The organism is Saccharothrix lopnurensis, from assembly GCF_042658445.1.
Lineage (GTDB): Bacteria > Actinomycetota > Actinomycetes > Mycobacteriales > Pseudonocardiaceae > Actinosynnema > Actinosynnema lopnurensis.
Window position 1 is genome coordinate 1 of the sequence record NZ_JBHSQO010000008.1, and the last position, 115,343, is coordinate 115,343.

The following is a 115,343-nucleotide window of genomic DNA, read 5'->3' on the forward strand; positions in this document are numbered from 1 at the left end:
GATCACCGGCCGAACCCCGGCCATCTCCTCCGGCGTCACTCCGCAAGAAGACCACACCGCCACCGGACGCTCTCGACCGACCTAACAAAGCCCTACTAGGGGCTGTGCACGCTCATCCCTTCACGGCTCCTGCGGTGAGGCCCTCGGCCAGGAACCGCTGCCCGAATCCGTACATCACCGCGACCGGGATGCTGATCAGCAGCGACGCCGCGGCCAGCTGTCCCTGCGGCACGACGTCACCGAAGATCATCGACTGCATGCCGACGGGCAGCGTCTTGTAGTCGTCCTTGGTGATGAACACGAAGGCGAACAGGAACTCGTTCCACGCGTTGGTGAGCGTGAACAGCGCGACCGCGAGCAGGCCCGGCTTGGCCAGCGGCAGCACGACCCTGATGAACGCGCCGAACCGCGTGCAGCCGTCGACCAGCGCGGCCTCCTCCAGGTCGGCCGGGATCGATTTGAAGTAGCCGACGAGCAGCCACGTCGCGAACGGCAGGGTGAACGTGGGGTAGGCGAGCACGAGCGACCACAACGAGTCGTTCAGCCCGATCCCGCTCATCATCTGGTAGAGCGGGATGAACAGCAGCGCGCCCGGCATCACGTAGGTGAGCAGGATCGTCACCGTGAAGCTCTCCGAACCCCGGAACCTCAGCCGCGCCAGCGCGTAGCCGGCCAGCGCCGCGCAGATCAGGGCGATCACGGTGGACGCCACCGACACCAGGATCGTGTTGACGTACCAGGTGCCGAACGCCCTGCCCGTGAACAGGTTGGTGAACTGCTCGGTGCTCCACGGGGTCGGCCAGAGGTCGTCGGTGCGCGCGACGATCTGGTCGTCGGACTTGAAGGCCGTGACCGTCATCCAGTAGAGCGGGACGAGCACGAAACCCAGCAGACCCACGAGCGCGACCCCGCTGCCCGCCCCGCCGACCAGCCGTGCGGCGAGCCGGTTGCCCCGCGCGGCGAGCGCGGAGACGACCCGCCCGACGCCGGCCGCGAGCACCACGAACACGCACAGCACGAGCGCGGCCTTCCACACGATCCGGGGCGACGCCCAGACCAGCACGAGCATCGAGACCACGACGATCACCCACGGCAGCGCCCGGCGCTGGGCGGGAGTCAGCCGCCTGCGCCCCGTGCCGCCCGAGCCTGGCTGGTCGCCGCGTCGCATCATCCGCACGAGGATCATCACGAGGACGCCGATGACGGGCAGCATCACCAGGGTGACCGCGGCGCCCGCGCCCGGTTGCAACTGCTGGATGGCCTTCGAGTAGGCCACCATCACGTACGGGGCGGTGGCGTCACCTGGCCCGCCCTGGGTCATCAGCCAGATCAGGTCGAAGTTGTTGAACGTCCAGATCGACGACAGCAGCACGGTCACGATCATGATGTTGCGCAGCCCCGGCAGGGTGATGTGCACGAAGCGCTGCCACACCGAGGCGCCGTCGACCACCGCCGCCTCGTAGAGACCGCTGTCGATGGCCTTGAGCCCGGCGAGGAACGTCACCGTGAAGAACGGGATGCCCTTCCAGACGTTGACCAGGATGACCGCCGGCATCGCGAGCGCGGGATCGGACAGCCACTGGGCGGGCCAGGAGTCGACGAGCCCGATCGCGGCGAGGACGGGCCCGATCCCCGAGTCGGTGAGCAGGACGTTGACGCTGCCGAAGATCGGGTCGAGCAACGACCGCCAGGTGAACGCCGTGACGACCGTCGGCACCACCCACGGCAGCAGGATCACCCCGGCGATGATCGTCCGGCCGCGGCGCATGTGGTGCAGCATCAACGCCGCGATGAGACCGAGGGTCACCTTGAAGATCTCGGCGTACGCGGTGAAGACGAACGAGTTGAGCACGCCCTTGTGGAACACGGCGTCGTCGACGAGGTCGAGGTAGTTGCCCAGCCCGACGAAGACCGTCTCCGCACCGTGGCGCTCCGTGGCGCTGGTGAGGATCGAGCTGACGATCGGGACCAGGATCAGACCCGCGACCAGCAACAGCGTCGGCCCGATGAACACCGCGGCGAGGCGCCAGTCGCGCCCGAGCAGCCGCTGCGACGTGGTGAGCGAAGATGACACGGTCGGCGCCGGACGGGCCGGCGCCGACCGCGTCGTACTCGGACGCGGGACGGTCACTGCTCGAAGCCCTGCTGCTCGAAGACCTGGACGATCCGGGTGTGGGTCGCGGCGACGGCGTCGGCCGGCCGGGTGCCCTGGATGACCGACTGCATCATGTCGGTCAGCAGGTAGGCGGCGGTCGCGGCCTGCTCGCCGGGGCTCGGGGCCTGGGGGAACGCGTAGCCGGTCTTCGTGGTCAGCGGCAGCGATGTGCGGGTCTGCTCCCGCAGCGCGGTGAAGGCCGGGTCACCGCTGGTGTAGTACGGGTCGGAGTCCCACACCTCGTCCCACGCGGGATTGACCAGGCACGGCGCCCCCTTCGCGACGCCGAGCAGCGCGCTCCCGCCGACCATGAACTTCGCGACCAGCTTGGCGAGGTCGGGGTTCTTCGCCCCCTTGAACACGACGAACGAGTTCGACTCGCCGTACGCGAGTGGCTGGTCGATCGCCGGTCCGGTGGCGCCGTTGAACGGGTGCGTGTTGGCGTAGACCGGGTTGTTCTTGGTCTTCGAGTCGGCGTAGACGCTGAACTGGTTGAGCGTGAGCCCCAGGATCTGGGCCAGCCAGTTCTCGTTGTTGCTCGAGTCGGTCCAGCTCCCGATCCCGGGCGGCAGCATCGGCGCGTACTTCGGGTTCGTGTAGATGTCGCCGATGAACGTGACGGCCGCGACGGTTTCCGGGGAGTCGAACACCACCTTCGTGCCGGTGTTGTCCGCGATCGCCCCGCCGTAGCAGTTGATGACGTTCGCGATGAAGCCGTTGGCGTCGCCGGAGCGGTTCACCGTGATACCCCAGCCGAAGCGCCGCTTCGCCGGGTCGGAGACCTCCAACGCGTTGTCGCGCAACTCTTCCCACGTGTAGTGGGGCTTGAGCGGGAGACCCTTCTCCTGGTACCAGTCCTTGCGCAGGTACATCCCGGTCGCGATGAAGTGGTAGGGGATCGCGTACCAGCGTCCGCCGAACACGCAGAAGTTGGCCGCTTCGGTCGCGGGCTCCCCGTAGAGCGCGCGCATCTCCTCGACCACGTCGGTGACGTCGGCGAGGTCGCCGAGGTTGTAGAGCTGGCCGACGAACCGCCGGTCGCTCATGAAGGCCAGATCGCGGCTCGTGCCCGCCTTCACCTCGGCGTCCATCTTCGCGACCATGTCACCGGCGTCGCCGGAGACCAGGTCGTTGTCGAGAGTGGTGCCGGTGGCCTGCGCGAACACTTGCAGCGACCGGTCCAGCGCCTGGTTGGCGGCCTCCGAGTACAGCTTCTGCGAGAGCATCCCCACCGACCCGCCGCGCAGCCCGGCCGCCTGGTCGAGCAGGGCCTGGGGTACCTGGACGTCGACCTGCGGTGCCGCGGGACCGCCCCCGCAGCCGGCGAGGCCGAGCACGCCCAGTGCGCTCATCCCGAGGAAAGTGCGCCTAGATAAGTCAGTCTTCTCTGCCATGACCACTCCTCTCGCGTCCGGTCGGGCGGACGCGTACCGACGGGGCGACGTTGCTACCGGCGGGACAGCGAGGCGAGCGCCGCGCTGCCGGGTCGTTCATGCGGCGATCGACGCCGCACCGCTGATGCGTTGTCCTGGCAGCCCGTCGACCAGCCCGCACGCGCTACGGGGCCGCTACAGCGGTAGCGGGCCCGCACCGCGAACGGGCTCCGGTGCCGGGGTGCCCGTCCCGCGGAGTCGAGACCCCCGCCGGACAACCATCGCACTGGTCACGCTCCGCACGACGCTGCCAACCAGCCGCACTCCGCACCGCACGGCATCGGCGGAGTCGACGAACGTCGCGCGGTGGGGGAGACGACGTCGATCACGGACGCGACGTCGGCGGTGCCCGACCCACGTCGGCACGTAGGCGAAGTCGGCCACCCACCACGAGCCCGGCCGCGCGCCCGGCCGGTGGACACCCGGTTCGCCCAACCTCGCGACCAGGCGGCCCACCACGGGGCCGAAGGCTCTCGCGGCGGCCGACCACCCGCCTCCGCCAGGTAACGCCGCGCCGTCGAGTGCGGCACCCACCTGGTCAGGACCCACGCGGTGGCCGCCGCCGCGACGACAAGATCGCCACCCGCTACCGGATCACCACCCACGTCGCCGCCATCGACATCTGGCCGCACCACACCTGAACACGCCGTCCCGTCGGACACCCGGACCTGCGCTCGGTACGTCGCCAACCGCACCGTCGCGGCCCTCTGCACGAGGGTGAACCCGTTGATCCTGACCGCGCCGTCGTCAGCGTTGGGATGGTCGGAGCCTGGCGGGATGTGGTTTTCCGCGGCGGTCCGGCCGGGAGGCAGGTCGCGCTTCCCGAAGTCGAGGTCGGTGGACCAGTTGCCGGTCACCGCGATGATGGAGCAGGACTGGTGGATCCTCCCCTCGGGGCCGTGCTGAAGGCACATCCGGTGTGGTGCGCCGAAGTCCTCCAAGTGCCACGCGTGGGTTCGCGAGGCCGCCTGTGCCGACGCGACGACTGGTGAGCCGACCGGGGGCAGCAGGAGACCGAGGCCAGGGTGAGCGCCGATCTGGCGATCCGGACGCCACTCTCACCGAATCCCTCCTGAACTGGTGTTGGACACGCTTCGGCCGACGCTAGTGACCGGATCTCAGAGATCACTGAGACCTCCGATCGTTCCCGGCTCCGCTCGTGTTCCGGCTCTGCGGCAGGCGGGGCCTGGAGAATTCACCCTGCTCACCGGACGCTGGCGCGCCCTACACCACTTCACCACCAGCCCCCGCAAGCTCGGCGACATCGTCAAAGCCGCCCTCACCCTCACCCATTTCGAGCACGGACGACTCACCTGAACTCGCTGAGATCACCTCGACATGTCCGGAGCGCACTGGTGCTCCACTCGGATACCGACCGATGGTGGTGAGGTGGCGGCTATGCGGACCTGGACCTACTTCGTGATCTTCTGCACGGTTGCGCTGCCCGTGGGGTATCTGGTCGACCGGCGTGCCCATGCTCAGCGGGCCAGGGTTGGTAGCGCCCGCCGACATCAGGGGCCGGGCCGGTGTGGATATGACCGCCTGGGCCCGGCTCGGCCCGCACGGTACGGGCCAGCGACGGCATCACCGGCGGCTCATACGGCAGTGACGGCAACAGTTGACCGGTTCCCGGAGCTTCTCGCACCGGAGCTGACGCCGGTCGTGCCTCGTCCGTGACTACTTCCACCCCTGCCATGTCCGTATGCCGCCAGGGGGAGTCCGTCGGTGGCGCGCGGGTCGACCAACGGGTGACGCGGTGCTCGGTGTCGACCACCGGGTCGAAGCCGCCCGGCGCGACGAGCGGCGGTTGACCCGGGTGGGTGTTCGTGGTCGACGCGGCAGCCGTCGCCTGTCGCTTCGTGGTTCCGTGCTCCGCAGTCCACGACCGTCCCAGGACACTTCTGCGATGAGCGGTCACTTCACCGTCACGCGTCCGAGCGAACCCGGCGATCCCCGGGACGCTCGTGACATCTGCCTCGTGGGAGTCGGCCCGCGCGGGTTGTCGGTGCTCGAACGACTCTGCGCCAACGCCCGCGAGATCCCGCACCGCACCGTGCGCGTGTGCTTGGTGGACCCCCGGTTGGGCGTCGGTGGCCAGGTGTGGCGGTCGGACCAGTCCCGGCACCTGCTGATGAACACCGTCGCGTCCCAGGTCACCGTGTTCCTCGATGACAGCGTCGACTGCGCGGGTCCCGTGGTGCCCGGTCCCAGCCTGTACGAGTGGGCACGTTTCGTCGCCCTGCTCAACCCTTTCCTGGACCTCCCGGCCTGGGTGCGCGGCGAGGCGCTCGTCCTCGGTCCCGACGCGTACCCGACCCGGGCCCTCTACGGTCACTACCTGGACTGGGTGTTGCGGCACCTGGTCGAGCACGCCCCCGCCAACCTGGTCATCGCGCGGCACCCGGAGCGGGTGGTCGACCTCGTCGACCAGGACGACGGCCTCCAGGCGGTGGTCCTGTCGAACGGCGAACAGCTCACGGGGCTGCACTCCGTCGTGCTCGCCCTCGGCCACCTCGACACCGCGCCGACCCCCTCGCAGCAGCGGTTGCGGGATCTCGCCGCCCGCGACGGGCTGCGCTACGTCCTCCCGCGGAACCCCGCCGACGTCGACCTGAGCGCCGTGACCGGCGGTGAACCGGTCATCCTGCGCGGTCTGGGCCTGAACTTCTTCGACCACGTGGCGCTGCTGACCTCCGGCCGCGGCGGGGTGTTCCACCGCGACCGGGACGGACGGTTGTGCTACGAGCCCTCCGGCCGGGAGCCCCGCCTGATCGCCGGTTCTCGGCGCGGGGTGCCCTACCACGCGCGAGGGGAGAACCAGAAGGGCGTCTCGGGTCGGCACGTCCCGCTGTTCCTGACGCCGCGACGCATCGCGGCCCTGCGCGCGTCCGGTCCCGTGGACTTCCGCGCCGACATCTGGCCCTGGGTCGACCGGGAGGTGCGCGCCATCTACTACGCCACCATCGTGGTCAACCGGTCGGGTGACGCCGAGGGGGCGCGCTTCCTGCGCGAGTTCCGCGAACTGGGGGAGTCGGTACCCGTGACCGGCGCGGAGGACGGGCTGCTGCGCCGGTTCGGGCTCGGATCGACGCCGCGGTGGGACTGGGAGTCCATCGCCACCCCCTGCCGCACCCGGTTCACCGGACCGGGCGCGTTCCGCGACTGGCTGTTGTCCTACCTCGACGCCGATGTCCGCGAGGCACGCCTGGGCAATGTCCGCGGCCCGCTCAAGGCCGCCTTGGACGTCCTGCGCGACCTGCGCAACGAGGTCCGGCTCCTGGTCGACCACTGCGGCCTCACCGGCGCCTCCTACCGCGACGACCTCGACAACTGGTACACGCCGCTCAACGCCTTCCTGTCCATCGGCCCGCCCGTGCAGCGCATCGAACAGGCCGCGGCGCTGATCGAGGCCGGCGTCCTCACCGTCGTCGGGCCGGGGATGGTCGTGGAGCACCTCGACGACGGCCGAGGCTTCCTGGCCCGCAGCCCGCTCGTGCCGGGGGCCGAGTACCGGGCTCGCACGCTCGTCGAGGCACGGCTACCCGAGGTCGACGCCCGCCGCACCACCGATCCCCTGCTGGCTCGCCTGCTTGCCCGCGGCGCCTGCGCCCTCAACCGCATACCGAACCGCACGACCGGGTGGTACGAGACCGGGGGCATCGCCGTGACCGCGCGTCCTTACGCGTTGCTCGACGCGCAACGGCGGCCTCATCCGCGGCGTTTCGCGTTCGGTGTGCCCACCGAGACCGTGCACTGGGCCACCGCCGCGGGAGTGCGGCCCGGCGTCAACTCGGTCATCCTCGGCGACGCCGACGCGCTGGCCCGCCAGTGCCTGGACCTGACCGCCCACGCGGTCGACGAACCGGCCACCACCTGAAGGGAACCCGCATGTTCGCAGACAGCGGTCTGCTCTCGCCCGGATGGGCGAGCACCGGGATCGACGACCTGCTCGACGACCGCGCCTGGCTGACCGCCATGATCCGGGTCGAGGAGGCGCTGGCCCGCGCGCAGGCCCGCATCGGCATGGTGCCGCCCGCCACGGCCTCGGCGCTCGCCGAGGTCGACGCCGACGCGTTCGACTGGCCGGACCTCGTCGCAGGGGTTCGCGCGACCGGCAACCCGACCGTCGGCTTCGTCGCGCAGCTGAGCGGCATCGTCGCCGGGATCGACCCGGAAGCCGCGGACTTCGTCCACCGCGGCAGCACGAGCCAGGACATCCTCGACACCGCCACCATGCTCATCTGCCACGAGGTGCTCGGCCGGGTGCTCGACGACCTGCGGCGCACCGCCGACGCGTTGGCCGGCTTGGCCCGCGAACACCGCGACACCCCCATGGCCGGCCGCACCCTGACCCAGCACGCCGTCCCGATCACCTTCGGCCTCAAGGCGGCGGGCTGGCTCAACGCCGTGCTCGACGCCGTCGACCGCCTCGACCACCTGCGCTCGCACGGGCTGCCCGTGTCGCTGGGCGGCGCCGCCGGCACCCTGGCCGCCTACCAGGAGTTCACCGAGACCGACAGCCTCGACCTCGTCGAGCACCTGGCCGCCGACCTGGGACTCACCGCACCGCTGATCCCCTGGCACGGGGCCCGACTGCCGATCGTCGACGTGGCCAACGCGCTCAGCCTGGTCACCGGCACGCTCGGCAAGTTCGCCGCCGACGTCGAAGTCCTCACCCGCACCGAGATCGGCGAACTGGCCGAACCGGCGGCACCCGGCCGTGGCGCTTCCTCCGCCATGCCGCAGAAGCGCAACCCCGTCCACGCCACCGCCGTCCTCACCGCCGCCCGTCAGGTGCCGGCGCTGGTCTCCGTGCTGCACCAGTGCATGGTCGTACCCGACGAGCGCTCCGCGGGCGGCTGGCACGCCGAGTGGCAACCGCTGCGCGAAGCCCTGCGACTCGCCGCCGGCGCGGCCCGCAACGCCTCCGACCTCGCCTCCGGCCTGACCGTGTTCCCCGAGAAGATGAGGGACAACCTCGCCCTCACCGGCGGTGCCATCGTCTCGGAACGCCTCAGCGCCGTGCTGACCCCGCTGCTCGGCAGGATCGCGGCCAAGAAGATCATGACGGAAGTCACCGCCACCGCCGGCGACACCGCCGAGGTCCTGGTGCGACAACTCCACGCCCGAGGGCACGACAGCGACCCAGCCCGGTGGCGGGATCTCTGCGACCCGGCCAGCTACCTGGGCGCGTCATCCCGACTCGTCGACCGGGTCCTCGACCGCCACCTCACCGCCTGGCGCCCCTCGATCCCGGATCGTCGCGGTGGTGGAGCGGGCCCCGCCGATCCAGGTGGCCCGCCGGATCCCGGAAGTGCCTGAGTCCGGGTTCACGCCCGGCGGGGTCGAGCGCCGTCGGCGCGTCCCGTGCGGCACCGCTTGGCCGACCGACGAGCTCATCGGTCGGATCGGCCGTGCCGCGATCGGCGAGCAGGTGCGGCGCAGGGACCGACGACCTGCGCTGAGAGTCGTGGCCCTGCTTTCTCCGCCGGAGGAGACTCCACCCGCGGCCGCGTGGTCGGGGGTGCTGAGCGGGTTGTCAAGGAGCAGGTCGAACATGTCGCGGGCGCTGACCGCCCTCACCGACGACGCCCGCCTGCGCGTCACCGGGGGCGACGCGCGCGCGGTCATGGTCGAAGGAGCCGTTCCCCGACCCTTCACCCTGCACCGCGCCCCGAACCGGAGCTCGACCACGGCACCGGAGGGAGGTGAGCAACCATGACCGCGATGCTGCGACCGAGGAGCTGCCGCACGTGCCGTGACCGCCCCGGCCCGCCTCACCCGCGGTGGGCGTCGAAGCGCAGCACGGCCCGGCGCGGGCAGGGGACCGGGCCCCTCATGGTGGTGCGCAGGTCGGCACCCGGCGCGAGGGACACCCGCCACCGCCGGGTGATGGCGGCCAGGGTCAGGACGGCCTCGGTGATGGCGTAGGTGTCGCCGATGCAGCGCCGCGCGCCGCCGCCGAACGGCAGGAACGCCCCGGGCGGCGGCGTGGCGCCCCGCGCGGGGTCCCACCGGTCGGGGTCGAACCGCATCGGCCGCGGGTAGTGGTCCTCGTTCAGGTGAACCGCGGTGGGCGAGGTCATGACCGTCGCGCCGCGCGGCAGCCAGGTCCTGGCCAGCTCGACCGGCTCGGTGACGGTCCGGGTGATCAGCACGGTCGGGTGGTGCAGCCGCAGCGTCTCGGTCAGCACCCGCCGGGTGTAGGTCAGGTCGGCGGGGTCGGACGTCCCGACCGCCTCGGCCCGCACCGCCTCCTGGACCTCGGGGTGCCGGGCCAGGCGGGTCAGGCACCAGGTCATGGTGGCGGCGGTCGTCTCGACGGCCGCCACCAGCATGGTCATGACCTGGCTGTGCACCTGGTCGGTGGTCAGCGGCGCGAGTTCGTCCACCAGCCCGCCGGGCGGGCGGGCCGAGGCCAGGCGCTCCACCGCGTGCCGCAGCGACCGCGTGGCCGACCGGTGCGGCTGGTGGACCGCGGTGAGCACCCGCCGCAGGCCGGACGGGACGAGCATCAGCGGCAGGAAGCCCCGCAGGAGCGTTTCCACGCCCTGCTGGACGTCGTGCACGGTCGCGGGCGCGTCGTCGGCGAACAGGGTCCGCACCACGATCCGCCGCGACAGCCGCTGGAGCGCGGGGTGCACGTCGGCGACCTCGCCGGGGTGCCACGCCTCGACCGCCGCGCCCACCTCCTCGGCCATGACCCGCGCGTAGCGCCGGAGCCGGTCGGGGTGGAACGCCGGTTGGATCATCCGGCGCTGCGCGCGGTGCTCGGCGTGGCCGCAGGTCGCCAGCCCGTCGCCGATGACGTCGCGGACGCGCTCCACGGCGGGCCCGCCCCGGTCGAAGACGCGGTCGTGCACCAGGACGTGGCGCAGGAGTTCGGGGTGGCAGCACACGTGGGCCGGGCGCGGGCCGAGCCTGATCTCCACCAGGTCGCCCAGGCGGTGCAGCGAGCGCAGGAACTCGACGGGCCTGGTGGCCAGGTGCCAGGCGTGGCCGAGGACGGGCAGCGCGCCGGGGGCGGTGGCGGAGCGGAACCCGGCCGGGGTGGACGGGGCCGAAGGGGACCGGGTCGAGGCCGTGCCGGGGTGGGCGTGTTCGGCGGTCCGGGGCGCGGTGGACCGCGGCGCGGCGGGACAGGGCGCGGTGGGGTGGTGCGCTACCGGGTGGTGCGTTGCCGAGTGGGGTGGGGTCGGACGGGACGCGGTGCTCAAGCGGGACAGCCTCCTGGTTCAGCCGTGGTGTTCGGCGGGAGTCCACCCCGGATCCGCGCACCCGGCACGCCGGCAGACCCGTTCGGCGCATTTACCACCCGTACCGGTGGCCTCGTCACGGCGAGGTGACGGCACCACCCGCCACGCCGACTTCGGGGTGGACTTGCCGGGGGTGGCCCGCGCCACTACCGTCCGAACGAAAGTGAAGAGGTTTCGCGTATTTCGGGAGTGCGCATGAGGGGTTCTCGTCGCTCGCTGCTGCCCACCGCGCTGGTCGCCGCGCTGGTGGTGGTCGGCCTGCCCGCCACCCAGGCCCGATCACAGGACCAGCCCTACCTGATCGGGCGCGGCATCTCCGACGTGACCGGGCCCGCCGCCGAGAACGGCATGATGGGCTACTCCTCGTTCGACCAGAAGACCACCGGCATCCACCAGCGCCAGCGCTCGCGGGCCTACGTCGTGGTCGACCGGGCCACCGGCAAGCGGGTCGCCTACGTCAACGCCGACCTGGCGATGATCTTCCGCGCCGTGCAGGAGGCCGTGCTGGACCGGCTGCGGCCCCGCTACGGCGACCTCTACACGCGCGAGAACGTGCTGCTGTCCGCCACCCACACCCACGCGGGCCCCGGCGGCTACTCGCACAACCTCGCCTACAACCTCTCGATCCTCGGCCTGCAACCGCAGACCCTGAACGCCATCGCGGACGGCATCGCCGAATCGGTCGTCGAGGCGCACGAGGACCTCGCGCCCGGCGAGCTGTCCCTCGGGCGCGGGCAGCTCGCCAACGCCAGCGTCAACCGCTCGCGCACCGCGTTCGAGCGCAACCCCGCCACCGACAAGGCGCACTTCCCGAACGCCATCGACCCGACCATGACCGTGCTGCGGTTCCGGCGCGGCGGCGAGGACGTCGGCGCGATCAGCTGGTTCGCCACCCACAACACGTCCATGACCAACCGGAACACGCTGATCAGCCCGGACAACAAGGGGTACGCGTCCTACCAGTGGGAGCACGACGACGAGGGCGTGCGCTACCTGGACGACCGCCCCGGCTTCGTCGCCGCGTTCCCCAACACCAACGCGGGCGACATGTCGCCGAACCTCAACCTGCGCCCCGGTTCCGGCCCGACCGAGGACGAGGTGGAGAACACCCGGATCATCGGTGAGCGCCAGAACCGCAAGGCGCAGGAGGTGTTCGCGGGCCCGCAGCGGGCCGTCACCGGCGGGGTGGACTCGCGGATGCGGTTCGTGGACATGTCCCGGGTCGCGGTCGCGGGCCGCCACACCACCGACGGCCGCCCCGGCACCACCTGCTCGGGCGTGGTCGGCGCGTCCACCATGGCGGGCAGCGTGGAGGACGGGCCGGCGCTGCCCGGCTTCAGCGAGGGGATGCAGAGCCCGCTCAAGGCGCTGTTCGAGCCGCTGAACGTCGAGGTGCCGCAGTGGCTGCGCGACTGCCAGTACCCGAAGGCGTCCCTGGTGCCCACCGGCCTGGTCGGCGCGACGCCGGACGTGCTGCCGCTCCAGGTCGTCCGGATCGGACCGCTGCACCTGGTCGCGGTGCCCGCCGAGGTCACGGTGGTGGCGGGCCTGCGCATCCGGCGCGCGGTCGCCGAGGGCGCGGGCGTGCCGCTGGAGGACGTGCTGGTCCAGGGCTACGCCAACGACTACAGCCAGTACGTGACCACCCCGGAGGAGTACGACCTCCAGCAGTACGAGGGCGGCTCGACGCTGTTCGGGCGCAACACCCTGCCCGCCTACCAGCAGGAGTTCGGCGCGCTCGCCGAGTCCCTGCGCACGGGCGCGCCGCTCGACCCCGGCCCGACGCCGGGCAGGCCGCCGTTCACCGGGATCAACCTCCAGACCGGCGTGGTGTTCGACGACAAGCCGCTGGGCCGGTCCTTCGGCGACGTGCTGACCGAACCGGCCGCCGCCCACACCCGGGGCCAGACCGCCACGGCCGTGTTCGTCACCGGCCACCCCAAGAACAACCTGCGCCGCAACGGCACCTTCCTGGAGGTCCAGCGGCTGGTGGACGGCCGGTGGACCCGCCACGCCGACGACGGCGACTGGTCCACCCGCTACCGCTGGCAGCGCGAGGGCGTGGCCAACTCCACCGCCGCGATCACCTGGACCATCCCGGCCGACACCCCGGCGGGCACGTACCGCATCGTCCACCACGGCGACTGGAAGAGCGGCTGGACCGGCGCGATCACCGGGTTCACCGGGACCAGCAGGTCGTTCACGGTGGGCTGACCGCACCCCCGGTCCCGACGTCCCCAATCCCGACGGCTCCGGACGGGCCGGCGCGCGTGGTCGGCGCGCCGGTCAGGTGGTCCTGGAGCCGGGCGTGGCGGAACTGGTACACCGCGCCCGCCCGGCGCAGCGCGCCCAACCGGCAGGCGTCGTCCAGGAACGCCACCAGCCGCCAGGGCAACCGGCCGGTCAGGGGCAGCCAGATGCGGGCCAGGGCGGCCCACTGCCCCCAGGCGGTCAGGCAGAGCCCGTAGCCGATCCCGGCCCCGAAGGCGCCCTCCACGCCGAACACCAGCCCGACCTCCAGGCTGCCGGCGATGCCGCCGGTGAAGCCGTGCACCACCGCGGCCACGGAGCCGAGCACCAGCGCCCACACCAGGAAGTGGGAGACCACGTTGGCGCGGTTGGACCTCAGCAGGTCGGCCGGGCTGACCGCGGCCCGCACGTCGATCGGCGTTTCCAACCAGGTCATCAGCCCCAGCACGAGGCCCGCCGAGAACCCCACCTGGAGCGGGAACAGGACCGCGGCCAGCAGCCCGCCCCCCAGCCCGTCGTCGAGCCCGAGCCGGGGCACCAGGAGCCGGTCGACGAGCAGCAGCGCCAGCGCCACCAGGAGCCCGACCACGGCCCCCGACGTGATCCTGGCGGTGAACGGCGCGCCCCGGCGCTGAAGACCGCCGAACACGCGCACCCGGACCGGTGACGGCTTCAGCGCCTCGCTCCCGTCCGCGAACCGGTAGACCAGGCCGAACGCCACCGCGGCCACCGCACCGTGCAGGAGGCCGACCACGATCCCGCGCCGGACCGCGAAGTCGAGCCCGCGGGAGGTGGCGACCAGGTCCACCGGGATGTTCCCGATCCCGGTCACGAGCCCGAAGGACAGGCCCGCCAGGAACGCGATCACCAGGGTGCGCGTCGAGCGGCGCACCGAGGCGCCGAGTTCCCACCAGGCCAGGTCGCGCGTGCCGAGCCGGTGCAGGTGCCCGGCGAGGTGGCCCAGCCAGCGCTGGGCGCGGTCCGGGTCCCACCGGTGGGCGGGCCCGGTGCGCGGGTCGCCGGGCCGCAGCCGGTAGACCGACGGGAGGAAGCTGCCCAGCAGGTGCTCCTCCAGGCTCTCCGGGCTGTCGAACAGGGTGGGGTCCAGCAGCGCCGCCGGCCCGGCCGCCGGCCCGTCGTCGCGCCCGTCCCGGTCGCCCTCGCCGTAGACGGTGCGGGCCAGGGAGACCATCAGGGGAGTGGTCAGCACCGCGGCGAGGTTGGCGTTGGCCGGGGCGGCGGGGTCGCGGCGCAGCTCGGCCAGCACGTGCCGCCACTCGGGCGTGACGGCCTTGGGGCTGCCGCGCAGCAGGTGGTCCGCCAGGTCGTCCAGGGTGAGGTCGGTCAGCTCGACGGCGGCGGCGTGGGTCAGCCCCCTGGTCCGCCCCACCGCGGTGGTGTACTCGTCGGACCGGCTGGTCAGCACCAGCGGCAGGGAGATCGCGGAGAGCTCCCGCAGCGCGACCCGGTGGAGGCCGTCGGCCATCTCGTCGAACCCGTCCAGCACGGGCAGCACCAGCCCCTTGGCGACCAGGGTGGCGGCCAGGGTCTCCCCGGTGGGGCCGATCGTGGCCAGACCGGGCTGGTCACGGCTCAGCCGGCCGCTCAGCCACTCCTTCAGCGGTTCGGCGACGGGGTCCCACGACCCGATGCCGAACATCTCCGGGACGGGTCCGCCGGGGGCGCGGGCCGCCAGCAGGTCCAGCACGAACCGCAGGCCCAGGACGGTCTTCCCCGACCCGGCCCGGCCCAGCACCACGAGCCGGCCGGAGGGTATCCGCCGGTAGACCTCGGTGATCAGGCCCAGGTGCCCGGCCAGCTCCAGGGGCTCGACCGCCTGCCCGGCCGGTGCCAGGCGGATGTTGGCCCAGTGGTCCATCAGCCCGTCGTCCGCCGCGCCCCACCGCACGGGCAGCGGCACCGGGTCGCGGATCCGCCGCCGTTCCTCCTCCTCCAGCCAGCGGTCCCGGACGGCCTCGGCCAGCTCGTCGGCGGTCCGGGCCAGTTCGTCCCGCTCCACGCGCACCGACGAGCCGGTGATGTGCACGTCGCCGTGGATCACCCCGGCCTGGACGACCGCCCCGTCCACGGTCCCCGCCACCTCGTTGTGCACCGGGGGCCGGCTCCGGGCCGGGGGGACACCGCCCATCTCAGCCGACCTCCGGCCCGTCGCCGCGGCGGCGGCGCAACCACCAGGCGCAACCGCCCGCGACGGCGCCCACGGCCGGGACGACGACCGCCACGAGGAGCAGGCGCGAGAGGTTCGGGTCACCGGTCGGGCGGGTGCCGCCGGCCGAGGCGGTGGAGGGTGCGGTGGTGGGTGCGGTGGCGGACGCGCCGGTGGTCCCGGTGGCGGCCGGGGTGCCCCGGTCGTCGATCCCGGCCGGCACCGCGCCGGGCGTGCCGGGGTCCGGGCCGTCCGGCGCGCCGGGTCCGGGCACCCGCGCGGGAGCCGACCCGCCCGGGGCCGTGGGCGCGCCGCCCGGCGCGGTCGGTCCGGGTGCCGGCGTGGGCCGTGGCGTCGCGGTGGTCGGCCTGGCCGTGCTCCCCTCGGCCGGCAGGACCCGGAACGACGCCAGGACGCCGTCCTGCCCGGCATCCAGCCGGCACGGCGCGTGGACCTCGCCCATCGCGGTCAGGTCGCCGTCCGCGTTCCTCGGGACCATGCGCAGGGCGAGCCCGCCGAGGGTGATCCGCGCGTTCCCCGGCTGCCGGAAGACCAGGGACCGCGCGGTCCCGTGCGCGGTGAACGTCATCGGGCCCGACGCCGGGACCGGGGTCACGGGCACGGTGAGCGGTGTGGTGACGCCGATGTCGCCCTCCGGCGCGGTCACGACGGCGTCGGCGGCCGCCGAGCCCTCGACGGTCGTCGCGCCGGCGAAGGTGAGCGCCTGCGTGACGAAGGGGGCGATCGTCGCCGAGGCGGTGACGGGCACCGGCGGGGTGGCCTCGCCGACCACGTGCGAGTCGGAGGCGTTCCAGGTGATCGTCGCCGTCATCGGCTGGTCGAAGATCACGGGGAACCGGCAGGTGTAGTGCAGCGTGAGCGCGGCCGAGGCCGGGGGCGCGCCCGCGGCACCGATGAAGAGGACCGCCGCGGCCACCCCGAGGACGCGGAGCGCGGGCAGTCTTTTCCGAACACCGCTCACCCGCGCACACCCCGTCCCGGATTGGAATTCCCCGAATTCCCCTCGGATTTCCTTTTTCCGCACCCCGCGTCGGACCCTACGCGGATCTGTGCCGTTCGCTCAACGGCCACCGCGTATTCCGCAATTTTGCTCACACGATCGAGTTATTCGAAAAAACTCCTCCGGGTGCCGGCGACGAGGCGAATTGCTCAGAGGGGGTCTTCGACCAGGGCGGCGGCGATCCGGGCGGCCGTGTCGAAGGTGTCGCCGGCCGGTCGCGTCCGGTACCGCTCGCGGCCCCGCGCCCAGGCGTGCCCGCGCTCGGCCCAGTCCTGGAACACGGGCGGCTCACCCGTGTTCACCAGCACCTCGAAGAACCGCTCCCACCGCGGGCGGTAGTAGCCGCTCAGCAGCCCGTGCCAGTCGCGGTTGGCGTACTCGCGCAGCGCCGGCGCCGCGGGCGCGCTCCACGTGGTGATCAGGGTGCGGGCCTCCCTCTCCAGCGCGTTCGCCTCGGCACCCGTCGAACCCCAGGACCGCGCCTGCGCCAGCCAGCGCCCCAGCAGCCAGTCCTCGTGCGTGCCCAGGACCTCCTCGCTCAGGTCCAGTGCCCGCAGGAACCGGGCGCTGTGCCGGGCCACGCCCTCGCGGTCCCCGCTCTCGTGCGCGGCCCGCAACCGGTCGAGCAGCAGCCGGGCCCGGTTGGCCAGCACCTGGCGGGTGACGTCGACCAGGTCGTAGCGGTACGGGGCGGAGTCGCGCAGCGGCGGCGCGACGGCCAGCAGGTGCTCCAGGCACGGCGCGAACTCCGACGGGTCGTACCGCCACCGGTCCGGCCCCCACATCGACGCCGAGCCCACGACGAGGGCCGGCTCGGCCGCGAACGGCGTCTCGTGCGGCCCCTCGCCGCTGGTGTGGCCGGTGGCGGAGTGGGCGTACGCGGTGCGCAGCAGGATGTCCCAGGCGGCCGCGGCGCGCGGGTCGTCGGCACCGTACCGGCGGCGCGCGTAGTCCCGGACCCACGCGGCGAGGTCGATCGGCTCCCGGTGCCACGGCACCTCCGCCAGCAGGTCGGCCACCACCGGGTTGTGGTGCGTGCCCTCCGGCACCACGGCCATGCCGACGAGGCGCCGGCGGGCCGGGTCGACCCGCCCCGCCGGCAGCGTGCGGCCGGGCTCCACCAGGTTGCCGAACATGCCGAGCCGGCCGCCGAAGTTGTTGATGGTGCCCCAGCACCACGGCGCACCCCAGTACGCCTCGGTGTGCTGCCACTTGCGCGAGTCGTCGGAGTCCATGTCCAGCACCACGACCCGCTCCCGGTCCACCGCGTCCAGCAGCACCCGGCGCGGGTTGGAGTGCCAGCCCTGGAGCAGCCACCGCGCGCCCGGCACGGCCCGTTCCAGCGAGGTCTGCACGGCCACCCCCGCGCGGGCCAGGTCGGCGCCGTCGAGCAGCGCCGGCAGCTCGTCGTCGCCGACCTCGTGGAACAGGTCGGTGGAGTAGTGCGTGGTGGTGCCGAAGTGCTCGGCCTGCGCGCGGTAGAACCGCTCCGCGACCGCGGGGTAGAGCGGGTCGGTGCAGTCCAGCCAGTACGGCCGCGGGTGGCCCGCGTAGTTCCCCTGCGCGACCACGTGCGCGTCGGGGTTGCGCTCGGCGAACACCCGGTCGGGCACGTGCCCGGCGAAGGCGGGGAACACCGGCGTGATGCCCAGCTCCCGCATCCGGTCGGCGATCCGCCGGCCCAGTTGCGCGCGCCGGCCCAGCAGGGTCCGGCTCACCGGGCCGCAGTGCGCGTTGTCGGCCTCGTCGTAGCCCGTGATCTCGCCGAACCACTGCCACGGCTGGTGCGCGGGCTGCGCGATCCACCGCCGGACCTCCGTCCCGGACAGGCCGAAGTGCTGGAACGCCTCGTACCAGACGATCTCCTGGCCGACCAGGGTGAGCGCCCGGTTGACGCCGCTCATGGCCAGCCGGTCCAGCTCGCGCTCCCACTCCGACCACCCCCAGAACGGGCTGGTGTAGCCGAACGAGGTGAAGTTGTTGGAGTACCGCTCGACCAGTTCGGTGGACCGCCGGACCGACTGCGCCGGCGCGGGCAGGTCGTCGGGCAGCGCGGTGCGGTCGCCGTTGGTGGACAGGTGACCGCCCGCCACGTGCTCCAGCCACCAGCGCAGCCCGGACATCAGGGCGACGCCACCGCTGCCCGCCAGCCGCACCTCGCCCCTCGACCCGCCGATCTCGAACACGTCGGCCTCGCCGGCGGCGGGCGCCAGCTCGTCGAGCACGAACTGCTCGGCGGCGTCGGAGCCGAGCAGCCGCTCGATCGCCTCCCGCACCGCGGCGGAGTCGTCCCCCGACGGCGACGACGACGCGCGGCCGGCCGCGGCGAGCGAGCCGGCCGCGAGCGAGACGAGCAGGAACGTCCTCCTGGTCACGGCGGTCATGTGTGCTCCTCCTGTGGGGCTGCGGTGCCGGGGACGTCCGCCTGGCTGTCGTCGGTGGTGCCGATAGACCGTTCGGACCAGCCACATGGTACGGACGACCGATACTCGTGGTTGCCGTGTGATCACAAAGCGTGACAACAAGGTCGTCGCTCACCGGAACGGCGCACAGCACGAGGAGGATGGGGCGCACGATCCGGGACGGGGGACCGCCGCGGCACCGGTGGTGCCGCGGCCGGAACACGGTCGGCGGTGCTCCCGGCCGTGGCCGCCACCGCGCCGGGAATACCTCGGCAGGGGGACGACTGAGACCTGTTCGATGACCGGATTTCCCGCTTTCAGGTGAGAACGCCGGAAGACCTCAGCCCTCCCGGTCCATCGGTGAGGGTGCGCACGGGCCCGGATTACCCGTTGGCACAGACAGGTTCGAACATCCGCCTCACGGGTATGGGTCAGGCATGACGGAAGCCACCACCACGGCCCGGCACTCGCTGTGGTCCGAGACCATCCCCCACGGGCGCTATCCCGCCCTCTCCGGCGAGACCTCGGTCGACGTCGCGGTCGTGGGCGGCGGTATCACCGGCGTGACCACGGCCCTGCTGCTCAAGCGCGCGGGCCTGAGCGTGGCGCTGGTCGAGGCCGACCAGGTCGGTGGTGGCGTCAGCGGCAACAACACCGCCAAGGTCACCGCCCTCCAGTCCACGGTGTACACCCGGCTGGTGAAGAAGCAGGGCGTGGAGGCGGCCTCCGACTACGCCGCCGCGAGCCTGGCCGCGGTCGGGTTCGTCGCCGCGCTGGCCGAGGGGGAGGGCGTCGACTGCGACCTGCGCCGCCACCCCGCCTACACCTACGCCCTCACCGAGGACGAGCTGCCCGCCGTCGAGGCGGAGGCGGAGGCCGCCCTGCGCGCGGGGCTGCCCGTGGTCCTCGACCGGGGCGAGCTGATGGGCGTGCCGTTCGAGGTCGCGGGCGCGGTGCGGCTGGACGACCAGGTGGTGTTCCACCCCGTCAAGTACGTGCGCGGGCTGGCCGAGCGGGTCGACGGCGACGGGTCCCGCGTCCACGAGGGCAGCCGCGTGCTGCGCATCGAGGAGGGCGACCGGGTCCGCGTGCGCACCGAGTCGGGCACGGTCGTCGCCGACCGCGTCGTGATCGCCACCCACTACCCGATCCTGGACCGCGGCCTCTACTTCGCCCGCCTGGAGGCCACGCGCGCCTACTGCGTCGCGGCCACGCTGCGCTCGGGCGAGCCGCCCACCGGCCTGGCCATCAGCGCGGGCAGCCCGTCGTGGTCCCTGTCCACCGACGGCGAGCGGCTGATCGTGGCCGGGCAGAGCCACACCACCGGCTCCGACGAGGGAGAGCCCTACGACGAGCTGATCAGGTTCACCCGCGAGCGCTGGGACGTCGAGGAGATCACCCACCTGTGGTCCGCCCAGGACGCCGTGCCCTACGACAAGCTGCCCATGATCGGCCCCTACACCCCGGGAGACCGGCGGCTCTACGGCGCGACCGGCTACCAGAAGTGGGGCCTGTCCAGCGGCACGATCGCCGCCATGCTGCTGAGCGACCTGGTCCGCGACCGGGAGAACGCCTGGGCCGAGCGGTTCAGCCCGCACCGGCTGTCGCTGACGTCCACGCCGACCCTGGCCAAGATGAACGCCAAGGTCGCCGCGGACTTCGTCGGCGACCGGCTGCGCGGCGCGGACGTCGACTCGGTGGCGGAGGTGCCGCCCGGCGAGGCCCGCGTGGTGCGCGACGGCAAGGACAAGGTCGGCGTGTTCCGCGACGACCAGGGCGGCGTGCACGCCGTGTCGATGCGCTGCACCCACCTGGGCTGCCTGGTGCGGTTCAACAACGCCGAGCGCAGCTGGGACTGCCCCTGCCACGGCTCGCGGTTCGACGTGGACGGCGCCGTGCTGGAGGGTCCGGCCACCGAACCGCTGCCCCGCCGGGACCCCGCTTGACCACGGTCGGGGTCGAGGAGGAGTTCCTGCTGGTCGACCCGCGGACGCGGCGGCCGGTGGCGCGGGCCGAGGAGGTGCTGGCGCACGTCGCGCCGCACGACCTGCCCGCCGGGGCGAAGGCGCACCGCGAGCTGATCGGCACGCAGGTGGAGTTCGCCAGCGGTGTCTGCCGCGACCTGCCGGAGCTGGCCGGGCAGCTGGTGGCGGGCCGCCGGGTGCTGGACCGGGCGGCCCGCGCCGAGGGGCTGCGCCTGGCCGCGACCGGCACGCCCGTGCTGGCCGACCCGGCGCCGGCGCTGAGCCGGGGCGAGCGGTTCGAGCTGATCGAGAACCTCTACCGCGGCCAGGTCGCCGACTACCAGTGCTGCGGCTGCCACGTGCACGTCGGCGTGCCGGACCGGGACACCGCCGTGCACGTGGTCAACCACCTGCGGCCGTGGCTGCCCACGCTGCTGGCCCTGGGCGGCAACTCGCCGTTCCACGCGGGCCGCGACACCGGGTACGCGAGCTGGCGGATGCTCGAACAGGCCAAGTTCCCCGGCGCGGGCGTCACGCCCTACTTCAAGACCGCCGCCGAGCACGACGCCGCGGTGGACCGGCTCGTCGACTGCGGCGTGCTGGCGGACGCGGCCCAGACGTTCTGGCTGGCCCGCCCGTCACCCCGGTACCCGACGGTGGAGGTGCGGGTGGCCGACACCGCCGCCACCGCGGCCCACGCCGTGCTCCAGGCCGGCCTGACCCGGGCGCTGGTGCGCACCGCGCTGGCCGCCGGCTCGCCGCCGCCGGAACCGGACGAGCAGGTGCTGGCGGCGGCCGTGTGGTCGGCGGCCCGCTACGGCCTGACCGGGTCCGGGGTGGACGTCCTGGCCGCGCGCCGGGTGCCCGCGGTGGAGCTGGTGGAGGCGCTGGTGGCGCACGTGTCCGACCACCTGGGGGAGGACCGCGACCAGGTGGGGTCGCTGCTGCGCGACGTGCTGGCCGGCGGCACGGGCGCGCAGCGGCAGCGCGCGGCGGGCGAGGCGGGTCCCGCGGTGGACCTCCTCACGTGGATCGTCACCGAAAGTGGGTAGTCAACGCGCATGACCTCTGTGGACCGGGCCGTCGACTCGGCCGTACTGCCCGCGCCGCGCGGGCCGTTGTCGGCGGCGGTGCTGGACGCCCTGCGCGGCGCCCCGCCCGCCGTCGGCCTGCCGGCGGACGTCACCGCCGACCCGTACGGCGAAGACCTCCAGCTGGCCCTGCACGTCTGCTACGAGCTGCACTACCAGGGCTTCGCGGGCGTGTCGGACGAGTGGGAGTGGGACCCCGAGCTGCTGAGGTTCCGGGCCGCGCTGGAGCGCGTCTTCCTGGACGCGCTGCGCGCCGACGTGCCGGGCGGTTCCGACCTCACGGGCGTGCTCGACGAACTGCTGGTCGAACCGGTCGACGGCACGGGCGTGAGCCACTTCCTCCGGGACCGGGGCGAGTGGTGGCACGTGCGCGAGTACTTCGCGCTGCGCTCCATCTACCACCTCAAGGAGGCCGACCCGCACGCCTGGGTCATCCCGAGGCTGCGCGGCAAGGCCAAGGCCGCGCTGGTGGCGGTGGAGTTCGACGAGTTCGGAGGCGGGCGCGGGGACCGGATGCACTCGCAGCTGTTCGCGAACCTCCTGGACGGCGCCGACCTCGACCACGGCTACCTGCACTACCTGGAGCACGCGCCCGCGGTCGTGCTCGCCACGGTGAACCTGATGTCGCTGTGCGGGCTGCACCGGTCGCTGCGCGGCGCGCTGGTCGGGCACTTCGCCGCCGCCGAGATCACCACCGCGCCCAGCGCCGCCCGGATGGCCAAGGCGCTGGAGCGCCTGGACGCGCACCCGGACTGCGTCGAGTTCTTCACCGAGCACATCGAGGCCGACGCCGTGCACGAGCAGGTGATGCGCCTGGACGTGATCGGCGACCTGCTCGACCGCGAGCCGGAGCTGACCGCGTCGGTGGTGTTCGGCGTGCAGGCCACCGAACTGCTGGAGGCCCGGCTGGGGGAGCACCTGCTGGGGTCGTGGGAAAAGGGGCAGACGGCGCTCCGCCTGCCCCTCTAGCCTGCTGCCCCTCTAGCCGCTGCCCCTCTGGCCCGCTGCCCCTCCAGCCCGGTGTGCCCGCCCTAACGGCGTTTGCGGTGGCTCGTGTCGCACAGCGGGTAGCGCTTGCTGCGGCGGCACGAGCAGACCGCGACCACGAACCGGTCCGAACTCACCACCGTCCCGTCCTCCATCCGCACCTCGACCGGCCCCTCCACCAGGAGGGGACCGCCGGGCACCACGGTCACCTTGCGCGCGTCACGCGGCGTCGGCACGGATCACCACCAGTTCCTCGTGCTGCTGTCCGTCCTCGATGAGCCCCTGCTCGCGCAGCCACGGCGCGCGGCCGCGCATCACCGGTCCGAAGGGGATGGTCCGGCGCGCCACCACGGCCGCCTTGAGGCCGCCGCCGCGCAGCTGGCGCAGCGTCACGTCCGGGTCGCAGAGTTCGGAGTGCACGATCAGCCCCACGCCCTTGGCCGCCAGCAGCAGCGGCAGCACCGCGCACAGCCGGTCGAGCACCGCGCGCCCGCGCGAACCCGCGTCCCAGGCCCGCTCGCAGCCGCGCGCGGGCACGGTCGTGCTGGGCACGTAGGGCGGGTTCGCGGTCACCACGTCGAACTCGCCGATTCCCACCAGGTCGCCGAAGTCGCCGTGCCGGGCGCGGACGGGCACGCCCCGAAGGCGCCCGTTCACCCACGCCGCCGCCACCGCGCGCCGACACCGGTCGACCGCGGTCACCTCGCCCGCACCGGCCCGACCGGCGGCGACCGCCAGGGCGCCGGTACCCGTGCACACGTCCAGCACCCGCGCGCCGCGCGGGATGCCCGCCTCCGCCAGAGCTTCGACCATGAGCCAGGTGTCCTCCTGCGGGCGGTACACACCGGGCGGTCGCCAGAACCACATAGGACAGTGGTTCCCGGCGTTCGGATCCGCAAACGAACCGCGATGTCGAGGTTCAACCACCTCTTCACGGGGGAACCCCCGGTTCCCGGACGTGGAGGTGTTGCCGTGGGCGTGGTGGAAGCGGCACGTGCCGCCGCCAGGGAGCAGGTCGTGGTGGCGATGCTGGACATCCCGCGCCTGATCACCCACCCGGCTTGGCGCGGGGCCGACCCGGACGAGGGCAGGGGCCTCGGCGTCCTGCTCGTGCCGGGTTTCGGCTTCGGCGACCTGAGCCTGCGCCTGACCGGCACGTGGTTGCGCAACCGGGGTTACGTGCCCGCGGGGGCGCACATCGGGCTCAACATCGGGTGCACCACGCAGCTGGTGGACCGCCTGGAGCGGCGCCTCCAGGCGCACGCGGAGAAGACCGGCGGCCCGGTCGTGCTGTTCGGCCAGAGCCGCGGCGGTGGCCTGGCCAGGCTGCTCGCCGTGCGGCGGCCGGAACTGGTGCGCGGCCTGGTGATGGTCGGCAGCCCGGTGCTGGACACCCTGGGCGCGCACCCGAGCGTGGTGCGGGTGGCGCGGACGCTGGCGCGGCTGTCCGCCGCCGGTCTGCCCGGGTTGCTCGACGAGGACTGCTTCGCGGGCTCCTGCTACGACACCAACTCCGAGGCCATGGCCCGACCGCTGGAGGTGCCGGCCGTCGCGGTGTTCTCGCCCAACGACGTGATCGCGCCGCCGAAGCTGTGTGCCGACCCGTGCGCGGAGTGCGTGGAGGTCAGGAGCACGCACACCGGCATGGCGCTGGACCCGGAGCTGTACGAGCTGCTGGCGCCCCGGTTGGCGGCGTGGGCGCGGGAGGCGGAGCCGGCCACCGAGGTGGAGCGGGCGCCGGAACGGGTGTCGCTGGCGAGCACGGCGTGAGATGATCTCCCCCGGTACGAGGGGGACCACATCGACGACCCGTCAGCGCGCCTCGTGGCGTTCGGCAACCAGCTGGTGCAGGCGCACATCGCGCTGCGCGAACGGCTGGAGGAGCTGGGCGACCACCTGGAGGAGCACCTGGCCGGCGAACGCGGCCGGTCGATCGACCTGCGGACGCACTGCCTGTCGTTCTGCGCGGCCGTGACCACGCACCACACCGCCGAGGACGACGGCGCGTTCCCCGTGCTGGCGCGGGAGCACCCCGAGCTGCGCCCGGTGCTCGACGAGCTGGGCCGGGACCACCGGATCGTCACCGACGCGCTGCGGGAGCTGGCCGGGCTGGTCGAGCGCGCGGGGGAGGACGGCGTGTCCGCGCTCGTCCTGCGCACCGAGCTGGACAGCGTGGCCGCGCTGCTGGAGACCCACTTCACCTACGAGGAGCGCCGGCTCGCGGACGCGCTGTCGGGGTTGACCGGCAGGCTCGGCGCGGTCGACGCCGAGCTGGTGGCCCGCGCGGTGCGGGTGCCCCGCGACCCGTGACCGCGACCCGTGACCGCGACCCGTGACCGCGACCCCCGCCGGAGTGGTCAGCCGATGTCGGCGCCGTACACGTGGTCGACCGCCATCGTCATGAGCACCCGGCGGTCGGCCACCATCACCGAGCGGTACTCGTCCCAGTCGGGGTGCTCGCCGGCGGCCAGGCGGTAGTACTCCACCAGCGCCTCGACCTCGGGGTCGTCGGGGTCGGTGCCCGGCCCGGTCAGCGTCACCGTGCCCTCGGCGGTGGCCCAGGACCGGCCGTTGGCGCTGGTGACCTCCAGGGCGGCCCTCGGGTCGCGGCGCAGGTTCGCCGTCTTGGCCCGGCCCTCGGTCATGGACACGTAGAGGACCTCGCGCTCCCGGTCGTAGTACGGCATGACGGGGGAGAGCTGGGGGCGGCCGTCCGCCTTGATGGTGGCGAGCACGCCGAGCCTGCTCCGCGCGAGCAGCGCGCGGGGGTCGAACGGGTCTTCGGTCACGGCCGCACCTCCGGGGATCGCGGAACTGCTTGATCATCACCAGCGTAACCGCTGCCGCCGGGCCCGGTGGGGGTCCGCGCGGGCCGTTGACAACGGTGCCGCCCTGTGAATTCTCGTTCCCGAAGATTTGGCACCGATTCACTCTGAGGTGTTATTCCCCGTGCGATCCTGCCGAAGTGCGGCCACCCTGCGACGCCGCACCGGGGAGGAGACACGCGATCGTGAGGAATCGGTCCCTGCTTCATCCGATTGCTTTCGTGGTGACCGCCGTCGCGGTGGCGGCGGCCCTGGTGGTTCCGGCGGCGTCGGGCGCCGCGCCGGTCACGGTGGCCTCGGCCATCGGGCAGCAGAACGGTGCGACCGCCACCGTGCGGGGCTACGTGGTGGGTCAGCCGACCGCCACGAACACCGTGGTGCGGTCGGGCTTCCCGTCGGACTACGCGCTGGCGCTGGCCGACTCGCCCACCCAGACCGGCACCGGTCAGATGCTCTACGTCCAGGTCACGTCGTCGTTCCGGGCGCAGTGGGGGTTGCGGGCCAACCCCGGCCTGCTGGGCAGGCAGGTCGACGTGACGGGGGTGCTGGGCGCGTACTTCTCGCACCCCGGCCTCACCTCGACCACGGCGTTCGCCTTCGCGGGCGGCGCCGTGCCCACGACGACCACGACGACCGGCCCGACCACGACGACCAGGCCCACCACGGCGCCCACGACCACCGTGCCCGGCGGCGTGGACGACTACTACCGCGCCGCGCTGGGCAAGTCCGGGGCGACGCTGAAGACGGCGCTGCACGGCATCATCCGCAACCAGACCCGGTTGTCCTACGACCAGGTGTGGGAGGCGCTGAAGGTCACCGACGAGGACCCGGCCAACCCGAACAACGTGGTGCTGCTGTACTCGGGGCGGTCGCAGTCGAAGTCGGCCAACGGCGGGAACGCCGACGACTGGAACCGCGAGCACGTCTGGGCGAAGTCGCACGGCGACTTCGGCACCGCGACCGGGCCGGGCACCGACGTGCACCACCTGCGGCCGGAGGACGTGTCGGTGAACGCCAACCGGGGCAACAAGGACTTCGACAGCGGCGGTTCGGCGGCGGCCGAGGCGCCGGGCAACTACACCGACGGCGACTCCTGGGAGCCGCGCAACGCGGTGAAGGGCGACGTGGCGCGGATGCTGTTCTACATGGCGGTGCGCTACGAGGGCGGCGACGGGTTCGCGAACCTGGAGCTGAACGACCGCGTCGCCAACGGGACGGCGCCGTACCACGGGCGGTCGTCGGTGCTGCTGCGGTGGCACGCGCAGGACCCGCCGGACGCGTTCGAGAAGCGCCGCAACCAGGTCATCCACGACCGGTTCCAGGGCAACCGGAACCCGTTCGTCGACCACCCGGAGTGGGCGGCGTCGATCTGGGGCTGACCCGGCCGGCACAGCCCTTCGCACGTGACCAGGACGGCGGCGTGGACCCGGTCCACGCCGCCGTCCTTCGTGCGCCGGTCGCCGAATGCGGCGCGCCGCATTTCGGGGAAATCACACCCCGCTCCGGTTCCGCCGCTGCTTTCTGTTACCCCGCGCGCGGCAGCGCCGGGTGATCGGCAACCCGGTCCGCCGGTGAACCGCGCCGGCAATCACCGCCGGCACCGGTTCAGCGGACGTGCGCCGCCGCCACCCGGCCCGGCGACTCCGACCGGGCCGCGGGCACCACGGGCTCCGCGCAGATGTTCTTGGCCACCGACAGCAGCTGCACCACGTCGGTGGCGAAGGCGAACCCCCGCGCGTGCTGGTCCCCGGCGGCGTGGAACAACCGGTAGGCCCGGATGATCCACTCGGTCATCGAGTCGTCCCGCAGCACCTCGTGCTCGCGGTGCCCGTTCACCGTCACCGTCAGCTGCGAGTGGTCGTCGTCGTCGCTGACCGCGAAGTGGCCCACCGCGACGCCCCGCTCGAACTCCACGGTGATCCGCCGCTCCCGCACCGGCGAGGTCAGGTCCGAGCTGATCTCGGTGCGCACCCCGTTGTTGTGCCGTAGCCCCACCCGCGCGCCACCCATCCTGGGCACCACCACGTCGCCCACCACCAGGTCGAACCCGGCCGCGTGGGTCACCCGCGCGCTGCCCGCGAGCCGCAGCGCGAGCCCCACGCCGTGCGGCAGCTCCACGTCGAACGCGGTCGGGTGGCTCGGCCTGGTCAGCGACCTGCGGAAGCGCGGCCTGTCCTGCACGACCGAGATCGCCCTCGGCTCGCCCAGCGACCCGCCGCGCACCAGCCCGACCAGCCGTTCGGCGAGCGTGCTGGTCAGCCACGGCTCGACCACCGCGACCCGCAGGCCGTGCTTGCGCCGCAGCCGGGTGATCCGGGCCAGGTCGTCGGTGTCCGCGGCCAGCGGCTTCTCGACGATCACGTTGCGGAACCCGCGCTCGGCCAGCTGCGCGATCACCTCGGCGCGCGCCGCCGGCGGCGTGCACACGTGCGCCACCGTCTCGGCCGGGTCCAGCAGCGTGGCGGCCTCGGCCAGGCTGCCCACCATCGCCAGCCCCGGGCGTTCCGCGGGCAGCCGGCGCGGGTCGCACGCCACCACCGGTCGGTCGTCGAACAACTGCCGGACCGAGGCCCGAGCCCTGGCCAGCACCGGCAGGTGCAGGTCTGCCCCGGCCCGCCCCAACCCAACGACGAGTGTTCGCACCAGAGAGCCCCGCCCGTCCCGTGTGATCGCGGAAGACATCGAGAAATAACGATCGGAATTACTGCCGATGACGTTAGTCGGGGATGTGCCGACGTTGTCAACTCCGTGTCCGCGAGTTGACCAGGAAGAGTGAACTGGTCGGTGGCCCAAGGCTCTCCCGGTCGCCTGGCATACGCTCGCAGTCGGAGCGACGACAGCGGAGGTGAACGCGTTGACCGGGCCATTCTTCACGCGATCGACGGCATTTTGTGATTTGTGGCAGATGGCCCCGTGGAATGTTGTCGGAGTGGTCGGGAACGGTGAGTTCCCGCGCGGGTCCGAAGCGCTCGAATTCGAATCGCGGGCCGTGCCGAGGGGGCGGCACGCGTGAAACCCCACGACCTGGGCACGCTGTTCGACGAGGTCGCCTCGCGCCGGCCGCACACCACCGTGCACCTGGACCGGCCCTTCGACATCGTGCCGGGCGACGGCCCCGGCGCCGTCGAGCACACCGTGCCGGAGTTGGCCTGGCTGGTGCGCGAGGCCGCCGGGTGGCTGCACGCCGCGGGCCTGCGCCGCGGGGAGCGCGTCGCCGTGGTCAAGCGCAACCACTACGACTACGCCCTGCTGGCGTGCGCGGCGATCCGGCTCGGCGCGGTGCCCGCGCTGATCTCCGGTCGCCTGCCCGACGACGTGCTGGAGGTCCTGCTCAAGCGCCTGGAGCCGGCCCTGCTGGTGACCGACCGCCGCCCGCCCGCCGACGCCGCCCGCCGCGTGCTGTCGCTGGACCCGGCGGTGGAGGGCGCGCTGACCCTGGACGACGTGCGCGGCCAGGGCGTGCCCGCGCCCCGGCGCAGGCACGACGACGAACCGCTGGTGATCCACCACACCTCCGGCACCACCGGCGTGCCCAAGCTCGTCGTGCACACCACCCGCACCCTGGCGCACCGGCCGTCCCGCGTCGGGGTGGCGCGGTGGCCGGTCATCGGGGCGCGCCGGGACGACGTGGTCGCCAACGCCGCCTCCTACGCCCACGTCCGGGCGTTCCGCTGGACCGCGGGCGTGTTCCGCCGGGCCCCGCGCGAGGTCGTGCTGCTCAGCGAGGCCGGCTCCGCCGAGCGGGTGTTCACGCAGCACCCGCCGACCACCCTGGAGGCGCTGCCCGCCGCCTACGCGCGGTGGCGTCCCCTGGCCGCCCGGCCCGACAACCCGTTCCGCGACGTGCGGCTGTTCGTCAGCGCCTACGACGCGGTGCACCCGCCCGTCGTCCGGACCATGCTGCACGCGTCCCGGCGCCGGTGGCCGGTGTGGGTGCAGGGCTGGGGCCAGAGCGAGACCGGCCCGCTGACCTCCCGGGTCCTCACCCGCCGCGCGGTCAACCGCCCCTTCGACGCGCGCGACCTGGGCCGTCCGGCGCCGGGCCGCACCCGGCTGCGCGTGGTCGACCCGGCCACCCTCGAACCCGTGCCGCACGGCCGGGCGGGGCTGCTGCTGGCCCGCACCGCCGCCCGCTGCCCCGGCTACGTCGGGGAGCAGGACCGCTGGCTGGCCAAGACCAGCGGGGCCTGGTGGCACACCGGCGACCTCGGCGTGCTCACCCGCGGCGGCGCGGTGCGGCTGCTGGACCGCGAGGTGGACGCCGTGCCCGGCCTGAGCTGCCTGGAGGTGGAAGACCTGCTGGAGGACCGGCTCCCCGAGGTGGTGGAGTGCGTGGTGCTGGGCGCCCCCGGCGGCCCGCCGGTCCCGGTGCTCGTGCTCGACGGCCCGCTGGACCCGCCCGCCTGGCGGCGGGCCGTGGCCGACCTGCCGCCCCTGGCCGCCCCGCACGTGCTGGCCTGGGACGAGGTGCCGCGCACCGCCACCGGCAAGGTCCGCCGCCTCGACCTGCTCATCCGGCTGACCGGCGCCGCCGACATCCACGGCAGCGGGCGGTGGACGTGACCACCCGCGTCCCGGGACGTGCGCAGGTCGCCGAGCGGCACCGCCTCCTGTCCGCCGCCCACGACCCGCCGACCCCCGGCCGGCGGGAGCGGACCCGCGTCCACCCCCACCGACCGGAACCGGCATGACCACCTCCACGCTGGCGGCCGTGCCCTGGTCCGGCCCGGTGGACCTGGCGCTCGCCGGCGAGCTGGACGTGCAGGCCGCGTGCGGGCTCATGCACGTCCACGGCCGCCGCTTCGGGCGGCCCACCCCGCTGGGCCTGGACTACGCCTCGATCCTGGCCGGCGAGCTGGCCGCGCTCGGCGCCGCGGCGCTGGAGCTGGCCCGGCTGCGCGGCGCGGTCGCGCGCTCGGTGACCACCTCCGTCGCCCAGGCCGCCCTGCTGGCGGTGTCGCAGTACCTGGCCGCGGCCACCACCGCCGCGGACGACGACGCCCCGGTGGTGCCCTTCGGCGTGGGCGGACCGCCGTTCGTGTCCGGCGACGGGGTGGCCTTCGAGCTGGAGGCGCCGGACGCCGAGGTGTGGCGGCGCTTCTGGACGGCCCTGCGCGCCGACCCCCGGGCGGTGGCCGGCTCGTGGCGGACCTTCGCCGACCGCTTCGCCACCGCCACCTGCCCGCTGCCGCCCGAGCTGACCGGGGTGACCGCGCGGTTGCCGCTCCAGGTGCTGGAACGCGCGGCGGCCGCCACCGGGACGAGCCTGGTGCGGGTGGCCAACCGGGTCCTGGACCACCTGCCCGCCTACCGGATCGCGGAGCTGCCCGGCGCGGCCGGTCCGCGGGTCCCCGCGCCGCGCGGCGCGCTGCCGCTGTCCGGCCTGGTCGTGCTGGAGTCGTGCCGCCGGGTCCAGGGCCCGCTGACCGGGCACCTGCTGCGGCTGCTCGGCGCGGTCGTGGTGCGCGCCGAACCGCCCGGCGGCGACCCGGCCCGCGGCGTCCCGCCGGTGGCCGACTGCCGGTCCGGCCCGGTGTCGGCCCGCTTCCACGCGCTCAACCGGGGCAAGCGGGTGGTCGAGGTCGACCTGGCCACCGTGGCGGGGCGGCACGAGCTGCTGGAGCTGGCCGCCGACGCCGACGTGTTCCTGCACGACTGGGCGCCCGGCAGGGCGGAGCGGTGGGCGCTGCGGGCCCGCGACGTGGCCAGGGCGCGGCCGGGCGTCGTCTACGCGCACGCCTCCGGGTGGGGTGACGAGCTGGGGGACCGGCCGCCGCCGGCCACCGACTTCGTGGTGCAGGCGCACGCCGGCGTGCCGCCGTCGCTGATGACCGTGCTCGACGTGTTCGGCGGCGTGGTGTGCGCGCGGGGCGTGGTGGACGCGCTGGTGCGGCGCGTCCGCTCCGGCGCGGGCCGGGAGGTGCGCTCCTCGCTGCTGTCCGCGGCGTCCCGGCTCAACGCCCGCGCCGCCCGGCGCTGCACCGCGCGGCTGACCGCGCCGGTGTGCACCGACCTGGCCCGGCTGGCCGCCGACCCCCGGTTCGCGCGGGTGCTGGTGCGGGACGGCTGCGTGGTGCCGACCTCGCCGTGGGAGTTCTCGTGACGCGCGACCTCGCGCCCGCCGGCCCGGTACCCGCCGGCCGGATCACCCCGCCCCGCCCCCGACCTCGCCGGCGTCGCGCGGCACCAGCCCCACCACCGGCACCGTCGTGCGGCCCCGACCGCCACCGCCACCTCGCCCACCACCAGCACGGGCAGGTCCGACCCGGTCAACCCGGTGCCCAGGTCCCGTCCCGGCAGCACGAGCGCCGCCACCGCCGCCCCGACGCCCAGCACCGACCCGGCCGGCCGCGCCGGCCGGCCGCGCCGGCCGAAACGGCGCGCACGCGGCGCACAGGGCGCCGACCAGCGTCAGGCAGCGCAGCACGTCCCCCGGGACGGGGAGCGCGGGAGATTCGTTCCGGTCACGCGCCGGGCGGGGTCCAGACACCGGAGGGGAGGCCGACCTGGCGGAGGAGGTCGGCGAGGTTGTAGTAGTCCTCGCAGCGCGCGATCTTGCCGTTCTTGAGCTCGAAGTGGGTCAGGACGGGGACGGTGAAGGACTTGCCGGTGGGCGGGAGGTGCTCGGCGAAGGAGCCGATGTCGGTGCCGGAGAACTCCCAGCGCACGGCGACGCGGTCACCGGAGCGGAAGGCGTCGACGATCTCCACCCTCGGGTCCTCGATGGAGGCGTGGGTGTTGGCGACCCACCCCGCGACGCCGTCCTTGCCGGTGAAGGTGGCCTGGAAGGCGTGGTCGGTGTAGCTGCCGGTGTCGGTGAACAGGGCGGCCATGCGCTCGGGCGAGTTGGTGTTCCACGCGGCGGCCCACTCGTCCGCGATCGGGGTGCTGCGGTGGGCGTGGTCGTGGTGCGCGCCCGGTGCCGACACGGGGACCGAGGCCGGTGCGGGGGCGGGGGCGGGTGCGGGGGCCGCGCCGGCGACGGCGCCACCGAGGACGGCGGCCAGCACGACGGCGGAGAAGACGCCTGCGGAGCGGCGGGTGGTGGTGTTCACGGCGGGACCTCCAAGTTGGCTTACGGCCGTTCGCTTACAGCCGTAAGGTTAGCGGGTCGGCTAACGCCTGTAAAGTCACGGTCGTGAGCACCTCAGGAGGTCGGCCCCGCAACCGCCGCGGCGACGGGGCCCTGCTGCGCGAGGAGATCGTCCGGGGCGCCGGGCGGCTGCTGGAGGAGACCGGCTCGGAGGACGCGGTCACCCTGCGCGCCATCGCCCGGACCGTCGGCATCGCGGCGCCGTCGATCTACGCGCACTTCCCCGACCGCGAGTCGGTCCTGCTGGCCGTGGTGCAGGACGCCTTCGCCGACCTCGGCCGGGCGATGACCATGGTGGACGAGGCGGACCCGGTGGCGCGCCTGCGCGCGGTGTGCGCGGCCTACCTCGACTTCGCCCTGACCCGACCCGCCCGCTACCGCGTCCTGTTCGGCGGGGCGTGGAGCGCCGCCAGGGCCCAGGAGACGCCCACCGTCGCCGCCGACGCGGCGACCGTCGGCTTCGACGTGTTCGACGTGCTCGTCCGGGCGGTGCGCGACTGCGCGGACGCCGGGAGGTCCACCGGCACCGACCCGTTCGCCGACGCCACCGCGCTCTGGGCGGGGCTGCACGGACTGGCCGCGCTCCGCCCGGTCACCCCGATGTTCCCCTGGCCGGACGGCGTGCTGGACCGCCTCGTCGACCGGCTGGTCCTGCTGACCTGACGACGACGGCCGGCCGACGGGGCGGCACGCCGGCCGGCGGAGGCACCGCCGGTCCTGGGGCAGAATCGATCCGGTGAGCACCAACTGGGCAGGCAACGTCACCTTCTCCGCCGCGAGCACCGAGCACCCCCGCTCCCTCGACGACCTCCGGCAGCTGGTCGCCCGAGCGGAGAGCGCCCACGTCGTCGGCACCGGGCACTCCTTCAGCACCGTCGCCGACACCACCGGCACGCTGATCAGCCTCGACGGCCTGCCCGAGGTGTTCGAACCCGGCGAGCACGAGGTCAGGACCAGCGCCGGCACCAGGCTGGCCCGCCTCGCCGACCTCCTCCAGGCCCGCGGCCTGGCCCTGCCCGCCATGCCCTCGCTCCCGCACATCACCGTCGCGGGCACCTGCGCCACCGCCACCCACGGCTCCGGCAACGACGTCCCGTCCCTCGCGAGCCTGGTCCGCGAGGTCGAGCTGGTCACCGCCGACGGCTCCCTCACCACCCTCACCCGCGGCCGGGACGCCGACTTCGACGGCGCGGTGGTCTCGCTCGGCGCGCTGGGCGTCGTCACCACCATGACCCTCGACGTCGTGCCCACGTTCGACGTGGAGCAGCGGGTCTTCGACGACATGCCCTTCGACGCCCTGGTCGAGCACGTCGACGCGGTCTTCTCCAGCGCCTACAGCGTCAGCGCCTTCACCACCTGGCAGGGCGTCGCCCGGGTGTTCACCAAGCGCCGCACCGGCGACGACCGGCCCGACCTGACCTGGACCGGCGCCACCGAGGCCGACGGGCCGCGCCACCCGGTGCCCGGCCAGCCCGCCCGCAACTGCACCGCGCAGCTCGGCGAGCCCGGACCGTGGCACGAGCGGCTCCCGCACTTCCGGGCCGACTTCACCCCGAGCGTCGGCGCGGAGCTCCAGTCGGAGTACTTCATCGCCCGCGAGCACGCCGCCGACGCGCTCCGGGCCCTCAACGCCCTCGGGGAGCACTTCGCCCCGGTCCTGCTGACCTCCGAGATCCGCACGGTCGCCGCCGACACCCAGTGGCTGAGCACGGTCCACGGGCGCGACAGCGTGGCGCTCCACTTCACCTGGCGGCCCGACGAACAGGGGGTCCGCCGGGTGCTGCGCCGGATCGAGGACGCCCTGGCCCCCTGGGACCCGCGCCCGCACTGGGGCAAGCTGACCGAGCTGACCGACCTCGGCGCCCGCTACCCGCACGTGGACCGGTTCGTCGAGCTCCGCGACCGCCTCGACCCCGCCGGCAAGTTCGGCAACCCGTTCCTCGACCGCCTGCTGGGCCGCTGACCCGGTGGGGTGGGGCCCGCCCACCCCACCGGGCGTTCACATCCGCGCGAACCGCCGCAGCAGGTCCAGGTCGGGCACCACCACGTCGCGCCGCAGGTGGCTGACCACCACGCCGGCCTTGCGCAGGTCCGCGAACGCCTTCTCGGCCGTGCGCGGCTTCATGCCCGCGATCGACGCCAACTCGACCTTGGTCAGCGGGATGCCCAGCACCCAACCGCCGAGTTCCTGCCTGCCGTGTGCGCCGACCAGCTCGGCCAGCACCCGCGCCACCCGCTCGGCCGCGCTGTGGGAGAGGAAGTCGCGGCGGCGGCGGTTGGCCCACCGCAGCTGGTCGTCGATCACGCCGATCAGCTCGACGAACCCGTCGTTGCGGCGGTGCAGGAAGCTGTGCAGCTCGGCGCTGGTGATCAGCTTCGCCACCACGTCACCGCAGGTCACGATGGTCGCCGACCGGGGCCTGTGGTCCATCGCGGCCATCTCGCCCACCAGGTCGCCCGCCACCCGCACGGTCAGCACGGCGCTGTCACCGGCCTCGTCGGTGACCAGCACCTTGACCACGCCGTCGAGCAGCAGGAACGCGTGCGTGTCGGTGGCGTCCTGCACGATGATCTCGCGGTCGGCGGCGTAGCGGACGGTGGTGCCGAGGTTCATCAGCTCCTGGCGGCTGGTCTCCCGCAGCCGGTTCAGCAGGGTGCCCGCCGGCCACTCCGCCGTGGTCGGCGAGTGCTGCCGCGCCGCCGGCGTGCCGGGCTTGGCGGTGGCCAGCGAACGGCCCGCGTCGGCGAACGAGGCGTACCCGCGCTCGAACGACGGGTCCGGCCCGGCGCCGGACACCAGCGCCTCGCACGCCCGCCGCTGCTCGTCCAGCTCCTGCACGGCCGGGTGGTCGGCGCCCAGCGCGGCGCTCGCCCGCCCGGACGCGTCGCGCACCAGGTCCAGCAGGCGCTGCGCCTGCGGCCGGGTGCCCTCCACGTGCGCCAGCTCCAGTTCGGCGGCGGCCAGGTTCGCCGCGGCGATCAACGCGTGCGGGTGGTCCGAGCCCAGCCGCATACCCGTCCGGTCGACGGCCGAGCGCAGGGCGGGCAGCGCGAGCCGCGCCCGCTCGGCGGACCGCCGCGTCCGGGCCAGCTCGAACTCGGCCGACGCCAGGTTGGCCTGCGCCACCAGCGACCGCGGGTGGTGCGAGCCCAGCGAGGCCAGCGCCCGGTCGGTGGCCTCGCGCAGGTCGCCCAGCGCCTCGGCCACCTCGTCCGCGTCGCCCTGCTCGCGGGCGATCCGGAACCGCGCGCACATCAGGTTCAACCGCACCGCGGCCGTCTGCGGGTGGTTCGAGCCGAGCATCGCCGCGTTGCGCTGGCGCTCCAGCTCCAGCGCGCCGGTCTCGCCGGGGTGGGCCGCCTCGACCGCCACGGCCACCGAGCCGACCGCGATCCGGTCGGCGGCGGGCGCGGGGTCGAGGAAGTCACCGACCACCTGGCGCAGCGGGGCGCCCCGGCCGAACGCGGCGCCGGGCACGCGCCGCCGCACCTGGCGCGGCGCGACCGCCCCGGGCTCGCGGCGACCGCGCGCGACCGCCACCAGCGCCTGCTGGTCGCGCACCCGCGCGGCCTCCGGCGAGGTGGGGTCGATCAGCGCCAGCATCGACACCAGCAGCACGTCCGCGGCGTCGGCCGAGCCGATCCGGGTCAGCGCGGCGGCGCAGCGCAGCAGCCGGTCCGCGTCCCGGCGCGCGCCGAGCGCGTCCAGCGAGCGCGCGAGCTCCACCGCGAGGCGCCGCGCCGCGAGCCGATCGGGGGCGGAGCGGGACAGGACTGCTTCGAGTTCGACCATTCGGCTGTTCATCCGGCACCCCAGGTGGTTGCTCGGTCCGCGACTGCGCGGTTCCTGCGGCTCACGCGTTCGGACGCCCTGTTCCGGCGTTCGGGCGCGTCTACTCGTACCGCCGGAGTGGAATCGTCGTCCATAGCGGCGATATCGGTTGCTCAGGGCAATCGTTAGCCCGCCTGCTGACATCGTTACGGTATGAATGTTCGGACGTCCGTCTAGGCCGCAATAATGCGGAGAACCCCGCAAGTCCTGCGTCCATCGGTGGAGCGTTGGAACAGAGCGTTACCGAACAGCCGTCGGTTTCCCTCGGCGGGATATGAGGTTCACTCGATAAGGGAAGGTTGACGGCGGCCTGGCGCTTCCCGGAGGGCCGTTCGGGCGGGGTCGGACACGTCGAGCACGGTCCGCCGGCCGGTTCGAGGCCGCTTCCGGCACCATACCGTCTCGTTTGGTTCCTCCCGTTCCCGGTGGTTCTCGTTCGGTGGTATAGCGGTATGCCCCGCCACCCCCGGCAACCCCACCAACCTCACCGCCCGCACCCGCGAATTGGACCATCCGCGCTGGTCAGGACCCGGATCGGGCAATTCCCATCGGCGTTCCGCCCTGGTTCACGCCGTTCCGGGTCCCGTAGCGGAACACGTTCATTCGTTTTCACCGGCTCTGCTTTCAGTCATCCTATGGCCTTCCCGAACCACCCGGTTGGCGGTACCCCGTTCCGGGGGTCGATCTTGCGCCTCCCGATCAACCACTGCTGACTGTCCGGGTTGCCCTCACCGCAGGAGGAGTCGATGACCATCGCCCACGACGACCCCCACGTCGCGCGGCTCTTCGAACACCTCGTCAGGCTGGTCGCAGAGGAGGACGGCGACCCGCTCGACGCGCAGGACCAGCTCGTCGAACTGGCCCGGACCAACTCGCCCGAGGTCGCCAGGTACTGGAAGCAGGTCGGCACCGGCGTGGGCGTCCCGGACACCGCCTACAAGGGCGGCGGCCCCCACCTGTTCCCCGACGCGCCCGTGGCCCGCGAGTTCCGCACCAGCGGCACCACCGGCAGCACCCGGGGCAGCGTCCGGTACTCCCCGCTCGGCCTGGAGCTCAAGCGCGTCGCGGTCACCGCGCGGGCCCGCCGGGAGATCGACTTCGCCGACGTCAGGCCCGTGGTGCTGCCGTTCGTCCCCTCCGAGCGCGCCGCACCGCACATGGCCATCGCGTTCGACATGGCCCGCATCGCGGAGGCGGTCGGCGACCCCCGGCTCAGCACCGCCGTCGTGCGGGAGGCGGGCGTGGACTTCGAGCTGCTGGCGCGGCGGCTCGACGCCGCCGTGGCGGAGGGGCTGCCGGTCGTGCTGGTCGGCGCGACCTTCGCCTTCGTCAACATCTGCGACGCCCTGGAGGCGCGGGGCCGCCGCTGGCGGTTACCGCCGGGCTCCCGCATGTACGACGGCGGCGGCTTCAAGGGCCGCTCGCGCGTCATGGCCGTGGACGACCTGCACGACGCGGTCGGGCGGGTCTTCGGCATCGAGCGGTTCGGCAACATCTTCGGCATGACCGAGATCGCCAACCCGCTCTACGACTCGGCCGACACCCCGGTGGGCCCGCTGGGCGAACGGCCCAAGGCGGGTGGCCCGGCGGGCGGTCCGCGGGTCCGCGACCCGCGCACCCGCGAGTACCGCGAGACGGGGCCCGGTCTGCTGGAGATCACCGACTACGCCCTGCTCGACCGGCCGTACGTGCTGCTCACCGGTGACCTCGGCATCGCCGGCCCGGAGGGCGTGGCCATCGCCGGGCGCATCGCCGGCAGCACCAGCCGGGGCTGCTCGCTGTCGCTGGACGAGATCACCGGAGGTGCCGCGTGACCGTGTCGTGGATGCCCGACTGGGTGACCCACCCGGGCACGTCGTTCACCCTCCGCTCCGGCGCGCACGAGTGGCACGGCGAGCGGCCCGCCGACTGGGACGGGATCGGCGCCGGGCTCCGGGCCGCGCACGAACGGCTGCGCGAGCTGCCGGTGCGCCACGTCGTGGCCGCCTTCGACGAGGTGGCCGACCGCTGGGCCAAGCGCGACTTCGCCCCGCGCCGCGCCGTGGTGCGGGACGCCTCGCTGGTGACCGGCATGTCGGAGGAGACCGTCGACCGCGCGCTGGACGCCGAGGTGGGCAACCTGCGCGCCGAGTCGCTGCTGGCCGCGCTGACCCGCGAGCTGGGGGACCCCGAGGTGCTCGACGGCTTCCGCGGCGGCACCACCGCGGTCGGGCCGGGCACCACGCTCGCGGTGTTCTCCGGCAACGTGCCCGGTCTCCCGGCGCGGTCCCTGGTCCGCGCGCTGCTGGTCAAGTCGAGCCTGATCGCGAAGGTCCCGGCCAAGGAACCGCACTTCACCGCCGCGTTCCTGCGCACCCTGCACGAGGTGGAGCCGGTGCTGGCCGACGCCGTGGTGGCCACCTACTGGGACCGCGACGACGAGGCCGCGCTGACCGCCGCCCTCGCGCACGCCGACGCCGTGGTGGTCTACGGCGGCGACGAGGCGTGCGCGGCCGTCCGGGCGCGGGTCCAACCGCACCAGCTCTACGAGGAGCACGCGCACAAGTTCTCGTTCGGCCTGGTCAGCGCCGAGTACGCGACGCGGCACGGCCCCGCCGAGGTGGCGCGCCGCATCGCCGCGGACTCCAGCGACTTCGACCAGCACGCCTGCCTGTCGCCGCAGGTCTACCTGGTGCAGGCCGCGCACGCCCGCGCGGTGGCCCGGCACCTGGCCGACGCGATGCGCCGCGCCGCCGTCGACTGTCCACCCGGGACGGTCGAGGCGCACGACGCCATCGCGCTCCAGCACCGCAGGCTGGTCGCGGAGTGGCGGTCCGCGACCAGCGACACCAGTGAGGTGTGGGCACCGGACGGTCTGGAGTGGACGGTCCTGCTGGACGACTCGCTGCTCCCGCTCACCGGCGCGGGCGACCGGGTCGCGCGCATCGTGCCGGTGCCCGACCTCGCGGCGGCGGTCGACCTGGTGCGGCCCTACGCCCGGCACCTCCAGAACGTCGGCCTCGGCGCGGTCGGCGAGGAGCTCCGGCGCGTCGGGCGCGAGCTGGCGGTGCTGGGCGCGAGCCGGATCTGCGCGCCGGGCGCGATGACCAAGCCGAGCATGTCCTGGCGGCACGACGGGCAACCGCGCATCGCCGGGCTGGTGCGCTGGGCGGATGTGGAGCTTCACCCCGAGCTGGAAGCCGACTAGGTCTTCACACCGGGTCACGAGATCACCGTGCCCTGTCCCGAGGGGCGGGGCACGGCCGTTCGCTGGGGAGGACCTGGCATGGCCCTGACGGAGACCGGCGACCACGAGCCGCTGGACGAACCGGAGTACCGCCGACTGGCCGAGGCGGTGAGTTCCACCCGGTCCACGAGCACCGAGCAGGCGTTGGCGGCCGCGCTCGGCGGGCCCGGGGGACCGGCCGCGCACCTGGAGTTCACGCACACCGCCGTGCTGGTCGCGGCGCGGAGCGTGGACGACGTGGTGGCCGCGCTGGTCGAACTGGGCGTTCGCCCGGAGGAGCAGGTGCCGGGCGAGCCGGTGCCGGACGAGCCGACGCGGGACCGGTTGGCCCGCCTCACCGGGCACGACCTCGGCGCGGACGTGCGGCTCGTGCGCTGCGCGCTGCCCGGCTGCCCGCGCGGGCTGGAGGTGTCCGTCCTGGGCGGTCCCGCCGGTCCGGACCGTGTTGGGTGGGCGCACCCGGTGTTCCGCGTCGCCGGGGACGAGGTGGTGTCGAGGGGCGTCTACGAGGCGTTGAGGGACGCCGGCCTCGTGCCCGACGGCGGCGGCCACGACCCGCGCGGGAACGCGACCGCGCTGCACCTGCGCGGCCGCACCGGGGTGGAGCTGCGGCTGCCCGGTCACCGGACCGACCTGCTGCGCCGCCACCTCGGCCGGCCCGACGAGGCCCGGCGGGCGATGTTCGAGCTGGTGACCGGGGCCTGGCGCACCCGCGCCGTGGCAGCGGTCGCCGAGCTGGGCGTGGCCGACCTGCTCGCCGGCGGACCGCGCACCACCGCCGACCTGTCGGAGCGCACCGGCACGCGGCCGGGCGAGCTGCACCGCGTGCTGGCCTTCCTGGGCGCGCTCGGCGTGCTCCACCGGGACGGCGACGCGTGGTCGCTCACCGAGGCCGGCGCGCTGCTGCGCGCCGACGCCGACGGCTCGCTGCGCGACCTCGCCCGCCTCTACGGCGGCCTGTTCTACCTGTCGTTCACCGCCCTGGAGCAGACCCTCCGCGTCGGCGGCAGCGCGTTCGAGCACTTCTACGGCGTGCTGCCGTTCGAGCACTTCGCCGAGCACCCCGCCGACGCGCGGCTGTTCGAGGGCGCGATGGCGGCGGGCACGAGCTTCCTGAACCTGGTGCCCGGCCTGCTCGACCTGCCCGAGACCGGCACCGTGGTCGACGTGGCGGGCGGCGACGGCAGGCTGCTCGGCCTCGTGCTGGCCGCCGCGCCCGGCCTGCGCGGCGTGCTGTTCGACCGCCCGCACGTGGCCGGCGCGGCCCGGGAGGTGCTGGCCCGCTCGGGCTGCGCGGACCGGGCCGAGGTGGTCGCGGGCGACTTCTTCACCGACCCGGTGCCCGCCGGCGGCGACGTCTACCTGCTCTCGCGCGTGCTGCACGACTGGGACGACGAGCGCTGCTCGACCATCCTGCGCAACGTCCGCTCGGCGATGCCCGACGGCGCGCTGCTCGCCGTGGTGGAGCGGCCGATCCGCGACGACCGGTCGGTGCTGCCGCTGTCGTTCAACGTCCACATGATGGTCAACACCGCGCTGGGCGGGGAGCGCACCGCCGACCGGCACCGGGAGTTGTTGGCCGAACACGGTTTCACCCTGGAGGACATCCGCGAACTGCCCCTCGACATGGCCGTCCTGGTGGCTCGGGCGACGCCTGTGTGACCGCTCTCATGGACCAGGTGGTGGAAATCCACTTCCTCACCGCCCGACCGGGCGGTGAGGATCGGTGGTGTGGATGTGCTGAGCGGTACCAGGGTCCCCGCCCCTGCCAAGCCCTTCGTGCCGCTGATCTCGGTGAGCCTGCTGACCGGCACCGGGTACGCGCTGGTGGGGCCGTTGCTGTCGGTGTTCCTGATCAAGGAGATGAACGCGGGGCCGTTCGCGGTCGGCGCCTTCCTGCTGACCAGCGCGCTGAGCTCGATCGCGGTCAGCACCGCGATCGGCCGGCTCTCCGACTCCCGGGCGATCCGCCGCCTGCTGCTGCTGGCCGCGAGCGCGGCGGGCGCGGCGGCGTGGCTGCTGTTCGCGTTCGTCCGGGAGTACTGGGTCCTGCTGGTGGTGTCGGTGTCGCTGGCGGCGGTCGCCGGTTCCCAGATGCCGCAGATGTTCGCCTACGCCCGGCAGGCGCTCGACCGCAGCGGCTCGACCAGGGTCCCGCTGGTGATGAGCGGCCTGCGCACGCTGGTGTCGGTCTCGTGGGTGGCCGGGCCGCCGCTGGGCGCGCTGCTGATGTCCGGCGCCGGGTTCACCGGCCTGTTCGTCACGACCGCGGCGTGCTACGCGCTGTCCGCGCTGGTGATCGTGCGGTGGCTGCCGGAGCTGGGCCGCTCGGAGCCCGCGTCGCCCGAGGTGGTCGCGGACCGCTCGGGCCGGCGCCGGGAGATCGTGCTCGCGGGCCTGGCGTTCGTCCTGCTCCAGGGCGCGACGTCGGTCGGCGTGGCGGCGATGCCGCTGTTCGTCACCGAGGACCTCGGCGGCACGCTCGCGGACTCGGGCCTGGTGCTGGGCCTGTGCGCGGCGCTGGAGATCCCGCTGATGCTGGGCTTCGGCGCGCTGGCGGTCCGGCGCGGCCAGCGGGTGCTGGTGCTGTCGGGCGGGGTGGTGGCGCTGGCCTACTACGGGGTCGTGCTGGTGTCGCAGGAGACCTGGCAGGTGATGGCCGCGCAGGTGCTGCACGCCGTGGTGATCTCGGCGGTGATGGGCCTGGGCATCTCCTACTTCCAGGACCTCGCCCCGGACCGCCCCGGCTACGCCACCACGCTCTACACCAACACGTACAAGATCAGCTCGATGCTGTCCGGGCCGCTGCTGGGCGCGGCGCAGCACTTCGGCTACCGCTCCGCCTACGGCATGGGCCTGGTCATGTCGGTGCTGGGCCTGGTGCTGCTGCTGGCCGCCAAGCGGCGTTGACCGGCGACCTGTGGTCCCCGGGCGCTCCGGGATACTCGGTCGGTGATCGAAGAACTGCTGCGCCGGCAGGACGAGCTGCGCGCCGAGGCCGACCGGGTCGTGGCGGACCTCGACCTGGACCGGCTGCTGTCGGCGGTGGGCGAGCCGGTGCGCACGGGCAGCTCGGCGCTGGGCCTCATGGCGGTGCCCGACATCGACGTCACCGTGGTGTGCCCGGCGCTGGACACCGCGGCCGTGCTGCGGGTCGGCGCGGAGCTGGGCGCGCACGAGCGGGTGGGCGCGGTCCGGTTCCGCAAGGATCTCGGGCCGTGGAACGCCGAGCCGGAGCTCTACCCCGACGGCCTGTACCTGGGCGTGGCGTTCCGCACGGCCGCCGGGCGGGACTGGAACCTGGACCTCTGGTTCGTCGACGAGCCCGACCGCCAGCCCGACCTGGGGCACGTGCGCACGCTGCCCGCGCGGCTCACGCCCGAGGTGCGCGCGGCGGTGCTGCTGATCAAGCACGAGCGGCCGGACTACCGCAGTTTCGAGCTGTACCGGGCGGTGCTGGACTCCGGGGTGCGCACCCCGGAGGACTACGACCGGTGGCGCGCCGATGACGCGGGGTGAACCGACCGTTCGGTTTGCGCTGATCGAGCGGTTCTCCGCGAAAATCGGGTCACTTCGCCCCGGGCGTTGCTAAACCTTGCTCGGGGGAGGTCGCCGTGCCGGGAGGTTTCTACACCGACGCCAGGGGCCGCGTGCGCCCGACCGGGAACCGGGGTCGCCGGGGTGGTCGGGCCAAGCCGGTGCTGCTGGCGGGGCTGGTCGCGTTCAGCGCGGTGGCCTACGGGGGAGCGGTCGGGCTGAGCGCGGGCGGGCCCGGCGGCGCCGGTCCGGCCCTGACCGCGCGCAAGGCCGCGAGCGAGGACCGGGCGCGGGACGGCGACGTCGAGGGCGCGTGGCGGGAGCTGGGGCTGCGCGAGGTCGAGCGGACCGACCGGCAGCCGGCCGACTGCGCCGCGGCGTCGTTCGGCGGGGTGCGGGACTTCCTGCGGGACACCGGGTGCGTGTCGATGGACCGGGCGCTGTTCGCGGTGGGCGACGACGCGGGCAACACCGCGGTCGTCGCGGTGGCCTGGGTGGAGTTCGCCTCGCGCGAGGACGCCCGCCGGTTCCAGGACCTCGTCGACGAGCCGGGGTCCGGTGACGTCGAGCCGCTGGGCGCGGACGCGCTCGGCCTGCCGGGGGTCGCGTTCTCCGGCGCGAACTACGGCTCCGGGCGCGACCGGGGCACGGTCGCGGTGGCCGGGGCGGAACTGGCGTCGGGGTACCTCACCCCGGAGGTGCTGGACGCGCTGGCGGAGGTGGCGGCGCTGCTGCCCCGGTAGGGGACGGCTCGGCGGGCGGTTCACCGGGCAGGGCGGCGAGCGGACCCGGACGGCCGTGACCCCGGGCTCCGGCCCGTTTCACGCGCGATCGCAGATCGTCTTCCACGGATCATGCCCTGTCAATCAGCCTGTGGCGCGATGCTGGTCACCGGGCGGTGGGGCTACCGTTCCGTCGATTCGACCTGGGGAACGAGGGGTGTGGAATGGCGACTCTGGCGTCTGTGCGCGAAGGCTTGGTGGAGTGGGTCGCGCGGCGGGCGGCCACGCGGTGGATCATGGGGAAGATCGGTTCACGCGCGTTGTCGCTGCTCCCGGACCGGGCGCTGGTCCCGCTGAAGCGGGACGGGGTGGATCCGGTCGAGGAGCTGATGAGGATGGGCGAGTCGAGCGCGGTGCACCGGGTGCCCGTGCCGTTCGGCATCCGCGTGTGGTTGGTCACGGGGGAGACCGAGGCCAAAAAAGTGCTTTCCGACACAGGGGCGTTCAGCAACGACTACACCCGCCTCGGCGCGGCGGTGGGGCGACTGGAGCAGTCGCCCGGCGGGCTCGGGTTCGCCGACGCGCCGGACCACACCCGGCTGCGCCGGATGCTGACGCCGGAGTTCACCATGCGGCGGCTGTCGCGGCTGGTGCCGCGCATCGACGAGATCGTGACCCAGCGGCTGGACGCGATGGAGGCCGCGCCGGGTCCGGTGGACCTGGTCAAGGAGTTCGCGCTGCCGATCCCGTCGCTGACCATCTGCGAGCTGCTGGGCGTGCCCTACGCCGACCGCGACCGCTTCCAGCAGCTGGCCGCGGCCCGCTTCGACCTGTTCGGCGGCGCGGGCCAGGCGCTGGGCGCGATCTCCGAGTCGCTGGAGTACATGCGGGAGATCGTGGAGCGGGAGCGCCGCTCGCCCGGTGACGGCCTGATCGGCACGCTCATCCGCCAGCACGGCGACGCGGTCGACGACGCCGAGCTGGCCGGCCTGGCCGACGGCGTGCTGACCGGCGGCTTCGACACCACGGCGAGCATGTTGGCGCTGGGCGCGTACGTGCTGCTCCGGGACGACGAGGCGCGCGCGTCGATGCGCGACGACGACGCGGCGGTGGGCCCGCTGGTCGAGGAGCTGCTGCGGCACCTGAGCGTGGTGCAGGTGGCGTTCCCCCGGTTCGCGCGGCACCCCCTCACCGTGGGGGACCAGCGGATCGAGGAGGGCGACGCGGTGGTGGTCTCCCTGTCGGCGGCCAACCGCGAGAGCACGCCCCACTTCGACCACACCCGCAAGTCGTCGGCTCACCTGGCGTTCGGCTACGGCGCGCACCGCTGCGTCGGCGCGGAGCTGGGGCGGATGGAGCTGCGCGCGGCCTACCCGGCGCTGCTGCGCCGGTTCCCGAAGCTGCGCCTGGCCGAGGACCGGCAGGCGTTCCGCGCCGCCTCCATCGTCCACGGCGTCGACCGGCTGCTGGTCCACACCCGCTGACCCGGGTCGGGGCCCTCGACGAGGCGGGCTCCGACCTCCGACACCGCTCGACACGACCTGACGAGGTCGCACTCCTCCGCGCCCCGGGCCGGTGCCGGTCCCGCTCGACGACCCGCGTGACCGCCGCACGACCGCCGCACGACCGCCCGTGTGGTCGCCCGGGACGCCGGTGGTGCCCGTCGACGTCGCGCTGACCCGGTTGGTGGTGGCCAAGAGGCCGCCCGAGCGATGTGGTCCTTACCAGTTGTCGGTTATGTCCACCGAGCGTGACCGCGCCGGCGGCCGTTCGGCCGACCCTGGTTGACCATGGCATAACCGCTGGTCAGGCTGCTGGGATGAACCCGGACGAGTGACCATCAGCCTCGTCAACCCTGCGTCGGGGCGCGCTGGTCCGGGCTCACCCGAAGGAGCCGACCCGTGCGTCCTTTCACCAGAGTGCTCACCCTGCTGTCCGTCTCGGCCACCGCCGTCGGGCTCACCACCGGAGCCGCGCTCGCCGCACCGGCCCACCAGGCCGACATCGTCATGGCGACGGCCTCCGCGACGGTCCACCCGATCAAGGACACCTACATCGTCAGCCTCGGCGCCACCGCCCGCGGCGGCCTGGGCGTCGCCTCCGCCGCGGGCGTCACGCCCACCCACGTGTGGGACGCGGCGTTCCACGGCTTCTCCGCCAAGCTCACCCCGGCGCAGCTGCGCAAGCTCAGCCGCGACCCGTCGGTGACCGCCATCGAGCAGGACGTGCTCGTCACCGACGCGCTCGACGCCACCCAGGCCAACCCGCCGTCGTGGGGCATCGACCGCGTCGACCAGCGCAACCTGCCGCTGTCGAACTCCTTCACCTACAACTACACGGGCGCGGGCGTCCACGCCTACATCATCGACACCGGCATCACCCCGGGCCACGCCGACTACGGCGGCCGGGCCACGTTCGACTACAACGCCGTCGACACCAACAACACCGACTGCCACGGCCACGGCACGCACGTGGCGGGCACCATCGGGTCCAACACCTACGGCATCGCCAAGGGCGTGCGCCTGCACGGCGTGAAGATGATGAACTGCTCGGGCAGCGCCACCACCACCGCCGCGCTCAACGCGATCAACTGGGTCACCCGGAACCACACCAAGCCCGCCGTGGCGAACACCTCGTGGAACTTCACCGCCTCGGCCAGCCTGGAGTCCGCGATCCGCAGCATGATCGCCGCGGGCGTCTTCCTGGCCACCTCGGCGGGCAACACCGGCGGCAACTCCTGCGACCGCCTGCCCCGCAAGGTGGAGACGGCCAGCGTCGTGGCGTCCTCGCAGAACAACGACGCCCGCTCCTCGTTCTCCAGCACCGGCACCTGCGTCGACCTGTACGCGCCGGGCAGCGCCATCGTCTCCACCCTCCGCACCGGCGGCTCGGGCGCGATGAACGGCACCTCGATGGCGACCCCGCACGTGGCGGGCGTGGCCGCGCTGTACAAGCAGCGGTTCGGCGACCAGTCGTCGGCGACCGTGCACGACTGGCTCAACTCCTCCGCGACCCCGAACGTGGTCAGCGGCGGCGCCACCGGCAGCACCCCCAACCGCCTGCTGTTCACCAACGGCCTGTGAGGACGTCCCGGCGCGCGGGGGCCTCTCCACCCCGCGCGCCGGGACACCCTCCCGGCCGCACGGGTCCGGCCCGGGTCACCCGACCCGGGCCGGACCCGTCAGCAGCGGCCACGCCCCGGCCCGCGCCCGCACCCCCACGATGCGGTCGCGCGTCCGGGCGGTGTACTCGTCCTCGCCACCCCGGGCGATCCGCTGCTCCAACTGCCGCTCCAGCCGCGCGGCGAAGGCGTGCTCCTGCTCCAGGTACCAGCCGACCTGCCGGTCGTGCAGCTCCCGGGGGTCGAGCAGGCCGACCTCGTCGGGGTGGCGCCTGGCCAGGGTCCACGCCAGGCGCGCCGCCGCGATCGCGTCGCCGGCGCTGGTGTGGGCGTTGTCCAGCCGCGCCCCGTAGTGGGCGCACACGGCGGTGAGGGTGCGCCTGTCGTCCCAGCCCCGGACCGGGCGCAGGTGGCGGTCCAGGCACAGCGGGTCGACCACCGGCCCGCCCAGCGGCAGGCCGCGGCCGTGGTGGCGGCGCAGTTCGGCGTCGAGCATGGTCAGGTCGAACGCGGCGTTGAACGCGCACAGCGGCGTGGTGGGTCCCCACACCCCCGCCAGGTGCTCGGCCACCTCGGCGACGACCTCCGAGGCCGGGCGGCCCTCGCGGCGGGCCTGGTCGGTGCTGATGCCGTGGATCGCGGTGGCCTCGGCCGGGATCTCGACCCCGGGGTCGGCCAGCCAGGTGCGCGTGTCGACCTCGGGTGGTCCGCCGGGGCTTCGCGGGGTGATCGCGACCACGGAGGCGGTGACGACGCGGTCCCGGTGGGGATCGACGTCGGTGGTCTCCAGGTCCAGCGCGATCATCGGACCGTGCGCCCACGACGGTGCGGGATTGCCCATGGCCGCACCGTAGCCGTCGGGTCCGACAGCGCTGCGCCGGCCGGCGGCTCCGTACCGGTCGCCGGCGCGAACGGCACCGGGACCTCCTCGACCTCGACCACCGGGACGCCGGTTTCGGCCTCGTCGTGTCGCGCGCCTGAGGACGCCGTCCCGGTCGGACGTGCCGCTCCGGGCTGCTAGACGTCGATCTTGAGCAGCAGTTCGCTCAGCTCGACCGGCACGGTGATCATGCAGTCGTGGCCGCTCTCCAGTTCCCACACCCGCGACGGCGAGCCGTTGGGCTGCACCGCGGGCACGGGCCGCCGGGTGATGCCCTCCGGTGCCGCTCCGACGCAGTGGATGTGCGTCCGGGGGATCGCGTCCACGGCCGGGTTGTCCAGCCGGACCGGTTGTCGGAGGCAGCGGACCGGCTGGTCCGACAGCATCCCGCGCAGCCAGGCGACGTCCGCCGGGTCGGTGACGCCGAACAGGCCGTGCGGTGGCGGCATCTCCGGCAGCGGCGGGATGCGCCAGGCGGTCTCGGTCCGCGCGGCCAGGTCGATCAGGGCCTGCGTGACCGGCAGGACGTCGACCGCGGTCTCGCCGTCCCGCGGGACCATCGCGTCGAGGTGGACCAGGTGCGCGATCCGGTCCGGGACCTGGTTGGCCGCGGACGAGATGACCAGGCCCGCGTAGCTGTGACCGACCAGGACCACGTCGGTGAGGTCTTCCTCGACGATCAGCGTGACGACGTCGGCCACGTGGGTGTCGAGCCCGACCTCGGGGCCGAGCAGGTGCGCCTTGTCGCCGTAGCCGGTGAGCGACGGCGCGAGCACCCGGTGGCCGGCCGACTCCAGCAGCGGGACCACCCGCTCCCAGCACCGTCCGCTGTGCCAGGCGCCGTGCACCAGCAGGAATGTCGACATGGTCGTGGCGATCCCCCGGTTCGATGTGGTGGCACGGGGCTACGGTGGTTACGATTCGTAACCCGGTGCCGTTCGAGAACCATCGTGATCGTCGGACGTGCCGCCGGCAACAAGGCACTTTCCAGTGCCCCGGTTCCCCGGAGGTAACCGATGACGCCGCGCCAGGACGACGCGTGCCGGACCCGCGTGGTGCTCGACATCGTCGGGGACAAGTGGTCGCTCCTGGTCGTGCGCGCCCTCAGGGACGGACCGCGCCGCTTCACCGAGCTGAAGCGGGACATCGCGGGGATCAGCCAGCGCATGCTCACCGTCACCCTGCGCGGCCTGGAGCGCGACGGGATACTGACGCGGACCGTGCACAACGTCATGCCGCCGCACGTCTGCTACGAGCTCACCCCGATGGGCAGGACCCTCCGCGAAGCCACCGCGCCGCTGCTGGAGTGGAGCGTCGCGCACCTGGCCGCCATCGACGCCGCCCGCGCCGACTACGACTCCCGCGCCTGACCCACCCGGACCCCGGCTACGGCTTGTCCGCCACCGTGATCGCGCCCGCGATGATCTGGGCCTTGTACCCCTCCAGGATGCCCTGCAGCTCCGCGTCGACCTTCCCGCCGGACGTGGCGTAGCCGATGCCGTCCACCTTGAGGTCGAAGACCTCCGGCAGCGAGTCCAGGTCGTCGCTCGCGGCGGCCTTGACGAAGTCGTGCACCGCCACGTCGACGCGCTTGAGGCTGGAGGCGACGATGACCTCCCTGCTGTCCGCCAGCGCCGGCTGGTGGTACTGGTCGGCGTCGCACCCGATCGCCAGCACACCCGCCTGCTTCACCGCTGAGAACACGCCGATGCCGGACGCGCCGGCGGCGGGGTAGAGGACGTCCGCGCCCTTCTCGATCAGGCCCTTCGCGGTCTCCAGGCCCTTCGCCGGGTCCTGGAAGCCGGTGAAGTCGGTGGCCGGCGTGATGTACTTCGCCTCGACCACGATCTTCGGCGCGGCGGCCTTCGCGCCCTGGACGTACCCGGCCTCGAACTTGCGGATCAGCGGGATGTCGACCCCGCCGACGAAGCCGACGTGGCACCTCTTGCTCTGGTACGCGGCCACGACCCCGGCCAGGAACGCGCCTTCCTGCTCGGCGAAGACCAGCGGCGTGACGTTGGCCGCGCCCTCCACGGCCGAGTCCACCAGGCCGAACCGGACGTCGGGGAACTCCGGCGCGACGACCCTCAGCGCCTCGGTGTAGGCGAAGCCGACGCCGACGATCGGGTTGAAGCCCTCGCGCGCGAGTTGGCGCAGGCGGGTCTGCTTGGCCGTCTCGTCCTCGTTCGGGGCGGCGGAAACCTCGCGGGTGTTCTCCTCCTCGACCCCCATGTCCCCGATGGCGCGGTCGAACCCGGCGGCGGCGAGGTCGTTGAACGACGCGTCGCCGCGGCCGCCGATGTCGTAGGCCAGGCCGATCTTCAGCGCGCTGCCGTCGACCTTCTCGCCCTCGGGCTTCGCCGGGGTGCTGGTGCTCGACGTGGCGGGCGGACCGGGCGGGGGCGCGAACTCGCACGCGGTGCCGGTGGCACCGGTCGACCCGGCGGTGCCACCGGCACCGGAGTCCTTCGCGCAGGCGCTCAGCACCATCAGACCGGTCAGCGCGATCGCGGCGACAGCGGTGCCGGACACAGGACGGCGCACGGCTCGTCCCCCTCCCTGCTCGTCGAGCAGTCAACCGTCCCCCGACAGGAGTATCAGGGCTTGAGCGACGGACCGTACCCCCTGCTCGCGATCGTGCGGATGAGCGCTCAACTGGTGAGAACCGCGCACAGCGGACCACTCGCCCCGGTCAGCAGGCCGGCGCGCCGCGAACCCGCTCGACGATGACGACCACCCGGACGAGCCGGTCGACCGCTTTCGCCGCCGAGCACGACGAACCGCCACCCGGGTCACCGATCGGCCTCGGCGGAATACCCGGTCGGGAACTCCCCGGAAATCGGACCCATTCCGTGCCTCGGCCGAGCCCCCGGCCTCCGGCGTGTCGGGCTTCCCCGGCGCGGCGGCCGTGGTGACGGACGTCGGCGCGCCCCTGTCGCACGCGGCCATCGTGGCGCGGGAGTTGGTTGTCCCGGCCGTGGTGGGGTGCGGCAACGCCACGGTCCGGATCAGGACGGGGGACCGGGTGCGGGTCGACGAGGGCTGCGGCACGGTGACGGTGCTCTGACCTGGTTCAGGAGGTCGGTGGTGGGAGTTGCCGGGTGCCGGCGGCGAGTTCACGCACGTGGTGGGCGGTGTTGGTGCTCAGGGCAGTGGCCAGGGCTCGGTTGAGGTGTCGGTTGGTGTGGTGGTGGCGTCCGTAGGTTTCCAGGATCTGGTCGGCGCAGTCGATGACTTTGTGCGGGCGGCGTTGGGCGCGGTAGGTGAGGGAGAGGTCGAGCAGGGCCGAGGCGGTGGTGTCGGGGTTGTCGTCGCGTCGCCGGTGCACGGCCAGTTCGTGCCTGCCGCACAGGACGGCTGAGGGCAGGTGGTCGTGCTCGCGCAGGACTCCGGCCGCTCGGCGGAAAGCCTGGGCGGTGGCCGGCGAGGTCGGTGGTCGTACGGCCACTTCGGCGGCGTATTTCCGCAGCAGGCGCAGGGTGCCTTCGTCGACCTGGATGCGGTCGAGCAGTTCGGTGAGTGCCGGGGTCATCGTCGTGGGGCTTTTGGGTCGGTGTGGATGACGTGGAACAGGTCGGTGAAGGTCATGGGTGTGAGGGCGGTGAGGGCGCCGGCGATGAAGGCGGGTCCGGGGTTGAGTTGGCCGGTGAGGACTCGGGTGACGGTGGAGCGGTTGAGGTCCATGGCTCTGGCCAGGGCGTAGTCGGAGCGGAAGCCCGCGAGTCTCATGGCTTTGGTGAAGAGTTCGGCGCGCAGTCTGATGGTGTGGGGCACGGCCGTCTCCTGGTGTTCGGCCCCGGTGGCGGGGTCAGGCGGCTTTGCGGTCGTAGAGGTCGGTCCACCGGGACAGCTTCCGGCGGGTCTGCTCGGTGTCCAGGGCCGCGGCGTCGAGGTGGCACATCTTCTGCTGGTAGGCGGCCACCGCCTCGGGTGCGTCGTGGAACGCCACGGCGACGTCGGTCTCGGCGTAGGCCATGGGTTTGTCGGGTGACTCGAAGGTCAGCAGTGTGCAGGGGTACCGCAGGTGGGTGTGGAACCCGGCGGCCAGCGGGACGACGCGCACGGTGGTGCGGGGCCATTCGCACATCAGCAGCAGGTGCAGCAGCTGGTCGCGCATCACCGCCGGACCGCCCACGGCCATGCGCAACGCCATCTCGTGGACGTAGGCGGTTACGTGTGGGTTGGGGTGGCGTTGCAGGAGCCGTTGACGTTCCGCGAGGGCGGTGGCGAAGTCGGGGTCGCCGGTGAGGGCCAGGGTGTAGTCCTCGGTCCGGGCCAGGTCGGGAACGGTGACGGGGTCGTAGACGGTGATCGTCTCCGCGATCTCCTCGTGCACCGACACGGCGACCAGCCTGTCGGAACGCTGGTGGTGCAGGCGCAGGAAACTGCCGGTGTCCGGCTCGGCGGCGATGCCCAGGACGCGCTCACGGGCGGCCTTGGCGGCCCCGCAGTGCCCGAGCAGGGCGGCGATGTCGACCGTGCTGGTGCCCCGCGTGCCCTTCTCCAGCTTGGAGAGCTTGCCCACGGACCAGCCCAACGCCTCGGCGACCTTCGGCGCCGACCTGCCGCTGTTCTGACGGGTCTTGCGGATTTCCCCGCCCAGCTCCCGGCTGTGCGCACTGCCCGGGCGCACAGGTGGTGCGTTTTCCTCGGTGTCCATGATTTTCCTCAGGGTGCTTGCGTGCTTGCGTGTCAGTTAAACGCATTGATTCAGCAGGCACCACGGAAGTTGGTCACAGCCGTTCCGCAATTTCCCCAGAACCTGAACGCAATGTTGCGGTTCTGCTCTACCGGTCGTGTGGTGATGGCTCAGATGATGTGCCAGGGTGCGGTGATGTCATCATCGAGGCCGTGGACGCGGTGGATGACCTCGGTCGCCTGGGGGCTGCCTGGCGAGGACTTCCTCGCATTGGTGGCGATCATGCGCAGCTCTCGCAAGGCGCGTAGTGACGGATAACCTTCCCACTCGCGGATGTCACGTCCGTATGCCTTGGCGAAAGCGTCGTGGTCCGCGTGGCCGAATCGGCGGCAGTGAACCTCGATGGTGACGAGGTCCCACTCGACCGGGCCGAGCGCCACGCCGTCCAGGTCGCACAGCACAGCCGGTGTCGATGCGTGGTTCAGGGCTGTTTCTTCATTCCTTGGTGCGGGGCGCCACAGGGTGTTGCGGTGCTGCGGATCGGTGTGGATGAGGCACTGCGTCACGGACCCGGACAAGCGGGCCCAGAACGGCTTCAACTCCTCCAACCTGGTCACCACCGCGGTTCTGTGGTCGTCGTCGAGGATGCGACTGGCGGTGGTGGAGCGTGCGATCGCGGTGATCGGGTCGAGTGAGGGCAGCGGGAACGACGGTTGCGGTGCCTGGTGCAGCGCCAGCAGTGGCGCGGCGATGGCTTCGGTCGACACCGGGTGTTGCTGGGGCAGGTGACGCCAGAACGTGACCACGTGACCGTCGACGACCACCGGCTGTTCGATGCCCTGGACCAGGGGGGCGATGGGCGCCTGGTGCCGGGTCAGCCAGGCGATGAGGGACACCAGTCCGCGCGCGTTGCGCAGGTCCCGTTGATGGTCGAACCCCGGCCGGCCGATCTTGACCACCACGGCGTCCGGGACCTGTCCGACGAGGTAGACGGCGTTGGTGTGGTGACGCAGCACCTGAGCGTCCCGTGCGTCCAGGCCGACTGCTCCACATGCCTGCCGGAGCAGGGGGCGGGTGCTGTCGACGGTGAAGTCGTGCCCGATCGCGGAGGGCCGTGAGGTCACCGGTCCAGTCTGGGGCCGCGTGGTCGATATGAGCGACCGTGATGTGCTTCGTCCCGCTCAACGGTGCGTAACGGGTGTCGTGAGAGATCGCAGTTCTCGCACGGTGTCCGGGACCCGTCCTCCGGGATGGGGGAGGGCCTCGGTCACGGTGACCACGTCGTGGGCGCGGGTCAGCACAACCCCTGTGCGGTGCGTAGGGGGCAACTCCGCGAGCACGGCCAAGGCCAGCGTGGTCGCACCGACGACGTCACCGCGGTGCGCTTCGGTCACCGCCTGGTCCAGGCGGACGAGGGCGGGGTCGATGACCACGCGTTCGTCACCGGCGTAGGCCCGCAGAGCCGCGTCCTGGGCGACGCGTGCACGTGCCGCGTCTCCCAGGTTCGCCCACGCGCCGGAGGCGTACAGGTGCAGCCGACCCGGGCCGAAGCGGAAGGCGGCGTACTGGTCCTCCTGCCCGTCTCGCCGGGCGGCCAGCTTCTCGGTCAAGCGGCCGGCAAGCTCCAGTGCTTCCCGCACACCGCGGACATCCCCCAGCTTGCCCAGGGCACGTGCCTCGGCGGCGACGGCGAGTGCCGCCGCGTCGCAGACGTGGTCAGCGGCGAAGGCTTGGGCACGACGCGCCAGCGCGACTGCGCTCTGGGCGGGTTCGTAGTAGTAGGCCAGCATGGTCTGCTGCGCCAGCACGAGCGCGATCAACGCCGAGTCATCGGCGTCCCGTGCGGCGAGCAACGCGGTGCCGTACCACCGACGCGCACCGGTGACGCGCTGCAACTTCATGTACGCGTCGGCGATCAGCAACGTCAACATGGTCGTGGCCGTGGAGAGCCGGCGGTACGCGAAAACCGGCTGGCGACGCGCGGCCAACGCCTGCACGTCGGCCAGATCGGGCAGCAACGACTCCAGCGCGCGGTCCGGTCCGATCCGCGTGTGCTCACCGAGGTGGTGCGCCACCTGTTGTTCAACCAACTCCATGCGCGCAGGAGAAGCGGACTCGCTCAAGGACGACTCCAGTCGGATGCGAATCTGCTCGGCGTCATCGCGAACGAGTTGATCTCTGCCGAGCAGGTCGTTGTCCGATGGTGCGTTGCTCAAAAACAACGTATTCGCGCCTGAGGAGCCGGGCGGATCGAGCAGAACGGCGAGCTCGCTCACGCTGATCTGAAGTTTTTCGGCGAGTGGCCGCCGGTGATGGGCCAGCGGACTCGACCGGCCGGTCTCCCAATTGCCCACCGTCGTGGGGTGCACCCCAAGGGTCTCCGCAAGGCTCTCCTGGCTGAAACCAATCGCCTCGCGCGCCCGTGCCAGAGCCTCACGTGGCACCCTGTGCTGTGACCCCATCGCCTGACCTCCTGTGCCGGAATCCACCACGGTAGCCCGATACCGTGGTGGCCAGTGGTCCACAACATGCTTGACGGCGCGGCCTTCAGGAAGGATGCGGGGGAAGTTGTGGATGGATTACAGGCGGGTGCTGTGCTGCGCCGAAGCCCGACAAGGGTTCAACGCGTACCAATGCCACGATGCCTCTGCCCGGTCGTCTCCACCGCCTCGCCTGTGTTGGCCATCGCCGGAAGAACGGATCAACCCCGTCGGCTCACGTGGGCGGGGGTAGCGCGGACAGGCGGCGCAGCTGCGCGGCGAGCCCATCGGGCCCGGGTGCGTGCAAGGCGGCGTTCACGTCGTCCAGGACGTCCCAGTAGACCCACTTCCCGGGCCAGTCCAGCGGAATGGCGGCGACCCGCACGACGCACGCGCGAACAGCCAGCCTGATGCGCAGGACCCCGTGTTCGCCCTCGTACGCCGGTGGTTGCCACAGCGTGCCCGCGGTCGCCAGCTCCGTCAGCAACGCCTCGTGGGCATTGCGAGCGGTGACGCGCCGGGCGTCCTCCGCACGTCGCGACCGCACCTGCTCGGCACCCAGTTGCAGGGCTGCCGCGACCAGCGCCACGACCGCGGTCTTCACCACCTCCTTGACCACCGACTCGTCGACGGCGAGCGCACCCGACGCCGCCGAGGCCAGCGCCACCACGCCCAGCAGCACGAACCGCGAGACGAACGCCAGCAGCCGGTCCAGCAGCGAGTGGTCCCTGGTCACGACCACCTGGTGCAGCGCGTCCCGCAGGACCTGGACCTGGAGCAGGGCCTGGGCGCGCACGTCCGGGTCGAGGGAACCCCGCTGGGCCAGGTCCGCCAGGACGTCCTGCACCCGGTGGGGCGGCAGGCCGAAGAACTCGGCCACGTCGTCCAGCGGCAGCGCGGACATCGCCGCCAGCCGCGGCGCCACCCGGCGGACCTGCGCCCGCGACAGACCTCGCCCGGCGCGGCGCAGGTGGTCCTCGGTGGAGTCGAGCAGGGTGTCCAGGTCGCGGACGACGTTGACCAGCGCGCTGTCGGCCAGCGCCGAGTCGCCCGCGGCACGCGCGCCGGCGCGTTCCTCCTCGTGGTAGAGCAGCAGGTCCAGCACCGGCGGCGCGGCGGCCAAGGTCTGGTCGCCGTCCTGCTCGGGCACGGCCGGGGTGGCCGGCAGCGGGGGCGGGACGGGGAGGTCCGCCGCGGCTTCGCGGGCCGCGGCGATGATCTGCTCCCACGTCCGCCGTTCCCGTTCGGGACGGCCGTCGCGGCGGAACGGGTGGGAGTGGGTCATCGCGGTCCTCTTGAGGTGGGCGGCGCCGGTGGGCGGGTGGTCACATCACACCCCAGGTGGCGCTGCTCCCGTGCCCCTCCGCGCCGGTCGATGTGAACGGTGTCCACCCCTCTCGTGTCGGCGCGCGTCAGCGGGTGGGAGCACTGACCGCACCATCGCACCGCCGCCCGCCCCACCGCACCGCACAACTGCGGACGACGCCGCCGCGCGGCCCGTCGCCGCGCGGTGGAACCCGCCAGCCGCGGGCGCACGGGAAACGACTTCCCGACATTGCTCGAACGGTCCCATCAGAGGGCCTGTCGAACATTCGACTGATTCGGTCGTCCGATTTTTCTCGCGAATGACCGGTGTCGCGAAATCGGCGGGGTGATAGACCGTTCGGCTCTGTACAGCCTTTGTGCGTGCTGTTGGGATGACCGCATGTACAACGCAATTGTCATAGGTGGTCGGTGTGCCGGGGCGGCGGTCGGCACACACCTGGCCCGGCGGGGGCTCCGGGTGTTGGTGGTGGACCGGTCGCGGTTTCCCAGTGATGTGCTGTCCACGCATTTCATCTGGCCGCACGGAGCTTCCCACCTGAACCGGTTGGGGGTGTTGGACCAGGTCAGGGCCGTGACACCCGCTCACACCCGGGTCACCGTGGTCAACGACGGGATCGCCCTGCGCGGCAGCATTCCCGAGGAACTGCTGCGCAACCAGTTCCGGTTGCTGCACGGCGACGACAGCGGGATCACCACGGAGTACTTCTCGGTTCGCCGGCACGTGCTGGACCAGATCCTGGTCGACAACGCGGTGCGGGCCGGTGTCGAGTTCCGCGAGGGGTACACCGTCGCGGAACTCCTGCAAGACGACGACGGGACCGTCATCGGCATCAAAGGGCGGGACGGAACGGTCGAGCGCGCGCAGGTGGTGATCGGGGCCGACGGGCGAAACTCTTTCGTGGCCCGCGCGCTCGGGCTGGAGAAGTTCGACGAGCGGCCGCGGTGCACCTTCGCCTACTGGAGTTATTTCAGCGGCATCCCCGACGCCGAGGCGCAGATCCACCGGCGGGGCAGGCTCGGGATGGCGATGGCCTCGACCAACTCCGGGCAGACCATGGTGCTGACGTGGGGGCCGAGCGAGTGGGCCGCGGGGTTCCGGGCCGACGTCGAGGGCAACTTCCACCGGGCGCTCGGGCTGATCAGCGAGGAGGCGGCGGGCACCGTGGCGCGGGCGCGGCGGGAGGAGCGCTTCTACGGGACGCTCGACCAGGCCGCGTACCTGAGGCGGCTGCACGGGCCCGGCTGGGTGCTGGTGGGCGACGCCGGGTCGTTCAAGGACCAGTGCACGGCGCTCGGCATCACCCACGCCCTGCGCGACGCCGAGCTGGCCGCGGAGGCGGTCGGCCGGTGGCTCGGCGGCGAGATCGACCGGGACACCGCCATGGCCGGGTACGCCGCCAAGCGCCGCAGCCAGACCGCCGCGGCCTACTACGACTACGTGTGCACGCTCGCGGAGATGAAGCCGCTGCGGCACGACGAGCTCCAGCTGTTCGCGGTCCTGCGCGGCAACCAGGCCGAGATCGACCGCTTCCTCGCCACCCACGTCGACGTGGCGCCGGTCTCGGAGTTCTTCGACCCGTCCAACGTGTTCCTGCTCAACGACACGGCCAAGGAGTCCTCGCGCGACCACGGCGCGTTCGCCGATTTCGAGGCGACCTACCGCGAGCACCAGCGGAACCCGTTCGCGCTCGTGGCGGCGGAGGCGACCCGATGACCGGCACCGCGGCGCACCAGCGCGAGGATGGCGAGGTCGTCGCCGAGCTCATCGCCGCGGGCGACGCGGCCGGCGCCGACCCGCTCGCCGCGGCCAAGGCGGTCGCCGTCGCCGCGCGCGAGGTGTCGGACATGATGCGGAACTGGGCGAGCCACATCCCGTGGGAAGACCTGGAGGAGCTGGACACCCTCCCGGCGGACGAGGCGGCTCGCTTCTTCGACGAGGACTACCCGGCGGTCCGGGCCGACCTGGAACCGATGTGGGAACCGGCGACGACGGCCGCGCCCGCGATCGACCCCGACGAGGACTACGCGCTCGACAAGAACGCCTACGACTTCTTCCGGCCCGTCGGGGCCGACCTGCTCGCCCGCACCGAGGAGTTCCACGGCTGGGTGGAGGCGCGCAGGCGCACCGAGACCTGGCAGTACTCCCGGGTCCTGGAGGCGGCGCCCGGCGGGGTCGCGACCATCACCAACGACCTGAGCAAACCCGCCCGGGGCGTCAACTTCAACTCCCAGGACTACCTGTCGTTCAACGCCCACCCCGAGATCCGGGAGGCCGCGGCCAGGGCGATGCGCGACTTCGGCCCGCACAGCGCCGGGTCGCCGATGGTGCTGGGCAACACCCGCATCTCCGACGAGCTGGAGGCCGCCCTCGGCGAGCTGGTCGGCCTGGAGCACGTGACGCTGTTCTCGAACGGGTGGTCGGCGGGGTTCGGCACCGTCACCGGCCTGGTCCGGCAGGAGGACCACGTCCTCATCGACCGCCTCGCCCACTCGTGCCTCCAGACGGGAGCGCGCGCGGCGACCAGGAACATCACCCGCTACACCCACCTCGACGTCGAGGCCGTGCGCACCCACCTGGCCCGCATCCGCGCCACCGACACCCACAACGGCATCATGGTCATCACCGACGGGCTGTTCTCGGTGGACGCCGACTGGCCGGACCTCGCCGCCCTCCAGGCGGTCTGCCGCGCCCACGACGCGACCCTGCTGGTCGACGTCGCCCACGACCTCGGCTCGATGGGACCCGGCGGCACCGGGGTCCTGGGGATGCAGGGGGTGGTGGGCGAGATCGACCTGGTCATGGGCGCGTTCTCCAAGACCTTCGCCTCCAACGGAGGCTTCGTCGCGGCCGGGTCGCCCGCGGTGAAGCAGTACATCAAGATGTTCGCCGGGTCCCACTTCTTCTCCAACGCCCTGTCGCCCGTGCAGACCGCGGTGGTGCTCAAGGCGGCCGAGATCATCCGGACCGACGAGGGCGACGCCCTGCGCGGGCGGCTGTTCTCGGCCATCCACGCCCTGCGCGACGAGCTGACGACGCGCGGGTTGACCTGCATGGGCTCGCCGAGCCCGATCGTGCCGGTCCTGATCGGGAACGAGAAGCTGGCCCGGACGGTCAACCGCCTGCTGTTCGACCGCGGGGTGCTCGCGTTCATGGTCGAGTTCCCGGTCACCCCGACCGGCGCCTCGCGCTTCCGGTTGCAGGTGCAGGCCGCGCACGAGCCGGAGCAGGCGAGGGAGGCGGCCCGCATCATCGACGGGGCGCTGCGCGACGCCAAGGAGTACCTGTCCAGCGCGTTCGGCAACTCGTTCTAGCGGGACGGGGGGCGCTCGCGGTGGACCCCGGGCGCCCCCATCCCGGTGACCGTCAGGCGATCCGGTAGGCGGCGGCGCCGTTGTGCAGGAAGCGGGCGCGGCCGTGGTCGTCGGAGCCGACCAGGGACAGGACCTGGTGGCCGTCGGCCTTCGGTCGGGCGGTGATGACCGAGTCGTCGTTGAGGCGGACGACCTCCACGTGGTTCTCGGGTCCGCCGAGGAAGGACTCGGCGATCCCGTTGCGCGCGCGGTAGGTGAGGAACGCGCGGTCGTGCTCGCCGGCGAGGGTGATGTCGTACAGGGTGGAGCGGTAGGTGCCGCACACGCGGTCCGCGTCGATCCGGGTCGGGTTCGGGGGCGGCACGGGCAGCGGCGCCGTCTCGACGCCGGCGAGTTCGCCGAGGGCCGTGCCGAGGATCTCGTGGGCCAGTGGCTCGCCGCCGGTGCTGTTGGTCAGCACGGCCACCGCCACCCCCTGCGACGGGGCGACGCGGAGGAACGCCTTCTGGCCCTTGGCGACCCCGGTGTGGCCGACGACGCCGTCCCGGTAGAGCATCCAGCCGAGGCCCCAGCCGACGACGCCGCCGCCGAAGTCCGGGACGGGGTCGACCTGGGGTTCGCGCAGCGCGGCCAGCGCGGGGTCGGTGAGGTGGAAGCGGACGAACCCCATGAGGTCGCGCGCGCTGATCGCGAGGTGCGAGCCGCTGGGCGCGGCGTAGTAGGACACCGCCCACTCCGCCACCGGGACGACCTCCCCACCGGACCGGACGTGGCCGACCGCGGCGCGGTGCAGGATCGCCTCGTAGGGGTCGGTGGCGGCGGTGCGCAGACCCAGCGGTGCCACCAGGCGTTCGCGGAGCACGTCGTGGAAGGGCTTGCCGCGCAACACCTCCACCAGCCTGCCGAGCACCACGTACCCGCTGTTGGAGTAGGAGAAGGCGGTGCCGGGCGGGAGGAGCTGCTCCGCCTCGGCGAGGGTGGCGACGAACCTCCCGATCGCGTCGTCGTTGCGGCCGGTGTCGGTGAAGTGGTTGCCGTCGATCCCGCCGGTGTGGGTGAGCAGCCGGCGGGTGGTCAGGGCGCCCTCGGCGGCCGGGTCGCTCAGCCGGAAGCCGGGCAGGTGGTCGCGGACGGGGCGGTCGAGGTCCAGCAGGCCGTCGTCGACCAGTTGCCGGACCAGCGTGGCCGTCCAGACCTTGGTGATCGAGCCGATCTTGAAGATCGAGTCCGTCGTGACCTCGACCCCCGTGCGCAGGCTCAGCACACCGGCGGCCTCGTCCCGGATCTCCCCGCCGGCCAGCACGGCGACCTGCGCGCCGGGTACGTCGTACTTCGCGAGCAGCTCGGCCAGGTCCCACCCCATCGGGTCAGGCTAGTGGCACCGGGTACGACACCGCGCTCCACCGCCGCGACCCGATCGGCGACCCCGTCACGCCCCACCCCGCAGCGCGTACCGGCCGAGGTGCTGCTCGGCCACCTCGTCGGAACCCTCGATGATCCGCATGACCGCGGCGTCGCGGTGGAACCGGCCGACGGCGCTGTCCGCGTCGACGCCCGCCGCGCCGTGCAGCCGCACCGCGTGCTCCCCGACGACCGAGGCGGCCCGCGCCGCGCCGTACTTGGCCAGCACGGTCTCGTGCAGCGCCGCCGGGTCGCCGCGCTCGCGCAGCGCCGCCGCGTGGGCGCACAGCCGCTGCGCGGCCCGCACCTCCACCAGGCACCGGCCGAGCACCGCGCGCACCGCCTGGTGCTCGGACAGGGGAGTGCCGGCCTGGGTCCTGGTCGCGACGTGCCCGGCGGCGAGGTCCAGGCAGGCCCGCGCCATCCCGGCGCACCCCCAGGCCACGGTGAACCGCCCGTGGTCCAGCGCCGTGCCGACCACGTGCGACAGGCCGAACCCCGGCGGCGCGAGCACCTCGGCCACCGGCGCGTCGTCGAAGCGCACGTGCGCGATCCGGGCCGCGCGCATCCCCAGCTGCCCGGTCACCGGCTCCACCACCACGCCCGGCCCGGCCTCCACCAGCACGGCCACCGACCGCCCGTCCCGCGTGGCCAGCACCAGGAACACGTCGGCCAGCGCGCCGAAGGTGACCCACCGCTTGTGGCCGCGCAGCCGACCGGAGTCCAGGGACGCGCCCACCGCCGCCAGGTCGCTGCCCGCGCCCGCCTCGGTCGCGGCGAACCCGGCCAGCCGGTCGCCGGAGGTCAGCGCGGGCAGCCAGCGGGCGCGCTGGTCCGCGTTCCCCCAGCGCAGCACCGCGGCGGCCACCATGCCCTGCACGGTGACCAGGGCCCGCAACGCGCTGCACGTCCCGCCGAGGTCCGCGCACAGCCGCCCCACCTCGGCGGGTGAGAAGTCCCGGCCGCCGTACCGGGCGGGCACGTCCGCGGCCAGGAACCCGGCCCGCGCGACCTCGTGCACGACCTCGACGGGCACGCCGCCGTGCCGGTCCCAGCCGGCCGCGTCCGCGCGCACCGAGTCCGCGAACGCCGCCGCGTCCACGGCTCACCGCGCCGCGGCGAGCTTGCCGCGCACGAACGCGGCTATTCGGTTCAGGGTGCGGAAGTTGTCCAGGTCGAGATCCTCGACCTCCACCCGGATGGCGAACTTCTTTTCCACGTACGTCACCAGTTCGAGGGCGATCAAAGAGTTCACCAAGCCGAGGGCAAAATAGTCTTGATCCGGTTCCAGGTGGGTTTTCGGCAGTGCCGACGTGAAGAAGGCTCGCACCTGCTCGACGATCGGGTCCAGACCGTCCTCGGTACCGAAGTCGCTGGCCAAGTGACCTCCTCCGGTGAAGTGCGGGGCAACGTAACACGGTCGGGCGGGTCAGGAGAAGTTCGGTTCGGGAATTCGAAGTTGGGTCGGAAAGTTTTTCGCGTTCACCTGGACTAATGTGGTGCGGCCGATCGGCGGTTGCTCCGGGTGGGTGCCGCTGGAAACGTCGTTGACCCGGTGCACGCATTCAGTGGCAATATCCGTATTCGACTGGCGGAATCGCGCATGGATGTCGATCTTTCAGGAGCGGGGGGCGTCCACGACCTCTTCGCGGCCAGGGCGCGCGCCGACCCCGACCTGACCGCCGTGGTGTGCGGCCCGCAGCGGCTGACCTTCCGGGAACTGGCCGACCGGGTCGACCGCCTGACCGGGGCCCTGCTGGCGCGCGGCGCGCGGCCGGAGGACCCGGTGGGCCTGCTCCTCGAACGCGGCGCGGACGCGGTCGTGGCGCTGCTGGCCGTCCTGGCGGCGGGCGGCGCGGTCGTGCCCCTGTCCACCGACCTGCCCGACGCCCGCCTGGCCGAGCTGCTCGTCGACTCCGGCGCCGCGCTCGTGCTGACCCGGCGCGACCTGGCGCACCGGCTGCCGGACGCCCGCGCCGTCCCGGTAGAGCTCGTCCCGGTCGAGGACGACCACCCGCCGCGCGTCGCGCCCCTGCCCCGCGTCGCGCCCGACCACCTCGCCTACGTCCTGCACACCTCCGGCTCCACCGGTCACCCGAACGGCGTCCTGGCCACCCACCGCGGCCTGCTCGCGCTGCACGCCCACCACGCCGGGGACCTGTTCGCCTCGCCCGCGCGGCTCCGGGTCGCCCACACCGCCGGGCTGGGCTTCGACGCGATGTGGCTGCCGCTGCTGTGGATGCTGGCCGGGCACGAGCTGCACGTGGTCGACGACGACGCGCTGGCCGACCCGCGGACCCTGGTCGAGCACCTCGCGACCGCCGGGGTCGACGTGCTGGACGAGACCCCGTCGCGGCTGCGCGAACTGCTGCGCGCCGGCCTGCTCGCGGGCGACCGCCGGCCCCGGGTCGTGGTCACCGGGGGCGAGCCGGTGGACCCGGACCTGTGCGCGAGCCTGGTCGCCGCGGGCGTCGCGGCGCACAACGCCTACGGCACGACCGAGGTCGCGGTGGAGAGCCTGCTGTGCCCGGTCACCGAGACCGACCGCGCGGTGCTGGGCCGCCCGATCGCCGGGGCCCGCGCGCACGTGCTGGACGCCGACCTGCGCCCGGCCGACGAGGGCGAGCTGTACCTGGCCGGCCCCGGGGTGGCCCGGGGCTACCTCGGCAGGCCCGGCGCGACCGCCGCGTCCTTCGTGGCCGACCCGCACGGCCCGCCGGGCAGCCGCATGTACCGCACCGGCGACCTGGTGCGCCGCCGCCCGGACGGCCTGCTCGACCACCTCGGCCGGGCCGGCGGGCACGTCAAGGTGCGCGGTGTCCGCGTCGACCCGGGCGAGGTCGAGGCCACCCTGCTGCGGCACCCCGGCGTGACCGCGGCGGCCGTGGTGCTCCGCGGCGCCCGGCTCGTCGCCTACGCGGTGACCGACCACCCACCCGAGGAGCTGCGCGCGTTCCTGGCCGGCCTGCTGCCGGCCCAGGCGGTGCCCTCGCTGGTGGCGCCGCTGCCCTCGCTGCCCCTGACCCCCAACGGCAAGCTCGACCGCCGACGCCTCCCGGAGCCCCGGCCCGCCGGACCGGTGGTCGCGCCGCGCACCCCGGCCGAGGAGCGGGTGGCCGCGGTGTGGCGGGACGTGCTGGGCGTCGAGCGCGTCGGCGTGCTGGACGACTTCGTGGCGCTGGGCGGCGACTCCGTGCTGGCCATGCGGGTCGCCGCGGCGCTGGACCGGGACCTGCCCGCGCGGCGCGTGCTCGCGCTCGGCACCGTCGAGGCGCTGGCCGCGCGGCTGCCCGACACCGCCCACACCCCCGCCGCGACCCCGACCGACGACACCCCGACCGACAGCACCCCCACCGCGCCGCTGTCCTTCGCCCAGGAGCGCCTGTGGTTCCTGGACGAGTTCTCACCCGGCGGCACCGAGTACACCACCACGGCGGGCTACCGGCTGCGCGGCGAACCCGACCCGGTCGCGCTGGGCGTCGCGCTGACCCGCCTGGTCGCCCGGCACGACCAGCTGCGCACCACCTTCCACACCGTCGACGGCCGGGGCGCGCAGGTGGTCGGCCCGCCGTACGAGGTCCGGCTGGAGACGGGGGACGAGAGCGCGCTCCCCGGGTTCGTCGCCCGGCCGTTCGACCTGCGCACCGGCCCGCTGCTGCGCGCGGCCCTGCTGTCGACGGCCGACGAGCGGGAGCACCTGCTGGTGCTGTGCCTGCACCACATCGTCACCGACGGCTGGTCGATGGGCGTGCTGGCCGAGGAGCTGGGCGCGTGCTACTCCGCCGCCGTGCGCGGGCGGGAGGCCGACCTCCCGCCGCTGCCGCTGCGCTACACCGACTTCGCCGCCCGCCAACGCGCCAGGCTGACCGGGGCGGTGCTGGACGCGCAGCTCGCGCACTGGGAGCGACGGCTGGCCGGCACGGCGGAGCTGGACCTGCCCGCCGACCGGCCGCGCCCGGCGGTGCGGACCGCGGCGGGCGCGACCCACCGCCGCACCGTGCCCGCCGCCGTCGCGTCGGGCCTGGCCGAGCTGGGCCGGTCCCGGGGCGCGACGCTGTTCACCGCGCTCGTCGCGGTCACCCAGGCGTTCCTGGCCCGCACCACCGGGCAGCGCGACATCGCCGTGGGCACCGTCACCTCCGGCCGCGACCAGCCCGACCTGGCCGGTCTCGTCGGCTTCTTCGTCAACACCGTGGTGGTCCGCTCGCACGTGGACCCGGAACTGCCCTTCACCGACCTCCTCGACCGGGTCAAGGACTCGGTCAACGACGCGCTCGACCACGACGAGGTGCCGTTCCACCGCCTGGTGGAGCTGCTGCGGCCCGAGCGCGACGCGGGCCGCCCACCGCTGGTGCAGGTGGTCGTCGCGCTCCAGAACGCGCCGTCCCGGCCGCCCGCGCTGGCCGGCCTGGCGGTGACCGCGTTCGACCCGCCCCGCGACGCCGCCGCGTTCGACCTGGTGCTGGAGTTCACCCGGGACGACGAGGGCCTGCACCTGGCCGTCGAGCACAGCACCGACCTGTTCGACGGGAGCACCGTCGCCCGGCTCGTCGACCGCCTGCTGGTGCTGCTGGCCGGCGTCGTCGCCGACCCGGACCTGCCGCCGGCCCGGCTGCCGCTGCTCCCGCCGGACGAGCGGCGCGGCGTGCTGCTCGACTGGACCGCCGGGGCGACGAGCCCCGACCGCACGGTCACCGGCAGGTTCGCCGAGCGCGTCGCGCGGCGGCCGGACGCGGTCGCGGTGACCTGCGACGGGCTGTCGCTGACCTACCGGGAGCTGGACACCGCGGCGAACCGGCTGGCCCACGGCCTGCTGGCGCGCGGCGTGCGGCCGGAGGACCGGGTCGGCGTGTGCGCGCCGCGCGGCGTGCCCGCGGTCGTCGCGCTGCTGGGCGTGCTCAAGGCCGGGGCCGCGTTCGTGCCGCTGGACCCCGGCTACCCGCCCGCCCGGGTGGCCGACATGATCGCCGACTCCGGGACCGCGCTGGTGCTCGCGCCCGCCGACCTGCGCGACCGGGTGCCCGCCGGGGTGGAGGTGGTGGACCTGCGCGTCGGGTCCCCGGACGGGCCCGCGCACGCACCCGCCGTCGCGGTCTCGCCGCGCAACGCCGCCTACGTCATGTTCACCTCCGGCTCCACCGGCCGCCCCAAGGGCGTGCTGGTCGAGCACCGGTCGATCGCGCGGCTCGCCGAGGGCGACCCGTTCCCGATCGGCCCGGACGACGTGGTGGCCCAGTGCTCCACGCTGTCGTTCGACGCCTCCACCTTCGAGATCTGGTCGGCCCTGCTGTCCGGGGCCGGGCTGGCGGTGTGCCCGCGGGCTCTGCTGTCGCCGGAGGACCTGCGCGGGTTCACCGCCGCGCACGGGGTCACCGTGCTGTGGCTGACCGCGGGCCTGTTCCACGAGATCGCCGCCGCCGACCCCGGCGCGTTCACCGGGCTGCGCCAGCTCGGCTGCGGCGGCGACGTGATCTCGCCCGAGCACTGCGCCGCGGTGCTGCGGGAGGTGCCGGACCTGCGGATCGTGGACGGCTACGGCCCCACCGAGGGCACCACCTTCGCCTCCGCGCACGCGGTGCGCCCGGCGGACCTGGCGGCGGCGTCGCTGCCGATCGGGCGGCCGGTCACCGGCACCCGCTGCTACGTGCTGGACGACGACCTGCACCCGGTCCCGGTCGGCACGCCCGGCCAGCTGCACATCGGCGGCACCGGCCTGGCCCGCGGCTACCTCGGCCACCCCGGTCTGACCGCGCGGCGCTTCGTGGCCGACCCGTTCGGGCGGGGCACCCGGCTGTACCGGACCGGTGACCTGGTGCGCTGGACCCGCGACGGGCTGCTGGAGTTCCTGGGCCGCGCCGACGACCAGGTCAAGATCCGCGGCTTCCGGGTCGAACCGGCCGAGGTCGAGGCCGCGCTGCGCCGCCACCCGGACGTCGCCGAGGCCGTCGTGGTGCCGCACGAGCACGTGCCCGGCCACAAGCAGCTCGTCGCCTACGTCGTCACCGGCGCGGGCGCCGACGAGCTGCGCGCGTTCCTGTCCGACACCCTGCCCGCGCACCTCGTGCCCGGCGTGTTCGTGCCCCTGCCCGCGCTGCCGCTCATGGTCAGCGGCAAGGTCGACCGCAGGGCCCTGCCACCGCCCCGGGCGCGGTCCACCCGGGCCCACGTGGCGCCGAGCGGAGCGCGCGAGGAGGTGCTGGCGCGGGTCTGGGCGGAGGTGCTGGGCGTCGAGCGGGTGGGCGCGGACGACAACTTCTTCGCCCTGGGCGGCGATTCGATCCTGAGCATCCAGGTGGTGTCCCGGGCCCGCGAGCTGGGCGTGTCGGTGACGCCCAAGGACGTGTTCCTGCACCAGACGGTCGCCGGGGTCGCCGCGCACGCCACCGAGGGGCGCGCGGTCCCCGCCGCGCGGGAACCGGCGACCGGGGAGGTGCCGCTCACCCCGGTGCAGCAGTGGTTCCTGGCCGGGTCCGCGACGCCGGAGCACTGCGCCCAGTGGGTGGAGGTCGACCTCGGCCCGGACGTGGACGTCGACGCGCTGCGCGTCGCGGTCGAGGCGCTGCCCGCGCACCACGACCTGCTGCGCGCCCGGTTCTCGCTCGTCGGCGGGCGGTGGCGCCAGCACGTCCCCGAGGAGGTGGGCGAGGTCTTCGCCACCAGCGCCGAGCCCGTCGAGCGGTGCGTGGCCCGGATGCGCACGCCGCTGGACCGCGGCCCGCTGTTCCAGGCCGTCCTGTCGACGGCGGGCCCGCGGCCGGCGCTGGTGCTGCTCGCGCACCACCTGGTCGTGGACGGCGTGTCGTGGCGAATCCTGCTGGACGACCTGGTCACCGGTTACGACCGGGCCAGGGCGGGCCGCGCGGTGGACCCGGGCCCGAGGACCACCTCGTTCCGCGAGTGGGCGCGGCGGCTGCGCGAGCACGCCGACGCGGGCGGCTTCACCGGGCACCTGCCGTACTGGGAGGGCGCGGTGGCCCCCGGCGGGTTCGAGGGGCCGGAGCTGCCCGAGCGCGTGGTGACCGCCCGGCTGTCCGGGGAGGACACCGCGGCGCTGCTGCGCGGCGCGGCCTCCGCCTACCGCGCCGGGGCCGAGGACGTGGTGGTGGCGGCGGTGGCCCGGGTGCTGTCGCGGTGGCGCGGCGCGGAGCGGGTGCCGCTGGAGCTGGAGGGGCACGGCCGCGAGGACCTGTTCGACGGGGTGGACCTGTCCCGCACGGTCGGCTGGTTCACCACCCTGTTCCCGTTCACCGCCGACCTGACCGGCGCGGACGGCTGGGGCGCGGTGGTCAAGGCGGTCAAGGAGCAGCTGCGCCGGGCCCACCGCCACGGCCTGAGCCACGGCGCCCTGCGGTGGCTGACCGACACCCACCCGGCCGGGCACCGGCCGCTGGCGAGGGTGAACTACCTGGGCCGGTTCGACGCCGCGTTCGACCGCGCGCCCGGCGGCATCCGGCTCACCACACCGCCGACAACCCCGCCGCACCTGGACGTCACGGCCGCCGTCACCGCGGCGGGCGAGCTGGAGTTCGAGTGGGCGCACGCGCCGCAGGCGCACCCGACCCCCGTGGTGGCGCGGCTCGCCGAGGACGTGGTGGGCGCGCTGCGCGAGCTCGCCGCGCACTGCGCCGGACCCGGCGCGGGCGGCGCCACGCCGTCGGACTTCCCGCTGGCCCGGTTGAGCCAGGCGGAGCTGGACCTGGTCGCGGGCGACGGCCGGTCGGTGGAGGACGTGTACCCGCTGACCCCGGTGCAGGCCGGGATGCTGTTCCACGGCCTGTCCCGACCCGGCGCGTACGTGGAGCAGCTGCACCTGACCCTGACCGACGCCGACCCGGACGGCCTGGAGCGGGCGTGGCGGCGGGTGGTCGACGCGATCCCGGCGCTGCGCACGGGCGTGGTCTGGGAGGGGGTGCGCGAGCCGGTGCAGGTCGTGCGCCGGTCGGTGCCGCCGTCGATCACCCACCACGACTGGCGCGGCGCGGCGGACGAGGAGCGGTGGCGGCGGCTGCTGGCCGAGGACCGCGCGGCGGGGGTCGACCTGGCCGGGGAGTCGCTGAGCTGGCTGGCGCTGGTGCGCACCGGGGAGCGGGAGGTCCGCCTCCTGTGGACGTTCCACCACCTGCTGCTCGACGGCTGGAGCGCGTTCCAGGTGCTGTCGGAGGTGTTGGGCGAACCCCGGCCGCGGCGGCCGTTCCGCGACCACGTGGCCCGGGTGCTGGCCCTGGACCCGGGCGAGGAGCGCTGGCGGGCCGCGCTCGCCGGGTTCCCCGGCCCGACGCCGCTGCCGTGCGACCGGCCGCCGGACCGCGCGCACCTGGCCTGCTCGTCGGCCGTGCGCGAGGTCGGGCTGAGCGCCGCCGACTCCGCGCGCGTGCGGGGGTTCGCCCGGCGCAACCGGCTGACGCTGGGCACGGTCGCGCAGGGCGCGTGGGCGCTGCTGCTGGCCCGGCACGCCGGCACCCGCGACGTGTGCTTCGGCCTGGTGGTGTCCGGGCGCACCCCGGACCTGCCCGGCGCGGACACCGTCGTGGGGATGCTGGTCAACACCGTGCCGGTGCGGCTGGAGGTCGACCCCGGGGACGTGCCGGGGTGGCTGGCCCGGGTGCAGGCCGGGGGCCGACCGCCCGAGCACGCGGCGCTGACCGACATCCGGAGGTGGGCGGGGCTGCCCGCCGGGGCACCGCTGTTCGACACCGTCGTGGCCGTGGAGAACTACCCGCTGGACCACGACGCGCCGGTCCTGGTCGAGGCGGTGGAGAACACCAACTACCCGCTGCACCTGGTGGTGCGCGACACCGAGCCCCTGTCGCTCCAGCTGGGGTACGACCCGGACCTGTTCGACGCGGCCACCGCCGCCGCGCTGGCCGAGGAGTTCGCGGCGCTGCTGGTGGACCCCGCGAACGGGGGCGGGCCGCCGGACGACGGGGAGCCGCCGTCCGGGTCCCGTGCGGCCGCTCCGCCGCCCGGTGTCGCGCGTTCGCCGCGGTCGGCACCGCCGGAGTTCGTCCCCCCGGCAACCCCCGGCGAACTGGCCGTGGCCGGGGCGTGGGGCGAGGTGCTGCCCGTCGACCGGATCGGCCGCGCCGACGACTTCTTCGCCCTGGGCGGTGATTCCCTGCTCGCCCTCCGGGTCGCGGCCCGGCTCGGGCCGGTGTTCGGGCGCGCCGTGCCACCCCGGGTCCTGTTCGACCACCCCACGGTCGGCGCGCTGGCCGCCGCGCTCGGACCCACCGCCGCCGAGGACGCCGAAGCGCGGGACTACCAGCTGTGACGACGGAGGCCGCCGTGCGGGACGAGGACATCGCCATCACCGGGGTCGCCGCCCTGCTGCCCGGCCCGGACGACCCTGGTGACCTGGACGGCCTGCACCGGCTGCTGGCCGAGGGCGCCGACCTGGTCGGACCGCCGTCGCCCACGCGCGTCCGGCACACCGGCGGCCGGGCCGGGGACCACCACCTGCCCATGGCCCACCTGGACCGGATCGACCTGTTCGACCACCGGTTCTTCGGCATCCCGCTGCGCGAGGCGGAGATGATGGACCCGCACCAGCGGCTGCTGCTCCAGCTCGCGCACCGGGCGATCGAGGACGCCTGCCTCGCGCCGGGATCGCTGCGGGGATCGCGCACCGCCGTCGTGCTCGGCCACTCGCAGTCCGACTACGAGACCCTCTACCAGGGCGAGGACCCGCACCAGACGCTCGGCGCGCTGTCCGCGTCCTCGGCGGCGCGGATCGCCTACCACCTCGACCTCACCGGACCCGCCTACGTCGTCGACACCGCGTGCAGCAGCGCCCTGGCCGCGCTCGCGGGCGCGGTGGACGAGCTGCGCAAGGGCACCGCGGACCTGGCGCTGGCGGGCGGGGTCAGCGTGCGGCCGGTGCTGTTCACCCGGCAGGACCACACGCCCGTGCGCGGCGTGGAGTCCACCGACGGCCGGTGCCGCCCGTTCGACCAGCGGGCCACCGGCGCGGTGGCGGGCGAGGGCGGCGCGGTGGTGCTGCTGCGCAGGCTGCGCGACGCGGTCGAGGCCGGTGACCGGGTCCTCGCGGTGGTCAAGGGCATCGCGGTCAACCACAACGGCAACCGGGCGGTCGGGTTGAGCGCGCCCAGCCGGGCCGCGCAGACCGAGGTGGTGGTCCAGGCGTGGCGCGACGCCGGGGTGGACCCGGGGACCGTGGCCTACGTCGAGTGCCACGGCTCGGCGACCCCGCTGGGCGACGTGATCGAGGTGGACGCGCTGCGGCAGGCGTTCGCCGGGGCGGGGGTGGCCGCGCCGGGCTGCGCCATCGGCTCGATCAAGGGCAACCTCGGCCACCTCGACGGCGCCGCCGGGATGGCCGGGCTGCTCAAGGCGCTGCTGTCGGTGCGCAACGGCGAGCTGTACCCGACGGCGCACTTCGAGTCGCCCAACCCGATGCTGGACCTGTCCGGCCCGGTGCACGTCAACCCCGGTCGCCGGGCGTGGCCCGAGCGCGACGGCGTGCCGCGCCGGGCGGGCGTGAGCGCGCTGGGCATGACCGGCACCAACGTGCACGCGGTGCTGGAGCAGCCGCCCGCGCCGGCGGCGGAACCGGCGTCCGGGGTCGAGCTGGTGACCGTGTCGGCCAGGTCCGCCGCCGCGTTCCGGGCGTACTGCGACCGGCTCGCCGACTTCGTCGAGCGCACCGGGCACGGCCTGCGGACCGTGGCGCACGCGATGAACCGCGGGCGCGACGACCACCCGTTCCGCGGCGCGTTCGCCGTGGACGGCGCCGAGGAGCTGGTGGAGGCGCTGCGGTCGGCCGCCCCGCCGGACCGCGCCGCGCCCGACGACCGGCCGGTGGTGGTGCTGCTCTCCGGTGACGGCGTGCCCGGCGAGCGGGAGTGGGCGGAGCTGGTCGACGGGTTCCCCGTGCTGGAGGACGTGGTGCTGCCCGGGACGCCCGCGGCCCGGCTGGTCGTGGCGCAGACCGCGCTGCTCGGCCTGGCGCGCTCGCTGGGCGTGCGGGAGGCGCACCTGGTCGGCTCGGGGCCGGGGAACCTCGCGGTGCGCGTGGCCCGCGGTCAGCTGTCGGTCGAGGACGCCGTGGACGCCGCCGGGGACGCCGGGCTGAGCGCCGAGGTGGACCGCGACCGGCTGGCGCGGGTGGTGGAGCGGTTCGCCGAGGACGGGGCCGTGCTGGTCGACCTGGGCGGCACCGGGGTGCTCACCCGGGAGGCCCGTCGCCTGCGGCCCGACCTGCCGTGCGTGGAGCTGTTCGCGGTGCCGGGGCGGCGGGGCGTGCTGCGGCAGCTCGGGGCGCTGTACCGGCTCGGCGCGCGGGTCGACTGGGACGCGCACTACGCCGGCGCCGACATCCCGCGCATCGGCGCGCCGACCTACCCGTTCGAGCCGGTGCGCTGCTGGTGCCGGCCGCTCGGCGAGGTCGGGGACGCCCGGCTGCGGCCGGTCCTGGAGCGCCCGCGCGCCGCCGCCGGCGCCGAGGTCGGGGAGCGGGTGGTCCAGGTGTGGCGGGACGTCCTGGGCGAGGAGGGGGTGACGCCGGATTCGGACTACTTCGCACTCGGCGGCACGTCCATCGCCGGGATCAGCGTGCTCCGCGCGCTGGAGCGGGACTTCGACGTGCGGCTGTCGTTCGCCGACCTCTACGCCCACCCGACCGCGCGCGGCCTGGCCGCGCGGGTAGCCGAGTTGCGGGAGACCGAGCTGCGGGGTGCCGGGGGTGCGGCCGCGTCCGCGGCGGTGTCCCCGGTGCCGCGCGGCGGCGCGCTGCCGGTCTCGTTCGGGCAGGAGCAGCTGTGGTACCTCGACCGGCTCGACCCCGGCACACCGCTCTACAACATCCCGCACGACCTGCGCCTGACCGGACCGCTCGACGAGACCGCCCTGCTCGCCGCGGTGCGCGGGGTGCTGGAGCGGCACGAGGTGCTGCGCACCCGCATCGAGGCCGACGACGACGGCGTGCCGCGGGCGTACGTGCGGGACGGGGAGCCGGAGATCACCGTGCACGACCTGCGCGCGCTGCCGGGACCCGAGCGGCACCGCGAGGCGCGGCGGCTGGTCGACGAGGCGGCGGTGCGGCCGTTCGACCTGGCGACCGGGCCGCTGGTGCGGACCGCGCTGCTGCGCCTGGCCGACGACGACCACGTGCTGCTGTGGACCTACCACCACATCGTCTTCGACGGCTGGTCGCCCACGGTGTTCTTCCGCGACTTCACCGAGCTGTACGAGGCGGCGCTGACCGGGCGGGCGCCGGGGCTGCCCGAGCTGCCCGGCCAGTACGCCGACTTCGCCGACCTCCAGCGCCGCCGGTTCGCCGACGGCGCGCTGGAGGAGGGGCTGCGGTTCTGGCGGTCGGAGCTGGCGGGCCTGCGGTCGCCGGAGCTGCCGCTGGACCGGCCCCGGCCCGCCGTGCGCGGGAACGACGGCGGGATGGTGGAGTTCGAGGTGGGGGAGGCCGACGCGGAGGCGGTGCGGGCGCTGGGCCGCCGGCTGGGCGTCACCACGTTCGTCGCCATGCTCGCGGTGGTCGACGCCCTGCTGCACCGCTGGGGGCGGCTCACCGACGTGGTGGTGGGCGTGGCCACGTCCGGGCGCGTCGACCCGGCCACCCACGACCTGATCGGCTACTTCAACAACGTGCTGCCCTTCCGCACGCCGGTGCGCGGCGACGTGCGGTTCGCCGACCTGGTCCGGCGGTGCGCGCGCACCGTCGCCGACGTGCTCGACCACGAGGAGGTGCCGCTGGAGAAGGTCGTCGCCGAGGTGCTGGGCCACCGCGAGCCGGGGCGGCACCCGCTGTTCGACGTGGTCTACACCTACCAGAACGTGCCGCAGGCGACCGCCGAGCTGGCCGGCCTGCCGTGCTCGCGCTTCCTGGACGGCGCGATCGCGGGCATCGCGCCGGGCACCGCGAAGTTCGACCTGACCTTCGGGGTGGTGGACCAGGGCTCGGGGCCGATGAGCGGTTACGTGGAGTACGCCGGGGCCCTGTACGACCGGGAGACCGCGCGGCGGCTCGCGTCGTGGTTGCCGGCCGTGGTGGCGCGCGTGGTGGCCGATCCCGACGTGCGGTTGGACGACCTCGGCGGTGGTGCGCCGCCCGAGCGCGAGGACGGGGTGGTGGGCGTGGCGAACGGCGTGGCGAACGGGGTGCCGGGGCGGGCCGTGGAGGTGCTGACCGCGATCTGCGCCGACCTGCTCGGGGCGGGGTCGGTGTCGCCGGGGGACAACTTCTTCGCGCTGGGCGGTGATTCGGTGCTCGGTGTGCGGGTGGCGGCGCGGGCCGCGAAGGCGGGTGTGCACATCACGCCCCAGCAGGTGTTGCAGTACCCGACCGTGGGGGAGTTGGCGGCGGCGGCCGTGGTGGACGTGGTGCCGGCGCCGGTTGCCGCCGCACCTGTCGTGGCCGAGCCCGCTGGCGCTGCGCCTGCTGTCGCCGCGCCGGTCCTCGCGCCGGTCGTCGCCGCGCAGGCCGCCGCGGCGCGGGACGGGCGCCCGATCCCGTTGACGCCGATCATGCGCGCCTTCCTGGAGCACGTGCCCGACCGGCGCGGCGACTTCGTGGAGGTGCACGCGATGGAGCTGACGTCCCCCGACCTCACCGCCGACGTGGTCCGCACCGCCGTGCGGCGCCTGGTCGACCGGCACGAGCCGCTGCGCTACCGGTTCCGGCGCAACGCGGTGGGCACGCGGGCCGAGTGCGTCCCGGGAGAACGGGGCCCCGAAGGACGGGGCCCCGAAGGACGGGGCCCGGACGCGAGGGCGCCGTTCGACGTGGTGTTCCTCCCCCCGGGCGACGAACGGGAGGTCGTCGAGGCCGACTGCCGGGAGCTGATGTACGACCTGGACCTGGAGCGCGGCCCGCTGGTCCGGGCGCGGTACTACGAGCGCGGCCACCAGCGGGGCGGGCTGCTGGTGCTGTTGGTGCACCACTTCGTGTTCGACAACATGTCCACCGTGGTGCTGATGGACGACCTGGACGCGCTGCTCGGCGAGGCGGCGGCGGGGCGCGCCGCGACGTCCGGGCCCGCGCCGGCCGGGTGGCGGGAGTGGGCGCGGCACCTGCACGACCTGGCGGACTCCGACGAGGTGGCCTCGGAACTGGCGTACTGGACGGCGGTCCTGCGCGAGGGCGCCGCCTTCGGGACACCGGAGGGCTCCGGCGGGGGAGGGCTGGTCACCCGCTCGGTGGAGGCGGTCGCGGCGCCCCCGGCGTCGGGGCGGGAGGTCGCGCTGTGCGCGGTGGCGCTGGGGCTGGCCAGGTGGTCCGGCGCGGGGGGCGCCTACCTCACCGTGGAGGGCGAGGCGACGCCGAACGCGTACCGGCAGGCCGGGCGTGGACCGTCGATCGGGTGGTTCACCAGCCTGCACCCGGTCGCGCTGCCGGTGGCGGGCGACGCGCGCGCGACGCTGCCGCTGGTGGTCGACCGCGCCAGGTCCGTGCCGAACGACGGCGTCGGGTACGGCGTGCTGCGGCACCTGTCGCCGCACGGGCCCGCCGTGGCGCGGTTGCGCGCGGCGCCGGAGCCCCGGGTGCTGCTGGTGCACGTGCCCGGGGACATGGCCGCCTTCGACTCCGGCGTGGGCCTGCTGCGCACGCGCTGGGACCTGTCAGTGAACCTGAAGCGCGCCATGACGTCGTGGTTCCCGCTGATCATCGCCGTGTCGGAGCGGGCGGGCGAGGTGAGCCTGGAGGTCAACAGCCTGGCCGACTTCGGGCGGTCCGACCTGGGGTCCCTGGCCGACGGGATCGCCGCGGCCCACGACGAGCTGCGGTGATCGCGCTCGCGGGCTCGGGCTGGTGCCCGGGGGAGCCGGTCCCGGTGGAGCGGCTGCCGGAGTGGGCCGAGCTGGGCGACGACGAGCGGTCCACCTGCGCGGCGCTGGGCATCGCGAGCGTCGCGGTGAGCGGGTCCGGGGCCACCGACCTCGCCGCCGCCGCGGCCCGCCGCGCCCTGGACCGGGCCTCGCTGTCGGCGACCGACGTCGACGTGGTGATCACCGTGGAGCCGAGGGCGCCGGAGGCGCTGGTCAGCTCCGACGCGACCCGGCTCCAGGCGGTTCTGGGCGCGCACCGGGCCCTGGCGTTCTCGGTGGGCGGCCTGGGCTGCGCGTCGCTGGCCCCGGCCCTGCTGACCGCGTCCGGGTTGCTGCGCACGCCGGACGTGCGGACCGTGCTCGTGGCGCACGGGAGCAAACCCGCCACCCCCCGCCGTTACCGCCACCCGGTGACCGTGAACGGTGACGGCGGTGGCGCGCTGGTGCTGACGAGGAGCGGTGACGTGCGCATCCGCGACGTGCTGCTGGAGACCAACGGCGATTACGCGGACCTGTTCCGGGTGTCCTACCGCGACCGCCCGTTCGCCGAGTGGCGCGAGGAGTGCACCGACCCGATGACCTACTCGTTCCGCCTGGCCGTGGAGACCCGCAACCGCCTGCGCGACCTGACCGACCGCCTCCTGTCCCGCAACGGCCTGACCGCCGGGGAGGTGACGTGCTACCTCGGGCAGAACCTGTCGCTGCCGTCGCACCGGAACTACGCCGAGGTGCTGGGCGTCCCGCTGGACCCGGCGTGCGCGGCGAACCTGGCGCGCTTCGGGCACCTGGGGCCCAACGACACGTTCTTCAACCTCCACACCGCCGACCCGCCGCCCGGCAGCCGCGTGGTCCTGCTGGACGCCAGCCCCACCGCGGCGTGGAGCGCGGTGCTGGTGGAGATCGGGGCGGGGGAGGACGGGACGCACCTGCTGTAGCGCCGGGTCCGGTGACCGACCGCCTGCCGGCGGGGGAGGGCGCGGCCGGGGGAGCGCGGCGCGGCCGACCCCGGCGGGGCTGCCGCGCCGCGCCCGGGTCACACGCAGGAGTGCCCGATGACCTGCGGCTGCTCGAACGGGTCGGTCGGGTCCACGTAGGAGACCAGGTGGACGCAGAGGTGGTCGATCGCCGGGGTGGTCTGCGGGTAGACGTTGAGGTCCTGCCAGGTGTCGCCGGCGTCGACCCACCTGCCTTCCTGCGGGTTGCTGTGCGCCACACCGCCCGCGAACACGGTGATGTCGGCGAACACGTAGCGGCGGTCGGCGCAGTCGACCGTCCAGCCGACCTCCCGGGCGCCGGGGTCGAGGTGGATGTCCGTGGTGACGCAGCCGGCGGCCGCGGAGGTGCTGGGGGACGCGGACGCCGGGCCCGCCGCGGCGGTGAGCGCGCCGAGGGCCGCGGCGACGGCGGCGAGGGTCCGGAAGGTGCGTTCGCGGTGGGAACTCCGCACGGTGGCTCCACTTCAGGATTGGTCTGGACCTCTGAAGTCTGTCGAGCGGGTGCCGGGGTGCCTACCGCCGTCCGGGCGCGTCCGCCGTCACAGCCCGGCGGGGTTGCCAACCACCGACCCGTGTGGCAGGGGTGGCTCTTGTCTACAGTGGACTCTGCGGCCACCTCGGTTGGTGACGCTTCCGGGCGGTGCCCTCACTCTTCCGAGTAGCCCAGGTGCTCCCGCTGGAGGATGCCCATGCGCAGCGCGTTGCGGTAGCGGCCCGCGGCGAAGAACTCCTCGCGCAGGGTGCCCTCGTCCCTGAACCCCGTCTTCCGGTACACGTGAACGGCTTTCTCGTTCGCGATGTCCACGATCAGGTACACCTTGTGCAGGTTGAGCACGGCGAAGGCGTAGTCGAGCGCCTTCGTGGTCGCGACGGTCGCCAGGCCGCGCCCCTGGTGGTGGGGCGCGATGATGATCTGGAACTCGGCGTTGCGGTGGACGCTGGTGATGTTGACCAGCTCGACCAGCCCGGCCGGTTCGCCGTCGACCTCGACGATGAACCGGCGCTCGCGGTCGTCGTGGATGTGGCGGTCGTAGATGTCGCGCAGCTCCACCAGGGCCTCGAACGGCTCGTCGAACCAGTACGACATGATCTGGGCGTCGTTGGTCAGGTGGTGCACGAAAGGCAGGTCTTCGCGTTCGAGCGCGCGCAACCGGGTGTCCATCCGGCCATGATGTCGCCGCCGAGGGGTCAGGGCATGCCGGGGTGGTAGACCCTGCCGTAGCCCCGGAGCGTGATCCTGACCGGGTCGCACTGGCCGGTGCCGACCTGGTACGCGCTGGTCACCTCGACGGCGGTGTGCCCGGAGCCGGGGACGGTCACGCTCCACGTCAGGGGGTGCACCGCGCTCGACGTCGTCACGTCCCAGGGCAGCGGGGCGGCCGTGGCCGAGGTCGGGGCGGCCACGAGCGCCGCGGCGGACAGGGCGGTGACCAGCAACGCTCTCCGGCGAGGTCTGGACGGCACGGGAACCACCTCCGGTGCGGGGACCTGGGACGCGAACCCAGCGATCCGGCCCGGTCCCCGTGTACCGCCGAGCGGTCGCGGATGAGGGTGCCCGCACCGGGAAGGACGTGACGGGCGGATCGACAACGGGCAGGACGGGATCACGACACCGGGACGGCGCACGGCGTGGGACGGTCTCGCACTGGTCGCGAGCCTGCCACACCGCCGGGTGCGCTCGTAGGGAGCGCGGTCGACGCGCGTCGTCGCGACCGCCGCCGAAGCCGCGCCGGACCCTCCGGCTACCCGACCCGGGTCAGGACGCTCATCCCGCAGGACACGCACGTCCTGATCTCCGCCTCCTCGGGCGGCATCGTCACCGTCCACCAGGCGGTGTCCGGGCTCGCCCCCGCCGTGATGGTCGCCGTGTTGTACCCGATGATCGGACCGCAGGGGCCACCCGCGCTGTCGCGGGTCCGAGCCGGCATCTCGCCGGTGGCCTCGGTGTCGTCACCCGTCAGCGTGATGTCGTCGCCGCAGGTCGTGGAGAAGGAGTACGCGCCGGGGCCGGATTCCTCGATCGTGAAGCTCTTCTGGTCGAACTCCCACGTGCCCACGATCCCGGACCCGGCCGCACCGCTCGCCGTCGGGGTTTCCTCGTTCTCGTTGTACGCGGCGACGGCGACGACGCCGACGACCACGAGCCCGACGAGGAACGTGGCGAGCGCGGAACCGCCCTGCGCGGCGGCTGCCGCTCCCGTGGCCGCCGTCGCCCCGGTGGTCGCGGCACCGACGGGGATCGCGGTGGTCGCGGCGGTGGTGGTCGCCGCACCGGTGGTGGCGGTACCGGTGGTCGTGGCACTGGAGGTCGCAGCGCCGGTGGTCGCGCCGACATCACCGCCGCCCGGTGGGCGGTGGTAGGTCTGCGTCGGGCCCGGACCGGCCGGCACCCCGAGATCGGTCACCTCGGCGCCGGAGTACCCCGGGCCGACCTCGCCGGAGGCGGGTGGCGACCCCGGCACGCCGCGGTCGAGGTCGGCCATGTGGTCGGCCACCGCCTGGGGGGTGTCGCCCTCGACGGGGGCGGGTTGCTCCGGTGCGTTGACCCGACCGGGCGACTGGAGTTCCCGCGGCAGGAACTGGTGGGCGTCGGACGCGGCGGTCGTGCCCCGGCCGTCGCCCAGGACGTGCCACAGCAGAGCCGCCTGCGCCAGCAGCGCCGCCGCCGCCGCGAGCCGACCCGTGACCAGGCAGCGAACGCCCTCCTCGTGGGTGAAGTACGCCTCGGCCTCCCGGTCCCCCGCACGCCGGGCGCCGGTCCAGCCCCGACCCAGGGTCCGGCCCCAGGCGTCGAACCGCAGCGAGTGCGCCAACTTCGGCGACGCCGCGCGGCCGAGCGCCACGGTGAGCTCGGGCATCCCGGCGGCCGTCGCGAGGCCCGCGACCCGCTCGATCGCCCTGCTGTGCTCGGCGACCCGGGCCGGTGTCGTGGTGGGATCGCCCGCCCACCGGGTGAAGTACCGGCACAATCCCTCGACCGGGTGGGCAGCGTTGACCGGGTGGACCGCGGTGTCGCGGCGGACGGCCGGGACCACGCCCGGCGCGCACCGGTAGCCGTGTTCACCCGGTGTCACGAGCCCGAGGCCCGCGAGGCGCTCGCACAGCGCGGCCGGGTCCGGTTCGCCAGTCAGGGCGCCGATGTGCTCGGGAGCGAGTTCGGCGTCCTCCAGCACCGCGAGGAGGTTCACCGCGCTCATCGCGGACCCGCCGAGCCGGTCGAGCAACAGCGGCAGCAGGTCCTCCACGGCACCCGGCGCCGGCAGCGCCGACCGGCCGGCTCCCGCCACCCCGGCCACGCGCAGCAGGAGCAGCGGGTTCCCGCCGGACACCTGCCACAGGGAGGCCGCCGTGGCGTGTTCCGCGTCGTGCAGCGGCCGGCCCAGGGCCCGGGTCAGCAGCAGCGCCGCGGCGTCCTGGCCGAGGCCGTCCAGGTGGTGCACGGGCCCGTCGCCGAGCGGCGTGCTGTCCCGACGGGCCAGGACGAAGGTGGCGTCGGGAACCAGGTCGGTGAACTCGCGCAGCTGGTCGGCCGTCAGGTCGGCGTCGTCCACGTACACCGTGATCCGCAGACCGGCGAGCAGGGCGCGCAGGTCCGTCCGGGACGGCGCGTAGCCCCAGGTCCGGTAGCAGGACTCGAACACCTGCTGGGCCAGGTCGGAGACCTGCCGGTGCGCGGCGCCGACGAACACCACGCCGTCGGGCCCGTTCCCGGCCGTGCGCGCCAGGTGGCGCAACAGGGTGCTCTTGCCGATCCCCGCCGGCCCGCACAGCTGCACCACACCGCCCGCGGTGATGGCGGCGGACAACGACGCCGCGTCCGCCTCCCGCCCGACGGGCTCGCGCGTGCGCCGGGGCACCACCGCGATCCGGTCCCGGCGAACCGGCGCGGGCCGCTGCCGCTCCAGCCCCACGGTGACCGACGACCCGTGCCGCGCGTCGACGACCAGGTTGTAGCTGCCCGCGACCACCGGTCCGTCGGTCCCCCCACCGACCTCGACGTGGTAGCTGACGCCCCCGTGGCCCGGCTCGGGACCCGGACCGTCCCACCCGGGCTCTCCATGCGTTCGGCTCATGACCACTCCCGCCCTGACGACGTGGGACTTCCGGCACTGGACGAGGTGGTCACAGCAACCGCCACCAGCCGTCGCACGAGGTCTCCTTGACGACCACCCCGACGTGCCGGTAACCGGCCGGACCGACCCGGCAGTAGCCCTCGTCCACCACCTGCTTCACCGGCGCCGACACCACCAGCGCCAGGCACGCGTCGCCGTCCTCACCGAGGGCGTCCTTCACCCCGGGCGCGTCCACGAGGCGCGCCGCGTGCACCAACGGCGTCCCCGACCACTCACCACCCACCCGGTCGACGTGACCAACGTGCACGGCGGCGCGCAGGTCGACCCGGTAGGCGTCACCGGACGCCCGGTTGTGCTCCCGCAGCGCCTTGGCGACCGCCTCGACGAAGGTGTCGAGGACGTCGACCAACCCGACCGCCTCCGGCATCACCACCTGGAGCCCGTCACCGCGGTCGGACACATCGAGGACGTCCGCTGCCACGCCCAGCGCCGCCGCACCCGCCAGGACGCACCCCTCCACGGCGCGGCGCATGTGCCGCTGCCCGGCGTTGTCGCGCGAACTGGACCTCTGCACGTCCGTGGTCACCACGACCCGGTGCGCCGCCAGCAGGTCGGCAGGCGGACCCTGGTCGACCGCGGGCACCGGCGTCGAAGCGTTCACGTGGGTGACGTTGCCGTCGCCCGCCACCACCGGCCCGTGGGCGTCCCGGCCGATCTTCACCCGCACCTCGCGCTGTGGCAGTCCCCGCATCACGACTCCTCATCGGCCGACCCGGACCGGGCCCGGCCACCCACGGCAGTCGCTTCACCTCGTGGGGCACCCGGTGGAGTGCAGTCGTACCGATCAGCGGGGGTGTGCTCTGCGTCGTTTGACGCACAAGCCGGCCGGTCCACCCGATCGGCGGTAGCCCACGCCGCCCGGTGTCGGCGGCGGCCGGCCGGGGATCGTCGACGTCCCCACCGGCCCCGGACACCTTCGCAGGAGCGGCCGTTGCGTCAAGCGGCGTATTCCGCTGCGGTGACGGGATCGTTACAGTCAGCTTCTGGGAACGCTCCCAGAAACGACAACGAAGGGGTTGTTGTGCGAAATCTGCTGGCGGCGGTCGCCGCTGTCGTCTCCGTAGCCGGGTTGGTGGTGATCGGCGGGAACAGCTCCGCGGGAGCGGCCCCCGTCTGCGCCGTGGACTACAAGCTCAACCAGTGGTCCACCGGTTTCACCGCCAACGTGACCGTGACCAACCAGTCCGCTCCGGTCACCTCGTGGCAGCTCACCTGGACCTTCGCGGGCAACCAGGCCGTCACCTCCGGGTGGAGCGCCGACGTGAAGCAGTCCGGCAACAAGGTCACCGTCGCCAACATGCCGTGGAACGGGTCGCTGGCCACGGGCGCGAGCGCCCAGTTCGGCTTCCAGGCCACCTACAGCGGCACCAACCAGGCGCCCACCGACTTCTCGTTCAACGGCGTCTCGTGCAGCGGCGACGGGCCCACGACGACGTCCACCACCACGACCACCACGACGACGAACACCACCACCACGACCACCGACCAGCAGAACCCGGGCGGCTGCGGCACGGCCACCCTGTGCGACGGCTTCGAGGAGCAGACCGGCTCCAGCCCGTCGGGCCGGTGGACCGTGGGCGCGGCCAACTGCACCGGTCAGGGCCGGGTCTCCATCGACACCGCCACGGCCCGCAGCGGCTCCAAGTCGGTGCGCGTGGACGGCGCGTCCGGCTACTGCAACCACATCTTCTTCGGCACCCCGCTGACCGGCTCCGGCACCGTGCACGGCCGGTTCTACGTCCGCCACACCACGAACCTGCCGATGGCGCACGTGACGTTCATGGCGATGAAGGACACCGCCGACAACGGCAAGGACCTGCGCATGGGCGGCCAGAACTCGGCGCTCCAGTGGAACCGCGAGTCCGACGACGCCACCCTGCCCGCGCAGAGCCCGCAGGGCGTGGCGCAGAGCAAGCCGCTGCCCACCGGCCAGTGGAACTGCGTCCAGTTCACCGTCGACCCGGCCGGCCGGCTGTCGACCTCGCTCAACGGCTCGTCCGTCGCGGGTCTCCAGGTGGACGGCACGCCGACGCCCGACATCGACGACCAGTGGCTGAGGAAGGCGTGGCGGCCCGCCGTCACGGACCTGAGGCTGGGCTGGGAGAGCTACGGCGACGGCGCGGACACCCTCTGGTACGACGACGTCGCCATCGGCTCCTCGCCGATCGCCTGCTGATCACGGGGTGGATCTTCCCCGGTCGCGGCCCGTCGACGGGGCGTCGACCGGAGGAGGTCCACCCCCGCCCGGCCGCCTCGGTACGATGAGGGGTCTACCGGAGTCGGTCCGGACGCCCCGTCGCCGCGCCGCGACCGGGGCTCCACCCACCTGATCGAGGATGCCCTGATCGGCAAGGATCTCCGCCTGTCCCTCCTGGGACCGCCGCGCGCGTGGGTCGACGGCCGCGAGGTGCCGCTCGGTCCGCCCCAGCAGCAGGCGGTGCTGGCGCTGCTGCTCGTGGGCGCCGGTCGGGTCGTGCCGATGGCCGACATCGTCGACGCCCTGTGGCCGGCCGGCCCGCCGCCCAGCGCGGCCAACGTCGTGCACCGGTACGTCGGCGCGCTGCGCCGGGTCATCGAACCGGACCTGCCGCGCCGCGCCACCGGGAGCTGGCTGCTGCCCGCGCCGGGCGGCTACCAGCCCGTGGTCGACGCCGACACCCTGGACCTGCTGCGCTTCCGCGACCTGGTGCGCCGGGCGGGGGAGCAGGACGCGCGCGACGGGCTCGCCTCGCTGCTCGACGCCCTGGGGCTGTGGCAGGGGCCGGTGGCCGCCGGGGTGGTGGAGGAGGTCCGGTCCGACGCCCGGTTCGTGGCGGTCGAGCACGAGCGCGTGGCCGCGGTCCGGCTGGCCGTGCGGCTCGCGGTCGAGTGCGAGGAGCCGGGGGCCGTGCTGCCCGCGCTGAGGCTCGTCGCGCACGGCCACCCGCTCGACGAGGCGCTGCACGCGGACCTGGTGCGGCTGCTGGCCGCCACCGGGGCGCAGGCCGAGGCGATCGACGTCTACGAGTCGGTGCGCGCCAGGCTCGCCGAGGAGCTGGGGCTCGACCCCGGCGAGGCGCTGCGGTCGGCGCACCGGGCGGTGCTGGTTGACGCGCCACCCACCGGGCCCGCGGTGCGACCGGCCCAGCTGCCGCGCCCGCTCGACGCGTTCGTCGGCCGGGAGGAGGAGCTGGAGGCGCTGTCGGAGGCCGCCGCCGAGGGCGCCGGGCTGCTCGCGGTCACCGGCATGGCCGGCATCGGCAAGACCACCCTGGCCGTGCACCTGGCCCACCAGCTCGCCCCGCACCACCCCCACGGCCTGCTCTACGCCGACCTGAGGGGCTTCCACCCGGCCGAACCCGCGGTGCGGCCGGCCGACCAGCTGCACGACTTCCTGCACGCGCTGGGCGTGCGGCCCGCGGACGTCCCGGACGGCGAGCAGGCCCGGTCGGCGCTGTTCCGCACCCTGCTGCACGGCCGCCGGGTGCTGGTGCTGCTGGACAACGCCAGGGACGCCGAGCAGGTCCGGCCGCTGCTGCCGGGGCAGGGCTCGCTGGCCGTCGTCACCAGCCGGGACGACCTGGTGGGCCTGGTCGCCTCGCACCACGCCCACGCCGTGCGGCTGGACGTGCTGGACGACGACGCGGCCCGGGAGGTGCTGGTCCGCCGGCTCGGCAAGCGGCGGGTCGGGGCCGAGATCCACGTGGTGGACGCGATCCTGACCGCCTGCGCGCGGTTACCGCTGGCGCTGGCCGTGGTCGCGGCCCGCGCCGCCACCCGCCCCACCTTTCCACTCGCCGCGCTGGCGGAGGACCTGGTCGACGCCCGCGCGGGCCTGGACGCGCTGTCCACCGGCGACACCGCGCTGGACGTGCGGGCCGTGTTCTCCTGGTCCTACGACGCGCTCACCCCTGCCGCGGCCGGCCTGTTCCGGCGGCTCGCGCTGACCCCCGGCAACGACGTCGGCGCCGCGGCCGTGGCCGCCCTGCGCGGCGAACCCCCGGCGAGCACCCGCCGCGCGCTGGCCGAGCTGTGCGGCGCGCACCTGCTCACCGAGCACGCGCCCGGCCGCTACTCCCTGCACGACCTGCTGCGCCTGTACGCCGTCGAGCTGGCCCACGAGCACGACACCCCGCGGGACCGGGACGCCGCAGTCGGCGCGGTGCTCGCGCACTACCTGCACACCGCGTGCGCGGCGGCCCTGGCGCTCTCGCCGGACCGGGTGCCGATCCCCCTGGACCCGCCCCCGGAGCGGGCGCGGCCGCTGCGGTTCGCCGACGGCGAGCGGGCGCTGACCTGGTTCGCCACCGAGCACCGGGTGCTGCTGTCGGCCCAGGCCCAGGCCGCCGCGACCGGGCGGGACGACGTCGCCTGGCGGCTGGGCTGGGCGCTGGCGCACCACCTGGACCGCGCCGGCCACTGGCACGACCTGCTGGCCACCAGCGAGGCGGCGGTGGCGGCGGCGCGGCGCGCCGGGGACCGGCTCGGCGAGGGCAACGGGCTGCTGGGCCTGTCCCGGGCCGAGGCCGACCTGGGCCGCGTCGAGGTGGCCTGCGCGCACGGCGAGCAGGCGTTGGCCGTGCTCGACGGCGTCGCCGCGCCGCGGATGCTGGCCGAGCTGCGCCGGTTCACCAGCTGGCTGTACGAGTCCGTGGGCGACCACCACGCCGCGCTCGCCCACGCCCAGGAGGCCCTGCGCCTGCAACGGCTCGGCACGGACGACACCCTGCTCGCCCGCGCGCTCAACGCCGTGGGCTGGTGCCTGGGGCTGCTCGGCCGGCACGAGGAGGCCCTGGCCCACTGCCTGGAGGGGCTGGCGCTGACCCGGTCCGACGACGACTACGGCGTGGCGGACCTGCGGGACAGCATCGCGAACGCGCTGTTCCACCTCGGCCGGCTCGACGAGGCGGCCGAGCAGTACCGCCTGGCCCTGGCCGGCTTCGAGAAGCTGGGCATCCGCTTCGCGGTGGCCGACACGGGGGAGCGGCTTGGCGACGTCGAGGCGGCGGCCGGTCGCACCGGGCGGGCCGCCGGGCACTGGCGGGCGTCGCTGGCCGGGTTCGAGGAGCTGGGCCTGCCCCGGGCCGACCGGCTCCGGGCCAAGCTGGCGGGGCTCCCGGGCGGTAGTGACGACCTCCCGAGTTGACGTTCACATGTCGTGCACTTCGTCCTCCTAGCTTGGCGGCAACCGGGCCGGAGGAGAACGCGATGACGACGGACGTGGCGGCGGACCAGTTCACCCGGTCGGTGTTCCTGGAGCACGGGGAGGTGGTGCTCGCCTACGCCAAGCGGCTGACCGGCGACCACCACGCCGCGGAGGACGTCGTGCAGGAGGCGATGATCCGGACGTGGCGGCACGCGGACAGGCTGATCGCGGAGGGCGGCTCGGTGCGCCGGTGGCTGATGACCGTGGCGCGCAACATCGTCTACGACCAGTCCCGGGCCCGGCAGGGGCGGCCGGTGGAGGTGGACGACGCCCGCTCGACCGCCGCCGTGACGGACGACCACGCCGACCGGGTGGTCACCGACCTCGTGGTGGGGGAGGCGCTGCGGGGGCTGCCGGACGACCTGCGCCGCGTGCTGGAGCGGCTGTACCTGTGGGGCGACTCGGTCGCCGAGGCCGCGTCGGAGCTGGACATCCCGCCCGGCACGGTCAAGTCCCGCACCCACCGCGCGATGGGGGTGCTGCGGCGCAGGCTGCCGCAGCACGGCGTCCCGACCTGTCCTCGGGGTCGGTGGGCGCGAACGCCCACCGACCCCGAGGAACGGGATCAGGCCGCGTTCACCGAGACGTCGTCCAGCACGAACGAGGTCTGGTAGGACCAGTCCTCCGCGCCGGTGAAGCTCAGCGTGACGCTCTGGCCCGCGTACGCGCCCAGGTTGAAGGTGCGCACCGCGTAGCCGGAGGGCGTCAGGTTGGTGTAGGTGGCCAGCGTGGTGCCGTTGGCCTTCACGGTGAAGGTGTCGAACACCGCGGGCTCGTACTCCGAGGTGCTGATCTTCAGCCACAGCGACAGCGTGGTGTTGGCGCAGCCGGCCGGGACGGTGACGGTCTGGGACAGCGTCTCGGTCTGGGCGTAGCCGTAGCCGCTGACCCACGACGAGCGCGAGCCGGAGCGCGGCGCGCCCTCACCGGTCCACGCGCCGATCGTCCAGGTGGCGTTGGACCAGCCGGTGGTGCCGCTCTCGAAGCCGCCGTTGGTGACCTTCTCACCGGGCGCGGAGCACGAGCCGCCCGGGGGGTTGATCGTCCAGGTGAACGTCACCGACGCCGCCTTGGCCGCCGAGTCGGTCGCCGTCGCGGTGACGGTGTAGGTGCCGGCGGTGGTCGGCGTGCCCGAGATCAGCCCGGTGGCCGCGTTGAGGGACAGGCCGGGCGGCAGGCCGGTGGCCGACCACGTGTACGGCGGCGTGCCGCCGGTGGCCTTCAGCTGGAGGCTGGTGGCGGTGCCGACGCTGCCGGTCTGGTTGCCCGGCGGGGTGACCGCCGGGTCACCCGGGCCGGGACCGCCACCGGTGTTGACGAACAGCAGCCGGTTGGGCGAGCCGGTGCCCGGCGAGGTGATCTTGTTCGCGGTGGAGTTGGTGATCATCGCGCTCTGGACCTGGGCGGGCGTGAGCCCCGGCGTGGCGCCGAGCAGCAGCGCCGCGCCACCCGCGACGTGCGGTGAGGCCATCGACGTGCCGCTGATGGTGTTGGTGGCGGTGTCGTTGGTGTGCCAGGCCGAGGTGATGTTCTGGCCGGGCGCGAAGATGTCCGTGCACGTGCCCCAGTTGGAGAACGAGGCGCGGGCGTCGGTGTTGGTCGACGCGTTCACCGTGATCGCCTCGGCCACCCGCGCGGGGGTGAAGTTGCACGCGTCGGAGTTGGAGTTGCCCGATGCGAGTGCGTAGGTGACGCCGTCGGCGATGGAGTTGCGCACCGCGTTCTCGGTGGCGGCGTCGCTGCCCTGGGCGCCGAGGCTCATGTTCGCCACGGCGGGGCCGGAGGTGTGGTGACCGGTGACCCAGTCGATACCCGCGGCGACCCCCGCGAACGAGCCGGAGCCCGCGCAGTTGAGCACCTTGACCGCGATCAGCGTGACGCCCTTGGCCACGCCGTAGGCGTTGCCGCCGACCGTGCCGGCGACGTGCGTGCCGTGGCCGTTGCAGTCGGTGTTGTTGCCGTCCCCGGTGGTGTTGGTGCCCCACGACGCCTGGCCGCCGAAGTCCTGGTGGGACGTCCGGATGCCGGTGTCGATGATGTACGCGGTGACGCCGGTGCCGTCGTTGGGGTAGGTGTAGCTGGAGTCCAGCGGCAGGTCGCGCTGGTCGATGCGGTCCAACCCCCACGACGGCGGGTTGGGCTGGGTGGCCACGGCCTGGACCGTGCCGTTCTGCTGGACGTAGGCCACGCCCGGCTCGGCGGCCAGCCGGCGCGCGGCCCGCTCGGACAGCGTGCCCGCGAAGCCCTTGAGTGCGTGCTGGTAGGTGAACTCGACCTTCGCGTCGTACTTGGCGCTGAGGTCGGAGGTGAGCGCCTCGGCGCTCTGGGTGGACAGCTCGTCGTAGACCACGATGTAGCTGTCCTGGATGGCGGTCGGGTTGGCGGCGCCGAGGATCTGGCCCTCGGCGGCGGCCTGACCGGCCGTGGTGGTCAGTGCCAGCGCGGTGGCGCCGACGGTGCATAAGGCGAGCAGGGCTCGCTTGGACGCGCGAACGTCTCCCATCGCAGGGTTCTCCCTCGTGCAGGGTTCCCGACGAACCCGATGCGGCTCGGGCCGGCCGGGGGAGCGGAGTTTCCCGGACACGTACGCGCGGACGTGGTCGGCAACGTTAGAGGACCGCTCGGTAGCTCGACAATCGACCGGCAGAGCTAATGACCTGCGGAAACCCGAATCAGGGGAAAATGCTGATCGCTGCCCTCCGTGGCTTCAGTGTTGCTTGAACGCAACAGCTAGCCTGGGTGGCGCAGCGCGTGGGGCCAGGGGAGCGCGAGGCGACGGCAACGAGACGCCCGACTCGTGGCCAGTGGAGCCTGCCTGCCGCCACATCGTCGCAACTTAAGAACAACAACAGTCTTGATAACTTCAGTGTTAACTAAAAGAAACCCGCGAAGTGGACACGTGAGGCGACAAGGGCAAAACAGCAAGGACGGGGCCGACCCACCAGCGGATCGGCCCCGTCCCGTGCTCACCCCCCGACGTACTGGCGCAGGTGCTGGGCGGTGAGGGTGTCGGCGCTGTCGACGAGCTGGGTGGGGGTGCCGGTGAAGACGACGCGGCCGCCGTCGTGGCCGGCGCCGGGGCCGAGGTCGATGATCCAGTCGGCGTGGGCCATGACGGCCTGGTGGTGCTCGATGACGATGACGGTGTTGCCCGCGTCGACGAGGCGGTCGAGCAGGGCGAGGAGCTTGTCCACGTCGGCGAGGTGGAGGCCGGTGGTGGGTTCGTCGAGGACGTAGGTGGACGCCTTCTCGGCCATGTGGATGGCGAGCTTGAGGCGTTGGCGTTCGCCGCCGGAGAGGGTGGTCAGGGGTTGGCCGAGGGCGAGGTAGCCCAGGCCGACGTCGACGAGGCGGTCGAGGACGGCCCTGGCTTGTTTTTCGGTGAAGAAGTCGTGGGCTTCGGCGATGGACATGGCGAGGACGTCGCTGATGTTGTGGCCGCGGAGCTGGTAGGTGAGGACCTGGGGGGTGTAGCGCTTGCCTTCGCACTGCTCGCAGGTGGTGGCGACGCCGGCCATCATGGCGAGGTCGGTGTAGACGAGGCCGATGCCCTTGCAGTGGGGGCAGGCGCCGTCGGAGTTGGCGCTGAAGAGGGCGGGTTTGACGCCGTTGGCCTTGGCGAAGGCGGTGCGGATGGGGTCGAGCAGGCCGGTGTAGGTGGCGGGGTTGGAGCGTCGTGAGCCGCGGATGGGGGATTGGTCGACGGTGACGACGTCGGCGCGGGTGGCGAGGGAGCCGTGGATGAGGGAGCTCTTGCCGGAGCCGGCGACGCCGGTGACGACGGTGAGGATGCCGAGGGGGATGTCGACGTCGACGTTGTGGAGGTTGTGGAGGTTGGCGCCGGTGATGGGGAGGTGGCCGGTGGGGGTGCGGAGGTGGTGGCGGAGTCGGGCGCGGTGGTCGAGGTGGCGTCCGGTGGGGGTGTCGGAGTTGCGGAGGTCGGTGACGGAGCCGGTGAAGGTGATGTGGCCGCCGTGGGTGCCGGCGCCGGGGCCGAGGTCGATGACGTGGTCGGCGATGTGGATGGTTTCGGGTTTGTGCTCGACGACGAGGACGGTGTTGCCCTTGTCGCGGAGTCGGAGGAGGAGGTCGTTCATGCGTTGGATGTCGTGGGGGTGGAGGCCGGTGGTGGGTTCGTCGAAGACGTAGGTGGCGTCGGTGAGGGCGCTGCCGAGGTGGCGGACCATTTTGACGCGTTGGGCTTCGCCGCCGGAGAGGGTGGCGGCGGGGCGGTCGAGGCTGAGGTAGCCGAGGCCGATCTCGACGAGGGAGTCGAGGAGTTCGCGCAGGGTGGTGAGGACGGGGCCGACGGTGGTGTCGGTGAGGTGGCGGGTCCAGTCGGCGAGGTCGCTGATCTGCATGGCGGAGCAGTCGGCGATGGTGGTGTTGTCGATCTTGCAGGCGAGGGCGGCCTGGTTGAGGCGGGCGCCGTGGCAGTCGGGGCAGGTGGTGTAGGTGACGGCGCGGTCGACGAATTTGCGGATGTGGGGTTGCATGGATTCGCGGTCCTTGGACAGGTAGAGCCGTTGGACCTTGACCAGCAGTCCCTCGTAGGTGACGTTGGTCTTGCCGATCTTGACCTTGGTGGTGTCGCGGTGGAGGAGGGCGTCCCACTCCTGGTCGGTGAAGTCGGTGAGGGGTTTGTCGGGGTCGTAGAAGCCGGAGTGGATGTAGGTCTGGACGTACCAGTTGTCGGTGGTGAAGCCGGGGACGGTGATGGCGCCCTGGTTGAGGCTCTTGGTGCGGTCGAGGAGTTGGTCGACGTCGGTGGTGGTGGTGCGGCCGAGTCCTTCGCAGCGGGGGCACATGCCTTCGGGGAGGTTGAAGCTGAAGGCGCCGGAGGTGCCGACGTGGGGTTGGCCGAGGCGGCTGAAGAGGATGCGGAGCAGGGTGTGGGCGTCGGTGGCGGTGCCGACGGTGGAGCGGGAGTTGGCGCCCATGCGTTCCTGGTCGACGATGATGGCGGCGCTGAGGTTGCGCAGGTGGTCGACGTCGGGGCGGCCGAGGTTGGGCATGAAGGACTGGATGAACGCGGTGTAGGTCTCGTTGATGAGGCGTTGGGATTCGGCGGCGATGGTGCCGAAGACCAGGGAGGACTTGCCGGAGCCGGAGACGCCGGTGAAGACGGTGAGGCGGCGTTTGGGGATGTCGACGGAGATGTTCTTGAGGTTGTTCTCGCGGGCGCCGCGTACTTGGATGACGTCGTGGCTGTCGGCGAGCGTGCCCATGCCTGTTTCCCCCTGATTTGTTTATGACGTAAAGTGATGGCGTCGCGACGTGACTGGGGCAAGGTACTTTACGCCGTAAGGAGTGGCAAGTGGCGGTGTTCGCGGGGCAGGGTGACGCCCGCCGGTCGATGCGGCTGCTGTGGCGGGACCGGGTCCCGGGGCCGGACGCCGGGGGAGCGGGGTCGGGGCGTCGGCCGGGGTTGGACGTGGACGCGGTGGTGGACGCGGCGATCGCGCTGGCCGACCGGGACGGCATGGCGGCGGTGTCGATGCGGGCGGTGGGGCAGCGGTTGGGTCGTTCCGCGATGGCGCTCTACACCTACGTGGCGGACAAGGCCGAGCTGGTGGACCTGATGTGCGACAAGGTCCTGGGGGAGCTGCCGGCCGACTACCCGCTGGAGGAGGGGTGGCGGCCGGCGTTGACGGCGTGGGCGCGGGACAACCGGGAGTTCTACCTGCGCCACCCGTGGGTGTTGCAGGTGTCGCAGGCGCGGCCGGTGCTGGGGCCCCACGAGTTCACCGCGGTGGAGACGCTGGTCCGGGTGCTGCGGGCGACGGGCCTGGAGGCGTCGGTGCTGCGCGGGGTGCTGGGGGCGCTGGTGCAGTTCGTGCGGGGTGCGGCGGCGGTGATCGCGGACGCCCGGAGCGCGGCGCGCGAGACCGGGCTGGGCGACGACGAGTGGTGGTACTCGCGGTCGTCGCTGCTGGAGGAGGTGTCGCCGGACTTCGCCGAGCGGTTCCCGCTGTCGACGTGGTTCGGGCAGGAGCCGCCGCCGCCCGTGCCGGACAACGAGTGCGCGCCCTACCTGGAGCGCGACGCGGTGCGCAACTTCGAGGTGGGCCTGGCGGTGCTGCTCGACGGCGTCGAGGCGAGCGTGGCCCGGGGAGGGGCTTGACCGTGGTGTACGTCACCATGCTGGAGGAGATCGCCGGGCGGCTGCGCGCGGCGGGCTGCGTGTTCGCCGAGGACGAGGCCCGGTTGCTGCTCGACGCCTCCCGGACACCCGCCCACCTGGAGTCCATGATCGGGCAGCGGGTCGGCGGGCTGCCGCTGGAGCAGGTGCTGGGGTGGGCGGAGTTCTGCGGGTCGCGCATCGCCGTCGAGCCCGGCGTGTTCGTGCCGCGCCGCCGCACCGGGCACCTGGTGGAGCTGGCGGTGGCGGGCCTGGGGCCGGGCGCGGTGGTGGTCGACCTGTGCTGCGGGACGGGCGCGGTCGGCGCGGTCGTGGCCCACCGGGTGCCGGGGGTGGAGGTGCACGCGGCCGACGTGGACCCGGCGGCCGCGCGCTGCGCCGCCCGCAACCTGCCCCGGGATCGCGTGTACTGCGGCGACCTCTACGCGGCGCTGCCGCGGCGGTTGCGCGGCCGGGTGGACGTGCTGGTCTGCAACGCCCCGTACGTGCCCACCGGCGAGATCGCGCACATGCCGCCCGAGGCGCGCGACCACGAGAACCGCGTCGCCCTCGACGGCGGGGCGGACGGGTTGGACGTGCAGCGCCGCGTCGTGGCCGGGGCGGGGAAGTGGCTGGCGCCCGGCGGGAGGCTGCTGATCGAGACCGGCGCCCACCAGGCCGCCGCCACGGCCGCCGCGTTCCGGGCCGCCGGGCTGAGCGCCGGCGTGAGCGCCGACGAGGAGTTGGCGGCGACCGTCGTGAGCGGGACGTGGCCGGGCCCGCCCGCCGCCCCGGCGGGCTGAACGCCGGTTCCGGGGCGGTGTGCGCGGTGGACTTGGAGTCCCGCACTCCCACGGTCGAGGAGGTGAACGCCACCTCGACGCAGGAACTCTCCTCGTTACCGCGGCTGTAGCTGCTCTCGCGCCAGGAGGTGCGTAGGCCGCCGGGGTCTCCAGGTAGACCAGGGGCCGCTGATCCGCACTTTCCAGCAAAGCGAAAGAGCCGTCCAGGTCGCGTACCGGCAGGGAATGGGCACCCCCCGCACCGTGGCCGGGCTCAGCAGCAGGTGCATCAATTGATCATGCATGACCGCCCGGTTGCCGACCAGGCGGTGCAGGACCGATTCCTCCAGGAAGAAATCGACCCGGATCCGCTGGAGCAGTCGTTGGCGGCGCAGCCGGGTTTCGACCGCGAAGTTCCGGTTCAGCCCGCGCGTGTAGTCCGGTGTCTGCAACAGGCCGTGGACCAAGTGGTTGTTGTAGCAGATCGGGCCGGTACCGGCCCGCCGTTCCGGCGCGACTTGCCTGGACCGTCCGAAAGCAGCACCCGGGCGAATCCGGTGACCAGCGGTATCTGTTGCGCTTGCGCACCGGGCGGTAGAACGGGGGAGTGAACAGCTTCGAGGGCACGGCACTGGGGCCGGTCGTCCAGGCCCGCCACATCGACCTGGTCGTCCAGCACGCCGACGCGCCCCCGCCGGCGCTCGCGGGCCTGCCGCCGGTCGAGGCCGCGTTCACCGGCCGCGCGGCCGAACTCGCGGACCTGGCCGACTTCCTGTCCCCCGACCCCGATCTCGCCGCGACGGTCGGCGTGGTGGTCGGTCCGCCGGGCATCGGCAAGACGACCCTGGTCCTGAGGGCCGCGCACGACGCCGTGGCCGCCGGGTGGTTCCCCGGCGGCGTGCTGTTCCAGGACCTGCGGGGCTTCGCCCGCGCCCAACCGGTGGAACCGGGAGCCGCGCTGGAGGCGCACCTGCGCGCGTTGGGCGTTGCGGGGCCGCACCTGCCGCCCGATCTCGCGGGCCGCGAAGCCCTACACCGCTCGCTGCTGGCCGAGCGCGCCGGCCGGGTGCTGCTGGTGCTGGACAACGTCGAGTTGGCCGCCCGGGTGGTCCCGCTGCTGCCCGGCGACCGGCGGCACCGCGTCCTGGTCACCAGCCGCCACGCGCTCGGCGACCTCGTCCCGGCCCGCCGGCGGGAACTGGGGGTGCTCAGCGGGGACGAGTCGGTCACCCTCGTCGCCCGGCTGCTGGCCGCCGCCCACGACGGCGACGAGCGGGTCACCGACGCCGGGGACGCGGCGGGCGAGCTGGCCGCGTTGTGCGGGCACCTGCCGCAGGCGCTGGCCATCGCGGGCGGCCTGCTCTCCTCCGACCCCGACCAGCCGGTGGCCGAACTGGTCGAGGCACTGACCGACCGCACCGAGCGGCTGACCGAGCTGGACACCGGCGAGCGGTCCGTGCGGGCCGCGCTGGACCTGTCCTACGAGCGCTTACCGGGGCCGGCCGCGCGCCTGTTCCGGCTGCTGGCGGCCAATCCCGGGCCCACGGTCGCCGCCGGCGCCGCCGCCGCGCTGGCCGAGGTGCCCGAGCGCGCGGCCCGGCGCTGCCTGGACGTCCTGCGTCGGGCGCACCTAATCGAACCGGCGGGACCCCGGGGCCGGTTCCGCCTGCACGACCTGGTCCGGCTCTACGCCGAGGAGCGGCTGCGCGGGCAACCGGACGCCACCGCTCTGCGGCGACTGCTCGCCCACCACTACCGGGTACTGCTCGACCTCTCCTTCCGCACGATGCCGGACGGACTGGTGCGGGTGACGTGGGCTGCTCCGAGGGAGGAGCCGCCACCGCTGCCCGAGCTGCTGGCGTGGTTCGACGCCGAACGACCGAACCTGCTGCCCACCTTCGCCACGGCGTTCCGGGAGGGCCACCACGCGCACCTGTCGTACCACGCCCTGACGCTCGGTTGCCTGCTCCAGATGCGCGGCGACTGGGACGAGGCGCTGGCCGCGCACCGGTTGGCGGTCGACGCGGCGCGGGCAACCGACGACCTGTCCTCGGAGGGCTACGCCGTGGCCTGCCTGGGCAGGGCGCTCTCCCTCATGCGCCACTTCGAGGCCGGCCAGGAGCTCCTGCGCCAGGGGATCGAGGTGTTCCGGCGACTCGGCGACCAGACCGAGGTCGCCTGGGTCTCGTCCGAGCTGGAGGTGTCCCGGGTGCAGGCGCGCCAGGTCGACCCGGGCGCGCCGCTGCCCGCGTGGGAGGCCGCGCCGTCCGGGCAGAAGACCGCGCCCGCCGGCGTGACGGACGTGCTGAACACCCTCCAGCAGCTGAGCAACGAGGCGACCGCGTTGTTCGACCGGGGCAGGTTCACGAAGGCGCTCACCCGATTCGAGCAGGTGCTCGCCGGCAGTCGGGAGGCGGGCCTGCGGATGGGGGAGGCATCGACCTTGGGCAACATCGGCAACTGCCACTACCGCAGGGGCGATTACGAGCGGGCCATCGCGTACTACACCGAGTCGGTGGCGGTGGCGGCCGAAGCGGGGAACCTGCACGGCGAAGCGCTCACGCGTTCCACCCTCGGCCGTACCTACGAGACCGTCGGCCGGTTCGAGGACGCCGTCGCGGAGTACGAACGGGCCGGGGAGGTGTTCCGCGCCCTGGGCGACCGGCACGACGAGGGGATCACCCTGTACTACCTCGGGAGCGCCCTCGCCGACCGGGGCGAGCGCGAGCGTGCCCGGCAGTGCCTCCACCGCGCCCTGGAGCTGCTGGACCGGCGGTTGGACGAGGTCGTCACCGATGCGCGGGAACTGCTCGACGACCTGGACACCTGAGCGCCCACACTCGCGCCCATCCCGGTGAATTCCGTGAGCGCCGCCCGGCCGGCCGCCGGCGCGATGCGACGCTGGACGCCCTCGGAGCGGGGGAGGCGAACCCTGTGGCGCGCAACGTGGTGTCGGGTGACGCGGGCAGGGTGGTGCAGGCCGGGGCGGTGCACGGCGACGTGCACCTGCACGCACCCCCGCCGCCCTCGCCGGTGGTGCCGCGCCAGCTGCCGGCCGCGCCGGGCGTGTTCACGGGGCGGGCGGCGGAACTGGCCGCCCTGGACGCGGCGGGCACGGCCGTGATGATCTCGGCGATCGGCGGGACGGGAGGGATCGGCAAGACCTGGCTGGCCCTGGCCTGGGCACACCGCAACCGGCACAGGTTCCCCGACGGGCAGCTCTTCGTCGACCTGCGCGGCTTCAGCCCCACCGGCAGGCCGACCGACCCGGCCGACGCCGTGCGCGGCTTCCTCACCGCCCTCGGTGTCGATCCCGGCGCCCTGCCGCCGGACCTGGACGCGCAGACCGCGCTGTACCGGAGCCTGGTCGTGGACAGGCACGTGCTGGTGGTGCTGGACAACGCCGCCACCGCCGACCAGGTCGTCCCGCTGCTGCCCGGCACCCCGACCTGCACCGTGCTGGTGACCGGCCGCGTCGTGCTGTCCTCCCTGATCGACCGCCACGGCGCCCGCCACCTGCCGCTGGACGTGCTCACCCGGGCCGAGGCCCGCGACCTGCTGACCGCGCGCCTCGGTGACCGGCGCGTCGACGCCGAACCCGACGTGACCCACGACCTGGTCGGGCTGTGCGGGCGCCACCCGCTGGCACTGGCGATCATCGCCCGCCACGCCGCCACCCACCCCACCATCCCGCTGGCCGAGTTCGCCGCCGAACTGCGGGAGTCGGGGCTGGACGCCCTGGACTCGGACGACCCCGCCGCCGGCCTGCCCGCGGTGCTGTCCTGGTCGCTGGGCCACCTCACCGACGAGCAGCGCGTGGTGTTCGCGCTGCTCGGGATCGCCCCCGGCCCGGATATCGACGTGCCCGCCGCCGCGTCCCTCACCGGCCTGCCCGAGGCGCACCGGGTCCTGCGCGTCCTGGAGGGAGCCTCCCTGCTCGACCGGCACCCGCACGGCCGCTACGCGATGCACGACCTGGTCCGCGCCTACGCCGCCGCCACCGCCCGCGACCTGCCCGAGCCGGTGCGGTCGGCGGCGCTGGAACGGGTGGTCGACTTCTACCTCAACACCGCCCACACCGCGGAACGGCTCCTGAACCCCCACCGCGCGCCGATCCGGCCCGACCCGCCCACCCCGGGCACCCGGCCCCTGCCGCTGCCCGACCCGCCCGCCGGACTGGCCTGGCTGGAGACCCACCACCCCCACCTGCTGGCCGCCCAGCACACCGCGGTCACGCGCCACCGCCACCAAGCGGTGTGGCACCTGGCGTGGGTCCTGAACACCTTCCACCAGCTCAAGGGGCACCGCCACGACTCGCTGGCCGCGTGGCGGGCCGCCGCCGACGCCGCCGAACACCTGCCCGATCCCGCCATCCGCACCGCCGTCCACCGGCTCCTCGGCCGTGCCCACACCATGCTCGGGGAGCACGAGCAGGCCATCGGACACCTGAACCAGGCCCTCACCCTGGCCGAGCACCACCACGACCCCGACCAGCAGGCCCACACCCACTACGCCATCGCGAGGGCTTGGGGGCAGCGGGGCGACGATCGGCGGGCGCTGGGGCACGCCCGCCGCGCCCTGGAGCTGTACCGAGATTCCGGCCGAGCGGTGCAGGAAGCCACCGCGCTCAACGCGGTGGGCTGGTTCGCCGCCCGCCTGGGCGACCACCGCACCGCCCGCGGGCACTGCCGGGCCGCCCTCGACCTGTTCCGCCGTCACCACATCCGCGACGGCGAGGCCGCCGCCCTGGACAGCCTGGGGTTCGTCGACCACCGCACCGGTCACCACGACCGGGCCGTGCACCACTATCGGCAGGCCCTCACCCTGTTCCGCGCCGTCGGCTACACCGTCGAGGTCACCGGCACCCTCGACCGCCTCGGTCACCCGCACACCGCTCTCGGCCAGGTGGAGCAGGCCCGTGAGGTGTGGCGGGAAGCCCTGGGGCTGTACCGGCAGATGAGGTGCACCGCCGACGCAGACCGCGTCCAGCGGCAGCTCGACGACCTGGGCCCGTGATCCCGCCGGCTCGCGCCAAGGCGCTGGAACTGCCGCACGCCGGCATGGGCAAGGTCGACATGCCGAGCCTGCGGTTCACGGACCGGATCACGGAGGCGGAAGACGTCGTTGCCGACCCGGATCGTTCGCCGGATCTCACCGACGCGGACCGCGTCTTCCTCAGCGGCAGGCCGGCAAGCCTGCGACGAGCGATCGAGGGGCGCGGTGCCGTGGATCAGCTGCTCCACGGCCAGCCGGGCACGTGCAGGTGGTTGACTGGTAGAAGTCGCCGAAGGTCGAGCAATGCGAGGATGCCGAGGTCAGCCGCCTCGTCACCGATGGCGCCCCTGACGCGTGCTTCACGCTCTACGGCTCGGGGGATCGGTCGGCACCGCGATCCGCGCCGACACCTCCCCGCCCACGACCTCCAGTTCCGCCCCGAGCGCGGTCAGCACCCGCACCGCGGCGACGTTGCCGGTGGTCGTACTGGCCACGACGGTCCGCACCCCGCGTCCGGGCGCCTCCTCCAGCAGCCGCCGCACCACCGCCCGGCCCGTCCCGCGACCCCGGGCGGCGCGGGCCAGCCACAGACCGGCCTCGCCCTCGGCGGTCAGCCGCGCCATGCCGACCGTGCGGCCGCCGTCCACGACCTCGTAGGCGTCGCGCAGGAAACCCCGGTAGAACCGGCGGAACTCGTCGTGCCGGTCGACCTCCCAGCCCGGCGGCATCACGTCGGCCGGGTCGGCGTCGGCGACCGCCAGGGCCAGCAGCCGCTCCAACCCCTCCTCGTCCAGCCGCCGCAGTCGGACCCCCGGCACAACCCCTTCGCGCGTCACGTCCCCATCCTGGCGATCTACGCTGACCCGCGAAACCGAAAAAAGGGACCCGGACAAGGATCATGTCGGCGACACGGCTGCTGGTGCTCGGCGTGGTGCGCGGACACGGCCGCGCCCACGGCTACCTGATCGGCACGGACCTGCTGTCCTGGGGCGCGGGGGAGTGGGCCCACGTCAAGTGGGGTTCGATCTACCACGCGCTCAAGCAGCTCACCAAGGACGGCTGCCTCACCGACCACACCAGCCCGCCCGGCCGCACCGAGTACGAGATCACCGCCCGGGGCGAGGCCGAGTACCGCAGGCTGCTGCGCGACGCGCTGCGCCGCCCCGAGACCCGGCCCGACACCCTCGCCGCGGGCCTGGCCATGCTGCCCTCCCTCACCCGCGACGACGCCCTGGCGCTGCTCGGCGAACGCCTCGCCGCCCTGGAGGGCCACCGCGACACCGCCCGCGAGCAGGCCGACCGCTGGCGCGACCCGCCGCACGTGCGCGAGCTGTACGGGCTGTGGGAGCACACCGCCGCGGGCGGCGCGGAGTGGACCCGGGGCCTGGTGGAGCGCCTGCGCGCCGGCGCCTACCCCCTGGCGGGTGAGCCGAACTCGCCCGGCGAACCCGGCAGCTGGGCTAGGCTCAAACTTGAACAACCCGGCGGGCACGAGGGGGAACGCTGAACAACGGGGTGGAGCGGTACCCGGCGGTCTTCGAACCGGCCGACCCGCCACGCGCGTCCACGATCGTCTTCTACGCCCCACCCGACCGGCAGCACGAGCAGGACCGGCCCGGCACCGACCGGCTCGCCGTCGCCGCCCCCGACGGCCGCCGCCGCACCGCGCCCGCCCTGCGCCTGCCGCTGACCGAGGCGATCCCGCTGCTCACCCGCGCCCGCCGTGCCGCCGCCGGCCCCGGGGTCCACCCGGCCACCGCCTTCTGGGGCGCCGCCGTGGTCCTGGCCCTCCAGCTCGTCGCCCGCGGCCGGGTGCGGCCCGCCGTCACCGACGCCGACTTCGACGCCTGGCAGCTCACGCCCCTGGACCCCGCCGACCACACCCGCGTCCGCGACCTGGCCGCCGCCATGCCCCCGCACGCCCGCGCCGTCCCGCTGCCCGGACGCGACCCCCTGGAACTGCCCGACGCCGAACCCCTCCTGCGGGCCTTCCTCGACGCCGTCGCCGACACCATGCCCCGCGGTGCCGCCGCCGCGACCGCCGCCGGTGCCCCCGCCTTCGCCGCCACCGCCCCGCAACACGTCCCCCACCTGCGGGAATGGGCCCACCAAGGCGTGCGGGTGTCGCTGCGCGTCGAAGGGCCCGACCCCTTCCACGCCGTCCTCCAGGTCCACAACCTCGCCGACCCCACCCTGGTCCTCGACGCCGCCGAGCTGTGGCCGGGCGCGGGCCGCACCACCCGCGCCGACGCCACCGTGGCCCTGCGCCGCGCCGCCCGCGCCTGGCCGACGCTGGAGCGGCTGCTCGACCAGCCCGTCCCCGACCGCGTCCCCCTCGCCGACGCCGACATCGCCCACCTGCTCACCACCGGTGCCGTCCGCCTCGCCTCCGCCGGCGTGGACGTGCACTGGCCCACCGACCTCGTGCGCGACCTCACCGCCAAGGTCGTCCTGGGCGGGGACACCGGCGACCGGCCCACCTTCTTCGGCCCCGACCAGCTCACCGCCGTCAACTGGCAGCTCGCCCTCGGCGGCGACCCGCTGACCCCCGACGAACTCGACCGGCTCGCCGAGGCCACCCGCCCGGTGGTGCGGCTGCGCGACCGCTGGACCCTCGTCGACCCCGAGCTGGCCCGCCGCGCCCGCGAACGCGCCCTCAAACCCCTCACCGCCGTCCAGGCCCTCGGCGCGGCCCTCACCGGCACCGCCGAGATCGACGGCGCGGAGGTCGAGGTCACCGCCACCGGCCCCCTCGACGAGCTGCGACAACGCCTCGCCCTGCCGGACGCCGAACCCGCCGAGGCGCCCCCGGGCCTGCACGCCGAACTGCGGGACTACCAGCTGCGCGGCCTGCGCTGGCTGGACCGCATGACCTCGCTCGGCCTGGGCGCGTGCCTGGCCGACGACATGGGCCTGGGCAAGACCATCACCCTCATCGCCCTGCACCTGCACCGCAACGCCACCCCGAACAACGCCACCCCGAACCCGGACCCGGACACCACCGGCCCGGACACCACCGGCCCCACCCTCGTGGTCTGCCCCGCGTCCCTGCTGGGCAACTGGCAGCGCGAGGTCGAGCGCTTCGCCCCCGGCACTCCCGTGCACCGCTACCACGGCCCCGGCCGCACCCTGCCCACCGGCACCACCGGGTTCGTGCTCACCACCTACGGCACCATGCGCCTGGACGCCGACCGGCTCGCCGACGCCGACTGGGGACTGGTCGTCGCCGACGAGGCCCAGCACGTCAAGAACCCCGCCTCCGACACCGCCAGGGCCCTGCGCCGCATCCCCGCCCGCGCCCGCGTCGCCCTCACCGGCACCCCGGTGGAGAACACCCTGTCCGAGCTGTGGGCGATCCTCGACTGGACCACCCCCGGCCTGCTCGGCACCCTGGCCCGGTTCCGGGCCCGCTGGGCCAAACCCGTCGAGGTCGACCGCGACCCGGTCGTCGCCGAACGCTTCGCCCGCCTCGTGCGGCCCTTCCTGCTGCGCCGCCGCAAGTCCGACCCCGGCATCGCGCCCGAACTGCCCGCCAAGACCGAGACCGACCGGCCCGTGGCCCTCACCCGCGAACAGGCCGCCCTCTACGAGGCCGTCGTGCGGGAGCTGATGGACGAGGTCCGCCACGCCGACGGCATCGCCCGCCGCGGCCGCGTCGTCAAGCTCCTCACCGCCCTCAAGCAGGTCTGCAACCACCCCGCCCAGTACCTCAAGGAGGCGAAACCGGTGCTCGCCGGCCGCTCCGGCAAGCTCGAACTGCTCGACGAGCTGCTGGACACCATCCTCGCCGAGGACGGCGCCGTGCTCGTGTTCACCCAGTACGTCGCCATGGCCCGCCTGCTGCGCCGCCACCTCGCCGACCGGGGCACCACCACCGCCCTCCTGCACGGCGGCACCCCCGTACCCGCGCGGGAAGACCTGGTCCGCCGCTTCCAGGACGGCCGGATACCGGTGTTCCTGCTCTCGCTCAAGGCCGCCGGCACCGGCCTGAACCTCACCCGCGCCGACCACGTCGTGCACTACGACCGCTGGTGGAACCCCGCCGTGGAGGACCAGGCCACCGACCGCGCCCACCGCATCGGCCAGACCCGGCCCGTGCAGGTCCACCGGCTCATCGCGGAGGGCACCGTCGAGGACCGCATCGCCGCCATGCTGCGCGCCAAGCGCGACCTCGCCGACGCCGTGCTGGCCCGCGGCGACGCCGCCCTCACCGAACTGAGCGACGACGAACTGGCCGGCCTGGTCGAACTCCGGAGCGGCACGTGACCGACCGCGTCAAGGGCTTCCCCGCCTTCCCGAAGGGCGTTCACCGCACCCGCACCTGGTGGGGCCGCGCCTGGCTCCAGGCCCTGGAGGACACCTCGCTCGACTCCGGACCGCTGCGCCAGGGCCGCCGGTACGCCCAGGCCGGGCTCGTCGGCACCATCACCGCCAGCCCCGGCCGCCTGCACGCCACCGTCCACGACGGCGACGAGGCCCACCGCACCGCCGTGCTGCTCACCCCGCTCACCGACCCCGAGTGGGACCGCTTCCTCGCCCACCTCTCCCGCAAGGCCGGGCACCTCGCCGCCCTGCTCGACCACGAGATGCCCCGCGAACTCGTCGACGCCGCCGCCGACGCGGGCGTGCCCCTGCTGCCCGGCATCGGCGACCTCGACCCCGACTGCACCTGCGACGGCTGGGAACTGCCCTGCCGCCACGCCGCCGCCCTGTGCCACCAGGCCGCCTGGCTGCTCGACGCCGACCCCTGGGTGCTGCTCCTGCTGCGCGGCCGGGACCAGGACGAGGTCGTCACCGGCGCCCGCCCCACCACCGGCGTGCCCGCCACCACCGCCTACACCCGACCCGTGCCCGACCTGCCCGACGACCCCCCACCAGCCGCCCTCGACCCGCTACCGGAGTTCGACCCGGTCGCGGGCCTCGACGTCGCCGTGCTGCGGCTGCTGGTCGCCGACGCCGCCGCCAAGGCCCGCGCCCTGCTCGCCGTCGGCGACTGGCCCGCCGCCGACGACCGCGAGGACCACCTGCGCCTCGCCGCCGCCCACCCCGGGCTCGACGACCGCCTCCACGTCGACCCCCGCGCCGTGCGCGCCTGGCGGCAGGGCGGCCGCACCGCCCTGCGAGTCCTCGACCAGCCCTGGACCCCGCCCGAGGCCGACACCAACCGCGCCCGCGCCGGCTGGCGCGGCCGCGAACTGCCCGAACCGGTCGTGCGGCGCAACCGCTGGACCGTGCGCGACCGCCAACTCCGCTACGGCCCCGACGGCCGCTGGTACCCCTACCGACGCCACCCCGACGGCCGCTGGTGGCCCACCGGCGCACCCCACCACGACCCCGCCGATGCCCTGGGCGACACCGACTGACCGACGCGAGCGTCAGCAGATGTAGTCCCAGCCGTTGTTGTGGTCGACCCCGTTCACGATCACCCGATCCCAGGGGATGTGGTAAACGAGTTGGCCCGAGCAGGTCGAGAAGGGGCCCGCGTAGCCCGGAGGAGCGTCGTCCGGGTCGGTCGCGGACGCGGTGGTCGCCCCGCCGAGGGCGGTGACCAGCGCGATCGCACCCACTGCGACGGCGGATGCGATTCGCTTCCTCATCCTGCCCATTCACGGCTCCCGCACCACGAGGATGTCGGCGAGGTCGCGGCACAACCGGTGCGGCTCGGACACCGTCATCAGCCGGTCGCCCCGTACCCGGCTGGCTCCCGGCCGGTCGCACACGAGCGTGACCGGGCCACGGAGGCGTTGTGGCGGTCGGTGGCCACCGACCGCCGGGTCCACCGCTGACCTGGCCGGGCGGATCGGCAGGGACGACGCCCTGGTGCTGCGCGTGTCGGTCAGTACTGGCCGGTGTGGCAGGAGGACTGGGACTGGTAGCAGTAGGCGTAGCCGGTGATCACATCGGTTTCGTCCTTGATCAGGATCTTGACCCACTGCACACCTCCCGGAGGCCCCGACGTCAGGCTGAACGGGGTGAACGTTTCCCTGGCGTCAGTCGTCCCCGCACACCTCAGGTCCCACCCGTACTGCTGAGTCACCAGCGTGGATCCCTGATAACCGCCAATCAGCAATGAATTGCACTCGTACGCCTTGATGAACGTCTTGACATCCGAGAGCGTGACGGTCTTCAACGATGTCGACCAGCTCAAAGCCCCGGTGATGGAGGTCCCGGTGGCGCCCGCGCCACCGGCGTGCACAGCGGCCGCGGCGAACCGGGCCGGGGCTGCCGAGGCCACCCCGCCCATCGCCGTCACCAGCGTCGCCACAACCCCCACAACCGTTGTCCAACGCGCAATCCTCTTGATCACACCGTCCCCCTTTCCCCGAATCAGTGTCGCGCTCCACCCGTCGTCTTGACGACACGGCCATGTGAGTGATCCCGGCCATGATCAGTGCGGCGATGTCTTACGGGCAACCCGAGGACGCCTTCACACCGACACACCGACACCCGGATGGCGCCTCCCGGTTGACCAGCACGTTCAGGACGCCCCGTCGACGCCACCACCGACCGCGCGGTCCAGCGCGTCGAGCCGACCCCGCACCCGCTCCGCGTCGCCGTCGCGACCCTGGCCGCGGTACAGCTCCAGGGCCTCCCGCCACGCCGCGGCCGCCGACCCGGACTGCTCCAGCGCGGCCCGCGCGTCCCCGAGGTGCTCCAGCACGACCGCGGTGGTGTAGGTGTCGCCGTGCTCCCGGTACAGGGCCAGGGACCGCAGGTAGTGGCCCACCGCCTCCTCGTGGCAACCGCCCAGGTGGGCGACGTACCCCAGGCTGTCCAGGGTGCCCGCCTCCCCGGCCGGGTAGTGGTGGCGGCGGTACACCGCCAGCGCCGCCCGGCAGTGCTCCCGGGCGGTGCCGTAGTCGCCCAACCGGGCCGAGTACCAGCCCACCGCGTTCAGCTCGGCGGCCTCCCACACCGGCAGGTCCAGGACGCGGAACAGGTCCAGGGCGCGTCGGGCGTGCTCCAGCGCCCGCCGGTCGTCGCCCCGCTCGCCCCACGCCTGCCCCAGCAGCCGCAGCGTGTACGCCTGCTCGTCGACGTCGCCGTCGCGCTCGGCCAGCTCCAACGCCCGGTGCAGGTGCTCCACCGCCTCCTCGTGCCGCCCCAGCCGGGCGCAGGCGTGCCCGAGCAGCTTGTGCGCCCCGGCCCGCGCCTCGGGCACGTGCGCGGCCGCGCCCAGCGCGGCCCGCCACACCGCCAGCGCGTCGTGGCGGTGCCCCCGCCGCAGGTGGAACGACTCCAGCACCCACGCGAAGTGCCCGACGTGCTCGTGCCACCCCAGGTCGGCCGCCGCCCTCGCGGCGGCCAGCAGGGCGGCGTGCTCCACGTCCAGCCACGCCAGCGCCGCCGGCACGTCCGGCAGCGCCAGGGGCACCACCCCCGCCGCCGGCGGGCCCACCCGCGGCGCGGGCCGGTAGGGCTCCAGCAGGTGGTCGGCGGCGCGGGCGGTGTGCAGGTAGAAGTCCAGCACCCGCCGCAGCGCCGCCTCCCACACCCCCGCCGGCAGGTGCCGGTGGGCGGTGCCGGCGGCGTAGCTGTGGATCAGGTCGTGCATCGCGTACCGGTCGTGCGCGTCCCGCTCCAGCAGCGACACCTCCCGCAGGCCGCGCAGCACCCGGGCCGCCCGTGCCGCCGACAGCCCGGTCAGGCTCACCGCGGCGGCCAGGCCCGTGCCCGGACCGGGCGCGATGCCCAGCAACCCGAACACCACCCGCTGCTCGGCGGTCAGCGCCCGGTAGGAGGTGGCCAGCACGGCGGGCAGGCTGACCGTGGGGTCGTCGTCGTCCAGCGCCTCCACGCCGAACTCCCGCAGGTCCGCGACCAGCTGCGCCAGGGGCAGCCCGGGATCGGTGCGCGCCCGGCCGGCCAGGATGCCCAGCGCCAGCGGGAAACCACGGCACAGCGCCAGCAGCTCGGCCACCGCGCCCGGCTCGGCGGCCGGTCGCACCGCCCCGAGCCGGCGCTCCAGCAGGGCCCGCGCCTCCGCCTCGGTCAGCACGTCGAGGTCCACGTGGCGGGCGTCGTGCCGGGCGATCAACCCGGTCAGCTTCCGGCGGCTGGTCACCAGCACCGCGCACGAGCGCCCACCGGGCAGCAGCGGGGCCACCTGGTCGGCGTCGGCCGCGTTGTCCAGCACCACCAGCACCCGCTTGTCCGCCACCAGGGTCCGGTACAGCGCGGCCTGCGCGTCCAGGTCGGCGGGCAGGCGGCCGGGGTCCACGCCCAGCGCGTCCAGGAACCCCCGCACCGCCGCGCCCGGCGGCACCGGCGCCCCGGTCGGGCTGAACCCGCGCAGGTCCACGAACAGCTGCCCGTCGGGGAACCGCTCCGCCAGCCGGTGCGCCCAGCGCAGCGCCAGCCACGTCTTGCCGATGCCGCCCGCGCCGCCGATCGCCGAGATCACCACCGCCGCGGACCCGCCCGACCGGGCCGCCGGATCACCCGAACCCGAACCCGGATCACCCAGGGCCCGGTCCAGCTCGGCCAGCTGCCTCGCCCGCCCGGTGAACGAGTGCGGCGCGGCCGGCAGCTGCCGGGGCACCGCGGGCGCCGGTCGCGGGTGGACGTGCACCTCGCCGTGCACCACACCGACCTGCGCCACCGCGCCCACCGAGGTCGCCGTCACCGCGTTGTCCACCCGGTCCGCGGTGTCCGGGGGTCGCTCCACCTCGGGCCTCCCGGGTCCGCCGCTGGTGCGACCAGCGTGGCAGCCGGACCAGCCGACCCCGGCCGCGACCGGAGGAAATCACCCGTCCGTGCGAGCCGGGGGAGTGGTGTTCGGGGGCCGGCCGGGGAACCCTGTCCGGGAGGGCGGCGCCGGCGGATCGCGAGTTCGAGTCCCGGCGCCCGGAACCGACCCGGACCACCACAGGTGTGGTACCACACCTGTGGTGCCCGGCCGCCCGCACGACCTCGACGGCACTGGGGGTTGCCGCGTTCGTCGTGCGGGCGGGGAGGGCGCGGGTCGGCCGAGGTTCCGAGTCAACGGCCGAAGCGCGCCCCGGCCGCACGGCAAGAGGCGCCGAAGCCGTGCGGTGGACGAGGTTCCGAGCCCCGCCACGGGGTGTCCAGTCCCTCCCGGTGGATCGACCCCGCGTGACACCAGGGAGTCTCTCGGCAGCGGCGGTGAGGGGTCAACGTCCACCGCGGCCCGACACCGCACACCGGGGTGAGGGAACGCACCCCGGCGAGGTGAGGATCCAATACCGTGGTGCGCCCGCGGCGGGTATGCGCCCGTGCGGGCAGGGTGGGACGCCAGGGGGCGTGGAAAGACAGGGGGGCCATGGTTCCGGTGCGTGAAAGACTCCTCGACGCCGGCGTCGAGCTGCTGTTCGAGGACGGCGCCAAGGTCCTGGGCCGCGGCCTCAACGTCGCCGAGATCGCCGCCCGCGCCGAGGTCAGCGAGAAGACCTTCTTCGCCACCTTCGGCGACAAGGGCCGCTACGTCGAGGCGCTGCTGCTGCGGTTCACCCACGACTCCCGCTACGCCACCCGCGACCTGGCCGAAGTCATCGACCAGGCCCTGCTGGACTCCCACGGCGACCCCCGCCGGATGCTGCGCGTGGTCTGCGACCGCGACTTCCTGGTGGTCCGCGACGACCCCGCCACGCTCATGCGGCTGGCCTCCCTCGTGCTCGCCGGCGGCCAACCCGCCGTGGTCAAGCGCCTGCGCCAGGTCTACGAGGGCCACGACCAGGCCGGGGTCCGCGCCGGCCAGCCCGTGCTGACCCGCTGGAACGCCTCGCTGCGCGCCCCCTTCACCCCCGAGCACCTCGCCACCGCCTTCACCGCCCTGGTGGAGGGCCTGGTGCTGCGCCACCGCGCCGACCCCGGCGCCGTGCCCGTGACCCTGTTCGGCGACGTCGTCGTGGCCCTGTTCGGCGCCCTGCTCGACCCCGAGCAGGGCCACGGGCACGTCGACGACGTCATGGCGCCCCTGGCCGACGAACTGGTCCGCGCCCACCGCGCCGACCACCTCGACGACCTGCCCGAACACCCCCGCAACGCGGTCGTCGCCGCCGCCCGCCACGAGTTCGCCGGCCGCGGCTACTACGCCACCACGCCCGCCCACATCGCCTCGCGCGCCGGGGTGTCGCCGACCGTGCTCGCCCAGCTGTTCCCGGTCAAGGCCGGCATCGTCGCCGGCGCGCTGCGCGGCCCCTACGCCGAACTGCGGTCCCTGGTCGACGACGACCTGGCCCTGGGCGTGCCGCCCACCACCATGCTGCGCCGCCACCTCGAACAGCTCGCCGCGTTCACCCTGCGCCACCGCGAGTTCGCCGAGGCCCTGCTCATGGCCGCCGCCCACGTCCCCGCGCACGCCGACGCCGACCCCGTCCGCGAGATCGACCTGCCCGCGCTGCTGACCCCCGCGCTGCGCGCCGGGATCGCCGCCGGCGACTTCCGCGGCGACCGCGACCCCCGCGAACTCGCCGAAACCCTCGCCCACACCCTGCTGCTGCGCTGCCTGACCCACCCCGGCGGCGCCGCCGCCGTCCACGCCGCCGCCGTCGGGGAGCTGGTCCTGCACGGCCTGCTCACCCGCCCCCCGAAGGCCGCGGGCCCGGACCCGACCGGGACGACGGCGACGACCGCGTCGACGGGTGCGGCCGGGGGCGGGAGGGCGGCGCGGGGCTCCACGCGACCGCCCGAGGGGGCGCGCGGGGGAGCGGGGACCCGGACCTCCGACCGGGCTAGGTGATCACACCCGGCAGCGACGCCGCGGTGCGCCTGCGGCGCAACCAGATCTTGCGCGACCCGTCGCCGAACACCAGCGTCCGCGACAGCTCCCAGCCCGAGAACTCCGCGTGGATCGCCAACTGCGTGGTCGCGGTGCGACGCGAGACCCCGGCCGGCAGCCGCAGCGGCCGGTACTCCCAGTCCCCGTCGACCACCCCTTCGTCCACCATCACCCGATCACCTGCAATCCCTGTCCGTCCCCGGACGCCACGAACACGCGCCCGCTGCCCGGATCGACCGCCACCGAGTCGGGCTGGCGGACCGTGGCGTGCCGGTGCCGCTCCACCGGCTCCGCGCCCGACACGTCGAAGCCCACGACCTCGTTGCGCTCGGTCAGCGTCACCCACAGCAGGTCCCGGTCGGCGTCGTAGGCCATCCCGTACGGCGCGCCCGGCAGCGGGTAGCGCAGCCGCATCAGCACCGGGTCCGCGGAGAACGCCATCAGCTCGCCGCCCCGGGTGTCCACCACGAAGACCCGCCCGAACCGGTCGGACACCGCGTTGGTCGCGCCGTCGCCCGCGCGCAGGCCCGCGCCGGGCCGGTCGGCCGAGGGGTCCAGGTCGAACACCGCGCTGCGCGGCCGGTCCAGCACCACCACCCGGTCACCCGCCGCCACCAGCCGGTCCGGGCTGGAGATGCCGGTCACCGCGTGGTCGCCCACCGCGACCCGCCTGGCCTCCCGCTGCGCCACCAGGGTCCGCCCGCCCACCGAGAGCACGTCCACCGGGCCGCCGGCCACCTCCCGCGAGGACGACGAGCCGTCCGGGCGGACGGTCACCACCGCGCCCGCCGGCACCACCGCCTCCACCGCCTCGCCCGCGACCACCAGCCGCTCGGCCGGTCCCGGCAGCGCCACGGTCACCGGCGGCGAGGACGAGGGCGCGTCCAGCGGGAAGAGGACCACCGACGGCGGGTCGGTCACCGCGACCGCCACCCGGCCCCCCGCGACCGCCACCGACGAGGCCCGCCCCACCGGCGCCACCGCGCCGGGCACCTCCCCGGACCGGGCGGGCGAGACCGCCGGGCGCGCCGGTTCCAACGTCGCCGCCACCTGCAACGGGTCGCCCGGACTCTCCTCCGTCGCGCACCCGGACACCACCGCCCCGGTGAACACCCCGGTGAGCACCACTGCGGCCAGTCGGCGCAACGTCGACCTCCAAGCTGTAACCCGTTCGCCCAAAGCCCTCCCAGCATCCATCACCCGACCACCATCCTCACGCCGGGGGGCGGGTGTTGTCGTTGGTCCGGGAAGGTGATAGTCGGCCGCCACCCGTACGCGCCGGGGACGGGGTCCCGTCGTGACCGACGGGCGCGGACCTGTCCGCCGGTGCGTCAGCCCATCGGGCGCTCGGGGTAGCCGAACTCGACCACGCTCACGTCGTCGAGCGCCGACCGGATCGCCGGCGGCAGCGCCAGCTCCTCCGCCGCCAACGACCCCAGCAGCTGACCGGTGTCCCGCGCGCCCACCACCGGCGCCACCACGCCCGGCCGGTCCCGCACCCACGCCAGCGCCACGGAGAGCGCGCTCGTGCCCAACCCGTCCGCCGCCGTGGCCACCGCCTGCACGATCCGCGCCGCCCGCTCCGTGCGGTGCTGCTCCACGTACCCGGCGAAGTGCGCCGAGGCGCCCCGGGAGTCCGCGGGCGTGCCGTTGCGGTACTTGGCCGTCAGCACGCCCCGCCCCAGCGGCGCCCACGGCAGCAGCCCGATCCCGTGGTGCAGCGCCGCCGGCACCACCTCCCGCTCCACGCCCCGCTCCAGCAGCGAGTACTCGACCTGCGTGGACACCAGCGGGGTGTGACCCGGCAGCGCCGCGGCCGTGCCCAGCTGCCAGCCCGAGTAGTTCGACACCCCGGCGTAGCGCACCTTGCCCGAGGACACCGCCGCGTCCAGCGCCGACAGCGTCTCCTCCAGCGGCACGTTCGCGTCCCAGGCGTGCAGCTGCCACAGGTCCAGGTGCTCCACCCGGAGCCGGCGCAGCGACCCGTCCAGCGCGTGCAGCAGCGCGCCCCGCGACGCGCCGCCGCCGAACGGGCCGTCGTTGCGCCGGGCCACCGCCTTGGTCGCGATCACCAGCTCGTCCCGCGGCACCACCTCGCCCAGCAGGCCGCCCAGGATCCGCTCGCTCTCGCCCTCCACGTACACGTCCGCGGTGTCCACCAGCGTGCCGCCCGCCTCGGTGAACGCCAGCAGCTGCGTCGCCGCCTCGTCCGCGTCGGTGTCCCGGCCCCAGGTCATCGTGCCCAGGGCCATCCGGGAAACCCGCAGACCGCTGCGGCCGAGGTATCGCTGTTCCACGCGGGGGAGCCTAAAGGGCGATCCACTTCACCGACGGGCGCGGCACGCGGCCTGTCAAGGGGTATTCCCACCGGGTCCGCCCTGGCGGCCCGGGTTACCGGCCGGTACGGTCCGCGTGTGCGACTGGGACTGAACCTCGGGTACTGGGGCGCGGGCAACGACGCCGCGAACCTCGAACTGGCCAGGGAAGCCGACCGACTGGGCTACTCGGTGGTGTGGGCCGCCGAAGCCTACGGCTCCGACGTGCCCACCGTGCTGGCCTGGGTGGCCGCGCAGACGCAGCGGATCGACGTCGGCAGCGCCGTCATGCAGATCCCCGCGCGCACCCCCGCCATGGCCGCGATGACCGCCGCCACCCTCGACACCCTCTCCGGCGGCCGCTTCCGCCTGGGCCTGGGCGTGTCCGGGCCGCAGGTCTCCGAGGGCTGGCACGGGGTGCGCTTCGACAAGCCGCTGGCGCGCACCCGCGAGTACGTCGACATCGTGCGGGCCGCCCTGCGCCGCGAGCGCCTGCGCTACGACGGCGAGCACTACCGGCTGCCCCTGCCCGACGGCCCCGGCAAGGCGCTGACCCTCACCGTGCACCCCGTGCGCGAGCACATCCCCGTCTACCTCGCCGCCATCGGCCCGAAGAACGTCGAACTGGCCGGCGAGATCGCCGACGGCTGGCTGGCCATCTTCTTCTCCCCGGAGCACTCCGCCGACTCCCTCGCCGCGCTGCGGGCGGGCCGGGAGAAGGCCGGCAAGACCCTCGACGGGTTCGACGTCGTGCCCACCGCGCCGCTGTTCACCGGCGAGGACTGGCGCGCCTGCGCCGACCACGTCCGCCCCTACGCCGCCCTCTACGTCGGCGGCATGGGCAGCCGCCAGAAGAACTTCTACAACGACCTCGCCGCGCGCATGGGCTTCGCCGCCGAGGCCGCCGAGGTGCAGGACAGGTACCTCGCCCGCGACTACGAGGGCGCCATGGCCGCGCTCCCGGTGGACTTCCTCGACGCCGTCTCGCTGCTGGGTCCCAAGGAGCGCATAGCAGACCGCATGAGGGCCTACGCGCAGGCGGGGGTCACCACGCTCACCCTTTCGCCCATGCTGCAAGATCTTGAGCAGGGGATCGCCGCACTGCGGACGGCGTCCGAAGCTCTGGATCTGGCAGGAGTGGGTAGTTGAGCTGGCTGCAGGCCATCGTTCTGGGACTCGTCCAGGGTCTTACCGAGTTCCTCCCCATCTCCTCCTCGGGTCACATCAGGATCGTCTCCACGCTGTTCTTCGGCAACGACGCCGGCGCGTCGTTCACCGCCGTCATCCAGCTGGGCACGGAACTGGCCGTGCTGATCTACTTCGCCAGGGACATCGGCAACTTCATCGGCGCCTGGTTCCGCGGCCTGTTCAGCAAGGCCGCCCGCGCCACCGAGGACTACCGGATGGCCTGGTACGTCATCATCGGGTCGATCCCGATCAGCGTGCTGGGCTTCCTGTTCAAGGACGAGATCCGGTCCTCGCTGCGCAACCTGTGGATCACCGCGACCATGCTGATCGTGTTCGGCCTGCTGCTCGGCCTGGCCGACCACTTCGCCCAGCACATCCGCACGAAGCTCCAGCTCAAGGACGCCGTCGGCATGGGCCTGGCGCAGGCGCTGGCCCTGGTCCCCGGCGTGTCCCGCTCGGGCGGCACGCTCACCGCCGGCCTGTTCCTCGGCCTGGACCGGGCCTCCGCCGCCCGCTACTCGTTCCTGCTGGCCCTGCCCGCGGTGTTCGGCGCGGGCATCTTCAGCATCCCCGACGTGCTCGAACGCGCCGAGCCCAACGCCGCCAGCGTGCCGCAGATGATCGTGGCCACGATCGTGTCGTTCGTCGTCGGCTACGCCACCATCGCCTGGCTGCTGCGCTACGTCTCCAAGCACAGCTACTCGGTGTTCGTGTGGTACCGGCTGCTGCTGGGCATGGTCCTGATGGGCCTGCTGTCGATGGGGCTCATCAACGCGACATAAGGTGGCCGGGTGGCTACCGTGATCTTGCTGCGACACGCCCGGTCCACCGCCAACGGGGCGGGCGTGCTCGCGGGGCGCCAACCCGGCGTGGCGCTGTCCGAGGAGGGCGAGCGCCAGGCCGCCGGGCTCGTCGACCGCCTGGCGGCCCTGCCCGTGGACGCGGTGGTCAGCTCACCGCTGGAGCGCTGCCGGCAGACCCTCGCGCCCCTGCTCGCCGCCCGCGGCCTCGACCCCGCGGTCGAGCCGGCGCTGGCCGAGGTCGACTACGGCGACTGGACCGGCCGCCCCCTCAAGGACCTCTACGGCGAACCCCTGTGGGCGGTCGTGCAGCAGCACCCGTCCGCCGCGGTGTTCCCCGGCGGCGAGGGCCTGGCGGTCGTGCAGGCGCGCGCCGTGGCGGCGATCAGGGCCCACGACGCCCGCGTCACCGCCGAGCACGGCCCGCGCGCGGTGTGGGTGGCGTGCAGCCACGGCGACGTCATCAAGGCGGTGCTGGCCGACGCCCTGGGCGTGCACCTGGACGGGTTCCAGCGCATCGTCGTCGACCCCGCCTCGGTGTCGGTGGTCCAGTACACCGCGACCCGGCCGTTCGTGCTGCGCGTCAACGACAACGGCGGTGACCTGAGCGGCCTCGTGCCGCCGGCGGAGGAGAAGGGGGAGGCGCCGTCCTCCGACGCGGTGGTGGGCGGCGGCACCGGCCCGTAGCGGCGGTTCGCGGCGAGGTTCCCGGCAGGGGTTCTCCCGGTGGGGGTCCCTGGAGCGGTGCGTGGCCCCGGACGGTGCAGGGTGGTCCGGGGCCACGGTGCGCTCGGCCGGGCGGCGAGCGGCCTCGTGGTGTCGATCGTATTGGCGTTAATGCCCGGGTAAATGCTCTCTTCTCGGGTGACCCGGCGGCAGCGGGGGAGGGCCGGCGCAGGTCAGCTCCCTGCCACGGCCCGGAAAACCGGCCAAAACCGCAGCTCAAAGCACGTGGAAACACCGTGGAAACAAATCGTGGCAAGCCGACGGGCAGCGTAGTGCGCTGATCCGGGTGGTCCACGCCGGAAGAACCGGCCCTGTTTACAGTTAACAGCGCACCGTGCGCTTTCGGTCACAATCCGACGCCATCCTCGCCCGTCCACCGATCGGGGGCGAAGTTCACTCTATTGAGCATAGAGACTTCAGTGTTGGCTGAAGAAAAACCTTGACAGTGGGAACTACGATGCTCACCCGTGCGCGCCCTACAACACCCGGACGTGGCGAACATCCCGCTCTCGACCGTGCTCAGCGCACTCGCGGACCCGGTCCGGCTGCGGATAGTGGCCGAGCTCGCCCGCTCGGGCGGGATCGTGTGCGGGCAGTTCGACGTGCCGGTCGGCATGTCGACGCTCTCGCACCACCTGAAGGTGCTCCGCGAGGCCGGTGTGCTGCGCGTGACGCCGCAGGGCAGCTACCGCACGCACGAGCTGCGGCACGAGGAGATGGAGCGCCGGTTCCCCGGCGTGCTGGAGTCGATCACGCGCGCGGTGGTACCCGGCCGGCCGCGTGGGGACGACCAGGGCCGGCCCTCCCCGTAGTACTCGGGGAATTTCGGGTCGTCCTGGAGCAGGGGCTGTAGACCCGGGCCGCCGACGTCTCACCGGAGATCGCGGCCACGATGCCCGAGCTGTACCCACCTAACCCGGTCGCGTGGGCGCACCCGACCACCGTTGGCACCGCACCGTCGCGATCACCGACACCGATGACGACCAGGAATTCCGGTAGTAGGAGGGCAGGAAACGACGACTTCGTCGATAGATGCTGCCCGGCCTCGACAGGCACCGCCGGAGAACGGCTGGCTACGCCACGGGTCGCAGGTAGCGCCGAAGTCCGGCGGTGATCAGCGCAGCCAGCAGAGCAGCCTCCAGCACGCGCCCGATCAGGAACAGCACAAGCGTCCAGGGAATCGATACAAGCATGGCCAGCAGACCCACCGTGAGTACTCCGGTCACCAACGTGGCCATGACACCTTTGGCCGCCGGCGCGGTTCGCGCCCAGATCGCCACCGCCGCAGCGAGTCCGGCGCCGATGCTACAGACCAGTGCGATCGGATCAGCTCGGACGGACTCGGTGGCGGTTTCGAGCCGGTCGACCGCCCGCCATAGAAAAAACGACAGCCCGCCCGCATACACTCCGGCGCGGATCGAAGCGAACGCGAGAAGCCACGGA

84 protein-coding genes (1 of these 84 running past the window's edge) are annotated in these 115,343 nt (G+C 73.9%); 43 read left to right on the forward strand and 41 right to left on the reverse strand.

The genetic code is table 11. From position 1 onward, the window contains the following. Positions 1-112: 112 nt before the first annotated feature. The 3 genes from ACFP3R_RS10255 to ACFP3R_RS10265 form a co-directional block, all read right to left on the reverse strand. Positions 113-2,074, reverse strand: a complete 1,962-nt coding sequence (locus ACFP3R_RS10255; RefSeq protein ID WP_380634992.1) for an ABC transporter permease — start codon at positions 2,072-2,074, stop codon at positions 113-115. Between the two features lie 53 nt (positions 2,075-2,127). Next, positions 2,128-3,507, reverse strand: a complete 1,380-nt coding sequence (locus ACFP3R_RS10260) for an extracellular solute-binding protein (protein WP_380634993.1) — start codon at positions 3,505-3,507, stop codon at positions 2,128-2,130. A gap of 311 nt (positions 3,508-3,818) precedes the next feature. Continuing rightward, on the reverse strand, positions 3,819-4,502 hold the full coding sequence (locus tag ACFP3R_RS10265; RefSeq protein WP_380635257.1) for a DUF5980 family protein: 684 nt from the start codon (positions 4,500-4,502) through the stop codon (positions 3,819-3,821). A gap of 1,064 nt (positions 4,503-5,566) precedes the next feature. Here ACFP3R_RS10265 and ACFP3R_RS10270 point away from each other — a divergent pair. Both ACFP3R_RS10270 and pcaB read left to right on the forward strand, forming a co-directional pair. Continuing rightward, positions 5,567-7,465 (forward strand): FAD/NAD(P)-binding protein, encoded by a 1,899-nt coding sequence (locus tag ACFP3R_RS10270; protein WP_380634995.1) that lies wholly within the window; start codon positions 5,567-5,569, stop codon positions 7,463-7,465. An 11-nt stretch (positions 7,466-7,476) separates the two neighbouring features. Further along, positions 7,477-8,910: a 3-carboxy-cis,cis-muconate cycloisomerase gene (pcaB, locus tag ACFP3R_RS10275; protein ID WP_380634997.1), complete on the forward strand. Its 1,434-nt coding sequence runs from the start codon at positions 7,477-7,479 to the stop codon at positions 8,908-8,910. 455 nt (positions 8,911-9,365) lie between these two features. On the opposite strand, the gene ACFP3R_RS10280 is transcribed toward pcaB, so the two are convergent. Further along, a complete protein-coding gene (locus tag ACFP3R_RS10280; protein ID WP_380634998.1) occupies positions 9,366-10,805 on the reverse strand; it encodes a cytochrome P450 in 1,440 nt (479 codons plus the stop codon). Between the two features lie 234 nt (positions 10,806-11,039). Here ACFP3R_RS10280 and ACFP3R_RS10285 point away from each other — a divergent pair, with 234 nt between their 5' ends. Further along, positions 11,040-13,058 (forward strand): neutral/alkaline ceramidase, encoded by a 2,019-nt coding sequence (locus ACFP3R_RS10285; protein WP_380635000.1) that lies wholly within the window; start codon positions 11,040-11,042, stop codon positions 13,056-13,058. Here the strand turns inward: ACFP3R_RS10285 and ACFP3R_RS10290 are convergent. From ACFP3R_RS10290 to ACFP3R_RS10300, 3 genes are all read right to left on the reverse strand, one after another. Continuing rightward, complete coding sequence (locus ACFP3R_RS10290; protein ID WP_380635002.1) at positions 13,045-15,243, reverse strand: NACHT domain-containing protein; 2,199 nt, start codon at positions 15,241-15,243, stop codon at positions 13,045-13,047. The genes ACFP3R_RS10285 and ACFP3R_RS10290 overlap by 14 nt on opposite strands. A 1-nt stretch (position 15,244) precedes the next feature. Further along, on the reverse strand, positions 15,245-16,243 hold the full coding sequence (locus tag ACFP3R_RS10295; RefSeq protein WP_380635003.1) for a DUF6801 domain-containing protein: 999 nt from the start codon (positions 16,241-16,243) through the stop codon (positions 15,245-15,247). 188 nt (positions 16,244-16,431) lie between these two features. Beyond that, positions 16,432-18,666 carry an alpha-N-acetylglucosaminidase gene (locus ACFP3R_RS10300; RefSeq protein ID WP_380635005.1) on the reverse strand — a complete coding sequence of 745 codons (2,235 nt, stop codon included), beginning with the start codon at positions 18,664-18,666 and terminating at the stop codon, positions 16,432-16,434. Between the two features lie 455 nt (positions 18,667-19,121). Between ACFP3R_RS10300 and ACFP3R_RS10305 the strand changes: the two genes are divergently transcribed. From ACFP3R_RS10305 to ACFP3R_RS10315, 3 genes are read left to right on the forward strand one after another with little or no spacing between them, the layout of a single operon-like run. Further along, the gene (locus tag ACFP3R_RS10305) at positions 19,122-20,630 is read left to right on the forward strand and encodes an FAD-dependent oxidoreductase (protein WP_380635006.1); all 1,509 of its coding nucleotides are present in this window, start codon (positions 19,122-19,124) and stop codon (positions 20,628-20,630) included. Then, entirely contained in the window at positions 20,627-21,700 is a 1,074-nt protein-coding gene (locus tag ACFP3R_RS10310) for a carboxylate-amine ligase (protein ID WP_380635007.1), read from the forward strand. The genes ACFP3R_RS10305 and ACFP3R_RS10310 overlap by 4 nt, the downstream gene beginning before the upstream one ends. A 9-nt stretch (positions 21,701-21,709) precedes the next feature. Next, the gene (locus ACFP3R_RS10315) at positions 21,710-22,708 is read left to right on the forward strand and encodes an iron-containing redox enzyme family protein (protein WP_380635008.1); all 999 of its coding nucleotides are present in this window, start codon (positions 21,710-21,712) and stop codon (positions 22,706-22,708) included. Between the two features lie 62 nt (positions 22,709-22,770). Here ACFP3R_RS10315 and ACFP3R_RS10320 read toward each other — a convergent pair whose 3' ends face one another. Together ACFP3R_RS10320 and ACFP3R_RS10325 are read right to left on the reverse strand one after the other, a co-directional pair. Continuing rightward, the gene (locus tag ACFP3R_RS10320) at positions 22,771-22,962 is read right to left on the reverse strand and encodes a CDGSH iron-sulfur domain-containing protein (RefSeq protein ID WP_380635010.1); all 192 of its coding nucleotides are present in this window, start codon (positions 22,960-22,962) and stop codon (positions 22,771-22,773) included. After that, positions 22,946-23,593, reverse strand: coding sequence for a HemK2/MTQ2 family protein methyltransferase (locus ACFP3R_RS10325; RefSeq protein WP_380635012.1), 648 nt, complete (start codon positions 23,591-23,593; stop codon positions 22,946-22,948). Before ACFP3R_RS10325 ends, ACFP3R_RS10320 begins: the two co-directional genes overlap by 17 nt. Before the next feature lie 105 nt (positions 23,594-23,698). On the opposite strand from ACFP3R_RS10325, the gene ACFP3R_RS10330 reads away from it, so the two are divergent. Next, on the forward strand, positions 23,699-24,496 hold the full coding sequence (locus ACFP3R_RS10330; RefSeq protein ID WP_380635013.1) for an alpha/beta fold hydrolase: 798 nt from the start codon (positions 23,699-23,701) through the stop codon (positions 24,494-24,496). A gap of 54 nt (positions 24,497-24,550) precedes the next feature. After that, entirely contained in the window at positions 24,551-25,036 is a 486-nt protein-coding gene (locus tag ACFP3R_RS10335; RefSeq protein ID WP_380635014.1) for a hemerythrin domain-containing protein, read from the forward strand. A gap of 47 nt (positions 25,037-25,083) precedes the next feature. Here the strand turns inward: ACFP3R_RS10335 and ACFP3R_RS10340 are convergent, their stop codons facing one another. Further along, the gene (locus ACFP3R_RS10340) at positions 25,084-25,515 is read right to left on the reverse strand and encodes a PPOX class F420-dependent oxidoreductase (RefSeq protein WP_380635016.1); all 432 of its coding nucleotides are present in this window, start codon (positions 25,513-25,515) and stop codon (positions 25,084-25,086) included. A 257-nt stretch (positions 25,516-25,772) separates the two neighbouring features. On the opposite strand from ACFP3R_RS10340, the gene ACFP3R_RS10345 reads away from it, so the two are divergent. Next, positions 25,773-26,930 (forward strand): endonuclease, encoded by a 1,158-nt coding sequence (locus ACFP3R_RS10345; RefSeq protein ID WP_380635018.1) that lies wholly within the window; start codon positions 25,773-25,775, stop codon positions 26,928-26,930. A gap of 226 nt (positions 26,931-27,156) precedes the next feature. Here the strand turns inward: ACFP3R_RS10345 and ACFP3R_RS10350 are convergent, their stop codons facing one another. After that, a complete protein-coding gene (locus ACFP3R_RS10350) occupies positions 27,157-28,194 on the reverse strand; it encodes a Gfo/Idh/MocA family protein (RefSeq protein WP_380635020.1) in 1,038 nt (345 codons plus the stop codon). Positions 28,195-28,560: 366 nt separating this feature from the next. Here ACFP3R_RS10350 and ACFP3R_RS10355 point away from each other — a divergent pair, with 366 nt between their 5' ends. Continuing rightward, entirely contained in the window at positions 28,561-30,114 is a 1,554-nt protein-coding gene (locus ACFP3R_RS10355; protein ID WP_380635021.1) for a class I adenylate-forming enzyme family protein, read from the forward strand. A 124-nt stretch (positions 30,115-30,238) separates the two neighbouring features. Further along, positions 30,239-31,654 (forward strand): CoA transferase, encoded by a 1,416-nt coding sequence (locus ACFP3R_RS10360; protein WP_380635022.1) that lies wholly within the window; start codon positions 30,239-30,241, stop codon positions 31,652-31,654. A 361-nt stretch (positions 31,655-32,015) separates the two neighbouring features. Here the strand turns inward: ACFP3R_RS10360 and ACFP3R_RS10365 are convergent, their stop codons facing one another. After that, on the reverse strand, positions 32,016-32,606 hold the full coding sequence (locus ACFP3R_RS10365) for an ester cyclase (RefSeq protein WP_380635024.1): 591 nt from the start codon (positions 32,604-32,606) through the stop codon (positions 32,016-32,018). An 83-nt stretch (positions 32,607-32,689) separates the two neighbouring features. On the opposite strand from ACFP3R_RS10365, the gene ACFP3R_RS10370 reads away from it, so the two are divergent. Both ACFP3R_RS10370 and ACFP3R_RS10375 read left to right on the forward strand, forming a co-directional pair. Beyond that, positions 32,690-33,307 (forward strand): TetR/AcrR family transcriptional regulator, encoded by a 618-nt coding sequence (locus ACFP3R_RS10370; protein WP_380635025.1) that lies wholly within the window; start codon positions 32,690-32,692, stop codon positions 33,305-33,307. A 73-nt stretch (positions 33,308-33,380) separates the two neighbouring features. After that, positions 33,381-34,607 (forward strand): D-arabinono-1,4-lactone oxidase, encoded by a 1,227-nt coding sequence (locus tag ACFP3R_RS10375; RefSeq protein ID WP_380635027.1) that lies wholly within the window; start codon positions 33,381-33,383, stop codon positions 34,605-34,607. A 36-nt stretch (positions 34,608-34,643) separates the two neighbouring features. Here the strand turns inward: ACFP3R_RS10375 and ACFP3R_RS10380 are convergent, their stop codons facing one another. Further along, positions 34,644-36,449, reverse strand: coding sequence for a cyclic nucleotide-binding domain-containing protein (locus ACFP3R_RS10380; RefSeq protein ID WP_380635028.1), 1,806 nt, complete (start codon positions 36,447-36,449; stop codon positions 34,644-34,646). 773 nt (positions 36,450-37,222) lie between these two features. Between ACFP3R_RS10380 and ACFP3R_RS10385 the strand changes: the two genes are divergently transcribed. From ACFP3R_RS10385 to ACFP3R_RS10420, 8 genes are all read left to right on the forward strand, one after another. Next, positions 37,223-38,290, forward strand: a complete 1,068-nt coding sequence (locus tag ACFP3R_RS10385; RefSeq protein ID WP_380635030.1) for an acyl-CoA reductase — start codon at positions 37,223-37,225, stop codon at positions 38,288-38,290. After that, entirely contained in the window at positions 38,287-39,663 is a 1,377-nt protein-coding gene (locus ACFP3R_RS10390) for an acyl-CoA reductase (RefSeq protein ID WP_380635031.1), read from the forward strand. Before ACFP3R_RS10385 ends, ACFP3R_RS10390 begins: the two co-directional genes overlap by 4 nt. A 78-nt stretch (positions 39,664-39,741) precedes the next feature. Continuing rightward, positions 39,742-41,364 (forward strand): methyltransferase, encoded by a 1,623-nt coding sequence (locus tag ACFP3R_RS10395; protein ID WP_380635032.1) that lies wholly within the window; start codon positions 39,742-39,744, stop codon positions 41,362-41,364. Positions 41,365-41,433: 69 nt separating this feature from the next. After that, positions 41,434-42,612, forward strand: a complete 1,179-nt coding sequence (locus ACFP3R_RS10400) for a sugar efflux transporter (RefSeq protein ID WP_380635034.1) — start codon at positions 41,434-41,436, stop codon at positions 42,610-42,612. 42 nt (positions 42,613-42,654) lie between these two features. After that, positions 42,655-43,221: a hypothetical protein gene (locus ACFP3R_RS10405; RefSeq protein WP_380635036.1), complete on the forward strand. Its 567-nt coding sequence runs from the start codon at positions 42,655-42,657 to the stop codon at positions 43,219-43,221. Between the two features lie 95 nt (positions 43,222-43,316). Beyond that, positions 43,317-43,982: a hypothetical protein gene (locus tag ACFP3R_RS10410; RefSeq protein WP_380635038.1), complete on the forward strand. Its 666-nt coding sequence runs from the start codon at positions 43,317-43,319 to the stop codon at positions 43,980-43,982. Between the two features lie 203 nt (positions 43,983-44,185). After that, complete coding sequence (locus tag ACFP3R_RS10415) at positions 44,186-45,445, forward strand: cytochrome P450 (protein WP_380635039.1); 1,260 nt, start codon at positions 44,186-44,188, stop codon at positions 45,443-45,445. Between the two features lie 417 nt (positions 45,446-45,862). Beyond that, a complete protein-coding gene (locus ACFP3R_RS10420; protein ID WP_380635041.1) occupies positions 45,863-47,044 on the forward strand; it encodes a S8 family peptidase in 1,182 nt (393 codons plus the stop codon). A 75-nt stretch (positions 47,045-47,119) separates the two neighbouring features. Here ACFP3R_RS10420 and ACFP3R_RS10425 read toward each other — a convergent pair whose 3' ends face one another. Continuing rightward, a complete protein-coding gene (locus tag ACFP3R_RS10425) occupies positions 47,120-47,923 on the reverse strand; it encodes an exonuclease domain-containing protein (protein ID WP_380635043.1) in 804 nt (267 codons plus the stop codon). Between the two features lie 176 nt (positions 47,924-48,099). After that, a complete protein-coding gene (locus ACFP3R_RS10430) occupies positions 48,100-48,828 on the reverse strand; it encodes an alpha/beta fold hydrolase (RefSeq protein WP_380635044.1) in 729 nt (242 codons plus the stop codon). Between the two features lie 150 nt (positions 48,829-48,978). Between ACFP3R_RS10430 and ACFP3R_RS10435 the strand changes: the two genes are divergently transcribed. Further along, positions 48,979-49,332, forward strand: a complete 354-nt coding sequence (locus tag ACFP3R_RS10435) for a winged helix-turn-helix transcriptional regulator (RefSeq protein ID WP_380635046.1) — start codon at positions 48,979-48,981, stop codon at positions 49,330-49,332. A gap of 16 nt (positions 49,333-49,348) precedes the next feature. Here ACFP3R_RS10435 and ACFP3R_RS10440 read toward each other — a convergent pair whose 3' ends face one another. Continuing rightward, positions 49,349-50,494: a BMP family lipoprotein gene (locus tag ACFP3R_RS10440; RefSeq protein ID WP_380635258.1), complete on the reverse strand. Its 1,146-nt coding sequence runs from the start codon at positions 50,492-50,494 to the stop codon at positions 49,349-49,351. Between the two features lie 349 nt (positions 50,495-50,843). Between ACFP3R_RS10440 and ACFP3R_RS10445 the strand changes: the two genes are divergently transcribed. Further along, on the forward strand, positions 50,844-51,029 hold the full coding sequence (locus ACFP3R_RS10445; protein WP_380635048.1) for a PEP-utilizing enzyme: 186 nt from the start codon (positions 50,844-50,846) through the stop codon (positions 51,027-51,029). 6 nt (positions 51,030-51,035) lie between these two features. Here the strand turns inward: ACFP3R_RS10445 and ACFP3R_RS10450 are convergent, their stop codons facing one another. The 6 genes from ACFP3R_RS10450 to ACFP3R_RS10475 all read right to left on the reverse strand — a co-directional run bounded on the left by ACFP3R_RS10450 (position 51,036) and on the right by ACFP3R_RS10475 (position 56,366). Then, positions 51,036-51,494: a hypothetical protein gene (locus ACFP3R_RS10450; protein WP_380635050.1), complete on the reverse strand. Its 459-nt coding sequence runs from the start codon at positions 51,492-51,494 to the stop codon at positions 51,036-51,038. After that, on the reverse strand, positions 51,491-51,736 hold the full coding sequence (locus ACFP3R_RS10455; protein WP_380635052.1) for a transcriptional regulator: 246 nt from the start codon (positions 51,734-51,736) through the stop codon (positions 51,491-51,493). The genes ACFP3R_RS10450 and ACFP3R_RS10455 overlap by 4 nt, the downstream gene beginning before the upstream one ends. Before the next feature lie 34 nt (positions 51,737-51,770). Next, a complete protein-coding gene (locus ACFP3R_RS10460; protein ID WP_380635053.1) occupies positions 51,771-52,622 on the reverse strand; it encodes a helix-turn-helix domain-containing protein in 852 nt (283 codons plus the stop codon). A 149-nt stretch (positions 52,623-52,771) separates the two neighbouring features. Then, complete coding sequence (locus tag ACFP3R_RS10465) at positions 52,772-53,725, reverse strand: phosphotransferase family protein (RefSeq protein ID WP_380635054.1); 954 nt, start codon at positions 53,723-53,725, stop codon at positions 52,772-52,774. Between the two features lie 57 nt (positions 53,726-53,782). Further along, positions 53,783-55,045, reverse strand: coding sequence for a helix-turn-helix domain-containing protein (locus tag ACFP3R_RS10470; protein WP_380635056.1), 1,263 nt, complete (start codon positions 55,043-55,045; stop codon positions 53,783-53,785). Positions 55,046-55,316: 271 nt separating this feature from the next. Continuing rightward, positions 55,317-56,366 carry a hypothetical protein gene (locus ACFP3R_RS10475; RefSeq protein ID WP_380635057.1) on the reverse strand — a complete coding sequence of 350 codons (1,050 nt, stop codon included), beginning with the start codon at positions 56,364-56,366 and terminating at the stop codon, positions 55,317-55,319. A gap of 420 nt (positions 56,367-56,786) precedes the next feature. Between ACFP3R_RS10475 and ACFP3R_RS10480 the strand changes: the two genes are divergently transcribed. After that, positions 56,787-58,121, forward strand: coding sequence for an NAD(P)/FAD-dependent oxidoreductase (locus ACFP3R_RS10480; protein WP_380635058.1), 1,335 nt, complete (start codon positions 56,787-56,789; stop codon positions 58,119-58,121). Next, positions 58,118-59,719, forward strand: a complete 1,602-nt coding sequence (locus ACFP3R_RS10485) for an aminotransferase class I/II-fold pyridoxal phosphate-dependent enzyme (RefSeq protein WP_380635060.1) — start codon at positions 58,118-58,120, stop codon at positions 59,717-59,719. Before ACFP3R_RS10480 ends, ACFP3R_RS10485 begins: the two co-directional genes overlap by 4 nt. A gap of 52 nt (positions 59,720-59,771) precedes the next feature. On the opposite strand, the gene ACFP3R_RS10490 is transcribed toward ACFP3R_RS10485, so the two are convergent. From ACFP3R_RS10490 to ACFP3R_RS10500, 3 genes are all read right to left on the reverse strand, one after another. Next, on the reverse strand, positions 59,772-61,082 hold the full coding sequence (locus ACFP3R_RS10490; protein WP_380635061.1) for a serine hydrolase domain-containing protein: 1,311 nt from the start codon (positions 61,080-61,082) through the stop codon (positions 59,772-59,774). A 66-nt stretch (positions 61,083-61,148) separates the two neighbouring features. Further along, positions 61,149-62,222, reverse strand: a complete 1,074-nt coding sequence (locus tag ACFP3R_RS10495; protein WP_380635062.1) for an acyl-CoA dehydrogenase family protein — start codon at positions 62,220-62,222, stop codon at positions 61,149-61,151. Between the two features lie 3 nt (positions 62,223-62,225). Beyond that, positions 62,226-62,501: an acyl carrier protein gene (locus tag ACFP3R_RS10500; RefSeq protein ID WP_380635063.1), complete on the reverse strand. Its 276-nt coding sequence runs from the start codon at positions 62,499-62,501 to the stop codon at positions 62,226-62,228. Between the two features lie 222 nt (positions 62,502-62,723). Between ACFP3R_RS10500 and ACFP3R_RS10505 the strand changes: the two genes are divergently transcribed. From ACFP3R_RS10505 to ACFP3R_RS10515, 3 genes are read left to right on the forward strand one after another with little or no spacing between them, the layout of a single operon-like run. Next, a complete protein-coding gene (locus tag ACFP3R_RS10505) occupies positions 62,724-70,391 on the forward strand; it encodes an amino acid adenylation domain-containing protein (RefSeq protein ID WP_380635064.1) in 7,668 nt (2,555 codons plus the stop codon). Further along, the gene (locus ACFP3R_RS10510; RefSeq protein WP_380635066.1) at positions 70,388-75,880 is read left to right on the forward strand and encodes a condensation domain-containing protein; all 5,493 of its coding nucleotides are present in this window, start codon (positions 70,388-70,390) and stop codon (positions 75,878-75,880) included. Before ACFP3R_RS10505 ends, ACFP3R_RS10510 begins: the two co-directional genes overlap by 4 nt. Continuing rightward, complete coding sequence (locus ACFP3R_RS10515) at positions 75,877-76,854, forward strand: 3-oxoacyl-ACP synthase (protein ID WP_380635067.1); 978 nt, start codon at positions 75,877-75,879, stop codon at positions 76,852-76,854. The genes ACFP3R_RS10510 and ACFP3R_RS10515 overlap by 4 nt, the downstream gene beginning before the upstream one ends. Positions 76,855-76,952: 98 nt before the next feature. On the opposite strand, the gene ACFP3R_RS10520 is transcribed toward ACFP3R_RS10515, so the two are convergent. The 5 genes from ACFP3R_RS10520 to ACFP3R_RS10540 all read right to left on the reverse strand — a co-directional run bounded on the left by ACFP3R_RS10520 (position 76,953) and on the right by ACFP3R_RS10540 (position 81,738). After that, the gene (locus ACFP3R_RS10520; RefSeq protein WP_380635069.1) at positions 76,953-77,366 is read right to left on the reverse strand and encodes a hypothetical protein; all 414 of its coding nucleotides are present in this window, start codon (positions 77,364-77,366) and stop codon (positions 76,953-76,955) included. 194 nt (positions 77,367-77,560) lie between these two features. Continuing rightward, positions 77,561-78,076, reverse strand: coding sequence for a spermidine N1-acetyltransferase (speG, locus tag ACFP3R_RS10525; protein WP_380635071.1), 516 nt, complete (start codon positions 78,074-78,076; stop codon positions 77,561-77,563). A gap of 26 nt (positions 78,077-78,102) precedes the next feature. Continuing rightward, complete coding sequence (locus ACFP3R_RS10530) at positions 78,103-78,378, reverse strand: hypothetical protein (RefSeq protein ID WP_380635072.1); 276 nt, start codon at positions 78,376-78,378, stop codon at positions 78,103-78,105. A gap of 278 nt (positions 78,379-78,656) precedes the next feature. Then, positions 78,657-80,987, reverse strand: coding sequence for a hypothetical protein (locus ACFP3R_RS10535; protein ID WP_380635073.1), 2,331 nt, complete (start codon positions 80,985-80,987; stop codon positions 78,657-78,659). A 49-nt stretch (positions 80,988-81,036) separates the two neighbouring features. After that, entirely contained in the window at positions 81,037-81,738 is a 702-nt protein-coding gene (locus ACFP3R_RS10540; RefSeq protein ID WP_380635075.1) for a hypothetical protein, read from the reverse strand. Between the two features lie 330 nt (positions 81,739-82,068). On the opposite strand from ACFP3R_RS10540, the gene ACFP3R_RS10545 reads away from it, so the two are divergent. The 3 genes from ACFP3R_RS10545 (at position 82,069) to ACFP3R_RS10555 (ending at position 86,846) form a co-directional block, all read left to right on the forward strand. Then, positions 82,069-83,223: a cellulose-binding domain-containing protein gene (locus ACFP3R_RS10545; protein WP_380635076.1), complete on the forward strand. Its 1,155-nt coding sequence runs from the start codon at positions 82,069-82,071 to the stop codon at positions 83,221-83,223. 231 nt (positions 83,224-83,454) lie between these two features. Continuing rightward, a complete protein-coding gene (locus tag ACFP3R_RS10550; protein ID WP_380635078.1) occupies positions 83,455-86,172 on the forward strand; it encodes an AfsR/SARP family transcriptional regulator in 2,718 nt (905 codons plus the stop codon). A gap of 62 nt (positions 86,173-86,234) precedes the next feature. Continuing rightward, positions 86,235-86,846 carry a sigma-70 family RNA polymerase sigma factor gene (locus ACFP3R_RS10555; protein WP_380635080.1) on the forward strand — a complete coding sequence of 204 codons (612 nt, stop codon included), beginning with the start codon at positions 86,235-86,237 and terminating at the stop codon, positions 86,844-86,846. Here ACFP3R_RS10555 and ACFP3R_RS10560 read toward each other — a convergent pair. Continuing rightward, positions 86,798-88,735: a S8 family peptidase gene (locus ACFP3R_RS10560; protein ID WP_380635081.1), complete on the reverse strand. Its 1,938-nt coding sequence runs from the start codon at positions 88,733-88,735 to the stop codon at positions 86,798-86,800. The two genes, ACFP3R_RS10555 and ACFP3R_RS10560, sit on opposite strands and share 49 nt — an antisense overlap. 463 nt (positions 88,736-89,198) lie before the next feature. Further along, positions 89,199-91,460: an ATP-binding cassette domain-containing protein gene (locus ACFP3R_RS10565; RefSeq protein WP_380635083.1), complete on the reverse strand. Its 2,262-nt coding sequence runs from the start codon at positions 91,458-91,460 to the stop codon at positions 89,199-89,201. 89 nt (positions 91,461-91,549) lie between these two features. Between ACFP3R_RS10565 and ACFP3R_RS10570 the strand changes: the two genes are divergently transcribed. Beyond that, positions 91,550-92,356: a TetR/AcrR family transcriptional regulator gene (locus ACFP3R_RS10570; RefSeq protein ID WP_380635084.1), complete on the forward strand. Its 807-nt coding sequence runs from the start codon at positions 91,550-91,552 to the stop codon at positions 92,354-92,356. Positions 92,357-92,373: 17 nt separating this feature from the next. Beyond that, positions 92,374-93,156: a putative protein N(5)-glutamine methyltransferase gene (locus ACFP3R_RS10575; RefSeq protein WP_380635260.1), complete on the forward strand. Its 783-nt coding sequence runs from the start codon at positions 92,374-92,376 to the stop codon at positions 93,154-93,156. Positions 93,157-93,251: 95 nt separating this feature from the next. On the opposite strand, the gene ACFP3R_RS10580 is transcribed toward ACFP3R_RS10575, so the two are convergent. After that, positions 93,252-93,767: a Scr1 family TA system antitoxin-like transcriptional regulator gene (locus ACFP3R_RS10580; protein WP_380635086.1), complete on the reverse strand. Its 516-nt coding sequence runs from the start codon at positions 93,765-93,767 to the stop codon at positions 93,252-93,254. Between ACFP3R_RS10580 and ACFP3R_RS10585 the strand changes: the two genes are divergently transcribed. Together ACFP3R_RS10585 and ACFP3R_RS10590 are read left to right on the forward strand one after the other, a co-directional pair. Further along, the gene (locus ACFP3R_RS10585) at positions 93,743-95,965 is read left to right on the forward strand and encodes an ATP-binding protein (protein WP_380635087.1); all 2,223 of its coding nucleotides are present in this window, start codon (positions 93,743-93,745) and stop codon (positions 95,963-95,965) included. The genes ACFP3R_RS10580 and ACFP3R_RS10585 overlap by 25 nt on opposite strands. Positions 95,966-96,069: 104 nt before the next feature. Continuing rightward, entirely contained in the window at positions 96,070-98,151 is a 2,082-nt protein-coding gene (locus ACFP3R_RS10590; RefSeq protein WP_380635088.1) for an ATP-binding protein, read from the forward strand. Between the two features lie 338 nt (positions 98,152-98,489). On the opposite strand, the gene ACFP3R_RS10595 is transcribed toward ACFP3R_RS10590, so the two are convergent. Further along, complete coding sequence (locus ACFP3R_RS10595) at positions 98,490-98,966, reverse strand: GNAT family N-acetyltransferase (protein ID WP_380635090.1); 477 nt, start codon at positions 98,964-98,966, stop codon at positions 98,490-98,492. 62 nt (positions 98,967-99,028) lie between these two features. On the opposite strand from ACFP3R_RS10595, the gene ACFP3R_RS10600 reads away from it, so the two are divergent. From ACFP3R_RS10600 to ACFP3R_RS10610, 3 genes are all read left to right on the forward strand, one after another. Continuing rightward, complete coding sequence (locus ACFP3R_RS10600) at positions 99,029-99,637, forward strand: PadR family transcriptional regulator (protein ID WP_380635091.1); 609 nt, start codon at positions 99,029-99,031, stop codon at positions 99,635-99,637. A gap of 191 nt (positions 99,638-99,828) precedes the next feature. After that, positions 99,829-102,396 carry a DEAD/DEAH box helicase gene (locus tag ACFP3R_RS10605; RefSeq protein WP_417750595.1) on the forward strand — a complete coding sequence of 856 codons (2,568 nt, stop codon included), beginning with the start codon at positions 99,829-99,831 and terminating at the stop codon, positions 102,394-102,396. Continuing rightward, positions 102,393-103,493, forward strand: coding sequence for an SWIM zinc finger family protein (locus tag ACFP3R_RS10610; protein WP_380635094.1), 1,101 nt, complete (start codon positions 102,393-102,395; stop codon positions 103,491-103,493). The genes ACFP3R_RS10605 and ACFP3R_RS10610 overlap by 4 nt, the downstream gene beginning before the upstream one ends. A gap of 12 nt (positions 103,494-103,505) precedes the next feature. Here the strand turns inward: ACFP3R_RS10610 and ACFP3R_RS10615 are convergent, their stop codons facing one another. From ACFP3R_RS10615 to ACFP3R_RS10625, 3 genes are all read right to left on the reverse strand, one after another. Continuing rightward, entirely contained in the window at positions 103,506-103,727 is a 222-nt protein-coding gene (locus tag ACFP3R_RS10615) for a hypothetical protein (protein ID WP_380635096.1), read from the reverse strand. A gap of 239 nt (positions 103,728-103,966) precedes the next feature. Continuing rightward, positions 103,967-104,437: a hypothetical protein gene (locus ACFP3R_RS10620; protein ID WP_380635098.1), complete on the reverse strand. Its 471-nt coding sequence runs from the start codon at positions 104,435-104,437 to the stop codon at positions 103,967-103,969. A gap of 171 nt (positions 104,438-104,608) precedes the next feature. Then, the gene (locus ACFP3R_RS10625; protein WP_380635099.1) at positions 104,609-106,798 is read right to left on the reverse strand and encodes an ATP-binding protein; all 2,190 of its coding nucleotides are present in this window, start codon (positions 106,796-106,798) and stop codon (positions 104,609-104,611) included. Between the two features lie 624 nt (positions 106,799-107,422). Here ACFP3R_RS10625 and ACFP3R_RS10630 point away from each other — a divergent pair. Continuing rightward, positions 107,423-108,832, forward strand: a complete 1,410-nt coding sequence (locus ACFP3R_RS10630) for a TetR/AcrR family transcriptional regulator (protein WP_380635100.1) — start codon at positions 107,423-107,425, stop codon at positions 108,830-108,832. Here the strand turns inward: ACFP3R_RS10630 and ACFP3R_RS10635 are convergent. The 3 genes from ACFP3R_RS10635 to ACFP3R_RS10645 form a co-directional block, all read right to left on the reverse strand. Then, positions 108,825-109,040, reverse strand: coding sequence for a DUF5703 family protein (locus ACFP3R_RS10635; protein ID WP_380635261.1), 216 nt, complete (start codon positions 109,038-109,040; stop codon positions 108,825-108,827). The genes ACFP3R_RS10630 and ACFP3R_RS10635 overlap by 8 nt on opposite strands. After that, entirely contained in the window at positions 109,040-110,017 is a 978-nt protein-coding gene (locus ACFP3R_RS10640) for a YncE family protein (protein WP_380635102.1), read from the reverse strand. Before ACFP3R_RS10640 ends, ACFP3R_RS10635 begins: the two co-directional genes overlap by 1 nt. A gap of 185 nt (positions 110,018-110,202) precedes the next feature. Further along, positions 110,203-111,168 carry an aldo/keto reductase gene (locus ACFP3R_RS10645; RefSeq protein WP_380635104.1) on the reverse strand — a complete coding sequence of 322 codons (966 nt, stop codon included), beginning with the start codon at positions 111,166-111,168 and terminating at the stop codon, positions 110,203-110,205. Positions 111,169-111,285: 117 nt separating this feature from the next. Here ACFP3R_RS10645 and ACFP3R_RS10650 point away from each other — a divergent pair, with 117 nt between their 5' ends. The 4 genes from ACFP3R_RS10650 (at position 111,286) to ACFP3R_RS10665 (ending at position 114,712) form a co-directional block, all read left to right on the forward strand. Beyond that, positions 111,286-112,335: an LLM class F420-dependent oxidoreductase gene (locus ACFP3R_RS10650; protein ID WP_380635106.1), complete on the forward strand. Its 1,050-nt coding sequence runs from the start codon at positions 111,286-111,288 to the stop codon at positions 112,333-112,335. Next, complete coding sequence (locus tag ACFP3R_RS10655; RefSeq protein ID WP_380635107.1) at positions 112,332-113,156, forward strand: undecaprenyl-diphosphate phosphatase; 825 nt, start codon at positions 112,332-112,334, stop codon at positions 113,154-113,156. The genes ACFP3R_RS10650 and ACFP3R_RS10655 overlap by 4 nt, the downstream gene beginning before the upstream one ends. Before the next feature lie 9 nt (positions 113,157-113,165). Next, on the forward strand, positions 113,166-113,861 hold the full coding sequence (locus ACFP3R_RS10660; protein ID WP_380635109.1) for a histidine phosphatase family protein: 696 nt from the start codon (positions 113,166-113,168) through the stop codon (positions 113,859-113,861). A gap of 506 nt (positions 113,862-114,367) precedes the next feature. After that, a complete protein-coding gene (locus ACFP3R_RS10665; protein WP_380635111.1) occupies positions 114,368-114,712 on the forward strand; it encodes an ArsR/SmtB family transcription factor in 345 nt (114 codons plus the stop codon). 261 nt (positions 114,713-114,973) lie between these two features. On the opposite strand, the gene ACFP3R_RS10670 is transcribed toward ACFP3R_RS10665, so the two are convergent. Then, on the reverse strand, positions 114,974-115,343 hold the final stretch of the coding sequence (locus ACFP3R_RS10670) for a M48 family metalloprotease (RefSeq protein ID WP_380635112.1). 1,712 nt of this gene lie beyond the right edge of the window; only the last 370 of its 2,082 coding nucleotides appear in the window; the start codon falls outside the window, past its right edge; its stop codon occupies positions 114,974-114,976.

Excerpts from the sequence above, each read along its gene's own strand:
- ACFP3R_RS10460 (WP_380635053.1), bottom strand. The coding sequence starts at position 52,622 with ATGGACACCGAGGAAAACGCACCACCTGTGCGCCCGGGCAGTGCGCAC.
- ACFP3R_RS10555 (WP_380635080.1), top strand. The coding sequence starts at position 86,235 with ATGACGACGGACGTGGCGGCGGACCAGTTCACCCGGTCGGTGTTCCTG.
- ACFP3R_RS10360 (WP_380635022.1), top strand. The coding sequence starts at position 30,239 with ATGACCACCTCCACGCTGGCGGCCGTGCCCTGGTCCGGCCCGGTGGAC.
- ACFP3R_RS10265 (WP_380635257.1), bottom strand. The coding sequence starts at position 4,502 with ATGTGCCTTCAGCACGGCCCCGAGGGGAGGATCCACCAGTCCTGCTCC.
- ACFP3R_RS10290 (WP_380635002.1), bottom strand. The coding sequence starts at position 15,243 with ATGGGCGGTGTCCCCCCGGCCCGGAGCCGGCCCCCGGTGCACAACGAG.
- ACFP3R_RS10425 (WP_380635043.1), bottom strand. The coding sequence starts at position 47,923 with ATGGGCAATCCCGCACCGTCGTGGGCGCACGGTCCGATGATCGCGCTG.
- pcaB (WP_380634997.1), top strand. The coding sequence starts at position 7,477 with ATGTTCGCAGACAGCGGTCTGCTCTCGCCCGGATGGGCGAGCACCGGG.
- ACFP3R_RS10430 (WP_380635044.1), bottom strand. The coding sequence starts at position 48,828 with ATGTCGACATTCCTGCTGGTGCACGGCGCCTGGCACAGCGGACGGTGC.
- ACFP3R_RS10385 (WP_380635030.1), top strand. The coding sequence starts at position 37,223 with ATGACCATCGCCCACGACGACCCCCACGTCGCGCGGCTCTTCGAACAC.
- speG (WP_380635071.1), bottom strand. The coding sequence starts at position 78,076 with ATGGACACCCGGTTGCGCGCGCTCGAACGCGAAGACCTGCCTTTCGTG.
- ACFP3R_RS10305 (WP_380635006.1), top strand. The coding sequence starts at position 19,122 with ATGACGGAAGCCACCACCACGGCCCGGCACTCGCTGTGGTCCGAGACC.
- ACFP3R_RS10505 (WP_380635064.1), top strand. The coding sequence starts at position 62,724 with ATGGATGTCGATCTTTCAGGAGCGGGGGGCGTCCACGACCTCTTCGCG.
- ACFP3R_RS10315 (WP_380635008.1), top strand. The coding sequence starts at position 21,710 with ATGACCTCTGTGGACCGGGCCGTCGACTCGGCCGTACTGCCCGCGCCG.
- ACFP3R_RS10600 (WP_380635091.1), top strand. The coding sequence starts at position 99,029 with ATGTCGGCGACACGGCTGCTGGTGCTCGGCGTGGTGCGCGGACACGGC.
- ACFP3R_RS10300 (WP_380635005.1), bottom strand. The coding sequence starts at position 18,666 with ATGACCGCCGTGACCAGGAGGACGTTCCTGCTCGTCTCGCTCGCGGCC.
- ACFP3R_RS10395 (WP_380635032.1), top strand. The coding sequence starts at position 39,742 with ATGGCCCTGACGGAGACCGGCGACCACGAGCCGCTGGACGAACCGGAG.
- ACFP3R_RS10380 (WP_380635028.1), bottom strand. The coding sequence starts at position 36,449 with ATGAACAGCCGAATGGTCGAACTCGAAGCAGTCCTGTCCCGCTCCGCC.
- ACFP3R_RS10490 (WP_380635061.1), bottom strand. The coding sequence starts at position 61,082 with ATGGGGTGGGACCTGGCCGAGCTGCTCGCGAAGTACGACGTACCCGGC.
- ACFP3R_RS10480 (WP_380635058.1), top strand. The coding sequence starts at position 56,787 with ATGTACAACGCAATTGTCATAGGTGGTCGGTGTGCCGGGGCGGCGGTC.
- ACFP3R_RS10540 (WP_380635075.1), bottom strand. The coding sequence starts at position 81,738 with ATGCGGGGACTGCCACAGCGCGAGGTGCGGGTGAAGATCGGCCGGGAC.
- ACFP3R_RS10560 (WP_380635081.1), bottom strand. The coding sequence starts at position 88,735 with ATGGGAGACGTTCGCGCGTCCAAGCGAGCCCTGCTCGCCTTATGCACC.
- ACFP3R_RS10435 (WP_380635046.1), top strand. The coding sequence starts at position 48,979 with ATGACGCCGCGCCAGGACGACGCGTGCCGGACCCGCGTGGTGCTCGAC.
- ACFP3R_RS10635 (WP_380635261.1), bottom strand. The coding sequence starts at position 109,040 with ATGGTGGACGAAGGGGTGGTCGACGGGGACTGGGAGTACCGGCCGCTG.
- ACFP3R_RS10415 (WP_380635039.1), top strand. The coding sequence starts at position 44,186 with ATGGCGACTCTGGCGTCTGTGCGCGAAGGCTTGGTGGAGTGGGTCGCG.
- ACFP3R_RS10565 (WP_380635083.1), bottom strand. The coding sequence starts at position 91,460 with ATGGGCACGCTCGCCGACAGCCACGACGTCATCCAAGTACGCGGCGCC.
- ACFP3R_RS10535 (WP_380635073.1), bottom strand. The coding sequence starts at position 80,987 with ATGAGCCGAACGCATGGAGAGCCCGGGTGGGACGGTCCGGGTCCCGAG.
- ACFP3R_RS10325 (WP_380635012.1), bottom strand. The coding sequence starts at position 23,593 with ATGTGGTTCTGGCGACCGCCCGGTGTGTACCGCCCGCAGGAGGACACC.
- ACFP3R_RS10260 (WP_380634993.1), bottom strand. The coding sequence starts at position 3,507 with ATGAGCGCACTGGGCGTGCTCGGCCTCGCCGGCTGCGGGGGCGGTCCC.
- ACFP3R_RS10450 (WP_380635050.1), bottom strand. The coding sequence starts at position 51,494 with ATGACCCCGGCACTCACCGAACTGCTCGACCGCATCCAGGTCGACGAA.
- ACFP3R_RS10475 (WP_380635057.1), bottom strand. The coding sequence starts at position 56,366 with ATGACCCACTCCCACCCGTTCCGCCGCGACGGCCGTCCCGAACGGGAA.
- ACFP3R_RS10285 (WP_380635000.1), top strand. The coding sequence starts at position 11,040 with ATGAGGGGTTCTCGTCGCTCGCTGCTGCCCACCGCGCTGGTCGCCGCG.
- ACFP3R_RS10575 (WP_380635260.1), top strand. The coding sequence starts at position 92,374 with ATGCTGGAGGAGATCGCCGGGCGGCTGCGCGCGGCGGGCTGCGTGTTC.
- ACFP3R_RS10485 (WP_380635060.1), top strand. The coding sequence starts at position 58,118 with ATGACCGGCACCGCGGCGCACCAGCGCGAGGATGGCGAGGTCGTCGCC.
- ACFP3R_RS10615 (WP_380635096.1), bottom strand. The coding sequence starts at position 103,727 with ATGAGGAAGCGAATCGCATCCGCCGTCGCAGTGGGTGCGATCGCGCTG.